This window comes from Microbacterium sp. cx-55 (assembly GCF_021117345.1).
GTDB lineage: Bacteria > Actinomycetota > Actinomycetes > Actinomycetales > Microbacteriaceae > Microbacterium.
Window position 1 is genome coordinate 2,169,507 of the sequence record NZ_CP088261.1, and the last position, 115,343, is coordinate 2,284,849.

General features: G+C 70.1%; 99 protein-coding genes and 2 tRNA genes (2 of these 101 cut by a window edge). 44 read left to right on the forward strand and 57 right to left on the reverse strand.

All coding sequences use genetic code 11. The annotated features are described in order from the left end of the window. Nucleotides 1–108: the end of a helix-turn-helix transcriptional regulator gene (locus LQ938_RS10255; protein ID WP_223720686.1), read on the forward strand. Its footprint begins 891 nt before the window's first position; the window shows 108 of its 999 coding nt (coding positions 892–999); its start codon lies beyond the left edge, outside the window; the stop codon is at nt 106–108. Nucleotides 109–448: 340 nt separating this feature from the next. Here the strand turns inward: LQ938_RS10255 and LQ938_RS10260 are convergent, their stop codons facing one another. After that, nucleotides 449–874, reverse strand: coding sequence for a hypothetical protein (locus LQ938_RS10260; RefSeq protein ID WP_223720685.1), 426 nt, complete (start codon nt 872–874; stop codon nt 449–451). A 65-nt stretch (nt 875–939) separates the two neighbouring features. After that, nucleotides 940–2,013: a redox-regulated ATPase YchF gene (ychF, locus tag LQ938_RS10265; protein ID WP_223720684.1), complete on the reverse strand. Its 1,074-nt coding sequence runs from the start codon at nt 2,011–2,013 to the stop codon at nt 940–942. Nucleotides 2,014–2,328: 315 nt separating this feature from the next. Between ychF and LQ938_RS10270 the strand changes: the two genes are divergently transcribed. Further along, complete coding sequence (locus tag LQ938_RS10270) at nt 2,329–2,925, forward strand: exonuclease domain-containing protein (protein ID WP_223720683.1); 597 nt, start codon at nt 2,329–2,331, stop codon at nt 2,923–2,925. A gap of 32 nt (nt 2,926–2,957) precedes the next feature. Further along, complete coding sequence (locus LQ938_RS10275; protein WP_223720682.1) at nt 2,958–4,289, forward strand: DNA recombination protein RmuC; 1,332 nt, start codon at nt 2,958–2,960, stop codon at nt 4,287–4,289. A 24-nt stretch (nt 4,290–4,313) separates the two neighbouring features. Here the strand turns inward: LQ938_RS10275 and LQ938_RS10280 are convergent, their stop codons facing one another. Together LQ938_RS10280 and LQ938_RS10285 are read right to left on the reverse strand one after the other, a co-directional pair. Next, nucleotides 4,314–4,466 (reverse strand): hypothetical protein, encoded by a 153-nt coding sequence (locus LQ938_RS10280; protein WP_223720681.1) that lies wholly within the window; start codon nt 4,464–4,466, stop codon nt 4,314–4,316. Further along, nucleotides 4,463–4,675, reverse strand: a complete 213-nt coding sequence (locus tag LQ938_RS10285) for a hypothetical protein (RefSeq protein ID WP_223720680.1) — start codon at nt 4,673–4,675, stop codon at nt 4,463–4,465. The genes LQ938_RS10280 and LQ938_RS10285 overlap by 4 nt, the downstream gene beginning before the upstream one ends. 155 nt (nt 4,676–4,830) lie before the next feature. Here LQ938_RS10285 and LQ938_RS10290 point away from each other — a divergent pair, with 155 nt between their 5' ends. After that, a complete protein-coding gene (locus LQ938_RS10290) occupies nt 4,831–5,808 on the forward strand; it encodes an NAD-dependent epimerase/dehydratase family protein (protein WP_223720679.1) in 978 nt (325 codons plus the stop codon). Between the two features lie 77 nt (nt 5,809–5,885). Here LQ938_RS10290 and LQ938_RS10295 read toward each other — a convergent pair whose 3' ends face one another. Beyond that, nucleotides 5,886–6,104, reverse strand: coding sequence for a UDP-N-acetylmuramyl pentapeptide phosphotransferase (locus LQ938_RS10295; protein ID WP_223720678.1), 219 nt, complete (start codon nt 6,102–6,104; stop codon nt 5,886–5,888). Between the two features lie 112 nt (nt 6,105–6,216). Further along, a complete protein-coding gene (glpX, locus tag LQ938_RS10300; RefSeq protein WP_223720677.1) occupies nt 6,217–7,206 on the reverse strand; it encodes a class II fructose-bisphosphatase in 990 nt (329 codons plus the stop codon). A 214-nt stretch (nt 7,207–7,420) separates the two neighbouring features. Between glpX and fbaA the strand changes: the two genes are divergently transcribed. Continuing rightward, on the forward strand, nt 7,421–8,449 hold the full coding sequence (gene fbaA, locus LQ938_RS10305; RefSeq protein ID WP_223720676.1) for a class II fructose-bisphosphate aldolase: 1,029 nt from the start codon (nt 7,421–7,423) through the stop codon (nt 8,447–8,449). A 97-nt stretch (nt 8,450–8,546) separates the two neighbouring features. Here the strand turns inward: fbaA and LQ938_RS10310 are convergent, their stop codons facing one another. Both LQ938_RS10310 and LQ938_RS10315 read right to left on the reverse strand, forming a co-directional pair. Next, nucleotides 8,547–9,143 carry a DUF6264 family protein gene (locus LQ938_RS10310; RefSeq protein ID WP_223720675.1) on the reverse strand — a complete coding sequence of 199 codons (597 nt, stop codon included), beginning with the start codon at nt 9,141–9,143 and terminating at the stop codon, nt 8,547–8,549. Next, nucleotides 9,140–10,201: a 4-hydroxy-3-methylbut-2-enyl diphosphate reductase gene (locus tag LQ938_RS10315; protein ID WP_223720674.1), complete on the reverse strand. Its 1,062-nt coding sequence runs from the start codon at nt 10,199–10,201 to the stop codon at nt 9,140–9,142. The genes LQ938_RS10310 and LQ938_RS10315 overlap by 4 nt, the downstream gene beginning before the upstream one ends. A gap of 57 nt (nt 10,202–10,258) precedes the next feature. On the opposite strand from LQ938_RS10315, the gene xseA reads away from it, so the two are divergent. From xseA to LQ938_RS10350, 7 genes are all read left to right on the forward strand, one after another. Then, nucleotides 10,259–11,560 (forward strand): exodeoxyribonuclease VII large subunit, encoded by a 1,302-nt coding sequence (gene xseA, locus LQ938_RS10320; RefSeq protein WP_223720673.1) that lies wholly within the window; start codon nt 10,259–10,261, stop codon nt 11,558–11,560. A gap of 10 nt (nt 11,561–11,570) precedes the next feature. Continuing rightward, entirely contained in the window at nt 11,571–11,804 is a 234-nt protein-coding gene (locus tag LQ938_RS10325; protein ID WP_223720672.1) for an exodeoxyribonuclease VII small subunit, read from the forward strand. Continuing rightward, a complete protein-coding gene (locus LQ938_RS10330) occupies nt 11,804–12,442 on the forward strand; it encodes a DUF4245 family protein (protein WP_223720671.1) in 639 nt (212 codons plus the stop codon). The genes LQ938_RS10325 and LQ938_RS10330 overlap by 1 nt, the downstream gene beginning before the upstream one ends. Before the next feature lie 38 nt (nt 12,443–12,480). Further along, on the forward strand, nt 12,481–13,089 hold the full coding sequence (locus LQ938_RS10335; protein WP_223720873.1) for a carbonic anhydrase: 609 nt from the start codon (nt 12,481–12,483) through the stop codon (nt 13,087–13,089). A 38-nt stretch (nt 13,090–13,127) separates the two neighbouring features. Further along, nucleotides 13,128–14,522 (forward strand): class II fumarate hydratase, encoded by a 1,395-nt coding sequence (locus tag LQ938_RS10340; RefSeq protein WP_223720670.1) that lies wholly within the window; start codon nt 13,128–13,130, stop codon nt 14,520–14,522. A gap of 74 nt (nt 14,523–14,596) precedes the next feature. Beyond that, complete coding sequence (locus LQ938_RS10345; protein ID WP_223720669.1) at nt 14,597–16,018, forward strand: sensor histidine kinase; 1,422 nt, start codon at nt 14,597–14,599, stop codon at nt 16,016–16,018. Next, the gene (locus LQ938_RS10350; protein ID WP_223720668.1) at nt 16,015–16,671 is read left to right on the forward strand and encodes a response regulator transcription factor; all 657 of its coding nucleotides are present in this window, start codon (nt 16,015–16,017) and stop codon (nt 16,669–16,671) included. The genes LQ938_RS10345 and LQ938_RS10350 overlap by 4 nt, the downstream gene beginning before the upstream one ends. A 318-nt stretch (nt 16,672–16,989) precedes the next feature. Here the strand turns inward: LQ938_RS10350 and LQ938_RS10355 are convergent, their stop codons facing one another. Further along, entirely contained in the window at nt 16,990–18,342 is a 1,353-nt protein-coding gene (locus LQ938_RS10355) for a PhoH family protein (RefSeq protein ID WP_223720667.1), read from the reverse strand. A 198-nt stretch (nt 18,343–18,540) separates the two neighbouring features. Then, complete coding sequence (locus LQ938_RS10360; RefSeq protein ID WP_223720666.1) at nt 18,541–19,326, reverse strand: isoprenyl transferase; 786 nt, start codon at nt 19,324–19,326, stop codon at nt 18,541–18,543. A 98-nt stretch (nt 19,327–19,424) separates the two neighbouring features. Between LQ938_RS10360 and trhA the strand changes: the two genes are divergently transcribed. After that, nucleotides 19,425–20,138, forward strand: coding sequence for a PAQR family membrane homeostasis protein TrhA (gene trhA / locus LQ938_RS10365; protein ID WP_223720665.1), 714 nt, complete (start codon nt 19,425–19,427; stop codon nt 20,136–20,138). Between the two features lies 1 nt (nt 20,139). Here trhA and LQ938_RS10370 read toward each other — a convergent pair whose 3' ends face one another. Next, nucleotides 20,140–20,439, reverse strand: coding sequence for a hypothetical protein (locus LQ938_RS10370; protein ID WP_223720664.1), 300 nt, complete (start codon nt 20,437–20,439; stop codon nt 20,140–20,142). Between the two features lie 69 nt (nt 20,440–20,508). Between LQ938_RS10370 and LQ938_RS10375 the strand changes: the two genes are divergently transcribed. Beyond that, complete coding sequence (locus LQ938_RS10375; RefSeq protein WP_223720663.1) at nt 20,509–20,901, forward strand: DUF4307 domain-containing protein; 393 nt, start codon at nt 20,509–20,511, stop codon at nt 20,899–20,901. 96 nt (nt 20,902–20,997) lie between these two features. Beyond that, nucleotides 20,998–21,489, forward strand: a complete 492-nt coding sequence (gene greA / locus LQ938_RS10380; protein WP_223720662.1) for a transcription elongation factor GreA — start codon at nt 20,998–21,000, stop codon at nt 21,487–21,489. A 16-nt stretch (nt 21,490–21,505) separates the two neighbouring features. On the opposite strand, the gene ilvA is transcribed toward greA, so the two are convergent. Both ilvA and LQ938_RS10390 read right to left on the reverse strand, forming a co-directional pair. After that, a complete protein-coding gene (gene ilvA / locus LQ938_RS10385) occupies nt 21,506–22,732 on the reverse strand; it encodes a threonine ammonia-lyase (RefSeq protein ID WP_223720661.1) in 1,227 nt (408 codons plus the stop codon). Then, nucleotides 22,729–23,916: an AI-2E family transporter gene (locus LQ938_RS10390; protein ID WP_223720660.1), complete on the reverse strand. Its 1,188-nt coding sequence runs from the start codon at nt 23,914–23,916 to the stop codon at nt 22,729–22,731. The genes ilvA and LQ938_RS10390 overlap by 4 nt, the downstream gene beginning before the upstream one ends. A gap of 70 nt (nt 23,917–23,986) precedes the next feature. On the opposite strand from LQ938_RS10390, the gene LQ938_RS10395 reads away from it, so the two are divergent. Then, nucleotides 23,987–25,261: a winged helix-turn-helix domain-containing protein gene (locus tag LQ938_RS10395; protein ID WP_223720659.1), complete on the forward strand. Its 1,275-nt coding sequence runs from the start codon at nt 23,987–23,989 to the stop codon at nt 25,259–25,261. Nucleotides 25,262–25,304: 43 nt separating this feature from the next. Here the strand turns inward: LQ938_RS10395 and LQ938_RS10400 are convergent, their stop codons facing one another. The 14 genes from LQ938_RS10400 to LQ938_RS10465 form a co-directional block, all read right to left on the reverse strand. After that, a complete protein-coding gene (locus LQ938_RS10400; RefSeq protein ID WP_223720872.1) occupies nt 25,305–25,874 on the reverse strand; it encodes a LemA family protein in 570 nt (189 codons plus the stop codon). Nucleotides 25,875–25,981: 107 nt separating this feature from the next. Beyond that, complete coding sequence (locus LQ938_RS10405) at nt 25,982–27,154, reverse strand: low temperature requirement protein A (RefSeq protein ID WP_223720658.1); 1,173 nt, start codon at nt 27,152–27,154, stop codon at nt 25,982–25,984. Nucleotides 27,155–27,299: 145 nt separating this feature from the next. Beyond that, on the reverse strand, nt 27,300–27,845 hold the full coding sequence (locus LQ938_RS10410) for a hypothetical protein (protein WP_223720657.1): 546 nt from the start codon (nt 27,843–27,845) through the stop codon (nt 27,300–27,302). Nucleotides 27,846–27,911: 66 nt separating this feature from the next. Continuing rightward, a tRNA-Leu gene (locus LQ938_RS10415) sits at nt 27,912–27,984 on the reverse strand. A 74-nt stretch (nt 27,985–28,058) separates the two neighbouring features. Next, complete coding sequence (locus LQ938_RS10420) at nt 28,059–29,471, reverse strand: NAD(P)/FAD-dependent oxidoreductase (protein WP_374197448.1); 1,413 nt, start codon at nt 29,469–29,471, stop codon at nt 28,059–28,061. Between the two features lie 23 nt (nt 29,472–29,494). Beyond that, a complete protein-coding gene (locus LQ938_RS10425; RefSeq protein ID WP_223720656.1) occupies nt 29,495–30,823 on the reverse strand; it encodes a S8 family serine peptidase in 1,329 nt (442 codons plus the stop codon). Continuing rightward, nucleotides 30,820–31,353 carry a DUF501 domain-containing protein gene (locus LQ938_RS10430; RefSeq protein WP_223720655.1) on the reverse strand — a complete coding sequence of 178 codons (534 nt, stop codon included), beginning with the start codon at nt 31,351–31,353 and terminating at the stop codon, nt 30,820–30,822. Before LQ938_RS10430 ends, LQ938_RS10425 begins: the two co-directional genes overlap by 4 nt. Nucleotides 31,354–31,395: 42 nt before the next feature. Next, complete coding sequence (locus tag LQ938_RS10435; protein ID WP_223720654.1) at nt 31,396–31,884, reverse strand: FtsB family cell division protein; 489 nt, start codon at nt 31,882–31,884, stop codon at nt 31,396–31,398. 73 nt (nt 31,885–31,957) lie between these two features. Continuing rightward, nucleotides 31,958–33,238, reverse strand: coding sequence for a phosphopyruvate hydratase (eno, locus tag LQ938_RS10440; protein ID WP_223720653.1), 1,281 nt, complete (start codon nt 33,236–33,238; stop codon nt 31,958–31,960). A gap of 111 nt (nt 33,239–33,349) precedes the next feature. Next, a complete protein-coding gene (locus LQ938_RS10445; protein ID WP_223720652.1) occupies nt 33,350–34,063 on the reverse strand; it encodes an O-methyltransferase in 714 nt (237 codons plus the stop codon). A gap of 31 nt (nt 34,064–34,094) precedes the next feature. Further along, complete coding sequence (locus LQ938_RS10450; RefSeq protein ID WP_223720651.1) at nt 34,095–34,913, reverse strand: SGNH/GDSL hydrolase family protein; 819 nt, start codon at nt 34,911–34,913, stop codon at nt 34,095–34,097. A gap of 59 nt (nt 34,914–34,972) precedes the next feature. Beyond that, nucleotides 34,973–36,226: a histidine--tRNA ligase gene (hisS, locus tag LQ938_RS10455; RefSeq protein WP_223720870.1), complete on the reverse strand. Its 1,254-nt coding sequence runs from the start codon at nt 36,224–36,226 to the stop codon at nt 34,973–34,975. Nucleotides 36,227–36,301: 75 nt separating this feature from the next. Further along, a complete protein-coding gene (locus tag LQ938_RS10460; RefSeq protein ID WP_223720650.1) occupies nt 36,302–36,979 on the reverse strand; it encodes a MazG family protein in 678 nt (225 codons plus the stop codon). After that, entirely contained in the window at nt 36,976–38,118 is a 1,143-nt protein-coding gene (locus tag LQ938_RS10465) for a Na+/H+ antiporter NhaA (RefSeq protein ID WP_223720649.1), read from the reverse strand. The genes LQ938_RS10460 and LQ938_RS10465 overlap by 4 nt, the downstream gene beginning before the upstream one ends. A 150-nt stretch (nt 38,119–38,268) precedes the next feature. On the opposite strand from LQ938_RS10465, the gene LQ938_RS10470 reads away from it, so the two are divergent. Continuing rightward, entirely contained in the window at nt 38,269–40,938 is a 2,670-nt protein-coding gene (locus LQ938_RS10470; RefSeq protein WP_223720648.1) for a phosphoenolpyruvate carboxylase, read from the forward strand. Between the two features lie 252 nt (nt 40,939–41,190). On the opposite strand, the gene mfd is transcribed toward LQ938_RS10470, so the two are convergent. The 3 genes from mfd to LQ938_RS10485 all read right to left on the reverse strand — a co-directional run bounded on the left by mfd (nt 41,191) and on the right by LQ938_RS10485 (nt 46,137). After that, on the reverse strand, nt 41,191–44,796 hold the full coding sequence (gene mfd, locus LQ938_RS10475; RefSeq protein ID WP_223720647.1) for a transcription-repair coupling factor: 3,606 nt from the start codon (nt 44,794–44,796) through the stop codon (nt 41,191–41,193). A 34-nt stretch (nt 44,797–44,830) separates the two neighbouring features. Then, on the reverse strand, nt 44,831–45,415 hold the full coding sequence (pth, locus tag LQ938_RS10480; protein ID WP_223720646.1) for an aminoacyl-tRNA hydrolase: 585 nt from the start codon (nt 45,413–45,415) through the stop codon (nt 44,831–44,833). A gap of 104 nt (nt 45,416–45,519) precedes the next feature. Then, nucleotides 45,520–46,137 (reverse strand): 50S ribosomal protein L25/general stress protein Ctc, encoded by a 618-nt coding sequence (locus tag LQ938_RS10485; protein ID WP_223720645.1) that lies wholly within the window; start codon nt 46,135–46,137, stop codon nt 45,520–45,522. Nucleotides 46,138–46,314: 177 nt separating this feature from the next. Here LQ938_RS10485 and LQ938_RS10490 point away from each other — a divergent pair, with 177 nt between their 5' ends. Then, nucleotides 46,315–46,473: a hypothetical protein gene (locus LQ938_RS10490; RefSeq protein WP_223720644.1), complete on the forward strand. Its 159-nt coding sequence runs from the start codon at nt 46,315–46,317 to the stop codon at nt 46,471–46,473. Between the two features lie 26 nt (nt 46,474–46,499). On the opposite strand, the gene LQ938_RS10495 is transcribed toward LQ938_RS10490, so the two are convergent. Beyond that, complete coding sequence (locus tag LQ938_RS10495) at nt 46,500–47,222, reverse strand: FadR/GntR family transcriptional regulator (RefSeq protein ID WP_223720643.1); 723 nt, start codon at nt 47,220–47,222, stop codon at nt 46,500–46,502. 125 nt (nt 47,223–47,347) lie between these two features. On the opposite strand from LQ938_RS10495, the gene LQ938_RS10500 reads away from it, so the two are divergent. The 3 genes from LQ938_RS10500 to gndA all read left to right on the forward strand — a co-directional run bounded on the left by LQ938_RS10500 (nt 47,348) and on the right by gndA (nt 50,857). Then, entirely contained in the window at nt 47,348–48,769 is a 1,422-nt protein-coding gene (locus LQ938_RS10500) for a GntP family permease (RefSeq protein WP_223720642.1), read from the forward strand. Between the two features lie 18 nt (nt 48,770–48,787). Next, nucleotides 48,788–49,306, forward strand: a complete 519-nt coding sequence (locus LQ938_RS10505) for a gluconokinase (RefSeq protein WP_223720641.1) — start codon at nt 48,788–48,790, stop codon at nt 49,304–49,306. A 99-nt stretch (nt 49,307–49,405) separates the two neighbouring features. Continuing rightward, nucleotides 49,406–50,857 (forward strand): NADP-dependent phosphogluconate dehydrogenase, encoded by a 1,452-nt coding sequence (gene gndA / locus LQ938_RS10510; RefSeq protein WP_223720640.1) that lies wholly within the window; start codon nt 49,406–49,408, stop codon nt 50,855–50,857. Nucleotides 50,858–51,121: 264 nt separating this feature from the next. Here the strand turns inward: gndA and LQ938_RS10515 are convergent, their stop codons facing one another. Both LQ938_RS10515 and LQ938_RS10520 read right to left on the reverse strand, forming a co-directional pair. Continuing rightward, entirely contained in the window at nt 51,122–51,844 is a 723-nt protein-coding gene (locus tag LQ938_RS10515) for an ABC transporter ATP-binding protein (protein WP_223720639.1), read from the reverse strand. A 47-nt stretch (nt 51,845–51,891) separates the two neighbouring features. Beyond that, nucleotides 51,892–53,364, reverse strand: a complete 1,473-nt coding sequence (locus LQ938_RS10520) for an ABC transporter permease (protein WP_223720638.1) — start codon at nt 53,362–53,364, stop codon at nt 51,892–51,894. Between the two features lie 193 nt (nt 53,365–53,557). On the opposite strand from LQ938_RS10520, the gene LQ938_RS10525 reads away from it, so the two are divergent. The 3 genes from LQ938_RS10525 (at nt 53,558) to pgi (ending at nt 57,571) form a co-directional block, all read left to right on the forward strand. After that, nucleotides 53,558–54,292 carry a response regulator transcription factor gene (locus tag LQ938_RS10525; protein ID WP_223720637.1) on the forward strand — a complete coding sequence of 245 codons (735 nt, stop codon included), beginning with the start codon at nt 53,558–53,560 and terminating at the stop codon, nt 54,290–54,292. Then, nucleotides 54,289–55,794: a sensor histidine kinase gene (locus tag LQ938_RS10530; protein WP_308116153.1), complete on the forward strand. Its 1,506-nt coding sequence runs from the start codon at nt 54,289–54,291 to the stop codon at nt 55,792–55,794. The genes LQ938_RS10525 and LQ938_RS10530 overlap by 4 nt, the downstream gene beginning before the upstream one ends. Nucleotides 55,795–55,891: 97 nt before the next feature. Beyond that, nucleotides 55,892–57,571 (forward strand): glucose-6-phosphate isomerase, encoded by a 1,680-nt coding sequence (gene pgi, locus LQ938_RS10535; RefSeq protein ID WP_223720636.1) that lies wholly within the window; start codon nt 55,892–55,894, stop codon nt 57,569–57,571. 161 nt (nt 57,572–57,732) lie between these two features. Here pgi and LQ938_RS10540 read toward each other — a convergent pair whose 3' ends face one another. The 6 genes from LQ938_RS10540 to LQ938_RS10565 form a co-directional block, all read right to left on the reverse strand. Beyond that, entirely contained in the window at nt 57,733–59,301 is a 1,569-nt protein-coding gene (locus LQ938_RS10540) for an FAD-dependent oxidoreductase (protein ID WP_223720635.1), read from the reverse strand. Then, on the reverse strand, nt 59,298–60,173 hold the full coding sequence (locus LQ938_RS10545) for an FAD:protein FMN transferase (RefSeq protein ID WP_223720634.1): 876 nt from the start codon (nt 60,171–60,173) through the stop codon (nt 59,298–59,300). The genes LQ938_RS10540 and LQ938_RS10545 overlap by 4 nt, the downstream gene beginning before the upstream one ends. Continuing rightward, nucleotides 60,173–60,670, reverse strand: coding sequence for an FMN-binding protein (locus LQ938_RS10550; RefSeq protein ID WP_223720633.1), 498 nt, complete (start codon nt 60,668–60,670; stop codon nt 60,173–60,175). Before LQ938_RS10550 ends, LQ938_RS10545 begins: the two co-directional genes overlap by 1 nt. Nucleotides 60,671–60,816: 146 nt before the next feature. Further along, nucleotides 60,817–61,851, reverse strand: a complete 1,035-nt coding sequence (locus tag LQ938_RS10555) for a ribose-phosphate diphosphokinase (protein ID WP_223720632.1) — start codon at nt 61,849–61,851, stop codon at nt 60,817–60,819. Next, nucleotides 61,826–63,295 (reverse strand): bifunctional UDP-N-acetylglucosamine diphosphorylase/glucosamine-1-phosphate N-acetyltransferase GlmU, encoded by a 1,470-nt coding sequence (glmU, locus tag LQ938_RS10560; RefSeq protein ID WP_223720631.1) that lies wholly within the window; start codon nt 63,293–63,295, stop codon nt 61,826–61,828. Before glmU ends, LQ938_RS10555 begins: the two co-directional genes overlap by 26 nt. A 1-nt stretch (nt 63,296) precedes the next feature. Continuing rightward, nucleotides 63,297–63,368: transfer RNA gene (locus tag LQ938_RS10565), tRNA-Gln, on the reverse strand. 111 nt (nt 63,369–63,479) lie between these two features. On the opposite strand from LQ938_RS10565, the gene LQ938_RS10570 reads away from it, so the two are divergent. Together LQ938_RS10570 and LQ938_RS10575 are read left to right on the forward strand one after the other, a co-directional pair. Beyond that, on the forward strand, nt 63,480–63,977 hold the full coding sequence (locus LQ938_RS10570) for a MarR family winged helix-turn-helix transcriptional regulator (RefSeq protein ID WP_223720630.1): 498 nt from the start codon (nt 63,480–63,482) through the stop codon (nt 63,975–63,977). Continuing rightward, nucleotides 63,974–64,528 carry a hypothetical protein gene (locus LQ938_RS10575; RefSeq protein ID WP_223720629.1) on the forward strand — a complete coding sequence of 185 codons (555 nt, stop codon included), beginning with the start codon at nt 63,974–63,976 and terminating at the stop codon, nt 64,526–64,528. The genes LQ938_RS10570 and LQ938_RS10575 overlap by 4 nt, the downstream gene beginning before the upstream one ends. A 337-nt stretch (nt 64,529–64,865) precedes the next feature. On the opposite strand, the gene LQ938_RS10580 is transcribed toward LQ938_RS10575, so the two are convergent. The 8 genes from LQ938_RS10580 to LQ938_RS10615 all read right to left on the reverse strand — a co-directional run bounded on the left by LQ938_RS10580 (nt 64,866) and on the right by LQ938_RS10615 (nt 72,701). After that, the gene (locus LQ938_RS10580; protein ID WP_223720628.1) at nt 64,866–66,653 is read right to left on the reverse strand and encodes an ABC-F family ATP-binding cassette domain-containing protein; all 1,788 of its coding nucleotides are present in this window, start codon (nt 66,651–66,653) and stop codon (nt 64,866–64,868) included. Between the two features lie 99 nt (nt 66,654–66,752). Further along, nucleotides 66,753–67,670: an ABC transporter substrate-binding protein gene (locus tag LQ938_RS10585; RefSeq protein ID WP_223720627.1), complete on the reverse strand. Its 918-nt coding sequence runs from the start codon at nt 67,668–67,670 to the stop codon at nt 66,753–66,755. A 46-nt stretch (nt 67,671–67,716) separates the two neighbouring features. Further along, complete coding sequence (locus tag LQ938_RS10590; protein WP_223720626.1) at nt 67,717–68,469, reverse strand: ABC transporter permease; 753 nt, start codon at nt 68,467–68,469, stop codon at nt 67,717–67,719. Beyond that, nucleotides 68,466–69,155 carry an ABC transporter permease gene (locus LQ938_RS10595; protein WP_223720625.1) on the reverse strand — a complete coding sequence of 230 codons (690 nt, stop codon included), beginning with the start codon at nt 69,153–69,155 and terminating at the stop codon, nt 68,466–68,468. Before LQ938_RS10595 ends, LQ938_RS10590 begins: the two co-directional genes overlap by 4 nt. Further along, entirely contained in the window at nt 69,152–69,976 is an 825-nt protein-coding gene (locus LQ938_RS10600) for an ABC transporter ATP-binding protein (protein WP_223720624.1), read from the reverse strand. The genes LQ938_RS10595 and LQ938_RS10600 overlap by 4 nt, the downstream gene beginning before the upstream one ends. Nucleotides 69,977–69,995: 19 nt before the next feature. Continuing rightward, entirely contained in the window at nt 69,996–70,298 is a 303-nt protein-coding gene (locus LQ938_RS10605; RefSeq protein ID WP_223720623.1) for a DUF427 domain-containing protein, read from the reverse strand. Nucleotides 70,299–70,412: 114 nt separating this feature from the next. After that, complete coding sequence (locus tag LQ938_RS10610; protein ID WP_223720622.1) at nt 70,413–71,729, reverse strand: GNAT family N-acetyltransferase; 1,317 nt, start codon at nt 71,727–71,729, stop codon at nt 70,413–70,415. A gap of 39 nt (nt 71,730–71,768) precedes the next feature. Beyond that, nucleotides 71,769–72,701 carry a 4-(cytidine 5'-diphospho)-2-C-methyl-D-erythritol kinase gene (locus LQ938_RS10615; RefSeq protein WP_223720621.1) on the reverse strand — a complete coding sequence of 311 codons (933 nt, stop codon included), beginning with the start codon at nt 72,699–72,701 and terminating at the stop codon, nt 71,769–71,771. Between the two features lie 95 nt (nt 72,702–72,796). Between LQ938_RS10615 and LQ938_RS10620 the strand changes: the two genes are divergently transcribed. Continuing rightward, nucleotides 72,797–74,380 (forward strand): stealth family protein, encoded by a 1,584-nt coding sequence (locus LQ938_RS10620; RefSeq protein ID WP_223720620.1) that lies wholly within the window; start codon nt 72,797–72,799, stop codon nt 74,378–74,380. Here LQ938_RS10620 and LQ938_RS10625 read toward each other — a convergent pair. Together LQ938_RS10625 and rsmA are read right to left on the reverse strand one after the other, a co-directional pair. After that, nucleotides 74,331–75,248 (reverse strand): phosphodiesterase, encoded by a 918-nt coding sequence (locus LQ938_RS10625; protein ID WP_223720619.1) that lies wholly within the window; start codon nt 75,246–75,248, stop codon nt 74,331–74,333. The genes LQ938_RS10620 and LQ938_RS10625 overlap by 50 nt on opposite strands. A gap of 125 nt (nt 75,249–75,373) precedes the next feature. Continuing rightward, nucleotides 75,374–76,216, reverse strand: a complete 843-nt coding sequence (rsmA, locus tag LQ938_RS10630) for a 16S rRNA (adenine(1518)-N(6)/adenine(1519)-N(6))-dimethyltransferase RsmA (RefSeq protein ID WP_223720618.1) — start codon at nt 76,214–76,216, stop codon at nt 75,374–75,376. A 108-nt stretch (nt 76,217–76,324) separates the two neighbouring features. On the opposite strand from rsmA, the gene LQ938_RS10635 reads away from it, so the two are divergent. After that, complete coding sequence (locus LQ938_RS10635) at nt 76,325–77,743, forward strand: sugar porter family MFS transporter (RefSeq protein WP_231341320.1); 1,419 nt, start codon at nt 76,325–76,327, stop codon at nt 77,741–77,743. 56 nt (nt 77,744–77,799) lie between these two features. Here LQ938_RS10635 and LQ938_RS10640 read toward each other — a convergent pair whose 3' ends face one another. Genes LQ938_RS10640 through LQ938_RS10650 form a run of 3 tightly spaced genes read right to left on the reverse strand, consistent with a single transcriptional unit; the run spans nt 77,800 to nt 81,325 of the window. After that, entirely contained in the window at nt 77,800–78,684 is an 885-nt protein-coding gene (locus tag LQ938_RS10640; protein ID WP_223720616.1) for a TatD family hydrolase, read from the reverse strand. 4 nt (nt 78,685–78,688) lie between these two features. Beyond that, the gene (metG, locus tag LQ938_RS10645; protein WP_223720615.1) at nt 78,689–80,263 is read right to left on the reverse strand and encodes a methionine--tRNA ligase; all 1,575 of its coding nucleotides are present in this window, start codon (nt 80,261–80,263) and stop codon (nt 78,689–78,691) included. A 45-nt stretch (nt 80,264–80,308) separates the two neighbouring features. After that, nucleotides 80,309–81,325: a LacI family DNA-binding transcriptional regulator gene (locus LQ938_RS10650; RefSeq protein WP_223720614.1), complete on the reverse strand. Its 1,017-nt coding sequence runs from the start codon at nt 81,323–81,325 to the stop codon at nt 80,309–80,311. 181 nt (nt 81,326–81,506) lie between these two features. Between LQ938_RS10650 and LQ938_RS10655 the strand changes: the two genes are divergently transcribed. The 5 genes from LQ938_RS10655 to LQ938_RS10675 all read left to right on the forward strand — a co-directional run bounded on the left by LQ938_RS10655 (nt 81,507) and on the right by LQ938_RS10675 (nt 89,827). Then, nucleotides 81,507–83,528, forward strand: a complete 2,022-nt coding sequence (locus tag LQ938_RS10655; protein ID WP_223720613.1) for a beta-galactosidase — start codon at nt 81,507–81,509, stop codon at nt 83,526–83,528. A gap of 123 nt (nt 83,529–83,651) precedes the next feature. Continuing rightward, nucleotides 83,652–84,872 carry a sugar ABC transporter substrate-binding protein gene (locus tag LQ938_RS10660; RefSeq protein WP_223720612.1) on the forward strand — a complete coding sequence of 407 codons (1,221 nt, stop codon included), beginning with the start codon at nt 83,652–83,654 and terminating at the stop codon, nt 84,870–84,872. 67 nt (nt 84,873–84,939) lie between these two features. Then, a complete protein-coding gene (locus LQ938_RS10665) occupies nt 84,940–86,553 on the forward strand; it encodes an ABC transporter permease subunit (protein WP_223720611.1) in 1,614 nt (537 codons plus the stop codon). Beyond that, nucleotides 86,553–87,422, forward strand: a complete 870-nt coding sequence (locus LQ938_RS10670) for a sugar ABC transporter permease (protein ID WP_223720610.1) — start codon at nt 86,553–86,555, stop codon at nt 87,420–87,422. Before LQ938_RS10665 ends, LQ938_RS10670 begins: the two co-directional genes overlap by 1 nt. A gap of 29 nt (nt 87,423–87,451) precedes the next feature. Beyond that, nucleotides 87,452–89,827, forward strand: coding sequence for a glycosyl hydrolase 53 family protein (locus LQ938_RS10675; protein ID WP_223720609.1), 2,376 nt, complete (start codon nt 87,452–87,454; stop codon nt 89,825–89,827). A 54-nt stretch (nt 89,828–89,881) separates the two neighbouring features. Here LQ938_RS10675 and rsmI read toward each other — a convergent pair whose 3' ends face one another. Beyond that, nucleotides 89,882–90,700, reverse strand: coding sequence for a 16S rRNA (cytidine(1402)-2'-O)-methyltransferase (gene rsmI / locus LQ938_RS10680; RefSeq protein ID WP_223720608.1), 819 nt, complete (start codon nt 90,698–90,700; stop codon nt 89,882–89,884). A 23-nt stretch (nt 90,701–90,723) separates the two neighbouring features. Here rsmI and LQ938_RS10685 point away from each other — a divergent pair, with 23 nt between their 5' ends. Then, on the forward strand, nt 90,724–92,301 hold the full coding sequence (locus tag LQ938_RS10685; protein WP_223720607.1) for a dolichyl-phosphate-mannose--protein mannosyltransferase: 1,578 nt from the start codon (nt 90,724–90,726) through the stop codon (nt 92,299–92,301). Nucleotides 92,302–92,492: 191 nt separating this feature from the next. Here the strand turns inward: LQ938_RS10685 and LQ938_RS10690 are convergent, their stop codons facing one another. The 3 genes from LQ938_RS10690 to LQ938_RS10700 all read right to left on the reverse strand — a co-directional run bounded on the left by LQ938_RS10690 (nt 92,493) and on the right by LQ938_RS10700 (nt 95,344). Further along, on the reverse strand, nt 92,493–92,747 hold the full coding sequence (locus LQ938_RS10690; protein ID WP_223720606.1) for a three-helix bundle dimerization domain-containing protein: 255 nt from the start codon (nt 92,745–92,747) through the stop codon (nt 92,493–92,495). Between the two features lie 128 nt (nt 92,748–92,875). Continuing rightward, complete coding sequence (locus tag LQ938_RS10695) at nt 92,876–93,430, reverse strand: MarR family winged helix-turn-helix transcriptional regulator (protein WP_223720605.1); 555 nt, start codon at nt 93,428–93,430, stop codon at nt 92,876–92,878. Between the two features lie 51 nt (nt 93,431–93,481). Continuing rightward, a complete protein-coding gene (locus LQ938_RS10700) occupies nt 93,482–95,344 on the reverse strand; it encodes a thioredoxin domain-containing protein (protein WP_223720604.1) in 1,863 nt (620 codons plus the stop codon). 126 nt (nt 95,345–95,470) lie between these two features. On the opposite strand from LQ938_RS10700, the gene LQ938_RS10705 reads away from it, so the two are divergent. The 10 genes from LQ938_RS10705 to LQ938_RS10750 are packed head-to-tail and all read left to right on the forward strand — an operon-like array spanning nt 95,471 to nt 115,166. Continuing rightward, nucleotides 95,471–96,610 (forward strand): serine/threonine-protein kinase, encoded by a 1,140-nt coding sequence (locus LQ938_RS10705; RefSeq protein WP_223720603.1) that lies wholly within the window; start codon nt 95,471–95,473, stop codon nt 96,608–96,610. Nucleotide 96,611: 1 nt separating this feature from the next. After that, a complete protein-coding gene (locus LQ938_RS10710) occupies nt 96,612–102,653 on the forward strand; it encodes an Ig-like domain-containing protein (RefSeq protein WP_223720602.1) in 6,042 nt (2,013 codons plus the stop codon). A gap of 4 nt (nt 102,654–102,657) precedes the next feature. Further along, complete coding sequence (locus tag LQ938_RS10715) at nt 102,658–103,623, forward strand: AAA family ATPase (RefSeq protein ID WP_223720601.1); 966 nt, start codon at nt 102,658–102,660, stop codon at nt 103,621–103,623. Then, a complete protein-coding gene (locus tag LQ938_RS10720) occupies nt 103,620–104,984 on the forward strand; it encodes a DUF58 domain-containing protein (RefSeq protein ID WP_223720600.1) in 1,365 nt (454 codons plus the stop codon). Before LQ938_RS10715 ends, LQ938_RS10720 begins: the two co-directional genes overlap by 4 nt. Continuing rightward, the gene (locus LQ938_RS10725) at nt 104,981–107,491 is read left to right on the forward strand and encodes a transglutaminase-like domain-containing protein (protein ID WP_223720599.1); all 2,511 of its coding nucleotides are present in this window, start codon (nt 104,981–104,983) and stop codon (nt 107,489–107,491) included. Before LQ938_RS10720 ends, LQ938_RS10725 begins: the two co-directional genes overlap by 4 nt. Next, nucleotides 107,488–108,330 carry a PP2C family protein-serine/threonine phosphatase gene (locus LQ938_RS10730; RefSeq protein ID WP_223720598.1) on the forward strand — a complete coding sequence of 281 codons (843 nt, stop codon included), beginning with the start codon at nt 107,488–107,490 and terminating at the stop codon, nt 108,328–108,330. Before LQ938_RS10725 ends, LQ938_RS10730 begins: the two co-directional genes overlap by 4 nt. Further along, nucleotides 108,323–109,270 carry an FHA domain-containing protein gene (locus LQ938_RS10735; protein WP_223720597.1) on the forward strand — a complete coding sequence of 316 codons (948 nt, stop codon included), beginning with the start codon at nt 108,323–108,325 and terminating at the stop codon, nt 109,268–109,270. Before LQ938_RS10730 ends, LQ938_RS10735 begins: the two co-directional genes overlap by 8 nt. After that, nucleotides 109,267–110,253: a hypothetical protein gene (locus LQ938_RS10740; RefSeq protein ID WP_223720596.1), complete on the forward strand. Its 987-nt coding sequence runs from the start codon at nt 109,267–109,269 to the stop codon at nt 110,251–110,253. Before LQ938_RS10735 ends, LQ938_RS10740 begins: the two co-directional genes overlap by 4 nt. A 28-nt stretch (nt 110,254–110,281) precedes the next feature. Further along, the gene (gene hrpA, locus LQ938_RS10745; protein WP_223720595.1) at nt 110,282–114,196 is read left to right on the forward strand and encodes an ATP-dependent RNA helicase HrpA; all 3,915 of its coding nucleotides are present in this window, start codon (nt 110,282–110,284) and stop codon (nt 114,194–114,196) included. A 28-nt stretch (nt 114,197–114,224) separates the two neighbouring features. Then, on the forward strand, nt 114,225–115,166 hold the full coding sequence (locus LQ938_RS10750) for a quinone oxidoreductase family protein (RefSeq protein ID WP_223720594.1): 942 nt from the start codon (nt 114,225–114,227) through the stop codon (nt 115,164–115,166). Between the two features lie 138 nt (nt 115,167–115,304). Here LQ938_RS10750 and mmsB read toward each other — a convergent pair whose 3' ends face one another. Then, nucleotides 115,305–115,343: the final stretch of a multiple monosaccharide ABC transporter permease gene (gene mmsB / locus LQ938_RS10755; protein ID WP_223720593.1), read on the reverse strand. The gene runs 1,206 nt beyond the window's last position; the window shows 39 of its 1,245 coding nt (coding positions 1,207–1,245); its start codon lies off the right edge, out of view; it ends in the stop codon at nt 115,305–115,307.

Sequence of the window (115,343 nt, forward strand, 5' to 3'; positions counted from 1 at the left end):
CGCTTCGACACCGACATCGACGTGATCGAGCCACACGAGCTGCGCGACGCGTTCGCTCAGCTCGCTATCCGCAATGCCGCGACCGCGGGGTCAGGTGGGGCGATATGAGCGGCGCGACGGATCCGTGGGCCCCGCGCCGAGGACGCCAGCTCGATCAGCTCGATCAGCTCGATCAGCTCGATCAGCTCGGGCGATGGTCACACCATCAGCGTGCACGACCTTTCCCCGAGAAGATCGTGCCGTGACCATCGGATGACCTGCCGATCCCCACCGACTGCCCGCCGTAGCCGGAGAACTCATCCCGCTCTCGTCGCATCCTCGGACCGGCGGGGCGTCTATTCGCGTCCCTCGGCGTTCACACATCAGCGAAACACATCCGCGCCTTGTCGCGCCCCAACGCGATCAGTTGTTGAAGCGGAACTCCACGACGTTCCGTCACCGGCAGGCATCAGAAGTCGGTATCTACGAGTCCCAATTCCTGCCACTTCGATGCGGCCTCGGCTCGCGGCAGCCATTCGAATTCGAACCTACGCGGCGGGCCAGCAACGGAACCCGCAAATCGCTTCCCGAAGAATCGCTGCCCGCTCGTGACACTTCGCCCGTAATGCTGGAGGTAGCCAGCATTTAACTCACGAACCGTCCACCAGTGGGGCCCATAGTCTTCGAACGGATCTCCCTTAGTCCCATCGATCCACACAACGACAAACCACGGCCACACCTGGGCTGATGGGAAACGCATCTTGCCGACGATGCTTGCGAGATAGCCCTCAATTTCGCCCTCGACGCGCAACGTCCCGAGCCCGCGATCGTAAGTCCGAAGTTGGGGGTCGGGAAGCACATACGCGGCCGTCGCCTGCTCCCCCTGGCCATCCATCGCACCATTATGCACGGCGAAGACGCGGCCGATCAGGCTCGTGTGGGGGGCGAACCGCAACCCGATCAGTTGTTGAAGCGGAACTCCACGACGTCGCCGTCCTGCATGACGTAGTCCTTGCCCTCGAGGCGCGCCTTGCCCTTCGCTCGGGCCTCGGCGACCGATCCGGTCGCGACCAGGTCGCCGAACGAGATGACTTCGGCCTTGATGAAGCCCTTCTCGAAGTCGGTGTGGATCACGCCCGCCGCCTGCGGCGCCTTCCAGCCCTTGCCGATCGTCCACGCGCGCGCTTCCTTCGGACCGGCCGTGAGGTAGGTCTGCAGGCCCAGCGTGTCGAAGCCGATGCGGGCGAGCTGGTCGAGACCCGACTCGTCCTGCCCGGTCGACGCGAGCAGCTCTGCGGCGTCCTCCGGGTCGAGATCGATGAGCTCCGACTCGATCTTCGCGTCGAGGAACACGGCCTTGGCCGGTGCGACGAGCGCGGCGAGTTCCGCTTTGCGCGACGCATCCGTCAACACGGCCTCATCGACGTTGAACACAAAGATGAACGGCTTCGCGGTCAGCAGCCCGAGCTCGCGGATGGGTTCGAGGTCGATTCCGGATGCGGACAGCAGCACGCCGCGCTCGAGCGCATCCTTCGCGGCGACAGCGGCCTCGAGCACCGACGGGTCGAGCTTCTTGCCGCGCACCTCTTTCTCGTAGCGCGTGATGGCGCGCTCGAGGGTCTCGAGGTCGGCGAGCTGCAGCTCGGCGTTAATGGTCTCCATGTCGTTCTTCGGGTCGACCGCACCGTCGACATGCACGACGTCGGAATCGGCGAAACCGCGCACGACCTGGGCGATCGCATCCGCCTCGCGGATGTTGGCGAGGAACTTATTGCCGAGCCCCTCCCCCTCGCTCGCGCCACGCACGATGCCCGCGATGTCGACGAACGACACGGCGGCGGGCAGGATGCGCTCGCTCGAGAAGATCTCCGCGAGAGTGTCGAGCCGCGGGTCCGGCAGGTTCACGACCCCGACGTTCGGCTCGATCGTCGCGAACGGATAGTTCGCCGCGAGCACTGAGTTCTTGGTCAGCGCATTGAAGAGCGTCGACTTGCCGACGTTGGGGAGACCGACGATTCCGATGGTAAGAGCCACGGGAGCCCAGTCTAGGCGGCGAGGGCGCCGCATCCGACTGCGCCCGCATCGGGCGGCCGCCCCGGGCCCGGACGCACGCTCATGCCATCACGAGATTCGGAGATGTCACCGGATGCGGAGCGATCCGGCACCGATCCTCCGAATCTCGTCGCATCTCCGAATCTCGTGACACCTCGCACCCCCGACCGCGACACACCGAGCCCGCCACACCGCACCACACCGCACCGCGCCCGACCGCGACCCGTCGGCGACGGATGCGGACACCGCCCGGCGCGCCTCGCCCGCGTGCGGGGATGCCGCGGCGAGGGTGGACCCGTGGCCCTGGATTTCACCGCGATCGACTTCGAGACGGCGAATGCGTCCAGCGCCTCCGCCTGCAGCGTGGGCCTCGCCCGAGTGCGCGACGGCCGCATCGTCGCCACGGCCGGGTGGCTCATCCGGCCGCCGGCAGGGCACGACCGCTTCTTCGAGTTGAACATCGGCATCCACGGCATCCGTCCCGAGCACGTCCGGGGCGCGAAGAGCTGGAGCGACCAGCTCGACGACCTCGCCGCGTTCACGGGTTCGGACGTCCTCGTCGCCCACAATGCGGGTTTCGACATGGCCGTACTCCGACGCGCCTGCGAGGCGACCGGTGACGAATGCCCGCCCTACCGCTACGCGTGCAGCGTGCAGGTGGCCCGCCGCACCTACGACCTGCCCTCGTACCGACTGCCGTTCGCGGCGGCCGAGGCCGGTTTCACCGACCTCGTGCACCACGATGCGACGTCGGATGCGGTCGCCTCCGCCCACATCATGATCGACGCCGCCCGACGTTGGGGTGCATCCGACATCACCGAGTTGGCAACTCTCGCGGGCGTACGAATCGCCGCGATCCCGGCGCCTGCTGCGGCCGCGGCCGTCGCCGCCTGACCGATGTCGGACCCCTGCACCACGCTAGGGACATGGACCTCGCACTCGTCGCCGTCGCGCTGATCTGCCTCGTCGCGGGCATCGCCCTCGGCTGGTTCGCCGCTCGATCCCGCGGTGAGTCCTCTCGGGCCGCACTCGGTGCGCGCGCGGCCGCTGCCGAGTCCGCGGCAGGAGCCGCACGGGCCGAGCTGGAGCGGCAGGGGCTTCTGTACCGCGAGTTCGTCGAACGCGATCGCGTGCAGCAGCAAGCGCGAGACGAACGCGATCGCCGGGAGCAGACCGTTCTCCAGGCGCTTTCTCCGGTTCGCGAGTCGCTCACGCACATGCGGCAGAAAGTCGACGAGCTCGAACGAGAACGGCACGCGCAATTCGGCTCGCTCGCAGAGCAGCTCCGCCGCGCGCAGCAGTCAGACGACGCGCTGCGCGCCACGACCGAATCGCTCTCCAGTGCACTGCGTTCGACCAGCGCGCGCGGTGTGTGGGGCGAGGCGCAACTGCGTCGTGTGGTGGAGGCCGCGGGACTCACCCGCCACGTCGACTACGACCTGCAGTCTTCGATCTCCTCGGATGCGGGCGCCGGACGCCCAGACATGATCGTGCGGCTTCCGGGCGGCAAAGCGATCGCCGTCGACGCGAAGGTGCCCCTCGACGCGTATCTCGAAGCCAGCGCCATCCCCGATTCGGCGTCCGCCGACGATGCGGCACGGCGTCGGATGCTGCGCGACCGGCACGTGAAGGCGCTCCGCGCGCACATCGACGCACTCGCGAAGAAGCGCTACTGGGCCGGCCTCGACTCCAGCCCCGAGTTCGTGATCTGCTTCGTGCCGATCGAGTCGCTGCTCGCTTCTGCCCTCGAAGACGATCCGACGCTACTCGATCACGCGTTCCGGCAGCGCGTCGCTCTCGCCTCTCCGGTGAACCTCTGGGCGGTGCTGCGCACCGTCGCTTACACATGGACCGAACAGGCGGTCTCCGATGACGCCCGCGAACTCTTCGCACTCGGCGCGCAGCTGTACGAGCGGCTCGGCGGGCTCACCGGGCACGTCGAAGAGTTGCGTCGCGGAATCCAGCGCACGGTCGACGGGTACAACAAGTTCGTCGGATCGCTGGAATCGCGAGTACTGGTCAGCGCCCGCCGCTTCCCCGGAATCGATGAGACGAAGCTCGATGCCCTCGCCGCACCGCCTGTCGTCGAGAACGTACCGCGGCGTCTGAGCGCTCCGGAGTTCGCCGAAGCACTCGACGCCGTGCGCGCCGCATCCGATTCGGCGCCGTCACCCGCGGAGGAAACGGCGCCGGCCCCCGCGGAGGGGAAGGCGCCGTCTGCCCCAGGGGCGCCGACCGCGGCCCACACCGAGCGATAACCCGCCGCGCCGCAGCCGGACGACTCAGTCGTCTTTGTCGACGATCGCGTCCTCGGCGGCCTTCTCGGCCTCGGCGCCTTCTTCGGGTGATTCGGCTCCGGTGGAGTCCGCGCCGCTGGCCTCGTCGGCGTCGTGATCCGTGCCGGCGTCGCCGGGGGCGTTGTTCGCGCCGCTCACTTCTTCGCCGCCCGCTTCTCGGATTCCTTCTCGATGCGCTTCACGACCTGTTTCTGCACCCGTCGACGCACTTTCTGCACCCGCGGGTCCTGCCACACCGTGCGCGCCACGACGAGGGTCGTGCCGATACGACCGACCGGGGTCTTCTTCAGCACCAGCAGCGCGAGACCTGCTCCGCCCGCCAGCGCGATCTTCTTCGGAGTCGACATACACCTGGTCCTTCCGTCCGTAAGTGGATGTCCCCATCCCACGCCAACATCCGGCCGGATACCCGCCCCTTGCGTCATTCCACGGCGTGTGCCGTTCTGTTCGCCCGCCGCGGACGAACGCGCGATCAGCAGTGCCCGCGCCCAGGATGAGTTCCATGAAGCTCCTCGTTCTCGGCGGCACCGCATGGCTCGGACGCACCACGGCGCAGCACGCGATACGTGCCGGCCACGACGTGACCTGCGCGGCGCGCGGAACCGACATCCCGGCCGGCGCTCGACGGGTGCACGTCGACCGCGACCTCACCGATGCACTCGCGCCGCTCCTCGACGAGTCCTGGGACGCCGTCATCGACGTCGCCCGCGAACCCGGACACGTCCGCCGGGCCACGCGGCACCTCGCCGACCGCGCCGCGCACTATGTCTTCGTCTCCACGTGCAACGTCTACGCCGATCAGTCGGCGATCGGGGCCGACGAGGATGCGGAACTCCTCGCCCCGCTGCCCGCCGACGAGATGGCCTCGCCCGAGGACTACGGCGCCGCCAAAGTCGCCGGCGAAGACGCCGTACAGGCCGCGTTCGCGGGCCGCCACTCGATCGTTCGCGCGGGCCTCATCGGCGGCCCGGGCGATCCCACGGGCCGTTCCACGTACTGGCCGCGACGTTTCGCGCGCCCCGCAACCGACGACGACGCCGTGCTGGTGCCGGATGCTGCGGATCTCCCGACCGCGATCATCGATGTCCGCGACCTCGCGGGGTGGCTCGTGCACCTCGCCGAGCGGCGCATCGTCGGAGCCTTCGACGCCGGCGGCGAGCCGCATCCGTTCCCGCATCACATCGACGTCGCGCGCGGTGTCAGCGGTCATACCGGGCCGCTGATCTCGCGGGATGGCGAGTGGCTCGTCGCGCGAGGCGTTGCCGAGTGGGCCGGCCCGCGTTCGCTGCCACTGTGGTTACGCGACCACGACTGGTACGGGATGAACGCGCGCTCGTCGGCGCGCGCCATGTCTGCGGGTCTCGTTCGACGCCCGCTCGCAGAAACCCTCGCCGACGTGCGGGACGGCGAGATCACGGCGGGCGCCGGGTTGACCGACGACGAACAGCGCGAGCTGCTGGCGCTGCGCCCCGCGCACTGATGCTCAGGCCCTGCGCCCGGCGAACTGCAGGTCCTGCGCCCGACGAACTGCAGGCGCTGCGCCCCGCGCACTGATGCTCAGGCGCCGCCGGGAACGAAGCTGAGAAGGGCGAGAACGATTCCCGAGAAGCCGACGAAGGCGCCGATCGACCACCAGGCGCTCGCCTGGTGTCCTTCTTCGCGGCGCACGCGGAACAACACGTCGGGGCGTCGCGCGGGGTCGTTCGATACGACCGCATCCGCCACGACGGCGAGGGCGCCGGTGGGCGGGTTCGCACCGCTGACAGGTGCAGTCATGGTTCGTCCCTTCGTCTTCGCCCCCGCGCCGACCATGTGAAATCGGCGCCGAGGCGCAGAACCATTCTGCCAGAGGGTGCCGCTCGCGCTCAGCGGCACGCCCTCGGCAGGGTCAGAGCCACTTCGACGTCAGGTGCTCAGAAGCGATCCGACGCAGCGTGCCCGACTTGCCGCGCAGCACAACGCTCTCGGTGTAGATGAAGTCGCCCTCGCGGCGCACACCGGCGACCAGCTGGCCATCGGTGACTCCGGTGGCGACGAAGATCGTGTTGTCGCCCTTGACCAGATCGTCGGCCTCGTAGACGTTGTCGTCGAATTTGAGACCGGCGTCGAGTCCGCGCTGGCGTTCGTCGTCATTCCGGGGCGCGAGGCGCCCCTGGATGTGGCCGCCGAGCGCCTTGATGGCGCACGCGGTGACGATTCCCTCGGGGCTTCCGCCGATGCCGACGCACATGTCGGTGCGCGCGTTGTGCCGCGCGGCATTGATCCCGCCGGCGACGTCGCCGTCGCTCATCAGCCGGGTACCGGCACCGGTCTCGCGGATCTCTTCGATCAGCCGCTCGTGCCGGGGGCGGTGCAGCACCGACACGACGAGCTCGTCGACGGGCTTTCCGAGGGCTTTCGCGAGCAGGCGGATGTTCTCGCCGATGGGCAGGCGGATGTCGACGACGCCGACACCGGCGGGGCCGGTGACCAGCTTGTCCATGTAGAAGACGCTCGAGGCATCGAGCATGGCGCCGTGATCGGCGACCGCGATGACCGAGAGGGCGTTGTTCCGCCCGGTCGCCGCCAGTGACGTTCCGTCGATCGGGTCGACGGCGATGTCGCACTGCGGGCCGCGGCCCGTGCCGACGTGCTCGCCGTTGAAGAGCATGGGTGCGTTGTCTTTCTCACCCTCGCCGATCACGATGACGCCGTCGAAGGCGACGGTCGACAGGAACGCGCGCATCGCGTCGACCGCGGCGCCGTCCGCCGCCTCTTTCGCGCCACGCCCGAGGAAGGGAACCGACCGGATGGCCGCCGCCTCGGTGGCGCGCACGAGCTCCAGCGCGAGGTTGCGGTCGGGATGCAGCGGACTCATGTCGGCCGTAATACTCACCATGCGCTCAGCCTAGCCAGCGTGCCCCACGACACTCGGGATGGGCAGGCGCTCACAGCGGAAGGAAAGCGCATTCTTATCCGCTCGGCATTTCCGACGGCGATTGCTCGGCCACGGCAGCGCCGGATGCGGAGTTGTTCCGGCCGCCGCGCCGGACTGTTCGGGGCCGCTTCGCTAGAGTTGCGGGTGAACCGACGCATAAACGCAAGGAGCTGTCATGCCCGTCGCCACCCCAGATCAGTATGCCGAGATGCTGGACCGCGCCAAGTCCGGCGGATTCGCATACCCGGCCATCAACGCCGCCAGCTCGCAGTCGATCAACGCCATCCTGCAGGGCCTGACCGAGGCCGGCTCCGACGGCATCATCCAGGTCACCACGGGCGGCGCGGATTACTTCGCCGGCCAGTCGGTCAAGGCCCGCTCGACCGGCGCCCTGGCTTTCGCGAAGTTCGCCACCGAGGTGGCCAAGAGCTACCCGATCACGGTCGCGCTGCACACCGACCACTGCCCCAAGCCCGCGCTCGACGACTTCCTCCTGCCGCTCGTCGCGGCATCCGAGGAGCAGGTCAAGGCCGGCGGCGAGCCGATCTTCCAGTCGCACATGTGGGACGGCTCGGCTGTGCCGCTCGATGAGAACATCGAGATCGCGGCGGAGCTGCTGCCCCGCCTCCACGCGATCAACGCGATCCTCGAGGTCGAAATCGGCGTCGTCGGCGGCGAAGAGGACGGCGTGCAGCACGAGGGCTCGAACGAAGCCCTCTACACGACCGTCGCTGACGTCACGAAGGCCGTCGAAGCCCTCGGACTCGGTGACAAGGGCCGCTACATCTCGGCGCTCACCTTCGGCAACGTGCACGGCGTGTACAAGCCCGGCGGTGTGAAGCTCCGCCCCGAGCTGCTCGGCGAGATCCAGGAGGGCATCGCCGCCAAGTTCGGCACCGGCCCCAACCCGCTCGACCTCGTCTTCCACGGCGGCAGCGGCTCGACCCCCGAAGAGATCGCCCTGGCGGTGCGCAACGGTGTCGTGAAGATGAACATCGACACCGACACGCAGTACGCGTTCACCCGCTCGGTCGCGGGCTTCATGTTCGAGAACTACGCCGGCGTCCTCAAGGTCGACGGCGAAGTGGGCAACAAGAAGGCCTACGACCCGCGCGCCTGGGGCAAGGTCGCCGAGAAGGCCATGGCCGCTCGCGTCGTCGAGGCCACGCAGCAGCTCGGCTCGTACGGCAAGAGCCAGTCCTGATCTGACGCACGAAGCCCCGACCCGCGAGGGTCGGGGCTTCGTCGTTTGCGCAGAGGTCGCGCAGCGGATGCCGCGTCCGCCGGCCGTGACGGGTGGTTCAGCCCATGAGCCCGTTCTGGAGGGCCGTCCAGACGACGGGGTCGGCCGCGAGTGGAGCGATCAGCAGAACCGCCGAGATCATGTTGACGACGAATCCGCCGACCAACGGGATCCAGAACGAGATCCGTGCCGCCCGCAGATTGATCCAGGTCAGCGCGAAGGTGCCGAGCCAGCCGATGCCGAGCACGAGGGCGGCAGCGAGTCCCCAGCCGCGTGCGCCCGCCGGATCCGACAGCGCCTCGTCGACTCCGAAGACCCCGAGGAACGTCGAGGCGAACTGCGAGTAGTCGGCTGCGGCGGGAATTGCGCCGAGCACGGAGAACAGGCCGTAGCCGAGCAGCGCGAACGTGAAGATGCGGTCGAAGAAGCGAGGGCGACGAGCCGCCGGCGCACCCGGTGCCGCGGGGCCGGACGTCGTCGGTGCCGCGGGAGTCACCGGCGGCCGTGGAGCCGCCGGGGCGACCGCCGGGCTCTGCCCGTTCTCGAGCGCGGTCGTCACTTCGGGGCGACGGATGCGGGCGGCCTGCTCCTCGGGCGTCGCGTACTCGCCGTACGCGGGCCGAGGACGCTCGGCGGGCGTCGCCGGATCGGTCACGAGCGGGCTCCCTCGGCGGGCGCGCGTCCGCCGCGACGCTCGCCGGTGTGCTCGCGCAGCTCTTTGGGCAGCGAGAAGATGAGGTCTTCCTCGGCCGTGCGTACTTCTTCGACGTCCCGATAGCCGGCGCCGGCGAGGTCTTCGAGCACCTGCTGCACGAGGACGTCGGGGACGGATGCTCCGCTCGTCACGCCGACCGTCTCCACACCCTCGAGCCACTCCTGGCGCACCTCGTCTGCGTAGTCGACCCGGTACGCCGCCTTGGCGCCGTACTCGAGAGCGACCTCGACGAGCCGCACACTGTTGGACGAGTTCGCCGAACCGACGACGATGACGAGATCCGTGCCGACGGCGACCTTCTTGATCGCCACCTGGCGGTTCTGCGTCGCGTAGCAGATGTCATCCGACGGCGGATCCTGCAGCTGCGGGAACCGGGCGCGCAGTCGCCGCACGGTCTCCATCGTCTCGTCGACCGACAGCGTCGTCTGCGAGAGCCACACGACCTTCGACGGGTCGCGCACCTCGATGACGTCGGCATCCGCCGGCGAGTTCACGACGGTCACGTGATCGGGGGCCTCCCCCGCCGTGCCTTCGACCTCTTCGTGTCCGTGGTGGCCGATCAGCAGGATCTCGAAATCGTCGCGCGCGAAGCGCACGGCCTCGCGGTGCACCTTCGTCACGAGCGGGCAGGTCGCATCGATGGCCTGGAGTCCGCGGTCGGATGCCGCGGAGACGACGGCCGGCGAGACGCCGTGCGCACTGAACACGACGTGCGCTCCCGGTGGGACCTCGTCGACCTCTTCGACGAACACCGCGCCGCGGGACTCGAGCTCGGCCACGACGTGCACGTTGTGCACGATCTGCTTGCGCACGTAGACGGGGGCGCCGTACCGTTCGAGCGCCTTCTCGACCGCGACGACCGCGCGGTCGACGCCGGCGCAGTACCCGCGGGGGGCGGCGAGCAGAACCCGCTTGTGTCCGGGCACCGGGATATCCTGAAGGCGGCCACGGCGCCCCGGAATGCGGGGCACGGGCAGGTGCACGGCGGGTGAACTCACTCCTCGAGTCTATGGGCGCCGCCTGGGCACCGGCCGAAGCACGCACGAGGAGCACGTATGACGCGGTTCGCACCGGATCCGATTCCCGGGCAGGCTCCCTCCCCCGACTCCGTGCATCCGCGCGAAGCGACCAAAGACGCCCCGACGTCCGTCGCCCGCTTCAACGAGACCATCCGCGCGTTCATCTCCGGATGGGGCTCGGTGTGGGTCGAGGGCGAGATCACGTCGTGGAACGTGCGCGGCGGAAACGTGTACGGCCGCCTGAAAGACCTCGAGGCCGATTCGAGCGTCAGCTTCCGGTTGTGGTCGTCGACGCTGCAGCGCCTTCCCGACGATCTGAAGGTGGGCGACCGGGTCATCGCGAGCGTCAAAGCCGACTACTTCGTCAAGACCGGCGACTTCAGCGTTCTCGTCGCGACGATGCGACACACGGGCCTCGGCGACCAGCTGGAGAAGCTCGAGAAGCTGCGCGCGACGCTCCGAGCCGAGGGGCTCTTCTCCGCCGCCCGGAAGAAGCCGCTGCCGTTCCTTCCGCAGGTCGTGGGTCTCATCACGGGCGAGCGATCGGATGCGGAGAAAGACGTGCACCGCAACGCCGAGCTCCGCTGGCCCCAGGTGGCGTTCCGCACAGTGCACGCCGCCGTGCAGGGCGACCGCTGCGTGCCCGAGACGATCGCCGCCCTCCAGCAGCTGGACGCCGACCCCGAAGTCGATGTCATCATCATCGCCCGCGGCGGCGGCGACCCGCAGCACCTGCTCGGCTTCAGCGACGAACGTCTGCTGCGCGCCGTCGCTGCCGCCACGACGCCGGTGGTCTCGGCGATCGGCCACGAGAACGACCATCCACTGCTCGATGACGTCGCCGACCTCCGCGCGTCGACGCCGACGGATGCGGCCAAGCGCGTCGTGCCCGATGTGAACGAGCAGCGGGCCCTGGTGCGCCAGCTGCGGTCGCGACTCGGGTCCCGCCTGGCGCTTCGCATCTCGCACGACATCGCCCAGCTCGAACAGCTGCGCTCCCGCCCGGTGCTCCGCGCTCCGGAGGGGGCGATCGAGCGCCGTGCGCACGAGGTCGAGCTGCTCGCCGGGCGGGGCCGCAGCATCCTGGACCGGCGCACTACCCGCGGCGCGCGCGAGGTGACGGAGCTCCGTGCATCGCTGCGCGCACTGTCGCCGGGGGCGACACTCGCACGCGGCTACGCGATCGCCCATGTGCCGGGCGGCGTCATCGTGCGCGACGCCGCGCAGGCACCCGATGGCACCGAGGTGGTCGTCACCGTGGGGCGCGGCTCGTTCGCGGCTCGATCGGCCGGCGAGATCGCCGAAACGGCGTCCGGCGAACGTCCGACGCCCGCCTAGAATGGGAGCCATGTCCGTCCCGGAGGAGAGCGCCGTCGCCGACGTCTCGACCCTCTCGTTCGAGCAGGCCCGCGACGAACTGGTCACGGTCGTCGCCGAACTCGAGCAGGGCGCGCCGACTCTCGAACACTCGCTCGCCCTGTGGGAACGGGGCGAGGCCCTCGCCGCACGCTGCGAGGAATGGCTGCTCGGCGCGAAGCGGCGCCTCGACGCGGCACGAAATGTCGCCGAGGGCGACGCCTGATGGCACGTTCCGACCGGGTGGTCGCAGAGCTCGGTCGTCCCGAGACACCCGATGAGACCGCGGCGCGCAAGGCCGAGTCATCTCGCATCTACCGGTCCAGCCAGACCTTCCGGAACCTCATCGCCGCCCTGATCGCGACGCTCGTCGTGGTCGCCATGGTCTTCTTCGGCGTGCCGCGCGGCACGCCGGTCGCGCCGGACCCGATCGATGTGGCCGAGGTCGCGCAGCGCATCTCCGCCGCCTACGAGCGTCCCGTCATCGTCCCCGACGTTCCCGACGACTGGAGTGTCAACGCCGCGCAGCTCGAGGGCGACGACGTGTCGGCCTTCACGATCGTCTACGCGTTCGGCGACACGAACGGTCTGCGCGTCGCGCAGGCCTTCGACCCCGACCCCGCGTGGGCCTCGCGCACGCTCTCCGGTGAGACGCCGGACGGCACCGACACGATCGACGGCATCACCTGGGACCGCTACGAGATCAGCAACCCGTCGCGCGCGGGCAACATCTCCCTCGCCCTCGCGACGAGCGCCGGTTCCGATCAGATCCTGATCTACGGCAACACGGATGCCGACACCGCCGCATCCGTCGCGTCGTCCCTCACCGACCAGATCACCGCACTGCGCGAGGAGTCACCGTGACCGAGAACAACCCGAGCCCGCGCCAGGTCTGGACCGAGATGCTCGAGGGCAACGCGCGCTTCGTCGCCGGAACCCCGCGGCACCCGCGCCAGGACGTCGACCGTCGTCATGAGCTCGCCGGCGGGCAGCGCCCCCGCGCGGCGCTGTTCGGCTGCTCGGACTCGCGGCTCGCCGCCGAGATCATCTTCGACGAAGGACTCGGCGACCTGTTCGTCGTGCGAAACGCCGGGCAGGTCATGTCGGACTCGGTCGTCGGCAGCCTCGAGTACGCCGTCGAGGTGCTCGGCACCCCGTTGATCGTCGTGCTCGGTCACGACGAGTGCGGCGCCGTCCGTGCCGCGATCGACAGCACGTCCCCGGACGCCCCCGCCCTTCCCGCGCGCATCTGGCGCCAGATCGCGCCGATCGTGCCGGCCGTCCGCCGCGTGCAGGTCACCGGCGGCACCAACGCCCTGACGGTGAACGCCGAGCAGGTCGGCCGCGAACACCTCCGCGATACCGTGAACGAACTGCTGCATTCGTCCGAGCTCATCAGCGCGGCCGTCGCCGAGGGTCGCCTCGCGATCGTCGCGGTCAACTACCGGCTCGCCGAAGGCGAAGCCGTGCCGGACTTCATCGTCGGCGCCGCAGACGACGCGGCCGCCTGACCCACCATCCACCGCAGAAACGTCAGAGGAGACACCACGTGGCTGAGATCGAGTACCGCATCGAGCACGACACGATGGGAGAGGTGCGGGTTCCCGCATCCGCCCTCTACGGAGCGCAGACGCAGCGTGCGGTGGAGAACTTCCCGATCTCGGGCGACGTGCTCGCCCCGGCCCAGATCGTCGCGCTCGCGCGTATCAAGAAGGCCGCAGCTCACGCCAACAAGGCGCTCGGCACCCTCGACGCACGCATCGCCGACGCGATCGCACGCGCCGCCGATCGCATCATCGCCGGTGAGTACGCCGATCAGTTCCCGATCGACGTCTACCAGACCGGCAGCGGCACCTCGACGAATATGAACATGAACGAGGTGCTCGCGACTCTCGCGACCGCCGACCTCGGCGACACGGTGCACCCGAACGACCACGTCAACGCATCGCAGTCCTCGAACGACGTTTTCCCGACCTCGGTGCACATCGCCGCGACGCAGGAGCTCATCGACGATCTGATCCCGGCACTCGACCACCTCGCGGTCGCCCTCGAAGCGAAGGCCGAGCTCTGGAAGGATGCGGTCAAGTCCGGTCGCACGCACCTGATGGACGCGACCCCGGTCACCCTCGGGCAGGAGTTCGGCGGCTACGCACGGCAGATCCGACTCGGCATCGAGCGCGTGCAGTCCGTCCTCCCGCGCGTGGCCGAGGTGCCGCTCGGTGGCACCGCGGTCGGCACCGGCATCAACACGCCGAACGGCTTCCCGCAGCGCGTGCTCGAGCTGATCGTCGCCGAGACCGAGCTGCCTATCACCGAGGCGAAAGACCACTTCGAGGCGCAGGCCAACCGTGATGGTCTGGTCGAGGCCTCCGGTGCTCTCCGCACGATCGCCGTCTCGCTCACGAAGATCAACAACGATCTGCGCTGGATGGGCTCGGGCCCGAACACGGGTCTCGGCGAACTGCACATCCCCGACCTGCAGCCCGGGTCATCGATCATGCCCGGCAAGGTCAACCCCGTAGTGCCCGAGGCCACGCTCATGGTCTGCGCGCGCGTGATCGGCAACGACGCGACGATCGCGTGGGCCGGCGCATCCGGGTCGTTCGAACTGAACGTCGCGATCCCGGTCATGGGTACCGCGCTCCTCGAGTCGATCCGGCTGCTCGCCAACACGGTTCGCGTGCTCGCCGACAAGACCATCACGGGCCTCGAGGCCAACCTCGAGCGGGCTGCGTCGTACGCGGGCATGTCGCCCTCGATCGTGACGCCGCTCAACAAGCTGATCGGCTACGAGGCCGCCGCGAAGATCGCCAAGCACGCGGTCGCCGAGGGCATCACCGTCCGCGAGGCGGTCGTCGATCTCGGGTACCTCGAACGCGGTGAACTCACCGCGGAGCAGCTCGACGAGAAGCTCGATCTGCTCTCCATGACGCACCCGGGCTAACCCGGTCGTCAGGCCCGCCCCGACCGCGCCATAATCGGATCGTGAGTCAATCGCCGAGAATGTTCTCGGCGCGCGTGAAGACACTGGGGGCAATCCTCGTCGTGGCGTGCGTCGGGCTGATCGTCGCGGGCGCCGTCACGTTCTCGATCCAGTATTCGCGCACGATGGACGACATCGATGAGCGGCTCGTCCAGAAGATCTCGGCGCTGCGTTCGGCACAGGGGTACGGCTCCACGAGCGCTTACGTCGAGAGCATCGTCTCGGGCTTCCTCACCGCCGAGAACGAGGGCGTGATCGGTCTACTGAGCGACGGTTCCGAGGTGAGTCCCTACGGCGGCAATGGGTTCGTCTCGATGGAGTCGACCGCGTTGCAGGATGCGGGGCGCGCGTCGATCGGCGGCGACGGTGCCGTGCTCGGCACCGTCCGCACCGAGCACGGCGACGTGCGGTACATCGCGCTTCCGGTGGAGGTGGCGGGCGACCCCACGCAGGCCGTTTATCTGCGGGCTGTGGCGCTCGATGTGGAACTGTCGCCGGTCGCCTCAGCCATCATGACCTACGTCATCGCCGCGGTCTTGGTCATGGCCGCCACCGGAGTCGCGAGCTGGTTCCTCACCGGGCGTTTGCTCTCCCCGATCCGCCAGATGCGGGAGGCGGCGGATGCGGTCTCCTTCGACGATCTCGGCACTCGCGTGCCCGAGAGCGGCGACCATGAATTCGCCGATCTGTCGCGCACGATGAACTCGATGCTCGACCGGCTGGAGTCCTCGGTCAGCAGCCAGCGCCAACTCCTCGACGACATCCGCCATGAGCTCAAGACCCCGATCACGATCGTGCGCGGGCACCTCGAGATGATGGACGTCGACGACCGCAGCGACGTCGTCAGCATCCGGGAACTCGGCATCTCGGAACTCGACCGGATGACACGACTCGTCGACGACATCGACCTGCTGTCGTCGGCGCAGGGCGATCAGTTCGAAATGCGTCCCATCGACGTCGGGATGCTGACCGACCGCATCGGCGAGTTGGCCTCCGCGATCCCCGGGCATCCGTTCACCATCACGGCCCGCGGGCGCGGGGTCGTCGTCGGGGATGCGGACCGCCTGACCCAGGCGTGGCTGCAGCTGGCCGACAACGCGGCGAAGTACACACCCACCAACTCCCCCATCGAGATCGGCAGTGATCTCGACGGGAACGAGGCGCGACTGTGGGTGCGCGACCACGGTGCGGGCATCCCGCCCGCTGCGCGGCGACGGATCTTCCAGCGATTCGCCCGGGTCGACACGAATCGCAGCATCGAGGGATCCGGGCTCGGCCTCGCGATCGTCGAGACGATCGCGCAGGCGCACCTCGGGTCGTGCGCCGTCACCGACACCCCCGGGGGCGGGGCGACCTTCACGATCCACGTTCCCACGGGGCAGCACAGCTCCGCATCCGTCATTCCCACACCCGTGCGCGCCGGCGACGTCGTGCTGCAGCGAGAGGCCACCACATGACACTCATCCTCATCGCGGAAGACGAACCGAGGATCTCCTCGTTCGTCCGCCGCGGTCTCGAGTCGGCCGGATTCGCGGCCGAGGTGGTCGAGTCCGGTGACGACGCCCTGGACCGTGCCCTGTCGGGCGACGCCGACCTGCTGCTGCTCGACGTCGGCCTGCCCGGCCTCGACGGCTTTGAGGTGCTGCGGCATCTGCGCGGGCAGGGGTCGAACCTTCCGGTGATCATGCTGACCGCCCGCAGCAGCACCCGCGACACGGTGGATGGCCTCAACGCGGGCGCGAACGACTACGTGCCGAAGCCGTTCAAGTTCGACGAGTTGCTCGCCCGGGTGCGGTCTCGGCTGCGTGAGAACGTCGCCACCGGCAGCATCGCGATCGTGCACGGCGACGTCACGCTCGACGTCCTGTCGCGACGGGCGACCGTCACCGGCCGCGAGGTCGACCTGTCCGCCCGCGAGTTCGCCCTCGCCGAGCAGTTCCTCCGCCACCCCGGACAGGTACTCAGCCGGGAGCAGCTGCTCAGCCGCGTGTGGGGTCTGGATTTCGACCCGGGGTCAAACGTCGTCGACGTATACGTGCGCTACCTGCGCGCCAAGTTCGGCCACGATCGCATCGCGACCGTGCGCGGCGCCGGGTATCGCTGGGAGTAAGCACCGCGGCCGGGAGACACCACCGCGAATTGCTGCCGCTGCACGCCCGCGGCGTCTTCCGCGCGCACGAAGAAGCCCCCGGCGCTGGGGGACGCCGGGGGCTGTAGAGATACACGAGACCCGAACTCGCGATCGTCGCCACCTCACCGGGGGGAATCGGCGTCGACGTATCTCTCTTATCCGCCCGCGGAACTCGAGAATCCGACGGGCGATGGATGACCTTGTCCTGTCATCCAAGGACTCCATGGTGACCCGGCCAGGTGAGAGCGAGAGGAGCCGACGGTGAGAAAGCTCTCATTCGCCCTCACCTGACCGACGTCACGACAGTTCGTTCGACTCGAGCAGTCCGGTGACGAGCGCCGCGATCGCCGAGCGCTCCGACCGCGTCAGCGTGACGTGCCCGAAGAGTCCGTGCCCCTTGAGCGTTTCAATGACCGACGCGACGCCGTCGTGGCGTCCCACGCGCAGGTTGTCGCGCTGGGCGACGTCGTGGGTGAGGATGACGCGCGAGTTCTGACCGATGCGGCTGAGAACCGTCAGCAGCACGTTCCGCTCGAGCGACTGCGCCTCATCCACGATCACGAACGCGTCGTGCAGGGACCGGCCACGGATGTGCGTGAGCGGCAGCACTTCGAGCAGTCCGCGTTCGACGATCTCCTCCAGCACGTTGCCGGAGACGACCGAGCCGAGCGTGTCGAACACCGCCTGACCCCAGGGGCCCATCTTCTCCGCAGCGTCGCCGGGGAGGTATCCGAGCTCCTGCCCTCCGACCGCGAACAGCGGCCGGAAGACGATGATCTTGCGCTGCTGCTGACGCTCCAGCACGGCTTCCAGACCGGCGCAGAGGGCCAGCGCGGACTTTCCCGTGCCGGCGCGTCCGCCAAGCGAGACGATGCCCACCTCGGGGTCGAGCAGCAGGTCGATCGCGATCCGCTGCTCCGCCGAGCGGCCGTGGAGACCGAAGACGTCACGGTCGCCCCGCACGAGCGTGAACTCGCCGTCGCCACTCACCCGGCCGAGCGCCGAGCCGCGTTCCGAGTGGATGATGAGGCCGGTGTTGATCGGGAGTCCGCGTACTTCTTCGCTGAGGGCGACCTCGGTCTCGTACAGGTCGCTCATCTCGTCGCCCGACAGGTCGACGTTCGCGATGCCCGTCCAGCCCGAATCGGCGGCCTGCTCGGCGAGGTACTCCTCCGCCTCGATACCGAGGGATGCGGCCTTCACCCGCATCGGCAGGTCCTTGGAGACGACCGTGACGTGCTGGCCGTCCTGCATGAGATGCATCGCGACGGCGAGGATGCGGGTGTCGTTGTCGCCGAGGCGCATGCCGGCCGGGAGCACCGTGGGGTCGGTGTTCGACAGTTCGACGCGGAGCGACCCGCCCTCGCCCACCGGCACCGGGAAATCGAGTCGGCCGTTCTCCACACGGAGTTCGTCGAGGTGACGGAGGGCCTGTCGGGCGAAGTACCCGAGTTCCGGGTCATGGCGTTTGGCCTCGAGCTCGGTGATGACGACGACCGGGATCACGACGGAGTGCTCCGCGAAGCGGAAGTACGCCCGGGGATCGCTGAGGAGAACGGACGTGTCCAAAACATAAGAGCGCAAATCAGTTTCCTGATCTGCGCTCTCGAGGTCGATGGCCTGCTGCTCGGTTAGTGCTCGTGTGGTCACAACCCGCTCCCACCCTGGGATCTCTCCCGGTGTCACTCGCGTCGACCGTGGGTTGCGGATCGCATCCTGCGGCCGACCCGGTCGGGCGCCTTGCCCGATGTGAGAAACGTACGTCGCGGCCCGTCGGAGCTGCCACCCGACGCCGGGCGTGTCGCGTTACGGATTCGTGAACAAATCCGGAGGGCGATCCGCGCGGGATCAGCTGCCGAAGCGGCGGTCGCGCGACGAGAAATCACGGACCGCGCGGAGGAAGTCGACCTCGCGGAGGTCGGGTCCGAGCGCCTCCACGAAGTAGAACTCGCTGTGCGCCGACTGCCACAGCAGGAAGTCGCTCAGTCGCTGCTCCCCCGAGGTGCGGATCACGAGGTCGGGGTCGGGCAGGCCTCCAGTGTAGAGGTGTTCACCGATCTGCTCGGGAGTGAGGCTCGCCGCGAGCTCTTCGAGCGAGCCGCCGCTCTCGTCGTGCTTCGTGATGATGCTGCGCACCGCATCCACGATCTCGCCCCGTCCGCCGTACCCGACCGCGAGATTGACGTGGAGACCCGTGTGCGCGGCCGTGCGCGCCTCGGTGTCGGCCAGCACACGGGCGAGGTCGGCGGGGAGGAGGTCGGATCGCCCCACGTGCTGCACGCGCCAGTCGCGCTCGTGCGAGAGCTCATCGGCGAGCTCCGCGATGATCTGGATGAGATCGGACAGCTCTTTCGAGTCGCGCTTGGTGAGGTTGTCGGTCGACAGCAGATACAGCGACACCACGCGCACGCCGAGGTCGTCGCACCAGCGCAAGAACTCGCGCATCTTGGCGGCGCCGGCGCGATGCCCGTGGGCGGCGGAGTCGTAGCCGAGCTGACGCGCCCACCGACGGTTGCCGTCGATCATCATCGCCACGTGCCCCGGGACGGTCTGCGCCGCGATCTGTCGCCGAAGCCGGTTGCTGTACAGCCGGTACAGCGGCCCCCGACCCTCGCTCGCGCGTCCCGTGCTCACACCCTTACGGTACTCCGCTCGGGCGCGGCGTCCGCATCCGTCGAACCGGGCCCGGCAATGTACGGACACCGGCATGGCGGGGCGTTTACGCTATCCCCATGGCTCGAGCGCGCGTTCCGGATGTCCCCGAACTCCCCCTCGTCGAAGAAGCCGCTGATGCCGGCCCCGACGAGGTCAAGCCCACGTGGCGTGGCTGGATCCATGCCGGTACGTTCCCCGTCGCCGTCGTCGCCGGGATCGTCCTCGTCGTGGTCGCCGATGGCGCGCCGGCGAAGTGGGCGGCCGCCGTCTTCGCGCTGAGTTCCGTGCTGCTCTTCGGCAACTCCGCGCTCTACCACCGGTTCGACTGGCCGCCGCGCACGAAGCTGCTCCTGAAGCGCATCGACCACGCGAACATCCTGCTGCTGATCGCGGGCACCTACACGCCGCTGGCGGTGCTCGCGCTGCCGCCGTCCAAGTCGGTGCTGCTGCTGTCGCTCGTCTGGGGCGGCGCGGCGCTCGGCATCCTGTTCCGGGTGTTCTGGGTGAACGCGCCGCGACTGCTCTACGTCGCGCTGTACCTGCTGCTCGGCTGGGCCGCGGTCATGTACATGCCCGACCTCTTCGCCGCGAACGTGGTGATGATGGTGCTCGTCATCGTCGGCGGGCTACTGTACACGTTCGGCGCGGTCGTCTACGCGATCAAGCGCCCGAACCCGTGGCCGGGTGTGTTCGGGTTCCACGAGATCTTCCACGTCTGCACGGTGCTGGCATTCCTCTGCCACTGGACCGGCAGCCTGCTGATCTGCCTTCAGCCGGCGTACAACGGCTGACTCAGCGCGTGTTGTCGGCGTCGGGGTCGATGTCCTGGTCGTCGACGTCGGAGGCTCGGGATGCGGCCGCACCTTGGGCCGCCGCCTTCTCTTCGGCATCGAGCTCTTCCCGCACCTCTTCGCGGTAGCGACCGCGACGGATGCGGCGCTGCATGTCCCACACGAGCGCGATCACGGCGAGGCCGACGATCGCCATGATGGCGAAGCCCCAGGGGCCCGGGGTCACCAGGTCGGGGTCGACGGTCGCGCCGGTCGGGGTCGGCGTGACGAACGCCGGCAGTAGAAACACCTCGAGACGCATGCGTGTCCCCCGTTCCGCGCCGGAGCGCATAGCCTGGAGACTCCAGCCTAATTCCCGATGCGAGATGACATGACGACCGCGCAGATGCTCGACGACCGGTACGGACGACGGGGGCCGCGTCGCACGACGCGCTTCTGGACGATCTTCACCGCGATCGGCGTCGCGATCGCGGTCGCGATCGCCGCCTGGTTCGCGTTCTCTTCCGGAACGACCACCGAGGCGTCCACCACCGGGTTCGAACTCGTCGACGAGCACACCGTCACCGTCACCTTCCAGGTGTCCGCCCCCGCCGGCCGTGCGGTCGCCTGCGTGCTCGAGGCCCAGGACGAAGAGCACGGCGTGGTCGGCTGGAAGGTCGTGGAGTACGCCGCATCCGCCGATCATTCCCAGGCCTTCCAGGAGACCATCCCCGTGACAGCGCCCGCGACGACAGGTTTTGTCAACAACTGCTGGGTGTCGTAGTCTGTCGGCACTACGACGACGCCCTGGCGAATTGCCGGGGCGTCTTGATTTGGGCCTGCGAGAACACGCGCGCCCCACACACGAAGGAGACGCCCCGTGACCACTGACGCAACGGTGAGCTTCCTCACCCAGGATGCCTACGACCGGCTTGTCGCCGAGCTCGAGCACCTCTCGACGACCGGCCGCGAAGAGATCGCGAAGCGCATCGAGTCCGCCCGCGAAGAGGGCGACTTGAAGGAGAACGGCGGCTACCACGCCGCGAAAGACGAGCAGGGCAAGCAGGAGGCGCGCATCCGCACCCTCCAGGCCATGCTGAAGACGGCCAAGGTCGGCGAAGCGCCCACTTCGAAGGGCGTCGTGGAGTCCGGCACCGTCGTGACGGCGGTCGTCGCCGGCGGCGAAGAGGTGTTCCTGCTCGGAAACCGCGAGATCGCGGTCGGCAGCGAGCTCGACGTCTACAGCGAGGCATCGCCGCTCGGTTCGGCGATCCTCGGCCTGAAGGAAGGCGCGAAGACCTCGTACGTCGCCCCCAACGGACGCGAGATCCCGGTCGAGGTCGTGAAGGTCGAGACCTACACGGGCCAGTGACCGCCCGCGCCCACGCTCAGTCGGTGACGACGGTGGGCGCGAAACCGGCCTCGCGCAGGGTCGCGATCACGAGGGCCCGGTGGTCTTCCCCACGGGTCTCGACGCTCAGCTGAAGGATCACTTCGCTGATCTGCAGGCCCTGTCCGTGACGGGTGTGCAGCACCTCGTTCACGTTGGCGCCCACCTGCGCCAGCAGCTCCGACACCCGCGCCAGCTGACCCGGGCGATCGGGCAACGGAATGCGCAGCGTCATGTAGCGCCCGGATGCGGCCAGCCCGTGGGCGACGACGCGCTGCAGCAACAGCGGGTCGATGTTGCCGCCGGAGAGCACGGCGACCGTCGGCCCGGCGGCCTGGATGCGGCCGGTGAGGATCGCGGCGACGCCTACTGCGCCGGCGGGCTCGACAACGAGCTTCGCCCGCTCCAGCAGCATCAGGATCGCGCGCGCGATGTCATCGTCGGTGACGGTGACGACGTCGTCGAGCAGTTCGTGCAGGATCGCGAACGGAGCATCGCCCGGGCGTGCGACGGCGATGCCGTCGGCGATCGTCGGGGTCGTGGCGACCTCGATCGGGTGACCCGCGGCGAGCGACGCGGGGTACGCCGCCGAGTTGGCGGCCTGCACGCCGATGACGCGCACCGTCCGCCCGACGGCCGCGGCGCGGGCCTTCACGGATGCGGCCACACCGGCCGCGAACCCTCCCCCGCCGATGCCGATCACGACGGTCTCGAGGTCGGCGATGTCGTCGAAGAGCTCCAGCCCCAGAGTGCCCTGTCCGACGATGATGTCGCGGTGATCGAAGGGGTGGATCATGACCGCGCCGGTGCGCTCCGCGAACTCCGCCGCGAGCCGGAGCGGCGTTTCGACGGTCGCGCCCTCGAGGATCACCTCGGCGCCGTACCCGCGGGTCGCGAGGAGCTTGGGCACGGGCACGCCGAGCGGCATGAAGATCGTCGCGGGGATGCCGAGGCGCTGCGCGGCCAGAGCGACGCCCTGCGCGTGGTTACCGGCGGACGCGGCCACGACGCCGCGCGCGCGCTCCTCGGCCGTCAGACGCGACAGCCGGTAGGCGGCGCCGCGGATCTTGAACGATCCGGTGCGCTGCAGGTTCTCCATCTTCAGCATCACGGGCACGCCGAGCTGTTCGCTCAACACGTGTGATTCGTCGACGGGCGTGCGGGTGATCAGGCCATCGAGGGTGCGTGCCGCATCCTCGAAGTCGGCCAGAGTGGGCAGGTTCACGCCCGGTTCCTCCTCGGTCGGGGGACGGTACTCCAGATGAGCGACTCGGGGTCGGGCCCCTCACCTGTTTTCCATGCTCGTCGCGACAGATAGACCGCGACGACGTTGACAAATGCGGCGAGCGGCACAGCGAACAGTGCGCCCGGGATGCCGCCGACCATCGCGCCACCGGCGACGACGAGCACGACGGCCAGCGGGTGCACCTTCACGGCCGAACCCATGAGCAGCGGCTGGAGCACGTGGCCCTCGAGCTGCTGCACGCCGAGCACGATGACCAGCATCCAGAGCGCGATCCAGGGCCCGTTGTAGACGAGCGCGAGGAACACGGCGAGCGACCCGGTGAGCACCGCGCCGACGAACGGCACGAATGCTCCGAGGAACACCAGCACGCCGATCGGGATGGCGAGGGGCACGCCCAGCAGAAAGGCTCCGAGGCCGATGCCGATCGCATCGATCGTCGCGACGAGCAGCTGCGTGCGGGCGTAGTTGACGATGGTCACCCAGCCGGCCCGCGCTGCTCCGTCGACCGCGGGCTGCGCCGCCTTCGGGAAGAGTCGCGTCGTCCAGCGCCAGATCCCGCCGCCGTCGGCGAGGATGCAGAGGAGGATGAAAAGGGTCAGCAGTGCGCCGGTGGCGACGTGTCCGACCGTGGAGCCGATCGCGAGTGCTCCGGAGAGGAGCAGCTCGGCCTGCTGCTGCAGGAGCGAGACGCCCTGCCCCAGGAAGTCGTCGATCTGCTGACCGGTGAGGTGCAGCGGGCCGTCGATCAGGTACATGCGGAACTCGCTGACGGCGTCGACGCTGCGATCGCGCACCGAGCCCCATTGCAGCGACACCTGCCAGGCGACGAGCCAGATCAAGCCCGAGATGACGGCGATGGTTCCGAGCAGCGCGAGCACGATCGCCAGCCACTTGGGCACGCGGTGACGCAGCATCCAGGTGAAGCCGGGCCAGAGCAGCGCGGCGATGAGCACGGCGATGAGGAGCGGAATCACCAGCAGCTTGAGCTGGATCACCAGCCAGACCGCCACTCCGATCGCGGCCGCGATCACGAGGAACCGCCAGGCGTAGGCCGTGGCGAGCCGAAGGCCGCTCGGCACCGCAGAGCTCGTCTCGGTCGTGATCGTGCGATTGCGTAGGGCGTCGAGCAGCGATCCGCGAGGCTTCTCGTCGGGATCGGTCATCCCGCCAGTCTAAGCCTGCCGGCGACACGGTCCGGTGGGGCTGTCGGTGGTGCTGGCTAGGGTGAGGCGGGTGCGAGAGACACTGAGCCGGGCCGAGGCACGACGGGTCGCGCTGCGCGCCCAGGGCTTCGGCGAGACCCCTGTGCCGCAGCCTTCGGGTTCGGCGACGACGCGGCGTCTGTCGCGCGAGATCCGGCGGATGGCGACGTTGCAGATCGATTCGGTCAACGTGTTCGCGCGGTCGCATTACATGCCGTTGTTCTCCCGCGTCGGTGCGTACGACACCGCGAGCCTCGACCGGCTCCTGTTCGCCCGGCGGGCGCCATACACCGAGTACTGGGCGCACCAGGCGGCCTTCGTCGCGGCCGAAGACCGGCCCGTGTTCGGGTTCCGGATGCAGGCGAACCGCGAGCGTCAAGAGCGCTCGAACTACTTCGGCGTCGACGACCGCACCGTCGAGTGGGTGCGGAGCGAACTCGCCGCGCGCGGACCGCTCCGGCCCGCAGAGATCGAAGACGACGCCGTGCGGGCACCGCGGGGCCCGTGGTGGGACTGGAGCGGCGTGAAAAGCGCCCTCGAATACCTCTGGTTCGCCGGCGAGGTCGCGATCGCGGGCCGTCGCGGGTTCGAGCGGGTTTACGGCCTCGCCGAACACGTGCTGCCGGCGGAGGTCGTCGGGCGGAGCGTTCCGCGGGGCGACGCCATCCGCGAGCTCGTCGCGCGGGCGGCGCGGGCGTACGGTGTTGCCACGCTCGCCGACCTCGACGACTACTGGCGCATCCGCGATCAGCGCGCTGTCCGCGTCGCCGTGCACGATCTGGAGGATGCCGGAGTCCTTCAGCCGGTGCGCGTCGAAGGCTGGACCCGCGGCGAGCGGCCGCTGGCGGCGTGGCTGCACCGCGATGCGGCCGTGCCCCGCCGGATCGACGCGGCCACGGTGCTCACGCCGTTCGATCCGATGGTCTGGTTCCGCGATCGCGCCGAGCGGCTGTTTGATTTCTCGTACCGCATCGAGATCTACACGCCGGCGGCGAAGCGTCGGTTCGGGTACTACTCGCTGCCGATCCTGCTCGGCGACGGCATCGCGGGGCGGATCGACCTCAAGGCCGACCGCGCCGCGGCCACGCTCCGGGTGCAGTCCGCGTGGTGGGAGCCGTCGCGTCCGGCGGATGCGGCCGCATCCGTCGCCGAGGTGCTGGGCGCGGCAGCAGCGTGGCAGGGGCTCGAGTCGATCACCGTCGCGCGATGGGGAGACGCGGCCGACGAGATCGCCGGCGCGCTGGGCGCCGAGCGCCACGAATCGCGGCCGGAGCCGGTGGAGTTGGCTCCGGAAGAACCGGGCTGATCTCAGCCGTTGCGTGGCCGGTCAGACACCGGCATGCGATGCGTCAGAACTGGACGCGCGGGGGCTCGGCGATTGCGGCGCCGTCGACGACCTCGAAGAACTCGCGCTCGTGGAAGCCGAGGTTGCGGGCGAAGAGGTTGTTGGGGAACACCTTGATCTTGGTGTTGAGCTCTCGCACGCCGCCGTTGTAGAACCGGCGCGAGGCCTGGATCTTGTCTTCGGTGTCGACGATCGACTGCTGCAGCTGGAGGAAGTTCTGGCTCGCCTGCAGCTGCGGGTAGGCCTCGGCGACGGCGAACAGCGACTTCAGGGCCTGCTGCATGTGGCCTTCGGCGATTCCTGCATCCGCGGGTCCGCCGGCGGAGATCGTCTCGGCGCGTGCCTGCGTGACGTTCTCGAACACGGCCTTCTCGTGTGCCGCGTAGCCCTTGACCGTCTCGATCAGGTTCGGCAGCAGGTCAGCGCGGCGCTTGAGCTGGACGGTGATGTCGCTCCAGGCCTCGTCGACGCGCACGTTCAGCTGCACGAGAGAGTTGTAGGTAGCCCACAGGTAGATTCCCGCGACCGCCACGATGACGACGAGGATGATGACGGGGATCAGCCATTCCCACATAGAAGCGAGCTCCATTCAGTAGTGCCCTCATCGTACTGCCGGACCCGGCGAGCCTACCCGCGAGATGGCTGGGCACCCAGCGAACGCTCAATTCTTGTGCATAAACGTCACAATTGCGACGGTCTCCGCGCCGCATCGACTTCGACCGCGGCGACGACCCCGGCCATCAGCAGGGCAGCGACCGCGTACTCCCCCACCGGCAGCAGCCCGCTCGCGGCGATGAGGGCCGTCGCGATCAGCACGATGACCGTCACGCCTCGCGACACGGCGCGTCGCAGCAGCACGTGCCACACCGCGAGAAGGAAGATTGCGAGCGGCAGCGTGAGCGCGAGCCCCGCGCTCTCGCCCGAGATCGCGGCATGGCCCGAGACCGCGTCGATCTCGACCTCGACTCCGGATGACACGGCGCCGACGGCGGCGAACACGACGTAGTGGCGGTAGCCGAAGGTGAACCCGTCGAGGGGGCGGCGCAGTCGGTCGACCGGCTCGCGGGCGAAGTAGATCCACCAGATCGCCGCGGTGATCACAACGCCGGATGCGGAGAGCCACAGCAGTTCGGCGACGTGCTCGCCCTCCGAGAGCGCGTCGATCATCGCGTTGGTGGAGGCGAGCAGGCTCTCACCCAGCAGGATCAGGGTGAACAGGCCGAAGCGTTCGGCGATGTGGTGCGGATGCCACGGCGTGCGATGCCGGAATTCCGCCCACACGGGGACGCAGAGCTCGGCGGCCATGAGCACGAAGAACGTCCAGAACTGCACCGAGTCATCGGCCAGGAGCCGCACGAGCCACAGCAGTTGCACGAGGCCGTAGCCGGCGGCAAAGCGCAGGCCGGTCGCACGCGAGGCGGGGTCGGAGATCGCGAGCCGCAGCCACTGGCCCACCATCGCGAGCCGCATGATCACGTAGCCGAGGGTGACGATCGTGTAGTCGAACGAAACCATCGCCTCGTGCACGCCGGCCGCGAGCACGAGTACGCCACCCATCTGCGCGATCGTCATGACGCGGTAGAGCCAGTCGTCGGTGTCGTACGCCGAGGCGAACCAGGTGAAGTTCATCCACGCCCACCACACGGCGAAGAACACCATCAGGTAGGACAGGACCCCCTGCCCGACGTGCCCCTCGACGATCAGCTCATGCAGCGTGCTCGACGCCTGCGACACGGCGACGACGAAGACGAGGTCGAACAGCAGCTCGAGCGGACTCGCGACCCGGTGCGGCGCCCGTGGGTTCAGCGCCGCCATCCGGCGCAGGCCCGCGTGGCGCGAAGAGGGAGTGGGCATGGGTTGAGTATGGCGTCGAGGCGCGACGTTTCGCGCGCCTCGAAATCGAACGCACCGGCCGAGTCCACGTGCGCTTCCCTGCTGATCGGTCAGATCATGGACCGCTCATGAGGGGCGAGCCCGTGATCGACTGCAGTTTCATGCCCTAGCCAAGTTGGTTTGCTGAATTACGGACTTCTTCCGGATGGCCAAGCGGGCTGGACCAATGGATGCGGTACACGGGATCTCGTATGAGCTCGATGTGCTGATGGGCTGGCCCGGGCCTGCCGTACTGAATCGCCAGGGTTCGTGTCTGGTCCGGCGCCACATCACCCACATCTATCGCCTGTTGACTACGGGGCAGGATGATCACGAGAGTCACTTGCCTCGCAGGGGTCAGCCCTGTGTTAGTCAGCTGTAACGCTGGCATTCCGCTCTCGTGCTCCCACGGCGACCAACTAACGCGCCAGGAGACATCCCGAAATTCCCGCTCGCGATCGTCTACTAGACGTTGGAGATCGTGAGCCTCGTCCGCGCGCAGGTTCGCAGCGACAGCGATCCTGTTTGCAGCCTCAGCGATCCCATTCGCTTTCGCCGCAAGAGCGTTGGCCGTGGATGCCCTGCGGTTGGCCGCGACCGCGACGACAACGGCGACGACCGCGACCAGCGCCGACACCCCACCCGCGATAACCGCGACCCACTCCACGTCCATGTCAGAGATTCTTGCGCACGGTGCGCTGCTCCTCGATCACCTCGAGAGCTGCTGCCGGACTCTCGGTGCCCCCACTGGGACTCGAACCCAGACTGAAGCGATTTTAAGTCGCCTGCCTCTGCCATTGGGCTATGGGGGCCCGCATCCAGAATATGCGTCCCGAAACGACGAGACCGCGCCATCCGGGCGGATGACGCGGTCTCGTGCGATGCGTTACTTGGCGGCAGCGACCGTGTTGCGGTCGCCTGCGGCGGCCTGCTTCTGCTCGGCGGGAGCTGCCTCGGCGGGCTGCGGCGGGCGCGGACGCGATGCGAACTGCTCGAAGACCTCGCGGGGCTGCTGCACCGTGATGAGCGTCACGTTGTCGCGACCGTGGAAGAAGTTCTGCACCCAGTCGCCGACGACGCGGAGCTTGCGCTCCCACGTCGGCATGGCGAGGCCGTGGTAGCCACGGTGCGCGACCCAAGCGAAGAAGCCCTTGATCGCGATGTTGCCCGACTGGAACACACCGCTGTAGAGACCGAGGCCCGCCACGGCACCGAGGTTCTTGTGCACGTAGTTCTTGGGCAGTTCGCCGCGGAGGACGGCCGTGAGGTTCTTGGCCAGCAGCTTCGCCTGGCGAACCGCGTGCTGCGCGTTCGGCACACAGTATCCGCCGACGCCACCACCCGAGAGGTCGGGCACGGCGGCAACGTCACCGGCAGCCCAGGCACCCTCGACGACCTCGTCATCGGTTCCGACGCGCAGGTCGGCGCGGGCGCGGATGCGGCCACGCTCTTCGACCGGCAGGTCTCCGCCGCGAACGACGGTCGGGTTCGCCATGACACCGGCGGTCCAGACGATCACGTCGGTCGGGATGACGTCACCGGTGGAGAGCTCGACGTTGCCGTCGACGGCGCCCTTCACCTGCGTGTCGAGGTGCACGTTCGCGCCGCGCTTGGCGAGGCTCTTCAGCACCCACTCACTCGTCTTCAGCGACACCTCGGGCATGATGCGGCCCATCGCCTCGATGAGGTGGAAGTGCGTGTCTTCGAACGCGATCGAGGGGTAGTCCTTGACGAGCGACGACGCCATGGCGCGCAGCTCGGCGAACACCTCGATACCCGCGAAGCCACCGCCGACGACGACGACGGTCAGCAGACGGTCGCGCTCGGGGCCGGCCGGCAGGTTCGCCGCCTTCTCGAAGTTGTCGATGATGCGGTCGCGGATGGCGACGGCCTCTTCGATCGTCTTCAGACCGATCGCGTTGTCGGCGATTCCCGGAATCGGGAACGTGCGCGACACGGCACCGGCGGTGACGACGATCTGGTCGTACTCCTGCTGCCACGGCTCGCCGACGGCGGGCGTGATCGTCGCGACCTTGTGCGCGTGGTCGATGCCGGTCACCTTCGCCGGAACGATCTTCGTGCGCTTGAGGTGACGACGGTGCGAGACCACGACGTGGCGCGGCTCGATCTCACCTGCCGCGACCTCGGGAAGGAACGGCTGGTAGGTCATGTAGGGCAGCGGGTCGACCATCGTGACCTCTGCCTCGCCCTTACGAAGCTGCTTCTCGAGCTTCCAAGCGGTGTAGAAGCCGGCGTAGCCTCCGCCGACGATGAGAATCCTGGGCACGGTGCTGGTCACGGTGGAACGAACTCCTAGACGGTTCAACGGCTGGGCGCGCGATCTGAGCGCGTCAATCGAATGCGACGGACAGCAGCACTGACGCCGAGCGACACCAGTATACCGGCCAGCGTAGCCGCCAAGAGCGGCAGCGACCCGTACACAAGGGTGTCGACCGTCGGAAGCAGCGGTGAGGCCGGGGTGGCAGCCGCATCCGCCGGAGGTAATGCGGGGATCGGCGCGGCCGTCGACGTCGGCTCGGGCACCGGCGCACCCTGCGCCCGGCGGTGCACCCGGATCCACTCGGCGAGATCGCCCATCGGGTTCGCCGACACCCGGGGAACGGGTGCGGTGACCGCCGCCGCCGCATCCACGAGCCCGTAGCCGTACAGCGCGTCCGGCACCGACCCCACGCCGGCGGGGGGCTTGGCCGTGCCGATGATCCGCTGGATGACGTTCGCCGCATCGAGTTCCGGATGCGCCGACCGCACGAGGGCCGCGATGCCCGCGACGATCGGCGCCGCGCCGCTCGTGCCGTTCCACTCGGTCACCTGCCCATCGGCCGAAATGCCGAGCAGATTCTCGCTCGGAGCGGCCACGCCGATCGTGATGCCCTGCGTCGATGCCTCGACGCTCGCCTTCCCCGAGGGATCGACGCCGGCGACCGAGAGCACGCCCGGCATCGTCGCGGGTGCCCCGACACGCGTCGTGCCGTTGCCGCGGTTGCCGGCAGCGACCACCACGACGACGTCGTGGTCGAAGGCGTAGAGGAACGCGTCGTCCCAGCTCTCGTCCCAGTCCAGCGTGTTCGTCGTGAACGACAGGTTGATGATGTCGGCCCCGTTATCGACCGACCAGCGGATGGCCTCCGCGACCTGCGTGGCGAACGGCACCTGCGACGAGCTGCCGAAGCCGACCGACACCGACAGCACGTCGGCCGCCGGAGCCACTCCGATCATGCCGGTGTCGCCCGGAAGCCCCCGAGACGCCGCGAGCGAAGCGACCCAGCTGCCGTGGTTCGCATCGACCACACCGACGGGCGTGCGGCCGTCGGCCGTGCCCGCACCCGAGACATCCGTTCCGCCGACGACAGCCGAATCCACCTCGGGCGCTCGCCCGACTCCCGTGTCGATGACCGCGATCCGCACGCCCTCACCGCGGGTCGTCTGCCACGCCTGACGCACCCCGTACGCGTCGAGCCAGTACTCCTTCGCCCGCACCGGATCCGCCCCCGGAGAAGGCGTGTCGGACGGGGTCGCCGCGCTCAGCGGAACGGGCTCGGGCGTGGGTGTCGCCGCCGCCGCGGGCGCCGCCGACGCGAGCATCAGCAGCGCGAGGAGCCACGCCCCCGTCCGCACCGCGGCCCGGCTCACCCGGCCGCACTCCGCGCGGACGCCCCCGGCTCGGCGCACTCGCACCGCTTCGGCGACCACGCGCTGCGAGCGAGCGCCGCATCCCCCACCGGGTTGACCCCGGGACCCGCCGCGAGCGCGTGCCCGGCGAGCGCGTGCAGGCACTTGACCCGCGTCGGCATGCCCCCGGCAGAAATTCCGTCGATCTCGGGCACCTCACCGAACACCGCGCGATCGGTGAGGTACGCCTCGTGCGCGCGCCGGTAGGCGTCGGCGACCGACTCGTCGTCATCGAGCGCGGCGGCGAGTTCGGGCATCACGTGCTCGGCCTCGAGCGTTGACATCGCCACCGTCGCCGCGGGATGCGTGAGGTAGTAGAACGTCGGAAAGGGCGTGCCGTCATCGAGCCGCGGCGCGGTGGCCACCACCGTGGGATTGCCGCACACGCAGCGCGCGGCGATACCGACCACGCCGCGTGCGGGGCGTCCGAGCTGGCCGCGAAGCACGGCGAGTTCGGCGTCGGTCACGGGCGGGTACGGCGAAGAGCTCACCCCCACAGGGTACCGTCCGGCCCCCGGTCGGCTCCCCCGCTGCTACGGCGCCGGTGTCTCGGCGTCGCCCGGAGCCACCGCCGTCTGTGCGGCACCGGCGGAGGTGACCGACCGCACCAGTTGCGCCATCCAGTCGGTGCGGGTCTGTTCGACCTCGTCGCTGACCGGCGCCCGCTCGCGCGGCTGCTCGGCCTCCGACAGGTCGTTGTCGATCAGGTACACGACCTCGCCCGGACGCACGTAGTAGAGCCGCTCGCGCGCCTGCGTCGTGATGTAGGCCGGGTCGTCCCAGCGTTCGCTCTGCGCCTGCAGGTCGTCGATCTCGTTCTGCGTCAGCTGCACGGCGTGCTCGAGCGCGCGGATGCGGCTCTGCTGATCGAGGTACGTGCCCACGGTCGGCACCAGCACGAGCACGCCCAGCACCACGAGCCCCAGCATGATCACCATGAAACCGGAGAGGCGGATGCCGCCGAGCCACTCGCGCACGTCGACCCGCCGGCCGTCCCCGCCGGGGCCGCGAGGCGACCGCATCCGGGAACGGGAAGAGGGAGCCGTTCGTGTAGCCACGGCTCCCCCTCCTCTCGTTCAGCGCAGGTGCGCGGTATCAGCCCTGGAAGCGCGGGAAGGCGGAACGCCCGGCGAAGACCGCCGCGTCACCCAGCTCTTCTTCGATGCGCAGAAGCTGATTGTATTTCGCGACGCGCTCGCTGCGAGCAGGCGCTCCGGTCTTGATCTGTCCTGCGTTGGTCGCCACAGCGAGGTCGGCGATCGTGGTGTCTTCGGTCTCACCCGAACGGTGCGAGAGCATCGCCGTGTAGCCCGAACGCTGCGCGAGGCTGACCGCGTCGAACGTCTCGGTGAGGGTACCGATCTGGTTCACCTTGACGAGCAGCGAGTTGGCGACGCCCAGCGAGATGCCCTTCGCGAGACGCTCGGGGTTGGTGACGAACAGGTCGTCGCCGACCAGCTGCACCTTCGAACCGAGGGCGTCGGTGAGGAGCTTCCAGTTGTCCCAGTCGTCCTCGGCGAGCGCGTCCTCGATCGTGACGATCGGGTAGTCGTTGACGAGGCCGACGTAGTACTCGATGAGCTCCGGCGCCGACCAGTCCTTCTTGTCGAGGCGGTAGACCCCGTCGTTGAAGAACTCGGTCGCGGCGACGTCGAGACCCAGCGCGATGTCTTTACCCGGGGTGAAGCCGGCCTTCTCGATCGCCTTGATCAGGAAGTCGAGGCCCTCACGGTTGCTGGGCAGGTCGGGGGCGAAGCCACCCTCGTCGCCGAGGCCCGTCGCGTAACCGGCGGCCTTCAGCTCGCCGCGGAGCACGTGGTAGGTCTCGACGCCCCAGCGGAGCGACTCGGCGTACGTCTCGGCGCCGATCGGGGCGAGGAAGAACTCCTGCATGTCGATGCCGTTGTCGGCGTGCTCGCCACCGTTGATGACGTTGAACAGCGGAACGGGCATGAGGTGCGCGTTCGGGCCACCGAGGTAGCGGAACAGCGGCAGGTCTGCGCTGTCGGCCGCGGCCTTGGCGACCGCGAGGCTCACACCGAGGATGGCGTTCGCGCCCGAGCGCTCCTTGTTGGGGGTGCCATCGGTCTCGATGAGGATCTGGTCGATGATGCGCTGCTCGCTCGCCTCGACACCCTCGAGCGCCGGGCCGAGCTCGTCGATGACGGCGTCGACGGCCTTGCGCACGCCCTTGCCGCCGTAACGGCTCTTGTCGCCATCGCGCAGTTCGTACGCCTCGAACGCTCCGGTGGATGCGCCGGAAGGAACGGCGGCACGCTGGACGACACCGTCGTCGAGGAGCACCTCCACTTCGACGGTCGGGTTACCGCGCGAATCGAGAATCTCGCGCGCGCCTACAGCCTCGATCAGTGCCACAGAGGACTCCTTGATTTGGGGTGGTCCCCTCCCGCGGGAACCGCCGGGCACCAGAGGGCCGGCAGAGCGGGAAGGGCTTGTTCTCGGAGCGTCATCGATCCGTCGTCAAGTCTAGTGAGCGGGCGGCGTCGGCACAGCGGGCACCGCCGGTTCAATGCGCAGAGCGACGGCGATTCCGTCCCACCCCTTCGCATCGAGCGTCTGCACCGCCGTCGCGTCGAACCGCGGGTCGTCGCGCAGCATCTCGAGCCCCCTCCGCACTCCCTTGAGCTGGGCACTCGACACCTCCGGATCAGCGACGAGCCCGGAGCGCACGACGTTGTCGACGATCACGGCCGCCCCGATCCGCCCGAGCCGTGCGGCGTGGTCGAGGTAGATCGTGTTGGACTCCTTGTCGGCGTCGATGAACACGAGGTCGTAGGGCCCCGTGAGGCCCGGCAGCACGTCGGCCGCGCGCCCGACGAGCACGTCGACCCGGTCGCCGACGCCGGCGCGATCGAGGTTCCGGCGGGCGATCACGGCGTTCGCGGGGTCGGCCTCGATCGTCGTCACGCGCCCGCCCTCGGGCAGCGCCCGGGCGAGCCAGATCGTCGAATACCCACCCAGGGTTCCGATCTCGAGGATGCTGCGCGCGCCGATCAAGCGAGCCAGCAGGTGCAGGAGCTTCGCGTGGACCGGGGCGACCTCGATCGAGGGCAGGCCCGCCGCATCCTGATCCGACAGCGCCGCCCGCAGAGCGTCATCCTGCACGACCAGGGTGCGGGTGAGGTACGCGTCGACCGCGCGCCAGGAGTCGATCGTCGGCCCCGGCGTCGGCGTGCTCACCCGCCCAGCCAATCCCCCGCGCGGCACCGGGTCAACCCCCGGATGCACCGGGCTGATCGATTCCGGCCGCACCCACGGCGATCACGACCGCCGGAAGGAGGGCGTCGGCCGTGCGCCGATAGCCCGTCGCGCTGGGGTGGAACCGGTCGAGGCTGAACATCTCGTCGGGGTGGGAGATGAAAAACGGCCCGACGACCCGGCCGAGCGAGACGACGTGCGCCCCCGCGGCCCGGGCGGAGATCGCCTGCGAGTTCGCCAGCTGCCGGGACTGCCGCGAGCCGAGCGTGCGCAGCGGTTGCGGCACGGGACGCAGCGCCCCGAGATCGGGACACGTGCCGACGACGACCGCCGTTCCGTCGGCGCGGAGCGTCGCAACCGCGTCGGCCAGGGACGCCGCGGCGCTCGAGACCGGAATGCGGTGCGTGACGTCGTTGCCGCCCACGATCACGACCGCGACATCGGCGCGGTAGTCCGCGGGCAGCGCCGCGATCTGACCGGCGAGCGCCGAGGACTCGGATCCGACGACGGCCGCCGTTCGGAGCCGCACGGGACGCTGCATCCGCCGCGCCAGGCCCTTCGCGATCCGCGCACCGAGCGTGTCTTTGCGCCGCTCCGCCCCGAGCCCCGCGGCGATCGAATCGCCGAGCAGCAGCAGCTCGATCGGCTCGCCGGCGAAAGCGGGACGCCAGACGCGGTCGGCATCGAGGGCGTCCTCACCGAGCGGTTTGCCGATGCGCCTGCGCGCCTGCGCCGCCTGGCGACGGAGCATCTCGCGCGCGCCGAGCACGGCGAGCACGGATCCGCCGAGCGATGCGGCGCCGATCAGCGCGGTCGTGGACGTGCGAGACATACCCGCATCCGATCGCGTCCGGATGAACGCCCCGTGGCCCGGGGGTGACGCGCCGGGGCTCAGCCGAGCGGGCGGATCTCCAGCGCATCGACATCGGCGCCGGCCGACACCGACGCGAACGACGTATAGCCGTCGGCAGCGGCGCGCTCCAGGAGGGCCTTCATGTTCTTCTTCCGCTGCTCGAGGCGCACCCGCGACCCCCGCGCGACGAGCCCCGCCTTCAGCGCGACGAGTTCGTCGACCGGCACGTCGCGGTCGTGCACGAGCACGACGGATGCGGCGCCCGCATCCGTCACCGCGGCGACGAGGTCGACGATCCGTTCGAAGCCGATCGAGAACCCGACGGCGGGCACGTCCTGGCCGAGGAATCGTCCGATCATGCCGTCGTAGCGTCCGCCGCCGCCGAGCGAGTACGACACCGACGGGTGCGCGAGCTCGAAGATCGTGCCGGTGTAGTACCCCATGCCGCGCACGAGGAACGGGTCGAACACGAGCGGCACCTGCTCTGCGCCGCGCGCCGCACGCACCGCCGCGCCGAGACCGGTGAGGTGCGCGACGACCTCGTCCGGGACGCCCGCGGGGAGTCCCGCGCGGATCTGCGCGTCGCCGTACTCGGCCACCGCGACCGGCTCTCGCCCGAGGAACGTCTCGAGGGCATCGACGGCGGATGCGGTAGCCGCCCGCTCGCGAAGCTCGGCCACGACACCGGTAGGCCCGATCTTGTCGAGCTTGTCGACCGTGATCAGCACGCCCGGGCGCTCGTCGGCCGCGAACCCGAACATGTCGAGCATCGCATCGAGCGCGCGACGGTCGTTGATGCGCACGACGCCGCCTTCGAGCCCGAGGGCGTCGAGCGTGTCGAGGGTGGCGACGATCAGCTCGGCCTCGGCCCGCGCGGATGCGTCGCCGATGATGTCGATGTCGCACTGCACGAACTGCCGGTACCGACCCTTCTGCGGGCGCTCCGCCCGCCAGACCGGGGCGATCTGGATCGAACGGAAGACCTCAGGCAGCTCGGCCCGGTGCGAGGCGTAGAACCGGGCGAGCGGCACCGTCAGGTCGAAACGCAATCCGAGGTCGCTGAGGGCCGCCGGGTCGTCGGCCGCACCGCGGATCGCGTCGGCGTCGAGCCCGCGCTTCATCACGTTGAAGGCGAGCTTCTCGTTGTCGCCGCCCATGCCGGCGTGCAGCCGGTCGTACTCCTCGACCACGGGGGTCTCGATCTCATCGAACCCGTGGGCGCGATACCGGTCGCGGATGACCGCGAGCACGCGCTCACGACGGGCCTTATCGGCGGGGAGGAAATCGCGCATACCGCGCGGCGGGTTCACTGCTGCTGCCACCGCACCATCATCCCAGGTCCGCCGCAGGGCGATGTGCTGTCGGGATCAGCCCGCTCCGGGAGATTCCGCATCCCGGATGTCGGCTTCCAGCTCGCGAAGGCGGCCGCGCAGGGCACGCTCCGCATCCCAGCCCTGTTCCCGCGCGTGCACGACGAGCGCCAGCAGCGCGTCACCGAGGTCGGCCTCGGACGTCATCTCCAGCGGCCGATCCTGCGTCGCGGGTGCTCCGACCGACGCCGCGCGGCCGAGCAACTTTTGTGCCAGCGCGAGCGAGGGCATCGACCGCGGCACACCGTCGAGCACGCTTCGCCGCTCGCGCTTCTCGGCGGCCTTCGCCGCATTCCAGTGCACGAGAACCTCTTCGGGTGTGGTGGCGACCGCATCCGCGAACACGTGCGGATGGCGGCGCACCATCTTGTCGGCGAGGTCTCCGGCGACGTCGTCGATGTCGAACGGCTCATCGCTCGCGCGCGACGCGATCTCGGCGTGGAACAGCACCTGCCAGAGCAGGTCGCCCAGTTCCTCGCGCAGTTCGGCGCGCGTGCCCGACTCGACCGCTTCGATGACCTCGTGGCTCTCTTCGATGAGATATGGAACGAGCGCCCGATGGTCGATGCCCTGCGTCCACACGCACCGATCCCGCACGTCGTGCATGACCTGGGCCGCTCGACGGAGCGCGTCGGCAGTCTGGTCCACCTCCGGGGTCGGAGTCGGATCGTTCATATGCGGATCTCCTCGGCGACGCGACGGTAATGGCGTGCTCGCCACGATACGAGAATCGCGGCCAGCACGAGCGAGATCATCGAGCCAGTCAGCACCCCGAGCGTCGCTTCGTCACGGAGCAGACTGTCGCCGGCGAAGGCCAGTTCCGCCAGCAGCAGCGACACGGTGAAACCGATGCCGCCCAACGCACCGGCGGCGAACAGATCGGCCCACGGCAGCCGCGCGGACGGATGACCGAAAACGCGCTGGGCGACGGCGCCGAACACGGCGATACCGACGATCTTTCCCACCGGCAGGGCGATGACCACACCCCAAAACACCGGCTGCAGTTCATCGAATCCGACCGCGGGGATCACGACAAGAGCGGCCGACAGCGCGAACAGCGGCAGCACCAGACCGTTCACCCAGGGCTCGAGCACGTGCCGGACGCGGTGCGCGGGACGCGACGCCATCACGAGGCCGAGCGCGACACCGGCGATCGTCGCGTGCACCCCGGAGAGGTACACGAGCACCCACGCGGCGAGCGCGGCGATAAGCATCCCGGCCCCGACGCCCCACCCCGGCGCCCGACGGCCGAGCACCCCGAAGACGCCGACGAGGATCGCCGCGGCCGCGAGGAGTGCCAGGTTCACATCGTCGGTGAACAGCACGGCGATGAACACGATGCCGACGACATCGTCGAGGATCGCGAGAGCCAGGAGGAATGTGCGCACCGCAGTCGGAAGACCGCGCCCGAACACCGCCAGCACCCCGAGGGCGAAGGCGATGTCGGTCGCCGTCGGGATTGGCCATCCGGTCGATGACGGCGACCCGGCCGTCACCGCGGCGAAAATCGCGATCGGCACCAGCACACCGCCGGCCGCAGCGATCGCCGGCTGCAGCGCACGCGTCGGCGGATGCAGCTGACCACTCGTCAGCTCTTCGCGCAGCTCGATCGCGACGACGAAGAAGAAGACCGCGAGCAGTCCGTCTTGCACCCAGTGCCCGAGCGACAGGGTGAAGACGCCGGGAATGCCGAGAGAGGTCGAGCTCACCGCATCCGCCGCCGGACCCCACGGGGAGTTCGCCAGCACCAGGCCGAGCGCAGCAGCGACCAGAAGGACGACGGCAGGAAACCGTTCGGAGCGCAGCAGGGACACAGAACCTCCAGGGATCGCCGGAATCGATCCGCCGCGTACCGCGACGAGCCGACCAGACTTCCCGGCACTCCTCCTCCCAGCGTACGGGTCGAGCGCGCGACGAACGTCATGGTGACAACGACGTGTTCCCGGTGCCATTACCGTTGACCCATGCGCGAACCCACCCCCACGGAAGCCCTCGATCTCGTCGGACGTCACGAGGCGGGCCAGGAGATTCCCGAGCGTATGCGTGCCGACGTGCGCCTGCTCGGCTCGCTCCTCGGGCGCGTGCTGCGCGAGAGCGGCTCCGAGGGCCTCTACGAAGACGTCGAGCGCCTGCGTGTGGCCACGATCGAGGCGTACACCGACGAGAGCGCCGAGGCCTTCGCCCGCGCAGCCGCGATCGCGGACTCGTTCACCGTGCAGCGCGCCGACGAAGTGGCGCGCGCGTTCACGGTCTACTTCCACCTCGTGAACCTCTCCGAGGAACACCAGCGGGTGCGCCTCCTCCGCGACCGCGACGGACGCCCCGAACGCGAAGGGGCGGCCGATTCGATCGGCTCGGCCTTCGCCGCGCTGTCCGCCGAGGTCGGCCAGGACGCCGCACTGGAGCGCCTCCAGAACCTGCGGTTCCACCCCGTCTTCACCGCGCACCCGACCGAAGCCCGCCGCCGCGCCATCAGCACCGGCATCCGCCGCCTGTCCGGCCTGCTCGACGAACGCGACGCCGCACTCAACGACTCCGATCAGCGCCGGGCAGAACGCCGGATGCTGGAAGAGATCGACACGCTCTGGCGCACCGCGCCGCTCCGACCGGAGAAGCCCTCGCCCACCGACGAGGTGCGCGCGGTCATGGCCGTCTTCGACGACACCCTGTTCACGACCGTGCCGCGCGTCTACCGCCGCGTCGACGACACGCTGCAGGGATCGAGCACCGGAAGCCGCCCGCCGATCGTGCGGCCGTTCGTGCGCGTCGGCACCTGGGTGGGCGGTGACCGCGATGGAAACCCCTTCGTCACCGCGAAGATCACACGCCAGGCCGCGGCGATCGCGAGCGAGCACGTTCTGCTCGGCCTCGAACGCGCCACCAACCGCATCGGACGCTCGCTGACGCTCGACGCCGAGAGCACTCCCCCGAGCGACGCCCTGCTCGCGCTTTGGGGCCGCCTCCGGAGCGCCGACGAAGATGCCGCCGACGACATCGCCAAGCGCTCGCCCAACGAGCCGCACCGCCGCATCCTGCTGCTGATCGCACGCCGGATCGCCGCGACCCGCACCCGCAACGCCGACCTCGCGTACCGCGATCCCGAGCACCTGCTGCAGGATCTGCGCACCGTGCAGGAGTCCCTCGCCGCGGCGGGAGCCGCGCGCCAGGCGTACGGCGGACTGCAGCAGCTCATCTGGCAGGTCGAGACCTACGGGTTCCACCTCGCCGAGCTCGAAGTACGTCAGCACTCGGCCGTGCACGCGAAGGTGCTCGCCGAGCTCGACGCCGGTGGCGCGCGCAGCGAGCAGACCGAAGAGGTGCTTGAGGTCTTCCGGGCGATCAGCCACATCCAGGAGCGGTTCGGACCGCGGGCCGCCGGCCGGTACATCGTCTCGTTCACGCAGTCGGCGCAAGACCTGGCCAACGTGCACCGGCTCGCCCGGTACGCCGTGGGACCGGATGCGGCGCCCCCCGTGCTCGACGTCATCCCACTTTTCGAGACTTTCGCCGACCTGCAGGCCGCCCCCGCGATCCTCGCGGAGATCGCCGACAACCCCGAGTTCTCGGCACGCCTCGAGCAGACCGGCCGCCGCCTCGAGGTGATGCTCGGCTACTCGGACTCCTCGAAGGACGTCGGCCCCGTCGCCGCCAACCTCGCGCTCTACGAAGCCCAGGCCGCGATCGCCGCGTGGGCCGAAGAGACCCGCATCGAACTCACCCTGTTCCACGGCCGCGGCGGCGCGCTCGGCCGTGGCGGCGGACCGGCGAACAGCGCGATCCTCGCGCAGCCGCCGCACTCCGTCGACGGACGGTTCAAGCTCACCGAGCAGGGCGAGGTCATCTTCGCCCGCTACGGCGACCCGGTGATCGCGATGCGACACATCGACCAGGTGGCCGCCGCCATCCTGATGGCGTCCGCGCCGTCGAACGAGGAACGCAACCGCAGCGCCGCCGAACGCTACGCGAGCATCGCGCAGACCATGGCCGACGCATCCCGGGCCCGTTTCTTCTCCCTCGTGAAGGCGCCCGGGTTCGCGCCGTGGTTCGCCACGGTCACCCCGATGGAAGAGGTCGGCCTCCTCGCCCTCGGCTCGCGCCCCGCACGCCGCGGACTCTCGGTCGAGTCGCTCGAAGACCTGCGCGCCATCCCGTGGGTGTTCGCGTGGACGCAGGCGCGCATCAACCTCGCCGGCTGGTTCGGGCTCGGCTCCGCGCTCGACGCGGTCGGCGACGAGGACCTGCTCGTCGAGGCGTACGCCCAGTGGCCGCTGTTCCGCGCGATGATCGACAACGTCGCGATGAGCCTCGCGAAGGCCGACGACCGCATCGCGCGCCAGTACCTCGCGCTCGGCGACCGCGACGACCTCGCCGAACTCGTGATGGACGAGATGGCCCGCACCCGCGAGTGGGTGATCCGGATCGCCGGCGGCGACGGACTGCTCGCGAACAAGCCCGTGCTGCAGCGCGCGGTGAAGCTGCGGAGCCCCTACGTCGACGCGCTGTCGCTCCTGCAGCTGCGCGCCCTTCGCTCCCTCCGCGACACTCCCGACGACCAGACCCCGGATGCGGGCCAGCAGCGCCTGCTGCTGCTCTCGGTCTCGGGCGTCGCCGCCGGCCTGCAGAACACGGGCTGATCCCGCGATCGGCGTGACGAGATTCGGAGATGTCACCGGATTCGGATGCATCCGGGCTGAGACATCCGAATCTCGCGACATCTCCGAATCTCGCGACGGCCCGAACGACGAAGGCGGGCTCTACCGACCAACGCCGCGCGGGCTCCACCGTGGTCAGCCGCCAGCCGGGTGGGCTCCACCCTGGGCAGCCGCCAGCAGGGCACGCCGAACCTAACCCCGCCCCAGCCGGACCTCGCCCGAGCGGGCCCCGCGTCAGGCGGGCGTCGCCTCAGCGGCGGGCTTCGCCTCAGCCACGGGCACCGGGAAGATCTGGTCGAGGAGCTGGGTCGTCCACGCGATCAGGTCGGCGTCGGAGAGGGGCGCACCATCCGCCGTCGGAAGCGGCACCACGACCGCCTCACCCGACGCGACGAGTTTCGACTTCGGATACAGCCGCTGCAGCCGCACCCGCATCGAGTCCGGCAGGCTCGCCGGCGCGACGCGCAGGTTCGGCCCCATCGCGACCACGTCGGCCAGGCCCGAGCGCGCGGCACGGCGACGCAGGCGCGCCACGGCGACGAGCCCCTCGACCTCGGCGGGCAGTGCTCCGTACCGGTCGCTCAGTTCGTCGACGACCAGGTCGAGGGCGTCGTCCTTCGCGGTGGCGGATGCGGCTGCCGACAGCTTCTGGTACGCCTCCAGGCGCAGCCGCTCGCTGTCGATGTACGACTCCGGAATCCGCGCCTGCACCGGCAGCTCGAGCCGCAGCTCGGTCGGTCCGTCGACATCCTCACCGCGGAACGTCGCCACCGCCTCACCCACCATGCGCAGGTACAGGTCGAACCCGACACCCGCGATGTGGCCCGCCTGCTCACCGCCGAGCAGGTTGCCCGCTCCGCGCAGCTCGAGGTCTTTCAGGGCCACCTGCATGCCCGATCCGAGGTCGTTGTTGACCGCGATCGTCTCGAGCCGGTCGGCGGCCGTCTCGCTCAGCGGCTTCTGCTCGTCGTACAGGAAGTACGCGTAGGCCCGCTCGCGCCCACGGCCGACGCGCCCGCGCAACTGGTGCAGCTGGCTGAGACCGTACTTGTCGGCCCGGTCGATGATGATCGTGTTCGCGTTCGCGATGTCGAGACCGGTCTCGATGATGGTCGTGCACACGAGCACATCGGCCCGGCGCTCCCAGAAGTCGTCGACCACGCTCTCGAGCTGATGCTCGCCCATCTGCCCGTGCGCGACCGCGATCCGCGCCTCGGGAACGAGCTCGGCGAGCTCGGCGGCGACACGCTGGATGGACTGCACCCGGTTGTGCACGTAGAACACCTGGCCCTCGCGCAGCAGTTCGCGGCGGATGGCGGCGGTGATCTGCTTGTCGTTGCGCGCGCCGACGTAGCTGAGGATCGGATGCCGATCCTCCGGCGGCGTCTGCAGCGTCGACATCTCGCGGATGCCGGTGACCGCCATCTCGAGTGTGCGGGGAATCGGTGTCGCGCTCATCGCCAGGATGTCGACGTTGGTCTTCAGCTTCTTCAGCGCATCCTTGTGCTCGACGCCGAACCGCTGCTCCTCGTCGATGATCATCAGCCCGAGGTCTTTGAAGATGACCTTCTCGGTCAGGATGCGGTGCGTTCCGATCACCATGTCGATCGTGCCGTCGGCGAGCCCGGCGATGATCTCGCGCGCGTGCTTGTCGGTCTGGAAACGCGAGAGCGCCCGCACCTTCACCGGGAACCCGGCGAACCGCTCGGTGAACGTCTCGGTGTGCTGCTTCACGAGGAGCGTCGTCGGCACGAGCATCGCGACCTGCTTGCCGTCCTGGATCGCTTTGAACGCGGCGCGCACGGCGACCTCGGTCTTCCCGAACCCCACGTCGCCCGAGAGCAGCCGGTCCATCGGGATCGGCTTCTCCATGTCGGCCTTGATCTCGTCGATCGTCTGCAACTGATCGGGGGTCTCGGCGAACGGGAAGGCCTCTTCGAGCTCACGCTGCCACGGGGTGTCGGGGCCGAACGCGTGCCCGCGGGCCGCCATCCGGGCCGAGTACAGCTTCACGAGCTCGACCGCGATGTCGCGGACCGCCCGCCGCGCCTTGCCCTTCGCGGCCGCCCAGTCACTGCCGCCCATCTTGGACAGCACCGGTGCCTCGCCGCCGACGTACTTCGACAGCAGATCGAGCTGGTCGGTCGGCACGTACAACTTGTCGCCGGGGTGGCCGCGCTTGGACGGGGCGTACTCGAGCACGAGGTACTCGCGCGCGCTCTTGACCGGGTTGCGCCCGCCGGAGGACACAACGCGCTGCTGCAGTTCGACGAATCGACCGATGCCGTGCGTGGAGTGCACGACATAGTCGCCGGCTTTCAGCTGCAGCGGGTCGACGACGTTCTTCCGGCGCGACGCGAGCTTCTTGACCCCGCGGTTATCGCGCGAGATCGCCCGCCCGTAGAACTCGGACTCGGTGAGCACCGCGAGTTTCGCGCCCGGTGCCTCGAAGCCGCGCTCGAGCGCGCAGGCGACGATCGTGGCGATCCCGGGTGCCGGCTCATCGAGCAGCGTGTCGACGCGGCGCGCGGCGAACCCACGATCGGCGAGCACGTCGCGCGCGCGGTCTGCGAGTCCTGCGCCCGAGGCGGTGACCACGACCGCCCAGCCGTCCGTCAGCAGCTGGCCGACGTGCGCGATCGCGCCGTCGACGTTTCCGGCGAAAGAGGGAACGGATGCCGCATCCACCCGGATGACACCGCCGCGCTCCACGAGCCCCTCGGCCTCGGCGTCGGCCGCGCCGGAGTCGAATCCCGACAGCGTCCACCACACACCACCCCGCTCCTGGGTCACCTCGCGGAGACGCGGGAGCCCGACGAAGTCCCCCGCGCCGAGATCGACCGGGGTGTCGGCGCCGGCGACCGCGGCGCTCCAGGCGGCCTCGAGGAACTCGCGGTTCGTGTCGGAGAGGGTCGTCGCACGGGCCTTCGCCCGCTCGTGATCCACCAGTGCCACGGCGGTGGCGCGCGGCAGGTAGTCCACGAGGGTCACCAGTTCGTCCACGAGTACGGGGGTCAGCGACTCCATACCCTCGGCGGGGATGCCTTCTGCCATCTTCTCGAGCATGCCGCGCAGCGACGGCAGCGAGTCGGCGAGTTCGCGAGCGCGGTCGCGCACCTCCTGCGTGAGCAGCAGTTCCCGACTCGCGACGAGCTCGACCTCGCCGACCTCGCCCGGAAGTGAGCGCTGGTCGGCGACGGAGAAGGCACGGATCTGATCGATCTCGTCGCCGAAGAACTCGACGCGAAGCGGATGATCGGCGGCGGGCGGGAAGACATCGAGGATGCCGCCGCGCACCGCGAACTCGCCTCGGCGCGACACCATGTCGACCCGCAGGTAGGCGCGCTCGATGAGCTTCGCGACGATGTCGCCCAAGTCGAGCCCGCGCGCACCGACGGCGAGGCGCACGGGGGCCGCATCCGTCAATCCGGCGGCGAGCGGCTGGATCGCGCTTCGCACCGAGGCAGTCACGATGAGGGGGGCGACGCCATCCCACTCCGCGACCCGGCGCAGCACGTCGAGCCGGCGACCGACGGTCTCGGCGCTCGGGCTGAGGCGCTCGTGCGGGAGGGTCTCCCACGCGGGGAAATGCCGCACGTCGGCCCCCGGCAGCACGGCCTGCAGCGCGGGTCCGAGCGATTCGGCCCGGCGGCCGGTGGGTGCGATCACCAGGATCGCGGCCGGCTTGCCGTCGACGCGGCGCTTTTCCACGAGGGCGGCGAGGAGCGGGGCGTCGAGCCCCTCCACGACCGAGAAATCGTTGTCGACGGATGCGGCCACGGCCGCATCCCGGAAGGTTTCTGCGCGCGTCAGGGCGCGAACGATCCCGGGAACTGTCACCGTATGATCCTATCCGCGCCCACCGACACGGGGATCAGTCGCGGGGCGCGTGCCAGCGCTGCTGCGCGGCGAGGAGGCCGTCGCTTACGAGCAGTTCGACCGCATCCGCCGCATCCGAGACCAGGATCGGAAGCGTCTGGCGCTCGGTCGCACCGAACGGATCGAGCACCCAGTCCGCCGGATCCTGGCGACCCGGCGGGCGCCCGATGCCGACCCGCACGCGCGGGAAATCGGCCGTGCCGAGCGCCTTCGCGACGTCGCGGACACCGTTGTGACCGCCGTGCCCGCCGCCCGTCTTCAGCTTCAGGGTGTCGAACGGGATGTCGAGCTCGTCGTGCACCACGATGACGTGCGCCGGGTCGATGTCGAAGAACTTCGCGAGGTTCGCCGCCGGGCCGCCCGACACGTTCATGAACGTGTTCGGCTTGGCGAGCACGAGCTTCGCCGCTCCCGGACGCAGCCACGTCTCGGCGACGCGAGCCTGCGCCTTGTGCACTCGGAACACCTCGCTGCGCCGGGCCGCCAGCTCGTCGACGACCATCTGGCCGACGTTGTGCCGGGTGGCCTCGTAGCGCGGACCGGGGTTACCGAGTCCGACGACCAGCCAGGTGTCTGTCATGTCATCCTTCCGAGAGCGACATAAAACAGGAGAAATCCCGTACGCAGGACGATTCTGGCGAATCGGTCCTGTCGTCGGGATTTCTCCTGTGCGGGTGCGCGGGATTACTCGGCGTCGGCCTCGGACTGCTCGGCCGCCACCTCGGCGTCAGCCGAAGCGATCTCTTCTTCGGCCTCGAGCGTGGAGACGGGGATCGAGACGGCGACGATGAGCGTGTCCGGGTCGACCGTCAGCGAAGCGCCGGCCGGCAGCTTCAGGTCGGCAGCGGTGATGTGCGTGCCGTCCTCGAGGCCCTCGACGTCGACCTCGATGTTCTGCGGGATGTTGGTCGCCTCGACCTCGAGCGACACGGTGTTCGCATCGAGGTTCACGATGGTGCCCGGGGCCGGCTCGCCGATGACGACGACGGGGACGTCGACGGAGAGCTTCTCGCCCTTCTTCACGACGAGGAGGTCGATGTGCTCGATGATCTGGCGCACCGGGTCCTTCTGCACGTCCTTGACGAGCGCGAGGTGGTCGGCGCCGTCGATCGACAGCTCGAGAACCTGGTTGGCGCGACGCAGGATGAGGAGCATCTGGTGCCCCGGCAGCGCGACGTGCACCGGCTCGGTGCCGTGACCGTAAAGAACGGCGGGGATCTGGCCCGCAGCGCGGAGGCGACGCGCGAAACCCTTGCCGAACTGCGTGCGCAGTTCGCCGATGACCTTGGTGTCTTCCGACATGGTGATTCTCCTTGCGGGCCCACGGGCCCCGATATGGGTGTGCGGATTCGACTCGAACGCGAGCGCGTGAGGAATACCGTGAGGCCTCTACACTCCCCGTCGATCACGGATGCTGCACGCGGACGCGCGGCATCCCTCGCCGAAGTTCAGACAGAGTCTATCAGCGGGGCGGCTACCATGGAAAACTCGCGAACCGCGCTCGAAAGGACCCTCGTGGACGCTCAGCTGGCCTCCGACATCATCCTCGGCGTGATCGGAGTACTGACCGCGTTGTCGGCGATCGGCATCGTCGGCGCGTTCTTCTCGATGGGTCGCTCGAACTACCGCAAGGGCTGATCCACCTCCCGCGAGGGCTGCTCGAGCTACGGCGAGGCCTGCTCCGCGCTCTCCGCACGGAGCGCCGCATCCGCCTCCGCCACGATGCGCCGCAGCGCCGCCGCCGCGTCATCGCTGCGACCGGCCACGATCGCGAAGGCCGCATCCTGGTGCCAGCGCACCGCATCCGGGTTCGCGTCGTGCGGCATGAGCGCGTGACGTGTGCGACCGACCAGCACGGATTCGACGACGTCGCCGAGCGCGGCGAGCATCGGGTTGCCGGATGCGCGCAGCATCGTGCGGTGGAAGCGCACGTCGGCCGCGAGGTAGTGGGCGCCGTCGGCGTCGTGCTCGGTGCGGGCCATCTCCATCACCGCGGCGACGAGCGTCTGCCGCTCCTCTTCGCTCGCGCGCCCGGCGGCAAGGCTCGCCGCCAGCGGCTCGACCGCACCGCGCAGCGCACCGAGATGGCCGAGCTGCGTCTCACGCCCGGCACCGCTCAGCCGCCAGGCGATCACTTCGGGCGCGTACTCGTTCCACTCGGATTCGGGCCGCACCTCGATGCCCGACTTCCGGCGCACCTGCACGAGTCCGAGTGACTCGAGCACCCGCACGGCTTCGCGGGCGGCCGTGCGGGACGCCCCCTCGGCGTCGGCGACCTCGCTCGTGACGAGCCGCGACCCGACCGGATGCGTGCCGTGCACGATGGCCGTCCCCAACGTCTCCACCAGGGAGTCGTGGAGAGAACCCTTGCGCTGCACGTGCGTCACCCGTTGATTATGGCGCTGAACATGACAAATATCTCATACGTCTTGCATCACGCGGATCCGAATGCTTTTATGTACGACAAATAGCTCGCGCGGCTCCGCTGCCGCCTGCCGGATCAAGGATGCTCATGGCCCTCACCTTCCCCTCGCTCGTTCCCGCGATCGTCCCCGCGGTCATTCCCGCCGCGACGGATGCCGGCGCGGTTGCCGACCCGGCACGCCTCATCACCGCCGCACTCATCGGCATCGCGCTGATCATCGTGCTGATCACGTGGGGCAAACTGCATCCGTTCCTCGCGCTGACGGTGGGCGCCCTGACCACCGGGCTCGTCGCCGGCATGGACACCATTCAGGCCGTCGCGAGCTTCACGGGCGGCGTCGGCTCGACGATGGGCGGCGTCGGCGTACTCATCGCCCTCGGCGCGATCTACGGCAAACTGCTCGCCGACTCCGGCGGCGCCGACCGGATCGTCGACACCCTCGTCGCGCGGGCGACCCCGCGTTCCCTGCCGTGGATCATGGGCCTGATCGGCGCCATCATCGGCCTTCCGATGTTCTTCGAGGTCGGCCTCGTGCTGCTCGTGCCCGTCATCATCCTGGTCGCGCGCCGCTCGGGCGTCGCGCTCATGAAGATCGCGATCCCGACCCTCGCCGGCCTGTCGGCCATGCACGGTCTCGTCCCGCCGCACCCGGGCCCGCTCGCCGCCATCGACGCGCTCGGCGCGAACCTCGGTCTGACGCTCGCCTTCGGCGTGATCGTGGCCATCCCGGCCGTCATCATCGCCGGCCCGCTGTTCGCGACCTTCGCCGCCCGCTGGGTGGATGTTCCCGTGCCGGCCCTCTTCGAGTCCGCCGAAGACGAGGGCGACCAGGTTCGCCGCCGTCCCTCGTTCGGGGCCACGCTCGCCAGCATCCTGCTTCCCGTCGCGCTCATGCTGCTGAAGGCGCTCGCCGACATCATCGCGCCCGGATCGGAGGCGGGCTGGAAGGTCGTCCTCGACTTCCTCGGCACGCCCGTCATCGCGCTGCTGCTCGCCGTGATCGTCGGATTCATCGTGCTGGGCCGGCCCGCCGGCTTCGGCCGCGCCCGGCTGAACTCCGTCGTCGGCGGATCGCTCGGACCCGTCGCCGGCATCCTCCTCATCGTCGGCGCGGGCGGAGGCTTCAAGCAGGTCCTCGTCGACACCGGCATCGGAGAGGTCATCGCCTCGTTCGTCTCCGGTTCGTCCGTTTCGGTGCTCGTGCTCGCCTGGCTGGTCGCGGTCGTCATCCGCGTCGCCACCGGTTCCGCGACGGTCGCCACGATCACCGCGGCGGGCATCCTGCAACCCCTGACCGAGAACCTCGACGCACCGATGGTGTCGCTCCTCGTGCTGGCGATCGGCGCCGGCTCCGTCTTCCTCTCGCACGTGAACGACGCCGGATTCTGGCTCATCAAGGAGTACTTCGGCCTGACCATCGTGCAGACGCTGAAGTCCTGGACCGTGCTGGAATGTCTCATCTCGGTCGTCGGGCTCATCGGAGTCCTCGCGATCAGTGTCTTCGTCTGATCGGAAGGGCCGCCACCGATGTCACCTCTCGCTCCCCCCGTGCTCGTCATCATGGGCGTCGCCGGCACCGGGAAATCGACCGTCGCCGGACTCCTCGCCGGGCGCCTCGGCTGGGCGTTCCTGGAGGGCGACGACCAGCATCCGCCCGAGAACGTCGCGAAGATGGCCGCCGGTCACCCCCTCGTCGACGACGACCGCTGGCCCTGGCTGGAACGCATCGCGGCTTGGATCGACAAGCGCCAGGCCGCCGGCGAACCCGGCATCGTCACCTGCTCGGCGCTCCGCCGGAGCTACCGCGATGTGATGCGCCGAGAGGGGGTCGTCTTCGTCCACCTCACGGGTGACCGCGAGATCGTCTTCGACCGCCTTACCCGTCGGCAGGGCCACTTCATGCCGCCCGCGCTGTTCGATTCGCAGTGGCAGACGCTCGAACCGCTCGAGCCCGACGAGGACGGCCTCGTCATCGACGTCGCCCAGACGCCGGAGCAGCAGGCAGCGGAGGTCACCGGGCGCCTGCGCCTGTCTGCAGACGCATGAGCGGCGCCCCGCGAAGCCGTCGATCGTGCGCGAGCGCGACGGGAGACCTCGCAGCGGACTACGCTGAAAACCATCCACCGTCCGTTGAAGGAGTGTGCTGTGCCCGCTGAAGGAACCGCGAATATCGGAGTCGTCGGACTCGCCGTCATGGGGTCCAACCTGGCCCGCAACCTCGCCTCGCGCGAGGGGAACACGGTCGCGGTCTACAACCGCAGCCACGACAAGACCGAGCACCTCGTCACCGAGCACCCCGAGGCCGGCTTCGTGCCCACCGCGACGTACGACGAGTTCGCCGCGGCCCTGCAGCGCCCGCGCACCGCGATCATCATGGTCAAGGCCGGCGGCCCGACCGACGCCGTGATCGACGAGCTCGTGCGCGTGTTCGAGCCGGGCGACATCATCGTCGACGGCGGGAACGCGCTGTTCACCGACACCATCCGTCGCGAGAAGGCCGTGCGCGCCACGGGCATCAACTTCGTGGGCATGGGCGTCTCCGGCGGCGAAGAGGGCGCCCTCCTCGGCCCCTCCCTGATGCCCGGCGGCTCCGACGAGTCCTGGACCACCCTCGGCCCGATCCTGCGCTCGATCGCCGCGGTCGCCGAGGGTGAGCCGTGCGTCACGCACGTCGGCCACGACGGCGCCGGACACTTCGTGAAGATGGTGCACAACGGCATCGAGTACGCCGACATGCAGCTCATCGCCGAGGCCTACGACCTCATCCGTCGCGGCACCGGCAAGACCCCGAGCGAGATCGCCGATGTCTTCGCCGAGTGGAACCGCGGCGACCTCGAGTCCTACCTGATCGAGATCACGGCAGAGGTGCTCCGCCAGGTGGATGCGGCGACCGGACGCCCTCTCGTCGACGTCATCGTCGACCAGGCGGGTGCGAAGGGCACCGGCGGCTGGACCGTGCAGACCGCGATCGACCTAGGCGTTCCCGTCTCGGGCATCGCCGAGGCCGTCTTCGCCCGTTCGCTCTCGAGCCACCCCGAGCAGCGCGCGACGACCGGAGCGCTCCCCGGCCCGACCGAAGGCTTCACGGTCGATGACCCCGACGCCTTCATTGAGAAGGTGCGCCTCGCGCTCTACGCCTCCAAGATCGTGGCGTACTCGCAGGGCTTCGACGAGATCCGCGCGGGTGCGGCGAAGTACAACTGGAACATCGACCTCGGCGCGATCGCATCGATCTGGCGCGGCGGATGCATCATCCGCGCCCGCTTCCTGAACCGCATCACCGATGCCTACGCCGAGACGCCCGACCTGCCGGTGCTGCTGACCGCGCCGTTCTTCGTCGACGTGTTCGCTCCGGCCCAGGACGCCTGGCGCGATGTCGTCGCCACGGCCGCGGCCGCCGGCATCCCGAGCCCGGCGTTCTCGTCGTCGCTCGCGTACTACGACGGGCTGCGCGCCGAGCGTCTGCCGGCTGCCCTGATCCAGGGCCAGCGCGACTTCTTCGGAGCACACACCTACAAGCGCGTCGACAAGGACGGCACCTTCCACACGCTGTGGTCGGGCGACCGCACCGAGATCGAAGCCGAAGACACGCACTGATCTGACGCACGAACGGCGGCGGCGCTCCCGAGGGAGCGTCGCCGCCGTCGTATTGCGGGCGGGTGGTGGCCCTCGCGGCGATCACTCGGCCGATTCCTCGGCCCGAAGCGAGGTGATCTGCCGAAGCGAGGACCGAATTCCGGATGCAGGTCCTCGCTCCGGCAGATCTCCTCGCTCCGGCAGGTCCTCGCTCAGGCAGATCTCCTCGCTCCGGCAGATCTCCTCGCTCCGGCAGGTCCTCGCCCGACCCCCGGATGCGGCGCCCTACCGGGTGATATCCACCACCGCGCCCTTGTCGAGGCGAAGGCGGCGGGTCGCGCGGCGCGCCACCGCGGTGTCGTGCGTGACGACGATCAGCGTGAGCCCCTCGGCGTTGAGGCCCTGGAGCAGCTCCAGGATCTCGTCGCGCATGCTCTCGTCGAGGTTGCCCGTCGGTTCGTCGGCGAGCAGCACCTTCGGCCGCTTCGCGATGGCCCGGGCGATCGCGACCCGCTGCTGCTGTCCGCCCGACAGCTCCCCCGGCCGGTGGTCGCCTCGCTCGGCGAGCCCGACGTGCGCGAGCGCCTGACGGACCCGCTCGGCTCGGTCCGCCTTCGCGAGAGCGAGCGGCTCGAGACCCATGTCGACGTTCTCGGCCGCCGTGAGCGTCGGGATCAGGTTGAATCCCTGGAACACGAATCCGATCTCGTGCGCCCGCAACCGGCCGAGCTCGGCGTTCGAGGCGGTCGCGATATCGGTGCCCGCGAGCACGACCGAGCCGGCGGTCGGTCGGTCCAGAGCGCCCAGCAGCTGCAGGAACGTGGACTTGCCGCCGCCGGTCGGGCCCTGAATCGTCACGAACTCGCCCTGCGCGATCTCGATGTCGACGCCCGTCAGCGCCTTCACGATGCGGCCCTTCTGCTGGTAGGTCTTGGTGACCCCGGCGATGCGGTACGCCGGGACGGTTAGGGTGTCGGCGCCCTCCGGGGGCGTCTGGATGATGGTCATGGTCGGTTCTCCTCGATGTCGTAAACGGTGGACGGAGCGGATGCGGCTCAGCCGACTGAGCGAAGCGCCTCGGCGGGGCTCAGCCGGGCTGCCCGCCATCCGCCGAACGCGCCGGCGACGAGGCCGCCCGCGATGGCCAGGCCGACGGCCGCCAGCACGATGCCGATCGACACGGGCGCGCTGAGCACGATGTCGGTGGTCGTCTCGGCCGCGGTCGAGAGCGCACCGGGCATACCGCCGCGCATACCGCCCGCGCCGGCCGTCGTGTCGGCGGCGGATGCGGTCGAGATGGTCGGCGAGATGAGGTTGATCGCGGCCACACCGGCAAGCCCGATGACGAGACCGCCGATTCCGCCGATCAGTCCCTGCACCATCGATTCTCCGGCCACCTGGCCGACGACGCGGCCGTTCGACCAGCCGATCGCCTTCAGGGTGCCGAACTCACGGGTACGGCGAGAGACGCCCGAGATGGTGAAGAGCACCGCCAGGGCCACGGCGACAGCGAGGACCAGGATCGACAGCCAGGTGCCGAGGCTCGAGATCAGCGAGGACGCGCTCGACAGCGAACCCGAGACGGTGGCGGCGAGGTCGGACTGCGAGCTGACCGTCGCATCCGGAAGCTCTTCCTGCACGGCGCTCTGGACGCTCAAGATGGCGTCGGCGGATTCCGCCTGCACGTAGACCGTCGACACGACGTCGCCGACGCCCGCGATGCTCTGCGCGACGCTCAGCGGGATGTAGACGTTCGCCGCCGTGTCGGCCTCGCTCGAGGTGGACGCGACGATTCCGACGATCTGCATCTGCGTTCCGCCGACATCGATCGTGCCGTCGATCGCGAGATCGTTGCTGGCGGCGTAGGTCGCGTCGATCACGGCGACATTCGCGCTCTCGTCATCGGCGTCCAGCAGACGCCCCTCGGTCAGTTCGACCGACGACAGCGGGCCGACCTCGGTGTCGCCCGGTTCGATTCCGAGCACCGTGAACGAATCGACGTCGAAGGAGCCACCGCCGAAGCCGCCCCCGCCCCCGCCGCTCGGCGGCGCCTGGCCGTCTGTGCCGCCCTCGGCGGTGCTGTCGTCGGTGCCGGTCGGCGCCTCCGGCAGCTCGCCGTTGAAGGTCGTGTTCGTGAGGCTGAGCGCACCGGAAGCCCCCGCGACGCCGTCGGTGCTGGCGACCGTGTCGACGCTGGAGGCGTCGAGCGTCGAGCGCATCGGGTCGGTCATCAGCCGCGACTGACTGAGCGAGGTCGTGCCGTCGTCGCTCGTCTCACCGCCGTCCTGGCCGAACTCGAATCGGCCGCCCGCGGAGCCGCTGCCGGGCTCGGCCTGCGCTCCCGTCACGGTCAGGTCGGTGCCGACGCCGTACACGGACTGCAACGCCTGCGTCTGCGCATCGCGCACTCCGGCGGCCAGCGAATTCACGATGATGACCAGGGCGATGGCGATCGCCAACCCCGCGGCCACGATGATGGTCTGCTTCTTGCGGCCGGCGAGTTCCCGGCGTAGATAGGTGGCGTACATTCAGGTCTCCTCTCGGGGCGGGACTGCCCACACCGAGACCGTAGGAATTGCGCTCATGCGTACCGACTGCGCCGCATATGCGGAATCTATGCACCCGCATCCGCATTCCTCTCGGCGCCCTCTTCCCGAGCTCACAGCCAGCCCATAAGCTGCACCATAGGAACCCCATAGAAACCCGCGCACAATCAAAGGCATGACCACGATCGCTCCCGCCACCGCTCTGCACCGCGCCGATGGAACTCCCCCTCGGCTGCTCGTCGTCGACGACGAGCAGATGCTCACCGATCTGCTCTCGATGGCGCTGCGGATGGAAGGCTGGGACGTCAAGACGGCCGCATCCGGTCTCCAGGCGCTCCAGGTGGCACGCGAGTTCGACCCGGATGCCATGGTGCTCGACATCATGATGCCCGACCTCGACGGCATGGCCGTGCTGCAGCGCCTGCGCCAGTCGGGCAACGACGTGCCGGTCCTCTTCCTCACCGCGAAGGATGCGGTCTCCGATCGCGTCGCCGGACTCACCGCCGGAGGCGACGACTACGTCACCAAGCCCTTCAGCCTCGAAGAGGTCGTGGCGCGTCTGCGGGGTCTGATGCGCCGCGCGGGCACGGCCCAGGCGAGCGATTCCGAGCCCATCCTCCGCGTCGGCGACCTGAGCCTCAACGAAGACAGCCACGAGGTCGAACGCGCCGGCGTCGAGATCGAGCTGACCGCGACCGAGTTCGAGCTGCTGCGCTACCTCATGCGCAACCAGCGCCGGGTCGTGTCCAAGGCGCAGATCCTCGATCGGGTCTGGAACTACGACTTCGGCGGCCGGTCCAGCGTCGTCGAGCTCTACATCTCGTACCTCCGCAAGAAGATCGACCAGGGCCGCGATCCCCTCATCCACACCGTCCGTGGCGTCGGATACATGATCAAAGCGGCCTTGTGAGCGCGGATTCCGCGCCCGACGGGAACCACCCGAACGACCTCGATGACCGCGCCGACGGGGGCGCGACGCGACGCTTCCGACGGATGACGCTGCAGGCGCGACTGATGATCGCCGTGATCGGGATGGTCGCGATCATCCTGGGCGCCGTGGCCCTCGGCACCGGAACGATCCTGACGTCGATCCTGCAGGCGAACCTCGACACTCAGGTGCAGGATGCGGCGGATCTTCGCGGCTATCCGACCGATACGGCCGCCGACATCCTGAACAAGGGTCGGCAGGTGCCCGGCACGCTTCTCATCTACGGTTCGTCGCTCAGCGGAATCTCCGGAGCGTACGTCGACACCGACTCGGTCGAGGTGCTCACGTCCGACCAGATCAGCGGACTGCTGAGCGCCGTCGACCCGACGACCGACCGGCAGACGGTCACTGTGGACGGCCTCGGCGAGTATCGCGTCCACAAGCAGATGGGCACGGGCGGTTCGTTCGTCCTGCTCGGGTTGCCGACATCCGAGGTCACCGCGACCCTCGGGCAGATCCTGCTCACGGTCGGGCTCGTGACGACGGGCGGCCTCGTGCTCCTCGGGGTCGTGCTCGCCATCATCATCCGCCGCAGCCTCCGCCCGCTCCGGGCCGTCGCGACGACCGCCGAACGCGTCGCCGCCCAGCCGCTCGCCGAGGGCGAGGTGACGATCGCCGAGCGCGTGCCCGCATCCGAATCCGACGAACGCACCGAGATCGGACGCGTCGGCGCGGCACTGAACACCCTGCTCGACCACGTGGGAGCATCGCTCGACGCGCGTCAGCGCAACGAGGAGCGGATGCGGCGCTTCGTCGCCGACGCCAGCCACGAGCTGCGCACACCGCTCGCATCGATCCGCGGGTACTCGGAGCTGTCGCTGCGCGACCCCTCGCTGAGCGAGAACTCCGCATCCGCCCTCGAACGCATCCAGGCGCAGTCGCTGCGGATGACCGCGCTCGTCGAGGATCTGCTGCTCCTCGCGCGGCTCGAGGAGGGACAGGAGCTCGTGCACGGGGCGGTCGATCTCTCCCGCGTCGTCATCGAGGCGGTCGGAGACGCGCAGGCCGCCGGACGCGACCACGTATGGGAGATCGACCTCGGAGAGGAGCCCGTGATCCTGGCGGGCGACGAGTCCCGACTCACCCAGGTGATCGCGAACCTGCTCGCCAACGCGCGCACCCACACGCCGGCGGGCACACGGGTGACCGTCGGGCTCGCGCAGGAGGGCTCCGAGGCAGTGCTGCGCGTGCACGACGACGGCCCCGGCGTCGACCCGGCCGTGGCCGACGAGCTGTTCGAGCGCTTCTCGCGCGCCGACCGGTCGCGCGCACGGAAGACCGGCGGCACCGGCCTCGGGCTCTCGATCGTCCGCGCCATCGTCGAAGCGCACCGCGGCGAGATCACGGTCGATTCGGTGCCCGGCGACACGACGTTCACCGTGCGGCTGCCCGCGAAACCAGCCGATCCCGCTCCCGCCGCCTGACCCCGGCACCCCGCCGGTCGCAGGCCGGGGCGGCACCGGAGATTTGCCCGGGACACACCGCATCCGCCTGCCCCGGCGAAGGGCTAGCGTGGAACTCGTGACCAGTCCCATCGATGCCACCGCCACCCCCGCCTGGGCCGAGCTCGACAGCTTCCGCACCGGCTTCACCCCGAACCTCCGCGAGTGGTTCGCCAGCGACCCCGGTCGTGTCGACCGGTTCAGCCTCCCGCTCGGCGACCTGCACGTCGACCTGTCGAAGAACCTCGTCACCGACGAGATCGTCGCCACCCTGGTGCGCCTCGCCGAGCAGACGGGCGTCGCCGAGCGCTACGCCGAGATGCTGCAGGGCGCGCACCTGAACACGAGTGAAGACCGAGCCGTGCTGCACACCGCGCTCCGCCGTCCGCCCGGCGCCGAGCCCGCACTCGAGGTCGACGGTCAGGCGATCGATACCGACGTGCAGAACGTGCTGACCGCGCTCTCCGCCTTCGCGGACCGCGTGCGCTCGGGCGAGTGGACCGGCATCACCGGCCGCAAGGTCACCCATGTCGTCAACATCGGAATCGGCGGCTCCGACCTCGGACCGGTCATGGTCTACGAGGCGTTGAAGCCGTACGCGGATGCGGGCATCCAGGCCCGGTTCGTCTCGAACATCGACCCGACCGACATCGCGCAGAAGACCGCCGACCTCGACCCCGAGACGACGCTGTTCATCGTCGCGTCCAAGACCTTCACGACGCTCGAGACGCTCACCAACGCGCGCCTCGCCCGCGACTGGCTGTGGCGCGGACTCTCCGCATCCGGGGCCATCACCGACGACGACACCGCGCGGACGGATGCGGTCGCGCACCACTTCGTGGCCGTGTCGACGGCGCTCGACAAGGTCGCGGCATTCGGCATCGACCCGACGAACGCGTTCGGCTTCTGGGACTGGGTCGGCGGACGCTACTCGGTGGACTCGGCGATCGGCCTGTCGCTCGCCGTGGCACTCGGCCCCGACGTGTTCCGCGAGCTTCTCGCCGGGTTCCACACGGTCGACGAGCACGTACGGACGACGCCGTTGGCGCAGAACGTGCCGGTGCTGATGGGCCTTCTGAACGTCTGGTACGGCAACTTCCTCGGCGCGCAGTCGCACGCCGTGCTGCCCTACGCGCAGCAGCTCAGCCGCTTCCCCGCGTACCTGCAGCAGCTGACGATGGAGTCCAACGGCAAGTCCGTGCGCTGGGACGGCACCCCCGTCACCACCGACACGGGCGAGGTCTTCTGGGGCGAACCGGGCACGAACGGACAGCACGCGTTCTACCAGCTGATCCACCAGGGCACGCGCCTCATCCCGGCCGACTTCATCGCGTTCGCGAACCCCGCCTATCCCCTCGCCGACGGCGAGCGGGATGTGCACGGGCTGTTCCTGGCGAACTTCCTCGCGCAGACGAAAGCACTCGCCTTCGGCAAGACCGCCGCAGAGGTCGAGGCGGAGGGCACCTCGGGCCCGCTCGTCGCGGCCCGCACGTTCGCCGGCAATCGTCCGACGACGTCGATCTTCGCGCCGGCGCTGACGCCCGCCGTGCTCGGGCAGCTGATCGCGCTGTACGAGCACATCACGTTCACCCAGGGCGCGATCTGGGGCATCAACTCCTTCGACCAGTGGGGCGTGGAGCTCGGCAAGCAGCTCGCGCTGCAGATCGCTCCGGCGATCGAGGGCGACGACGACGCCCTCGCCGCGCAGGATGCCTCAACCCGCGCACTGCTCGAGTACTACCGCGCGCACCGCGCCTGACCGCATCCGCTCGCCCAGGCGGCCCGCCCGCCTGCGCGGAGCGCGCCCGCCTGCGCTGGGCGCACCAACCGCGAGACGGGATCTTCGCGCCGAGACAGTGGGGTTAACCCACGGCTTCGGCGCGAAGATCCCGTCTCGCGGGCTTTCGGGGCGCGCGCGGGTCAGTAGCCGCTGAAGGCGTCGGTCGTGATGCCGCGGGCCTTCTGCAGCGCCGGCGTCAGATCGGCGATCAGCGCGGGCGGGCCCGAGATGTAGGCGTGCCGGTTCTCGAGATCGGGAACGACACGGGCCAAGGCGGCCGCGTCGAGACGTTCCGGCCCACCCCACACCCAGCCGGCCGGCAGAGCCGTGGGCTCGTCGCGGGTGAACACCACGACGGGAACGCCGGATGCGGCGATGTCGTCACGGAACACGATCTGCGAGGAATCCGTGGCCACGTACACCAGCACGATGTCTCGGCGGTCGCCGGTCGCCGCCAGGTGCCGCAGGTGAGACACGAACGGGGTGACCCCGATTCCGGCCGCGACCAGCAGCAGCGGACGAGCACTGTCGCGCGGCAGAGCGAAATCTCCCCACACTCCCGTCACCGCCAACGTGCTGCCCGGCCCGACCTCGGCCAGCGCACGCTTGTACGTGCTCTGGGCGCCGACGCCGTCCCGGTAGGCGACGCGAACGGTCGGCAGGTCCTCGGGCGCCGACACGATGCTGAACGGTCGGCGGGTTCCCTTGGCATCGGCGCGGCGGTGGGGCACATCGAGCTCGAGGTACTGCCCGGCCTGGAACGCGAGCGGGCGAGCCGTGCGGAACGTGAGCTCCCGCACGGTCGGCGACGGCGACGTCCGCTCCACCAGCGTCAGCCGAACGGCCGCGCGAAGGCAGAACAGGAAGGCGACAAGGTTGCCGATCAGCAGCGCCCGCTCCTGGCCGAGCGTCATGTACCCGATCGCGATCGGCCAGCCGGCGAGCACACCGACCACCGTCGCCACGACGAGCTGCTGGCTGCGGCGTGGCGGCAGCGTGAGCGGCTCGGACAGCATGAACGCGCCGAGGAAGAGGAACGGGGATGCGGTGAGGATCTGACCGATCACGGTGGGGGCATCGAACTCGAGCCCGCTCTGACCGAACTGCACCACGACCCGGATGATGTTCACGACGATCGCCACGAGCAGGAAGAGTCCCACCACGCGAAGCTTCTCGGTGCGCCACAGCACCGCGATACCGAGGAGCAGCACCGGGCCGAAGAGGACGGGCGAACCGACCCACCACGCCGAGCCGCCGATTCCCGAATCGAGCGGCAGGAGCGCGGAGATGACGGTCACCACGGTCGCCCCGACCGCGGCGGGGTTGAAGATGTGCCGACCACGCCAGACCAGAAGGTACTTGGAGACGGATGCGGCCACCGCCGCGATCGCAATGCCGACGAGGCCGATCGGCTCGAGCGTCGGGCGCAGCACGAACAGCAGGATCGCCGCGGTGATGAGCGAGGACTCCGCGCGGAGCGGGAGGCGCAGCAGGCGCTGCATCCCGGTGTCGGCGAGCACCGACACGACGGCCAGCACGGCAGCGGTCACGAGAAGCTCGGCCGGGGTCGGAACGACGAGCCCGAACAGCGACAGCGCGAGCGCGATCACCGCGAGCAGCACGAGGGCGAGCTGCACGAAGCGGTACATCGAGAGCCGCCCCAGCAGGGCGGTCACGCGCTGCCGGGCAGCGGTGAGCGAGGCGATCATACGAACAGCTCCATTTCTGTGTCGGGCGCCCACTCCACGCGCCCGTCGGTCGTCATCCGTACCCAATCCACGCCCCACCGGGCGGCCAGTTCCGGGCCGCCGTCGAAGAAGAGCGCGGTCGCGGCGGCATCCGCGTACATCGCGTCATCCGCCAGTACCCACGTGGCAGCGACCCGCCGCACCGGCATTCCGGTGCGGGCATCGAGCACGTGGTGCAGTCCTTCTCCCCACGCGCGCCGGTTCACGGCAGACGCGCAGAGCGCCGCATCCGTCACCGTCGCGACACCGATCGCCCGGCTCGCGTCGTAGGGGTGTTCGAGGCCGACGCGCGTCGGCCCGCCGCGCACCGCGAGGTCGCCGCTGGCATCCACCAGCACCGTCCCCGCGACGCGCGGCGCGAGAATGCCGAGCACGAGATCGACGAGTCGGCCCTTTCCGAGGGCGCCCACATCGATCGTGGCGCCCGCACGAAGGCGAAGTTCGTCATCCCAGGTGAGCAGCGCAGGCCAATCGCCCGGCGCCGCCTGCGCGCCGCGGTCGACGAAGGAGTACCCCGCGTCGTAGCCGCGGCGCGCGAGGCTGTCGCCGACGAGCGGGTTCACCGCTCCCCCGGTGGCGTCCGAGAGCTCCCGGTACACCTCGAGCATCGCGGCCGCATCCGGGGGCGACGGCACCGCCGCGACCGAGCCGGTGGCGGAGGCGGCGGATGCGGTCAGCCCCAACACGAGCGAGTCCGCGCGGAACCGCGACCACGTCTCGTCGAAGACCTCGATCTTCCCCGCCACCTCGCGGCGGAGCAGATCGTCGATCGGCTCGTCGGTCACGATGTCCCAGCGGGTGCCGATCGCGTCGAACCGCCAGGAGTCGGCCATCAGGCCGCTGCTTCGCTCTTGATCTCTTCGACGGCCTGGTTGAATCCGCCGCTGGTGAGCGACGAGCCGGCGACGCGGCTGACCGAGATCTCGTCGATGCTCTTGCCGACCACCTCGTCCGAGATGCCGCCGATGAACTGCGACTGGTACTGCTGCGACTCGCGCGCCTGCGGGTCACCCGTCACCTCGACGGCGGTGATGACGTCGTCGGCGAGGGTCAGCGTGACGCTGATGTTCTCCACCGACTCGGGGGTCTGGTACGAGCCCTCGGCCGTGTAGGTGCCGTCGGCGTACGTGGAACCGGTGGACGCCTCAGCCGACGTGTCAGTGCCGGCATCCGCCGAGCTGGAGGACGAGCTGGTCGTCGGAGTGGTCGCGGTGTCTTCGGCGGTCGAAGACGGCGTGGTTGCGCACCCGGCGAGGGCGAGCATGCCCGCCACACCCGCGAGTGCGGCGGCGGAACGGATGGGGCGGGGTACGGCGTTCGTGCGGATCATGACGGTCCTCCTGGATGCGTGCCTCGCGACGACGCCCGGTCCCCCGGGTGCGTCTTTCGCGCTGTCAGTGCCGACGCGGTGCGCCGACACCTTCGATCCTTGAGGGCGACTCTATGAGAACCCTAGGAGTGGCCGCCGAAACCGCCTTACGCGGCGCCGTCGAACATGCTCGTGACCGAACCGTCCTCGAACACCTCTCGAATGGCGCGGGCGAGCAGCGGGGCGATCGGCAGCACCGTGAGCGCGGGGAAGCGCTTCTCCTCGGGCAGCGGGATCGTGTCGGTGACGACGACCTCGTCGATCGAGGGGTCCTGGAGACGAGTGACCGCCGGGTCGCTGAACACCGCGTGCGTCGCGGCGACGATGACGCGCTCGGCGCCGCTCGCCTTCAGCGCCTGCGCGGCCTTCACGATCGTGCCGCCCGTGTCGATCATGTCGTCGACCAGAAGGCAGACGCGGCCCTCGACCCGACCGACGATCTCGTTGACCGTCACCTGGTTGGCGACGTTCGGATCGCGGCGCTTGTGGATGATCGCCAGCGGAGCACCGAGGCTGTCCGACCAGGTGTCGGCCACGCGCACGCGACCCGTGTCCGGGGAGACGACGGTCAGCTTCGCGCGGTCGTCGGCGCTCAGGGTGCGCTCGAAGTACTCCAGCAGCACGGGCTTGGCGAACAGGTGGTCGACCGGGCCGTCGAAGAAGCCCTGGATCTGCGCCGCGTGCAGATCGACGCTCATGACGCGATCGGCGCCCGCTGTGCGCAGCAGATCGGCCACGAGCCGGGCGCTGATCGGCTCGCGCCCGCGCCCCTTCTTGTCCTGGCGCGAATAGGGGTAGTACGGAGCGACGACGGTGATGCGCTTCGCGGACGCGCGCTTGGCCGCATCCAGCATGATGAGCGTTTCCATCAGCCACTCGTTCACCGGCGGCCCGAAGGACTGCAGGAGGAACATGTCGCATCCGCGGATCGAGACCTCGAAACGGGTCAGGATCTCGCCGGACGCGAACGTGCGGTACTCGGTGGGCACACCTTCGGTGCCGAGCGCGCTCGCGACGTCGGTCGCCAGCTCCGGGTGCGAACGGCCGGAGGCGATGACCAGCCGCTTCTTGGTCTTTGCGACGAGTCCCGGGGCGATGCCGCGTTCGCGATCGAGATCAACCGTCTTGTCTTTGCGTGCCATCGCTCGTTTCCTGTGCCGATCGTGCGCGCGCCGCCGCATCCGCTGCGGCCGTGCCCGGTCTGTTGTTCTCGACCCATCCCTCGACATTGCGCTGAGGGGCGACGCTGAGAGCCAAAGCTCCTGCCGGCACATCCTTGCGGATGACGGCACCGGCACCCGTTTTCGCGCCGGCTCCGATTCTAACGGGCGCGACGAAGACGTTGTGCGAGCCGCTGTGCACTTCGTCGCCGATCTCGGTGCGATGCTTCGCGATGTCGTCGTAATTCGCCGTGATCGCGCCGGCTCCGAGGTTGACGCCGCGCCCGATGGTGGTGTCGCCGATGTACGACAGGTGCGGCACCTTGCTGCCCTCGCCGATCGTGGAGTTCTTCACCTCGACGAACGTTCCGGCCTTTGCGTCGTCGGCGAGGATCGCGCCGGCACGCAGGTACGCGAACGGGCCGACGTTCGCCCGGGCGCCGATGACCGCGAGTGTCGCGTCGCTGCGGCGGACGACCGCATCCGCGCCCACCTCGCAGTCCGTGAGACTCGTGTCGGGTCCGATCGTGGCGCCCGCGGCGATGGTCGTGGCCCCGAGGATCTGCGTGTTCGGAAGCACCGTCACGTCGGGCTCGAAGGTCGCGTCGACGTCGATCCACGTCGTCGCGGGGTCCAGGATGCTGACGCCCGCGCGCTGCCACCGCCGCACAGTGCGCGCGTTCAACAGCCGCGCGGCCTCGGAGAGCTGCACCCGGTCGTTGACACCGAGAGCCGCGGCCGGGTCGGGCGCGATCCCGACGGCGATCCGCTCCCCCGCGCGGCGCGCGATCCCGACCACGTCGGTGAGGTACTTCTCACCCTGCGCGTTCGCCTGCCCGACCTCGGGAAGGTGGCGGCGCAGCGCATCGGTCGTGAAGACGTAGACGCCCGCGTTGATCTCGTCGACCGCGGCCTCGTGATCGGTGGCGTCCTTCTGCTCGACGATGCGCTCCACATCGCCCGCCGCGTCGCGGAGCACCCGCCCGTAGCCGGCCGGTTCAGCCAGCACGGCGCTCAGCAGGGTCACGGATGCGGACCGGTCGCGGTGGGTCGCGATGAGCGCCTCGAGGGTCACCGGCTCGAGCAGCGGCACATCACCGCTCAGCACGAGCACATCGCCGGCGAAATCGCCGAGGCCGTCGAGACCGAGCTCCACCGCGCGTCCGGTGCCGGGCACGTCGTCCTGATCGACGACGACGGCATCGGGCAGAAGGTCGGCCACCGCACCGGCGACCTGCTCGCGCTCGTGCCGGACGACGACGACGATCCGCACCGGTGAGAGGGCAGCGGCCGTGTCGAGCACGTGCCCGACCAGGGGCCGGCCGGCGAGCGGATGCAGCACCTTCGGCAATCGCGACCGCATCCGGGTTCCCTGGCCTGCGGCGAGCACGATGACGGCGAGCGGTGCGGTATGCGTCTCTGACATGCTCCGCCGCCAGGATTCGAACCTAGACCTAACAGCTCCAAAGGCTGTCGTGCTGCCATTACACCACGGCGGATCACCGCGCTTTCGGGCACGGCCGTCCTCCAGTCTGCCATCTCGCCCGCGCTCTCACCCCGCACGCCGATCGGGACTCGCCCCCGGCCCCGGCACGCTCGATAATGGGCAGATGGCACACGAGTCCGATGAGGTCGACCGAATCGTCGGATCGTGGGTGACGCAGCGCCCCGACCTGGACTTCTCGCCGCTGGAGGTGCTCTCCCGCGTCGACCGGCTGTCACGCCACCTCGACCGCGCGCGCCGCGACGCGTTCCGCCGCAGCGACCTCGAGCCGTGGGAGTGGGACGTGCTCTCGGCGCTCCGCCGGTCCGGCGAGCCGTTCCAGCTCAGCCCCAAGCAACTCCTGCAGCAGACGCTCGTCTCCAGCGGCACGATGACGAACCGCATCGACCGTCTCGTCGGCCGGCGCCTGGTCCGCCGCGAGGCCGACCCCGGCGATGGGCGCAGCATCCTCGTCATCCTCACCGACGACGGCCGCACGCGCGTCGACGCCGCCATCACGCGCCTGGTCGACGCCGAGGCGATCCTGCTGCAACGCATCTCGCGCGGAGACCGCGACCGTCTCGCGGGGCTCCTTCGCAAGCTCTCGCTGGGATTCGACGCATGAGCGAGGGGACGCCCGAGAGCGTGGCCGGCAGCGACGGGACCGAGCCGGGACGCAGCGCACTCGAGCGATTCTTCGACGTGCGCTTCCGATCCGCCACCGCGATCTACGGTCTGATCGTCTTCACCTCGTTCATCACGATCTCCTCCGACGACATTGAAGAAGACGGCACGCCGATCTCGGCGGGCGGGATGCTGCTCGACGCGATACCGGCGCTCGCGATCTTCTACGCGGCGCACGTCTTCGCGCACACGCTCACCGATCACGGCGAGCGTGGCTTCGGAGTCGCGTTCCGCCGTGCCCTGCATCACTCGTCCGGAATGCTCTACGCCGCGTTGCCGACCATCGTCGTGCTCGTGATCGGTTCGTTCACGGGCTTGACGGGACTCGACGCGTACAACTGGTCGGCGTGGGTTGCTGTCGTGGTGCTCGGCGTGCTCGGCTACGCGGCGTACAGCCGGCGCCGAAGCTCGGTCATCGTCCGGATCCTCGGCGCCGTCGGCACCGCGTTCCTCGGCTTCACCCTGATCATCCTCGAGTACGCGCTGCACTGACTCCGGCCCGGCGGCGCGACCTCCCCGCACGCTCCGGCGGCCTCCGTCGCGCGCGCTGGCAACCTCCGTCGCGCGCGGCAACTCCTCCAGAATGCGGCATCCGGGGCTCCCCGGCCGGCCGACGCACGACTCTGGAGGAGTTAGCGCGCGGCGAGCGTGCGCACCGAGGTCGCGCTGCACTGACGCCGGCCGGGCGGCGCGAGCCCCGCGCCCTCCCGCGAGCTCCAGCGACCTCCGTCGCGCGCTACAACTCCTCCAGAACGCGGCTTCCGGGGCGTCCCGGCCTGCCGACGCACGACTTTGGAGGAGTTAGCGCGCGGGCGGGGCGCGCACCGCCTCAGTCGGCGGTCTCGCTGAGCTCGAGCCAGCGCTCTTCGAGCTCGGAGTTCTCGCGCTCGAGCGCGCTGATCTCCGCCATCTCCGCCGCGAGACCCGCGTAATCGGACTGGTCGTGGTCGGCGAGCGCCGCCCGCCGCGTCGCGATCTGCTGGTCGAGCTTGCCGAGCCGGCGTTCGATGGCCGAGACCTCTTTCTGCACCGCGCGGAGATCGGCGCCGGAGAGCGCCTTCGCTCCGGATGCGGGAGCAGCCACCCGCTCCGACCCTCGCGGCACGTCGCGGCGCAGCCGCAGGTACTCCTCCACCCCGCCGGGGAGGTGCCGCAGACGCCCGCCGAGGATGGCGTACTGCTGATCCGTCACCCGCTCCAGGAAGTACCGGTCGTGTGAGACGACGATCAACGTGCCCGCCCAGGAGTCGAGCAGGTCTTCGATCGCGGCGAGCATGTCGGTATCGAGGTCGTTGGTGGGCTCGTCGAGGATGAGCACGTTGGGCTGATCGAGCAGGATCAGCAGCAGCTGCAAGCGGCGCTTCTGCCCGCCCGACAGGTCTTTCACGGGCGTCGACAGCTGGGCCGAAGCGAACCCCATCCGTTCCAGCAGCTGCCCCGGGGTGAGCTCCTGGGCCTTGGAGCCGGCACCGATCGTGTAGCTCGTGCGCAGGTTCGAGATGACGACACGCACCGGGCTCTTCATATGCTCGTCAAGCTCGTCCATGCGCTGCGACAGGGTCGCGACCTTCACGGTCTTGCCGCGCTTGACGCGGCCGACGGTCGGCTGCACCGCACCTGAGACGAGCCCGAGCAGCGTCGACTTGCCGGCGCCGTTCACCCCGAGGATGCCCGTGCGCTCGCCCGGAGCGATCCGCCACTCGACGTCGCGGAGAATCTCGCGCCCGTCGTAGGACACTCCCGCGTCCAGGAGGTCGACGACGTCCTTGCCGAGGCGCGTAACCGCGAGCGACTGCAGCGAGACCCGGTCACGGATCTCGGGCACATCGGCGATGAGCTCGTTGGCCGCGTCGATGCGGAACTTCGGCTTCGTCGAACGCGCGGGGGCGCCGCGGCGCAGCCACGCGAGCTCCTTGCGGGCGAGGTTCTGCCGGCGCGCCTCGATCGCGGCCGACTGCCGGTCCCGCTCCACGCGCTGCAGGATGTACGCCGCGTACCCGCCGTCGAAGGGCTCGACGATGCGGTCGTGCACCTCCCAGGTGACCGTGCACACCTCATCGAGGAACCACCGGTCGTGGGTGACGACGAGCAGACCACCGGAGCTGGCCGACCAGCGGCGCTTCAGATGCTCGGCGAGCCATGCGATGCCCTCGACGTCGAGGTGGTTCGTCGGCTCGTCGAGAGCGACCACGTCCCAGTCGCCCGCGAGCAGCTGCGCGAGCGCGACGCGCCGACGCTGCCCGCCGGAGAGCGTGCCGAGTGTCGCGTTCCAGTCGAGGTCGCCGACGAGGCCGGACAGGATGTCCCGGATGCGGGCCTCCCCCGCCCACTCGTGTTCGGGGGCGTCGCCGACGATCGCGTGACCGACGGTTTCGTCGTCGTCGAGCGTGTCGGCCTGGTCGAGCACGCCGACGGTCACGCCGCCGCGTCGAGTCACCCGGCCGCTGTCGGGTTCACGCCGGCCGGCCAGCATGGCCAGCAGACTGGATTTGCCGTCGCCATTTCGTCCGACGATGCCGATCCGGTCGCCCTCGTTCACGCCGAGTGAGACGGAGTCGAAGACGACGCGGGTGGGGTATTCGAGCTGAAGGGCCTCTGCCCCGAGAAGATGCGCCATGTTGCTTCCAGGGTAGGCGCTGCGCACGCGCCCGCGCCCCACCCGCATCACAACGGCCCCCGGCACCGGAGTGCCGAGGGCCGCGCAGGGACGCGAACGTCAGCTCAGGTTGTTCTCCGCGAGCCAGTCCGCGGCGATGTCGGCGGCCGACTTCTCGTCGACGGTCGACTGCACGTTGAGGGCGACGAGGCCCTCGGGGGTCAGCGCGGCGCTGACCTTGTTGATCACGTCGGCGACCTGATCCGCGACCGCGGAGCTGACGACCGGCACGACGTTGGACGCGAGGAACAGGCCCTCCGGGTCTTCGAGCACGACGAGGTCGTCGGTCTGGATACGGGGATCGGCCGTGTACACGTTGGCGACGTTGACCGTGCCCGCGACCAGATCCTCGACCGTGGTGTCACCGGTCGGCGAGAACGCGACGTCAACGCCGTAGGTCGACGACAGGCCGGTCGGGCCGTACGGGCGCTCGGCCAGCTCGGCCGGACCGCCGAGGGTCAACGGCACGTCGACGTTCGCGAGGTCGGCGATCGTCTTCAGGTTGTACTGCTCGGCGAAGGCCGCCGTGACCGTGTACGAGTCCTGGTCGCTGGCCGTCGACTGGTCGAGCACCTCGAGCCCCTCGGGGAGGGCGGCGGGCAGGGCCGCGTAGACCTCGTCGGAGGTGCGGGCCTCGGTCTCGGCGTCGAAGAACTGCAGCAGGTTGCCGGAGTACTCCGGGAACAGGCTGACCTCGCCGCTTTCGAGCAGGGGGATGTAGGCATCCCGCTGACCGATGTTGAACTGGCGCTCGACCGTGACGCCGGCACCCTCGAGGGCCTGCGCGTAGATCTCGGCGATGATCTCGTTGGAGTAGTAGGCCTGCGAGCCGACGACGATGGTGGAGTCGGACCCCGTCGTGGCATCCGACCCTCCCTCGTCCAGCGGGTTGCTCGACGAGCAGCCCGCGAGCGCGAGTGCGGCGATCGCGACGCCGGCGAAACCGACGAGGCCCTTCCTGGTGCGTGCTGTGAACATGATTCCTCTTTCTCGGTGGGAGTGCGTGGCCGGTCGACCGGGTGGGTCAGGCCGGAACGTTCGGGGAGGCGGCGACGGCTCTGCGGCGCCGCGCGGAACGGGAGGAGCCCGACGCGGAGACGGATGCGGTGGCCCGTACGCCCTTCGGGACGGCGGCGTGCTGCAGAAGGGCGAACGCCCCGTCGAGGATCAGCGCGAGCGCGGCGACGAGGATGGCCCCGCCGATGATGACCTCGAGCTGGCGCAGGGCGAGTCCGGTGATGATGTACTGCCCGAGGCCCCCGAGGCCGATGTAGGCCGCGATCGTCACGGTCGCGACGACCTGCAGGGTCGCGGCGCGAATGCCGCCGATCAGCAGCGGCAACCCGAGCGGCACTTCTATGCGCCAGAGGATCTGCCACTCCGTCATGCCCATGGCGCGGCCGGCGTCGATCACGCGTCGGTCGATCGCCTCGAAACCGGTGTACGCCCCCGCGAGCAGCGAAGGAACGGCCAGAACAACGAACGTGAGCACCGCCGCCTCCGGCTTGTGCAGCACCCCGAGCAGCAGCGTCAGCAGGATGAGCAGACCGAACGACGGGATCGCTCGCGCCGCGCCCGAGACCGCGATCGCGAACTCCCGTCCGCGGCCGGTGTGCCCGATGTACCAGCCGAGCGGGACGGCGATCACCGCCGCTACCGCCACCGACACCGCGGTGTAGCCGAGCTGCTGGGCGGTGGCGACCGGGATCGACGTCATGGACGCGCTTCCGGCACCCCCGGAGAAGATCCACGCGATCGCGTCGCCGATGAGGTTCATGCGCTCGCCCCCGCGGCCACGATCGGGGCGCGCCGTGCGCGCGGCACCGCGGCGCGGCGGGTCCACGGCATCAGCACGCGTCCGAGGACGACGAGCAGGCGATCGACGAGGAGCGCGAGAAGCACCACGACGACGACGCCCGCGAGCACCTCCGGGATGATGCGGCGCTGCAGGCCGTTGGTGAACAGGTACCCGAGATTCGAGATGCCGACCAGGATGCCGACCGTCGCCAGCGAGATCGTGCTCGCGGCGGTGACGCGGAGCCCGGCGAGGATGACGGGCCCGGCGAGCGGGAAGTCGACGGCCCAGAAACGACGGAACGATCCGTACCCCATCGCCGTCGAGGCCTGCCGCACACCGGGATCGACCGAGTCGAGGCCGTCGGCGACCGATCGCACGAGGATCGCCACCGCGTAGATCGTCAGCGCGACGATGAGATTCGTCTCCGCGATGATCGAATACCACCCGGTGAGGCTCGGCAGCAGGATCAGCAACGCGAGCGAGGGGATCGTGTACAGGAGCCCCGTGATCGTGACGACTCCGCTGCGCACCAGACGGTAGCGCCAGGCGACCCAGCCGAGCGGGATCGCGACGACGAATCCGATGATCAGCGCCACGATGCTCTGACGCAGGTGCACGAGTGCCAACTCCCCGATCAGGGAGAGATTGTTCACCACCCAGTTCACGGCGTGGACTCACCCACGATCAGGCCCTGCGTGCGCCCCTCGGCATCCACGACGACCGTGCGGTCGCCCGTGCGACGCAGATGGAGGGCGCGCTTGCCCTTGTCGGCGCCGATGAACGCCGAGACGAAATCGTCTGCCGGGTTCTCGGTGATCTCGCTCGGGCTGCCGACCTGGAGCTTCTGCGCTCCCGCGGCGAGGATCACGACCTGGTCGCCGAGGAGGAACGCCTCGTCGATGTCGTGCGTGACGAAGACGACCGTCTTATCGAGCTCGCGCTGCAGCCGGATGAGTTCCTCTTGCAGCTCCGCCCGCACGATCGGGTCGACCGCCCCGAAGGGCTCGTCCATCAGCAGAATGTTCGGGTCGGCGGCGAGTCCCCGCGCGACGCCCACGCGCTGCTGCTGACCGCCCGAGAGCTGGCTCGGGTAGCGGTCGGCCATCGCCTGGTCGAGGCCGACGACCTCCATCAGCTCGAGCGCCCGCCTCCGCGCGTCGCGCCGGCTCGTTCCGGTGAGGACGGGGACGGTCGCGATGTTCTCGGCGACCGTGAAGTGCGGCAGCAGGCCCGCGTTCTGCATGACGTACCCGATGCGGCGCCGCAGCTCGACGGCCGAGCCGTCGAGCACGTTCTCGCCGTCGATCTCGATGACGCCCGCGGTCGGCTCGACCATCCGGTTGATCATGCGGAGCAGGGTCGTCTTTCCGCACCCGGAGGACCCGACGAAGACCGTCGTCTTGCGCGAAGGGATGACGAGGTCGAACCCCTGCACGGCGCGTGTGCCATCGGGGAACTCTTTGCTGACGCCGCGGAACTCGATCATGCGTGACTCCGCCCGACGGTCAGGCCGACACCTCGACGCGCGGGTCGAACGCGACATAACCGGAGAAGTCCGACCCCACGCGCTCGATCGCGGTGGGGAGCGGATGCGGGTACGACCACGCCAGATCAGCGTGCTGTTCGCCATCCGTCACGACGTGGAAGTACTGCGCGTCGCCCTTCCACGGACAGCGGTACGGCGTCGGGCTCTCGCTGAGCGCTCCCGCGGCGATGGACGCCGGCGGGAAGTACCAGTTGCCCTCGATGCGAAGGAGGTCCTCGTCTGCCGCCTCTGCCAATACCGCGTCGCCCAAACGTGCCTTCATGGTTGCCTCCCGGCCCCATCCGTGCCGCGGATCCGCAGCGTGTCACACGCTACCGGCGCCCACCGACACGAGGGCCGAGGATTGCGCTCCGTGACGGCGTATGGCAGGCCGAGGTCAGTACCAGTAGCTGAGGCGGGCGGGAATGTCCCAGCGGAACGTGCGATCGAGCGCGACCACGTCGGCGGTGCGGATGCGGCCGGCCGCAGCCAGCGTCACCGCCGACACCTGTCCGAGCACCAGCGCGGAGAGCTCGGCGACGCCGAGCTGCACCCGCACCGATCCTTCGGCGCCGGCGTCGCCCGCCTGCACCGTTCCGGCACCATCCGCATCGACGTCGAGGGTGTATTCGCCGGTGGTGAAGCCGAACGGGTCGTCGACATCGAGCACGAAGCGTCCCGGCGCGGCGTACCGGCGAGCGCCGAGCACCGCCGGCACATCGAGCACACGCAGGTAGTGGTGGTCGAACGTGGTGACGGTCGCCGCGCGCCGGTCGGAGATCATCCAGAGGAGCGGCTCGTCGATCGACAGCTCGCTGGCCCGCACCGTCGCGATCAGGTCAAGCTCGACGAAGTACCGCCAGAGGGCCGCGTACGCGTCATCGCCGTCGGCGAGCAGCGAGTGCAGGGTGACCGACGACTTCGTGTAGTCCTGGTCGTTCTCGGTGACCGTGTACAGCGCAAGGCCGCGGACGACCCCCGCGACGTCGGCGTACTGGATCGCCCGCAGCTGGCCGGGCTTCTCCGCATCCGGGCGCGTGCCCGCGAAACGGTCCCAGTGCCCCCCGGGCATCTCGAACTCACCGGGACGCACCGCGCGGATGCGGTCGAACACCTCCGGGGCCTGCGCGCGCCACCGGTCGCGCGAGATGAAGTCGATGCGCCCGTCGGGCACGGGACCTGCCCAGGACGTGCGCTTCACGTCGAGCTCGAGCGATGCCACCGACGCGGCCGGGGCGAACCCGTACCGGCCGTAGATCGTCGATTCGGTCACGGTCAGCGACGCGATCGGCAGGCCGCTCTCGACGGCGACGCGAAGCTCGCCCTCCATCATGGCGCGGGCGAGTCCCCGCCGACGGTGGGTCGGCGAGACCGTCACGCCGCTGATCCCGCACGAGGGCAGCTGCCCGCCGGGCACCGAGAGGACGCCGACCCACGACGCGAACGTCGCGACGGGCTCGTCGGGCTCGGGCGCGCTGTCATCGAGCACCGCGATCAGCCGGCGGTATCGGAGCAGGTCGAAGCCCGTGTCGCGCTGCACCTCGGTGCGCTCGCCCTCGAGGAAGCCCCGGGTCACGGAGCGCTGCCAGGCGGCGAACTCGGCGAGGTCGTCGTTGCGGAGACGGGTGAGGCGGAGTCCCCGCCGGGCGACACGGGCGGCGGATGCGGGATCCGCCGGCATGTCGTGGTGGGCGTTGACGAACGTGTCGTCCATGGGTCATCCCTTCGTGGAAGCGGGTGGTGTGCGGCGGGATCAGTCCACGATGCGCGCGCCGGGCACGGGACCGTGCACGTGACGGGCGACGTGACCGCTGGCGCTCAGCACGACCTGCAGGTCGATGGCGGACTCCGCGTCGGCGGCGAGGAACGCGATGGTGGGGCCGGACCCCGAGACGAGACCGGCGAGCGCGCCCGCGCCCTCCCCCTCTTCGAGGACCGGCACGAGATCGGGCCGAAGGTGCAGAGCGGGGGCCTGGAGGTCGTTGCGCGCGCAGGCCGCGAGCATCGCCGCGTCGCCCGCACGGATCGCGTGCAGCACATCGCGGTCGACGACCGGAGTGTGCGCGGCGGGTCCGATGTCGACGGCGTGACGCTCGCGATGCTCGTCGAGCGCCCGGTACACGGCCGGAGTCGAGAGACCGTGCGGGTTCGTCACGATGACCCAGTCGAAGCGTCCGCGCGCGAGCGCCGGGCTCAGCTCATCGCCGCGCCCGGTTCCGACGGCGGTGCCGCCCATGAGCGCGAACGGCACATCGGCGCCGAGGCGCGCGGCCAGGGCGTGGAGCTCTGCGGGCGGAAGACCCGCGCCCCAGAGCGCATCGCAGGCGAGCAGCGCGGCCGCCGCATCCGCCGACCCGCCGCCCATTCCGCCGGCGACCGGCACGCCCTTGCGGATCTCCAGGTGCACTCCGCCGCGGTGGCCGATCTCTGCGGCTAGCAGCCGAGCCGCTCGCACCGCGAGGTTGCGGTCATCGAGCGGCACGCCCGCGACGTCGACGGCGCCCGTGACCGAGACGGTGATCTCGTCGCTCTCGCTCGCCCAGACATCTTCGAAGGCAGAAACGGCCTGATAGGCCGACGCGACCTCGTGGTAACCGTCGGGCTGCAGCTCGCCGACCTCGAGGAAGACGTTGATCTTCCCGGGGGCGCGAACGTGCACGCGCCGGGCCGACCGAGAAGTGCTCACCCCAGCAGCCTAACCAGCCCCGGCCCGCACGCCGGGTCCCGGATGCATCGGGCCCCGGTAACCCCGCCGTAACGCACGTGACCTACGCTGACGAGATGGTCTCGTTGTCCGCGCTCCCCACCGACCCGCACCCGTGGTCGTCGCTTCTGTCCCGTGAAGACGTCGTTCTCGATCACGGCGTTCTGCATGTGCGGCACGAAGACCTCTCGCCGGAAGAGGCCCGCATCGCCGACCTGCTGCGCATCGCGGAGGCTCTCGACGAGGTGGGCGTCGCCCACATCCTGATCCGGCACGGACGACGTCAGCCCGCGCTGGCCGTCGACACGGCCGACCGCGAGCGCGCGTGGGCGGCGATCGTCGCGCTCTGCGACACCGAGCCGTTCTACGCCAAGCCCAAGGGTCTGACCGCGATTCCGGTTCCGGATCTCGCCGCCGAGCGCCGCGGACCGTCGTCGATGCGCGTGTTCCGGCCGCGGATCACCTCGGGCGGGCTGCGCTACGGCGCCGGCAGCGGCGTGCGGCTCGAGTTCTGGCGGATGGGTGCGGAGACGATCGAAGCCCCGCACGCCAACGCGCTGACCCGACGGGTCATGCCGACCGCCGACATCGAGTTCGCCGAGATCTCGCGCTACGGGCGCGGATGGCGAACGATCTCGGGCATGTTCGACGCGCACCCGGCGGAATTCACGCAGGACATCGACATGGTCTTCTCGTGGGTGGACGGCTCGTCCAGCGAGTTCCAGCGCCAGCGCGCCGCGCAGATGGAAGGGTACGTCGTCGGCGAGGGCGACGAGGGCGCCGCCCGATACCGTCACGTCGACGAGCTGCGCTACGCGCTGCGGAGCGTGCACATGTACGCACCGTGGGTGCGGCGGATCTTCATCGCCACCGACTCCCCGCAGCCCGCCTGGCTCGCGGACGACCCGCGGGTCACCGTCGTTCCCAGCGAAGAGTTCTTCGCGGACACCTCGGTGCTCCCGATCCACAACTCGCACGCGGTCGAAGCGCAGCTGCACCGCATCGACGGGCTCGCCGAGCACTTCCTGTACTCGAACGACGACATGTTCTTCGGTCGCCCGGTCGAGCCGGAGCTCTTCTTCTCCCCCGCCGGGATCAGCCGCTTCGTGGAGTGCGACATCCGCATCGGCACGGGCGCGCCCGCCCCGCACCGGAGCGGCCACGACAACGCCCTGCGCGTCAACCGCGCTCTCCTGCACGAACGCTTCGACCGCACGATCACGCACGACCTCGAGCACTGCGCGACGCCGCTGCGGCGAAGCGTCATGAGCGAGCTCGAGCAGACCTTCCCCGACGACTTCGCGCGCACGGCCGCATCCCGGTTCCGTTCCGCGACCGACGTCTCGGTGACGAACAGCCTGTACCACTACTACGCGATGTTCACGGGGCGTGCGGTCGCGACGACCGCGCCCCGGACGCGCTACTTCCAGACGACTCTCGCCGACTCGCTGCGCCGGATGGAGCGGCTCTCCGAGCGCTCCGACGTCGACATGTTCTGCCTGAACGACGGCGGATCGGGCGTTGAAGTACCGGAAGAGGTGCGTGTGCGCGTGGTCACCGAACTCCTGGAGCGGATGTTCCCCGTCCGCGCACCCTGGGAGGTGCCGGCGGTCAGCGCAGAATCGGCACAGGGGCCGTCGGAGGCATCCGGCGGGCGCTGACGTCCTGCTCGATCCCGGCCTCGTGCAGGCGCCGGAGGGCTTCGCTCGGGTCGATGTACTCGAGCGGGCGCGGCGCCTCGACCGAGACGACCGAGTGCACGACGGTGTCGGCGAAGACGTGCACGAGGTTGTAGGACTGCGAGCCGTCCTGCGGGCGCGTGCCGCCGACCGGAACCGTCAGGTCCTGGGCGTAGCAGGTGGATGACGCGACCGACACCGGGATACCGGCGAAGGTCGCGAACGTCGAGTAGTGCAGGTGCCCGGCGATGATCGCGCGCACATCGGTGCCGCGGAGCACCGTCGCGAGCGAGCGCTGGTCGCGCAGCTCCACGCTGGCGGCGAGCGGCAGAACGCTCGGCACGGGCGGGTGATGGAGGGCCAGGATCGTGCCGAGCGGCGCGGGCGAGGCCAGCACGCCGGAGAGCCATTCGAGCTGCTCGGGGCGCAGCTCGCCGTGGTGGTGCCCGGGCACGGAGGTGTCGAGGGTGATCAGGCGGAGCCCGTCGAGCTCGTCGACCCGATCGATCGGCGTGCCCTCGGCCGGGGCGTCGAGCAGGCGTTCGCGGAACGCACCGCGGTCGTCGTGGTTGCCCATGACCCAGAACACGGGGGCACCCAGGCGTGCGGCGAAGGGTTCGACGAGCTCACGGAGCGCCGTGTACGCGTCGGCCTCGCCGAGGTCGACGAGGTCTCCGGTGAAGACGATTCCGTCGGGGGTGACCCCGCTCGCTTCGATGCCGTCGAGAGCGCGCTGCAGGCGGCGCTCTCCGTCCACCCGATCGAACAACAGGGGTCCCGGTGCACGCAGGTGCGTGTCACTCAGATGCAACAGGACTCGTTCGGCCGCGGGATGCTCCCCGGTTCGCATGAGCGTGCTCCTCGCCCACGGACCGCAGATCGGGCCGTGTCGTGAGGAAAATGCTACCGAACGGAGCCTCGCAGGCCTGGGAATAGACGATGAACGTCCGAAGAATCTCCGGGAGCGCGCTCGCGTCAGAGCGCGAGGGCGATGCGATGGAAATCGTCGACCGTGAGCTGCTCGCCGCGTTCGGTCGGGTCGATGCCGGCAGCCTCCAGGACGACGGATGCGGCCGCCGCCGAACCGCCGAGCTCGCTCGAGAGCGCCTGCCGGAGCATCTTCCGGCGCTGCTGGAACGCCGCGTCGATCAGGCGGAACGTGCGCACCCGCTCCTCGTCGTCCGCGCGGAGCTGGTCGTCGCGCACGAATCCGACGAGCACGCTGTCGACGTTCGGAACCGGCCAGAACACCTGTCGCGACACGGTGCCCGCCAGCCGCCAGGTGCCGTACCAGGCGGCCTTGACGCTCGGGGCACCGTAGATCTTCGACCCGGGAGGCGCCGCCATCCGCTCTCCGACCTCCGCCTGCACCATGACGACGCCGCGCTGCAGATACGGGAACGACTCGAGGAAGTGCAGCAGCACCGGCACCGACACGTTGTACGGCAGGTTCGCCACCAGCACGGTCGGTTCGCCCGGAAGGTCCCGGATGCGGAGGGCATCGGCGTCGACGACGCGCAGCATCCCGTCCCGCACGCCGTGCGCGCGCGCCGTCGCCGGCAGCCGCTCCGCGAGGCGGTGGTCGATCTCGACCGCGAGCACGCTCGCACCGGTCTCGAGGATCGCCAGCGTGAGCGAGCCGAGGCCCGGGCCTACCTCGACGACGTGCTCGCCCGCCGTGACGCGGGCGACCTGCACGATCTTGCGCACCGTGTTGGCGTCGACGACGAAGTTCTGACCCAGCTTCTTCGTCGGGGTGACGTCGAGCTCAGCGGCGAGCGCGCGGATCTCAGCCGCGCCGAGCAGGTGCACGGTCATTCCTCAACTCTAACCAGCCGTGGTGTCAATCACCCCGCCGTCGCTCCGGGGAGGTCTATCGTTTCCTGAGTGAACAGCAGCGAGACCCTTCCTCCCGGCACGTTTTCGATGAAAAGCCCCTACGGGAGACGCGCCACGGCGCTGTCGATCGCCGCAGCCGTCGGCGGATTCCTGTTCGGCTTCGACTCGTCCGTCATCAACGGTGCGGTCGCATCGATCGAGTCCGAGTACACCAAGGACGCCCTCCTGACCGGCTTCGTCGTCGCGGTTGCGCTCCTCGGTTGCGCACTCGGCGCGATCATCGCCGGCGCCCTGTCGGACCGGTGGGGGCGGCTGCGGGTCATGCTGCTCGGATCGGCCATGTTCCTGATCAGCTCGATCGGATCCGCCCTGACCTTCAGCGTCCCCGACCTGATCGTCTGGCGCGTGCTCGGCGGCATCGGTATCGGCATTGCCTCGGTCGTGGCCCCCGCGTACATCGCCGAGATCGCCCCGCGCCAGGTTCGCGGCGGCCTCGCGTCGCTCCAGCAGCTCGCGATCACCCTCGGTATTTTCACGGCGCTTCTCAGCAACGCCGTCCTCGCGGGTGTCGCCGGCAGCGCCGACAACGTGCTGTGGTGGGGCCTCGACGCGTGGCGCTGGATGTTCCTCATCGGCGTCATCCCGGCCGCGGTCTACGGCATCCTCTCGTTCACCATGCCGGAGTCACCGCGGTACCTGCTCGCGAAGGGCCGGAACGACGAGGCGCGCGCGATCTTCCAGCGCCTCGTGCCCGCCGCCGACCTCGACAAGACCATGAACGAGCTGATCAGCGGAATCGAAGACGATCGCAAGAACCGAAGCGCGTCGCTGCGCGGCAAAGCCCTCGGCCTTCAGCCCATCGTCTGGATCGGCATCATCCTGTCGGTGTTCCAGCAGTTCGTCGGCATCAACGTGATCTTCTACTACTCCACGACGCTCTGGCGGGCGGTCGGTTTCGATGAGAGCAACTCGCTGCTGATCAGCGTGTTTACCTCGGTGACCAACGTGCTGGTCACCCTGATCGCGATCTTCCTCGTCGACCGCATCGGCCGCAAGCCGATCCTGTTGGTTGGTTCGCTGCTGATGACCGTCTCGCTCGGCACCATGGCGCTGGCGTTCGCCTTCGCGCAAACGGTGGACGGCGAAGTCACCCTGCCCGGTGCCTGGGGACCGATCGCGCTGGTCGCCGCGAACCTCTTCGTCGTCGGTTTCGGCGCCTCGTGGGGCCCGCTCGTGTGGGTTCTCCTCGGCGAGATCTTCCCGAGCCGCATCCGCGGCAAGGCGCTCGGCGTCGCCGCCGGTGCCCAGTGGATCGCCAACTTCCTGGTCTCGTGGACGTTCCCGCAGCTGTCGGAGTGGTCACTCCCCCTCACGTACGGCATGTACGCGTTGTTCGCCGCGCTCTCGTTCGTGTTCGTGCTCTGGAAGATTCCGGAGACAAAGGGCATGGCGCTCGAGCAGACCGAGACGCTCTTCGTCCGGAAGCAGAAGCAGACCGCCACGTAAGACGATCCGGCCCGGGGTGCGGTGACCGCCCGCCCCGGGCTTCGTCGTTCCCGGGGTCAGTCGAACGAGCCGTAGACGGCGAGCGTGTTCGCGGCGATCTGGGCGCAGAGTTCGTCGAGACCGATGCCGAGCTCTGCGGCCATGAACCGCACCGTCACCGGCACGAGGTAGGGCGCGTTCGGGCGTCCGCGGTAGGGCGTCGGCGTGAGGAACGGTGCATCCGTCTCGACCAGGATCCGATCCAGCGGCGTCACCGCGAGCGCGTCGCGGAGGTTCTGCGCGTTCTTGAAGGTCACGTTTCCGGCGTACGAGAGCCAGTACCCGCGGTCCGTCGCGATCCGGGCCATCTCGGCGTCGCCGGAGAAGCAGTGGAAGACCGTGCGCTCCGGAGCGCCGACCCGCATCAGCGTCTCGAGCACCTCGTCGTGGGCGTCACGATCGTGGATCTGCATGGCGATGTCGTGCTTTTTCGCGAGGGCGATGTGCGCCTCGAAGCTCTCGTACTGGGCGGGCACTCCGTCGGCATCCGTCCGGAAGAAGTCGAGGCCCGTCTCGCCGATCGCCCGCACCCGGGGCTGGGCCGCGAGGTCGTCCATCGCCGCGATCGCCTCGTCGAGCCGACCCGCGGCCGCGTACAGCGGCGCCTCGTTCGGGTGGATGGCGACGGCGGCGAGCACGCGGGGGTGGGATGCCGCGGCCCACGCCGACCAGCGGCTGGAGTCGATGTCCCCGCCGGCCTGAACGACACCCCGGACGCCGACGGCGAGCGCACGCTCGAGCTGCTCGTCGAGGCTCAGCGCATCGTCGCCATCCTGGATCTCGAGGTGGCAGTGGTTGTCGTAGACGGGCACCGCGAGCGGCTCGGGAGGGTCGGGATAGCTGAGATCCCGCGTGCCCTTCTCGCGCTGCCGAACGTACTGGCTCGGATCGGTTCCGCTCACCGGATCAGGGGTTCTCGATGCGCGGGAACAGCGGCTCGAGCCCGTTCACCGAGGTGCCCGGGCGAAGGGTCCCCCACTCGCCGGCTCGGCGGAGCGGCTGGTCCTGCAGCCGGCCCAGGCTCTCGGCCGCGCCGAGCGCCACCCAGAGCTTCTCGGTGGCGACGGGCATGACCGGGGAGAGCAGCACGGCCAGCGCGCGGAGGCCCTCCGCCGCGGTGTACAGCACGGTTCCGAGCCGCGACCGCTCTGCGGGATCCTTCGCGAGCGCCCACGGCTCGTTCTCGGTGATGTACCCGTTCAGAGCGTCGACGATCGTCCAGATCGCGGCGATGGCCTCGTCGATGCGGAATCGTTCGATCGCCGCATCCGCCGCCGATGCCGCATCCGCGACGATGCGCTGCACCGCGAGGTCGGCCTCGGTGTACTCGCCGGCGGGCGGCACGATCGACTCGAAGTAGCGGCCGACCATGGCGATCGTCCGCGACGCGAGGTTTCCGAACCCGTTCGCGAGTTCGGCCTGATACCGCGCCGCCAGGTCTTCCCAGGAGAACGACCCGTCCTGGCCGAAGGCGATCGCCGACAGGAAGTAGAACCGGTACGCGTCGGAGCCGAACACGTCGGTGATCTCGGACGGTGCGATACCGGTGAGCTTCGACTTGGACATCTTCTCGCCGCCGACGAGCAGCCAGCCGTGGGCGAAGACGCCCCGGGGCACCTCGAGGCCCGCCGCCATCAGCATCGCCGGCCAGATCACGGCGTGGAAGCGGAGGATGTCTTTGCCGACGACGTGGTACGCCGGCCACCGGCGCTCGAACTGCTCCTCGTCGTCGCCGTAGCCGATCGCCGTGGCGTAGTTCAGCAGCGCATCGACCCACACGTAGATCACATGCGACGGGTCCCACGGCACCTGGATGCCCCAGTCGAACGCGGACCGCGAGATCGACAGGTCCTTCAGACCCGATCGCACGAACGAGACGACCTCGTTGCGCGCGGACTCGGGGCGGATGAAGTCGGGCTGGTCCTTGTAGAGCGCGAGCAACGGCTCGGTGAACTCGCTGAGCTTGAAGAAGTAGTTCTTTTCCTGCAGCAGTTCGAGCGGCTTCGAGTGGATGGCACACACCTTGAGGCCCTCGAACGCGCCCGTGCCGTCGAGGATCTCAGACTCGGGCTTGAACTCCTCGCAGCCGACGCAGTACAGCGCCTCGTACTCGCCCGCGTAGATGTACCCGCGGTCGAAGATGGCCTGCACGAAGCGCTTCACGCGCTCCTCGTGGCGTTCCTGGGTCGTCCGGATGAAGTCGTCGTTGGCGACGTCGAGGGTGCGAAGGAGCGGGAACCAGGCCTCGCTCACGAGCTTGTCGACCCATTCCTGGGGCGTCACGCCGTTCGCCGCGGCCGCCCGCAGCATCTTCTGCCCGTGCTCGTCGGTGCCGGTCAGCATCCAGGTGTCGTCGCCGCCCTGGCGGTGCCAGCGCGCGAGCGTGTCGACGGCGACCGTCGTGTACCCGTGACCGATGTGCGGAACATCGCTCGGGTAGTAGATCGGCGTCGTGATGTAGAAGGAATCCCCGGTGCTCACTCGACGATTCTAGGCGGGGCGGATGCGGCAGGCCGCCCGTGTGACTCAGGCGCTCTCGCGGACGATGAGCTCCGTCGGGAAGGTGACGGTGCGCGGGGCGCCGCCGGCGATCACCTCGAGCAGGAGCGTCACCATCTCGGCGCTCAGGCGCTCCCACGGCTGGCGCATCGTGGTGAGCGGCGGATCGTGCGACGCCGCGAGACCCGAGTCGTCGAACCCGGCCACCGCGATGTCTTCGGGCACCCGCAGCCCGGCTTTGCGGAGAGTGGCCACCGCGCCCGCGGCCATCATGTCGGATGCGGCGAACACGGCGTCGATGTCGGTCGTCCGCTCGAGCAGCTCGGCCATGGCCCGCGCCCCCGACTCGCGGCTGTAGTCGCCGCGCGCCACCAGCAGCGGGTCGAAATCGGCGCCCATCTCCTCGCGATAGCCGACCAGGCGGAAGCGTCCGCCGGGGGTGTCGTCGGGGCCGGTGATGGTCGCGACCCGCCGGTGGCCCTGCGCGCGGAGGTACCGCGTGATCTCGCGCGCCGAGCCCTCCTCGTCCACCGACACGGCGGCGAAGTCGCCCTGGTGCCCGAGGGGCAGACCGCACGACACGGTCGGCACCCCGGCCTCGAGGAGTGCGTCGAGGAGTGGTTCGGACTCGTGCGAGGAGATCAGCAGAACCCCGTCGACGTGGCCGGCGCTCACGAAGTGGGTGACGTTCGCCCGCTCCGCCGCCGTACCGGCAACCAGGAGCACGAGCGTCATCGAGCGCTGCGCGAGCGCCTCGGCGGCGCCGCGCAGGAGCAGCGAGAAGGTGGGGTCAGCGAACAGGAGGTGCTGGGGCTCGGTGAGCAGGAAGGCGAGCGACCCGGCGCGGCCGGTCGCGAGGCTTCGGGCGTGGTGGTTGGCGGTATACCCGGTGCGGCGGATCGCATCCTCCACCGCGGTTCGGGCGTCCGGAGACACCCAGTGCCCGCCGTTGATCACGCGCGACACGGTTCCGCGGGAGACGCCGGCGGCCGCCGCGACATCTCGGATCGTCGGCCGCCGCCGGACAGCCGTCGTCTCTTCCACGCGAGGACTCTATCGCCCGGCGGCATCCGTGCCGGGTATTTCGGGAAACCGGCCTGTGACCGGTCACAGTTCGGTAACGAACCGGTCACGGGGTTGCCGTCGCCGCGCATCCCGACCGAGACTGTGACCGGTCCCAGTCTTACCCGGACGGCGACCTCACACCCCGACCCAATGGAGCGTCATGACGGCGACACCCCGATGGCCCGAGCTCGATGCGATCGCGTACGGCGGCGATTACAACCCCGAGCAGTGGCCGCGTGAGACGTGGCGCGAAGACGTCACCCTGATGCGCGAAGCCGGGGTCAACCTGGTCAGCATCGGCATCTTCTCCTGGGCTCTGATCGAGACGTCCGAGGGGGTCTTCGACTTCTCTTGGCTCGACGAGATCATCGATCTGCTGCACGAGAACGGCATCCGCGTCGACCTCGGCACCCCGACGGCGTCGCCGCCCGCATGGTTCTTCGCCCGCTACCCGGACGCCCGCGTGATCAGCCGCGACGGCACCGTGATGGGCTTCGGCTCGCGCGGCATGGCGTCTCCCTCCTCGCCCGCCTACCAGCACGCGTCGGTGCGCATCGCCACCGAGCTCGCCCAGCGCTACGGCGGGCATCCCGCGATCGTGCTGTGGCACGTCCACAACGAATACGGCGTACCGGTCGGCGAGGACTACTCCCCGAACGCCGTGGCCGCCTGGCAGGAATGGCTGCGCGCGCGCTACGGCACGCTGGACGCCCTGAACTCCGCCTGGGGCACGGCCTTCTGGGGCCAGCACTACGGGGAATGGGAGCACGTCGGCGCCCCCGCCGCCGCACCGTCGGTCGTGAACCCCGCGCAGCGACTCGACTTCGCGCGCTTCACCGACCACCAGCTGCGGGCGTGCTTCATCGCCGAGCGCGACGCGATCCGCGCTCACGCGACCCAGCCGATCACCACGAACTTCATGGCGAACCAGAGCCTCACGACCGATCTGTGGGCGTGGGCGCGCGAGGTGGACGTGGTCTCCGATGACCACTACCTGTGGGCGCCCGACCCCGAGGGCGAGATCGGACTCGCGATCGCGGCCGACCTGACGCGTTCGGTCGGCGGCGGCAAGCCGTGGATCCTCATGGAGCACTCCACCTCCGCCGTCAACTGGCAGCCGCAGAACGTCGCGAAGCGTCCCGGCGAAATGGCCCGCAACTCCCTCGCCCACCTCGGCCGCGGCGCCGACGCCATCCTGTTCTTCCAGTGGCGCGCCTCCCGCTCGGGTGCCGAGAAGTTCCACTCGACGATGCTTCCGCACGCCGGCACGGACTCCCGCGTCTTCCGCGAGGTCGTGTCGCTCGGCGCCGACCTCGGAAAGCTCGCCGAGGTGCGCGGTTCGCAGGTGCGGGCGGATGTCGCCGTGCTCTGGGACTTCGAGTCGTTCTGGGCGCAGGATCTCGAGTGGCGCCCCTCCGATCTGCTCACCCACGCCGAGCGCGTGCGCGCCTACTACGAACGCCTGTGGCGCGACGGCATCACCGTCGACTTCGCCCTGCCCGGTCATGACCTGTCGGGCTACCGGCTGGTCGTCGTGCCCGCTCAGTACCTGCTGACCCGCGCCGACGCCGACAACCTCACGCGCTACGTCGAGGGCGGCGGAACGCTCGTCGTCTCCTTCTTCTCGGGCATCGTCGACGAGCACGACGCCGTGCATGAGGGCGGCTACCTCGCCCCCCTGCAGCAGGCGCTGGGCGTGCGCGTGGAGGAGTTCCTTCCGCTCCGCGAGGGCGCGACCGCCGGGATCGACTGGAGCGGCGAGCGCCTGGCGATCGACGTCTGGGCCGAGGACGTCGCAGTCGTCGGCGCCGAGGTCCGCGCGACCTACCTCGACGGCCCGGCCGCGGGCGGCCCGGCCGTCACCCGCCACCGTCACGGCGCGGGCACCGGCTGGTACATCAGCACGCGACCGGATGCGGCCGGCCTCGCTGCGATCTTCCGCGACGTGTACGCCGATGCGGGTCTCGCCCCCGCCGACCTGCCCGCGGGCCTCGAGGTCATCCGCCGCCACGGTGCGGATGCGGACTTCGTCGTCGCCGTGAACCACGCCGAGACTCCCGCGACCTTCCCGATCGACGGGACCGACCTTCTCAGCGGCCACGCGGCCGAGGGCGAGTTCACTGTCCGCGCGGGCGGCGTCGCCGTCATCCGCACCTCTCCCACCTCACGGAGCGGCCGCTGACCGCATCCGCTCACCCCTCCCTCGGCGCCCGACTAACCGGTCGACGCCCACCCACCGGTCGTAACGGCGCGACGTCACAGACACGGCGCACCCCGGCCACAGCGTTCTGAAAGGAACATGTCCATGCGCAAGATCATCGGTATCGGCGTCGCGGCCGCGGCGTCCGCCCTCCTCCTCGCCGGGTGCTCCGGCGGGGCCTCCCCGGACGAGGAGACGGCGGCCTCGTCCGCCGAGCTCGTCATCTGGACCGACGCGGAGCGCGAGGAAGCCATCTCCGCGGCCGCCACCGCCTTCGAAGAGGAGACGGGTGCGACGGTCACCCTCGTGCAGAAGAACTTCGAGGACCTCCGCAACGACTTCATCTCGCAGGTGCCGACCGGCGAGGGCCCCGACATCACGGTCGGCTCGCACGACTGGCTCGGCGCTCTCGTCGCGGCCGGCGTCGTCGACACGATCGACCTCGGCGACAAGTCCAGCGAGTTCGAGCCCGTCGCCCTCGAGGCGATGACCTACGACGGTCAGCTGTACGCGCTCCCCTATTCGCTCGAGACCGTCGCACTCGTGCAGAACGTCGACCTGGTCGGCGCCGAAGCCCCCGCGACGTGGGACGAGATGATCCAGAAGGGCATCGCTGCCGGCACCGAGCGCCCCTTCGTCATCAACACCGCCGGCGAGACCGGCGACGGCTACACGATGTACGGCTTCCAGACGTCGTTCGGCGCTCCGGTGTTCGTCCAGGACGCCTCCGGTTCGTACACGAGCGAGGTCGGGATGAAGGGTGCGCAGGGCGAAGCGTTCGCCCAGTGGCTGCACGCGAACGGCTCGGCGGGTACCGGCTACCTCTCGACCACGATCGACTACGACATCAACAACGAGCTGTTCGCGTCGGGTAAGGCCCCGTACACGATCCAGGGTCCGTGGGCCATCAGCTCCTTCCCCGACGTCAACGTCGCCGTGAACCCGATCCCGTCGGCGGGTGGCGAACCGGCCGCTCCGTTCGTGGGCGTGCAGGGCTTCTACCTCAGCTCGCAGAGCAAGAACGCACTGCTCGCGCAGGAGTTCCTGGTCAACTACCTCGGAACCGAAGATGCCCAGCGTGCGCTCTACGAGGCCGATCCCCGCATCCCGGCGTGGACCACGCTCGGCGAGGAAGTCGCATCCGACCCGATCATCGCCGGATTCCGTGCGTCGTCGCAGAACGGCGTCCCGATGCCGTCGATCCCCGAGATGGGATCGGTCTGGGACTTCTGGAACTCCGCGGAGGCCCAGATCATCAACGGCGCCGACCCGGCGACGACGTGGAACCAGATGACCACGGACCTCGAGGGAACCCTCGCCGGTTGAGCGCACGGCGGGGCGGGCACCACGCCCGCCCCGCCCGCTCGACCCCCATCCCCCGACGGGAGAAGACATGACGGTGCAACAGGTCATCGAGCAGGACACCCCACCGACCGATCCGCGGCGCGAGTCGCACGCACGCGCCTGGCGCGCGCACGGTGTCGGATTCGTCGTCAAGGTGATCCTGATGGGCGTGGTGAACGCGCTCGGGATCATGGCGATCATCTCCGCCCTCAGCGTGCAGTCGTGGCTGCTCGTTGGGGTGACGACGATCCTTCTGATCGCCGCCGACATCGTCTACTTCACCCGTCGCGCGCTGCCCCTGAAATACCTCATGCCGGGGCTCGTGTTCCTGCTGGTGTTCCAGGTGTTCGTCTTCGGCTACACGGCGTATATCGCCTTCACGAACTACGGCACCGGTCACGCCGGTTCCGTCGAGCAGGCCGTCGATGCCGCGCTCGTCCAGGGCGAGCGTCGCGTCGAAGGCTCGGCCACCTACCCCCTGACGGTCGTCGAACGGTTCGGCGAGTACGGCTTCGCGATCAACGACGGCGGCGACGTGCGAGTGGGCACCGAGACGCAGCCGTTGCAGGATGCCGGGTCCGCCTCCGGCGCCGAGGCTCCCGCATCCGTCGACGGCTGGACCGTCGTGCCGCGCGCGCAACTGCTCACCGACCAGGAAGTGCAGGCCGCGATCGAGGCGTTGCGCGTTCCCGTCTCGGATGACCCGAACGACGGCTCCATCCGCACGCGGGACGGCTCCTCGGGTCTCGTCTACACCCCCACGATGCTGTGGGATGCAGACGCCCGCACCATCACCGACACCGTGAGCGGCACGGTCTACACCGCAGACGACACGACCGGCAGCTTCGTCGCAGCAGACGGCACGCGCCTGCCGGCGGGCTGGTACGTGAACGTCGGGTTCGACAACTTCCTGCGCGTGTTCACGGATGCCTCTCTCGCCGGCCCCCTGCTGTCGGTCACCGTCTGGACCTTCGCGTTCGCGATCGGCTCGGTCGTGATCAGCTTCGGAATCGGGCTCGTCTTCGCCATCGTCTTCAACGATCCGCGCGTGCGGGCCCGGAAGTACCTGCGGACGCTCATCATCCTCCCGTACGCGTTCCCCGCGTTCATGTCGGCGCTGCTGTTCCGCGGCATGTTCAACGCGGAGTTCGGCGTCATCAACGACCTGTTCTTCTTCGGCAGCCAGATCAACTGGCTCGGTGATCCGTGGCTCGCGAAAGCGGCCGTCCTCTGGATCAACGTGTGGCTCAGCTTCCCGTACTGGTTCCTGGTGTGCACGGGAGCCCTGCAGGCCCTCCCGAAGGACACCCTCGAGGCGGCCGAGATCGACGGCGCCGGTAAGTGGCGGCAGTTCCGGGCGATCATCCTGCCGCTCCTGCTGGTCTCCACCGCCCCGCTCGCGATCTCGTCGTTCGCGTTCAGCTTCAACAACTTCACCGTCATCTACATGTTCAACGCGGGTGGTCCCCCGATCCCGGGGGCGCCGTACAGCCTCGGCTCGACCGACATCCTGATCTCCGCGATCTACCGCGTCTCGGGGGTCGCGGGCGGCGCCGCCGACTACGGCCTCGCCAGCGCGCTGTCGATCATCGTGTTCATCGTCGTCGGCATCATCTCCGCCATCGCCTTCCGCCAGACCCGCAAGCTCGAGGAGTATCAGTGATGTCTACGACACGCACTCCCGCCCGCCGCCGCCGTTGGTGGCTCGAAGTCGGCTGGAAGTACTTCTTCGCCGCCATCGTCATCTTCTACGCGGTGTTCCCGCTGGTGTACGTTCTGTCGGCCGCACTCAACCCCCGCGGCACGCTGTCGGGTTCCACCGCGCTGTTCAGTTCGTTCGACCTCGCGAACTTCGCCGCGCTCGGTCAGACCAGCTACTGGACCTGGGTCGGCAACACCCTCCTGATCGGCGGCATCTCCGCCGTCGGCGCCGTGATCATGGGCGCGGCGGCCGCCTACGCCTTCTCGCGCTTCCGGTTCCGCGGACGCCGGGTGAGCCTCACCACGCTCCTGATCGTGCAGATGTTCCCGCAGGCGCTCGCGTTCGTCGCGATCTTCCTGATGCTGCTCGCGATCGGCGAGGTCGTTCCCGCGCTCGGCATCAACTCGAAGCTCACCCTGATCTGCGTCTACCTCGGTGGCGCACTGGGGGCGAACACCTTCCTGATGTACGGGTTCTTCAACACGATCCCGATCGAGATCGACGAGTCCGCGAAGATCGACGGCGCCTCGCACGCGCAGATCTTCTGGCGCCTGATCATGCCGCTCGTGATGCCGATCCTCGCGGTCGTCGCCCTCCTCGCCTTCATCTCGGCGTTCGGCGACTACATCCTCGCGAAGATCGTGCTGACCTCCGAAGACAACTGGACGCTCGCCGTCGGCATGTACCAGTGGGTGTCGAATCAGCTGGCCTCGCGGTGGGGGCTCTTCGCCGCCGGAGCGGTCATCGCCGCCATCCCGGTGCTCGCGCTCTTCCTCTCCCTCCAGCGCTTCATCGTCGGCGGGCTCACCCAGGGCTCCGTCAAGGGCTGACACCACCCCACCCGTCCGGAAAGGACACCATGCAACGCCGCATATCCCGTTCCCCGCGCCGAGCCGTCGCCGCGCTGACCGCCCTCGCGGTCGGCGCGCTGACGCTCGCGGCCGCGCCGCCCGCATCCGCCGCCCCCGACGACCCGGTGCCCGCGGGCATCACCGTGCCGCGCGTGGAGGGCCTGTCCTCCGACTTCATCACGGGCGTGGACGTGTCGTCGGTGCTCTCGCTCGAGGCATCCGGTGTCGTGTTCCGCGATGAGACCGGGGCTCCGGGCGACCTCTTCGAGCTGCTGGCCGACTCCGGCGTGAGCGACGTGCGAGTGCGGGTCTGGAACGACCCGTTCGACGCGGACGGCAACGGCTACGGCGGCGGCGACAACGACGTGGCACGGGCGGTCGAGATCGGCGAACGCGCGAGCGCCGCCGGGCTCGGTGTGCTCGTCGACTTCCACTACTCCGATTTCTGGGCCGACCCCGCCAAGCAGCACGCGCCGAAGGCGTGGACGACTCTCACCACGACCGAGCGGGCGGATGCAGTCCGCGCGTTCACCGCATCCGCCCTGCAGGACTTCGCCACCGCGGGCGTCGACGTCAGGATGGTGCAGATCGGCAACGAGACGAACAACGGCGTCGCCGGGGTCACCGGCTGGGACGGCATGGCCGAGATCTTCTCCGCCGGTGCCGCCGCCGTGCGAAGCGTCTCCCCCGACACGCTCGTCGCGCTCCACTTCACGAACCCGGAGCGCGCCGGGAGCTACGCGAACATCGCGGCGCAGCTGGCCGCACGGAACGTCGACTACGACGTCTTCGCGTCGTCGTACTACCCGTTCTGGCACGGCACGACGGCGAACCTCACCTCGGTGCTCCGCCAGATCGCCGACACGTACGGCAAGAAGGTCATGGTCGCCGAGACCTCGTGGGCGTACACCCTCGAGGACGGCGACGGCCACGGGAACGTCATCGACCTGCCCGCCGAGGCCACCCAGTACCCGGTGAGCGTGCAGGGTCAGGCCACCGCCGTGCGCGACGTCATCCAGGCCGTGTCGGATGTCGGCAGCGCCGGGATCGGCGTCTACTACTGGGAGCCGGCGTGGCTGCCCGTCGGCCCGCCGGAGTCGCTGGCCGCGAACAAAGTGCTGTGGGAGCGCGACGGGTCCGGGTGGGCATCGAGCTTCGCCGGTGAGTACGACCCGGATGACGCCGGGCAGTGGTTCGGCGGCTCGGCCTGGGACAACCAGGCGATGTTCGGGCACGACGGCACGGCGCTCGAGTCCCTGCGCGTCTTCTCCTACGTCCGCACCGGCGCGGTCGCCCCGCGGGAGGTCACGAGCGTCGGAACGGTCGCCGTGTCGGTCGCGGACGGCGCCCCCGTTGCGCTGCCCGGGACGGTCCCGGTCTCGTACAACGACGGCACGGTCGAGCAGCAGTCGGTGATCTGGCAGCCGGGCACGGAGTGGATCTCCGGGGTCGGCACCTACACCTTCACCGGAACCACGTCGGCGGGTCTGGCGACGACCGCGACGGTCACGGTCACGGCCGTGAACCATCTACGCAACCCCGGCTTCGAAGACGCCGACATTTCGCCGTGGGCGACCACAGGCACCGGCCTGACGGTGCGTTCGACGAACGATCCGCGTTCCGGGTCGCGTTCCGCGCACTTCTATTCGGCCGGCGCGTACGGCTTCGACCTGTCGCAGACCGTGACGGGGCTTCCCGCGGGCACCTACCGGGTGACCGGTGCTGCCCAGGGCGACGGGGAGGACGCCGCGAGCACCCTGGCGCTCTCGGTCACCAACGGGCGGGACACCGCATCCGCCCCCTTCGCGCTGACGGGGTGGACCGTGTGGTCGACGCCCGCACCCGACACGATCGAGGTCGCCGACGGCGACACCGTCACCGTGCGGGTGAGCGCCGCGCTGAGCGCCGGTTCGTGGGGCACGATCGACGACCTGGCGCTGACCCGTGTTGCGGGAGCCGCCTCCGACGTCGCGGCGCTCGAGGCACTGCTCGCCCGGGCCGATGCCCTGGACCGCGCCGACTACACCGACGCGAGTCTCCTGCCGGTCGACGACGCGGCGCGCATCGCCCGGCTCGTGCTCGGTGCCGACGCACCGGCGGTCGACCGCGTGGAGGCTGCGGCGGACCTGCTCACGTCGGCGCTCGCCGGACTCGCGCTCCGGAACCCCGTGGATCCGCCGGTCACCGGCCCCGGAGGGCCCCCCGTGCTCGATCAGCCCGTTACGGCGGAACTGCCCGCATCCGGTCCGGACGCGTCCCGGCTCGCCGCCACGGGGCAGACGGATCCGACGCCGCTCGCGGCCCTCGGCGTCCTGCTGCTCGCCGCCGGCGCCGTCGCAGCGCTGTGGGCGCGCCGCCGCTCCGTTCGGGCGGCCCAGCGCTAGCCGACGATCACCCCTGAGCGTCCTGCCCGCGTGCTGTCCGCGCGGGCGGGGCGCTCAGCTCTTTGCGGCGAGCGCCGCCTGGTACAGCTCGCGAGACGAGTGACCGGTATGCGCCGAGACCTCGCCCGCCGCATCCTTCAGGCGCATGCCGCCCGAGACGAGTTCCTGCACCCGGGCCACGGCGTCGGGGAAAGGCAGAGCGGATGCGGCGGCGCCCTCGACGACCAGCACGATCTCTCCGCGGGTGCCCGGCTCCGCCCACGCCACGAGGTCGTCGAGCGGGCCGCGGACGACCTCCTCGTGCAGTTTCGTGAGCTCACGGCAGACGGCCGCGCGACGGTCGCCGCCGAACGCGGCGGCCATGTCGGCGAGGGTGTCGGCCACCCGCGACGGCCCCTCGAAGAAGACCATCGTGCGCGGCTCGGCGGCGAGCGACGACAGTATCCGGCGGCGATCCCCGGACTTCCGCGGCGGGAACCCCTCGAACGTGAAACGGTCGGTCGGCAGACCCGCGACCGCGAGCGCGGTGAGCACGGCGGACGGCCCCGGGAGCGCGGTGACCGTCACCCCCTGCGCCGCGGCCTCCGCCACGACCCCGTAGCCCGGATCGCTGACGGTCGGCATCCCGGCGTCGCTCAGCAGCAGCACGTCTTCGGATGCGGCGCGCCGCACGAGTTCCGCGGCCCGCTGCTTCTCGTTGTGGTCGTGCAGCGCGATCAGCTGCGGCCGATTGTCGATGCCGAGCGCGGCGAGCAGACGCTGCGTCGTACGGGTGTCTTCGGCCGCGATGACGGTGGCCGTCTCGAGCGCGGTGACGAGACGACGGGTGACGTCGCCGAGGTTACCGATGGGCGTCGCCGCGAGGATGATCACCGGCCCAGCATAGGCTGGGGGCCGTGACCACGAGCGCCCCGCCGTTGCTGCCGACGCGGCGCCCGACGGTATTCGACCGCTGGCGCGACACGGTGCGCGCGAGCCCCGTCCTCTCGCGTCGGGTGGACCTGTGGACCCCGGTCGCGCTCGTGCTGCTGGCCGCGATCACGCGATTCGTGAATCTCGGTCATCCGCAGTCGATCGTCTTCGACGAGACCTACTACGTGAAGGACGCCTGGTCGCAGTGGCTGCTCGGCTACACCGCCGACTGGCCGGACGGCGCCGATGCCGCGTTCGCCGCGGCCGCCCCGCTCGAGCCGCTCGCCCGCGGCAGCTATTCGGTGCATCCGCCTCTCGGCAAGTGGCTGATCGGGGCGGGGATGTGGCTGTTCGGCCCCGGCGACGCGTTCGGCTGGCGCTTCGCCGCGGCCCTGTTCGGCACGGCGACCGTCCTGCTGGTGTTCCTCGTCGCCCGCACCCTCACCGGATCGACCGCGGTCGCCGGGCTCGCCGGCTTCCTGCTCGCGATCGACGGGCTCTCGATCGTGCTCAGCCGGATCGCGCTGCTCGACGGCTTCCTCGCGTTCTTCCTCCTGCTCGCCTTCTGGTTCGTCCTCCTCGATCGCCGCACGCACCTCGCACGACTCGCCGCCCGGATAGGTGCACGCGACGAGCCACCGCAGTGGGGACCGGTGCGGTGGAACCGCCCCTGGCTGCTGGCCGCCGGCCTCGCGGCCGGTGCCGCCACCGGCGTCAAGTGGTCGGGGCTGTACGTCCTCGCCGCCCTCGGCATCTACGTCGTCGTGACCGACGCGCTCGCCCGTCGGCGGCTCCGTGTGTGGCAGTGGCCGATGGATGCCGTCCGCCAGGGCGCCGCATCCTTCCTGCTCCTGGTTCCCGTCGCCGCGGTCGTGTACCTCTCCACCTGGACGGGGTGGCTGCTCACCTCCGGAGGCTACGACCGGCAGAGCGTCGTCGACGGGGCCGGCGACGCGTGGGCGTGGGTGCCCGCGCCCCTTCAGAGCCTGTGGGCTTACCACGAGGCGATGTACGCGTTCCACGTGGGGCTCGTGACCCCGCACAGCTACGCGAGCCCCGCGTGGCAGTGGCCGCTGCTCGTGCGGCCGACCTCGATGTACTGGCAGCAAACCGGTGATTCGGTCGAGGCGGTCTCCAGCATCCCGAACCCGCTGATCTGGTGGGCGGGGATCGCCGCGGCGATCTTCATGATCGTGCTGTTCGTGCGGCGCCGCGATGCATCCGCCGCTCTCGTTCTGACCGGAATCGCCGCAACGTACCTGCCCTGGCTGATCTATCCGGACCGCACGATCTTCCAGTTCTACACGGTGGCGATGATGCCGTTCCTCGTGATCGCGATCGCGCTCGCGGCGCGTGAGATCGTCGGCGGTCCGAGGGCCGCGGCAGCGGTCGGAGCTCCTCCGGATGCCGTGGCCGCACGCCGCGTGATCGGCCAGCGACTCGTCTGGGTGTTCGTGATCGCGGTGACCCTGGTGTCGCTGTTCTGGTACCCCGTCTGGACGGCGATGCCGGTGCCCTACGACTTCTGGCGCCTGCACAACTGGCTGCCCACCTGGGTCTGACCGCGCAGGCTCTGCCCCGTCACCCGGTTGCATGTCCCACTTTTTGCCGCTCTGAGCAACCGATAGCGGCAAAAAGTGGGACACGCGCCGCGAAAAGTGGGACATGCACGGCGGCGGGAGAGGCACGGCGGCGGGAGAACCCGCTCGGGTCAGCGGCCGGGGGTTGACGCCCGCGAGAGAAGCCGGTCGGGTCAGCGGCCGGGGTCGGCTCCCGCGGCGAGGATCTCTTCGGCGCCCGACTCGACATCGATCGGGATGGCGACCGGACGACCGCCGGTGAACGCCTCGTGCTCGCGCACGAGCACCGCCTCGATGTCGACCGTGCGGATGTGCGGGAACCGCGTGGCGAGGCGCTGCACGACCCCCGCATACGAGGTGAGGAGCCACCCGTCCACGATGGGGCTGTCGGAGGTTCCTCCCGCGAGCGGGAACGGGATCGAGGTCACGACCTCATCGTCGCACCGGATGGGGCGAAACGGGCCCGTTCGCCGGGGTAGGTAGGTACGTGAGCAAGAATGCCCGCGAGCCTTCCGAATCCGGAGCGATCCCCGCGTCTGCGCGGCGGGGCGCGGGATCAGCGGGTCGCCGGCTCCTGCGCGTCGACCTGATCGACCGCGGACTGCAGGCGCGCGAGGCAGTCCATGACGATGAGGGTGTCGGCCGGCGACATGTCGATGACGGCGCCCAGCATCCGCTGGTGCATGTCGCCGAGGGTGGCGCGCACTTCATCGTCGGTGTCGACCGTGGGCACGACGTAGATGCTCCGGCGGTCGGTCGCGTGCCGTTCGCGGCGCACGTGACCCGACTTCTCGAGTCGGTCGATGATCGCGGTCATCGACGCGGTCGACACCGCGAGGTAACGAGCGAGTTCACCGGGAGAGACCATCTCGCTGCGCTGCTTGGCTTTCAGGAGGTAGCGGAGCACGAGCAGGTCGTTCTCGCCCATCGACATCGACTCGCGGGTGCGGCGGCGCATGGCGACCTCCGCGGCACGGTAGAGACGGAAGGCCTGCAGCAGATCGATGGCGCGACGGCGCTGCGCTTCATCGCTGGCTTCGTACCAATATCCGCTGTTCGGATCGCTCGGGTCCGGCATGAGTCCGATGATAGACGTGGCTTCCATCGTCATGGCGCCCTCCTCCGCGGTGTCGATCCTGAGATAGCTCACAGTTTAACTAAGTTAGCGAGCTTTCGGCTCCGTCTCCACTGCCAGATCCGCCGGGACGTGAACCGGAAGCAGACACACGAAGCCGCGGCAGTCGTAGGCGGTGCTCCGCCCGCCCACCGCGGTCCGGTCCGCCAGCAGCGAGAACCCCGCCTCCGCCCACGCCGCCGCCCCCGCGACATCGACCCGCACCACGGTGTCGGCGTCGGCGGCGAACGCCGCCCGCGCCAGCGGATCACCCGCAGCCTCGGCGACGACCACGACGATCTGTCGCGGAGCCGTGGTCAGTCGCGCTGCCACGCCCAGCAGCGAACCGTGCGCGAACGGCTCGGCGACGGCCCGGGCGATCCCGTCTCGCACGATGCGCTCCGCGATCCCGCGGTACTCCTCACCGACTCCGAGCTCCCAGAGGGTCAGCGCCGCATCCGCCACCGCCGACGCACCGCCGGGGCGATCGATGTCAGCGTCATCGACGGGCGGCGCCGCGAGCCCGGCGAGCACCGGATCTCGGCCGCCGGGGGTCCGGAGCGCGCCCTCGACGATGCAGAGGTCAACCAACCGGCGGGCCTCGCGCGCATACGCCAGCTCGCCCGTCACCATCGCCAGCCGGAGCAGACCCCCGGCGTATGCGCCGTAGTCCTCGAGCGTCGCGGATGCGGGCGAGCGGATCTCATCCAGCGATGCCCGGCGCAGGAAGCCGTCGGCGTCGACGTTGGCCTCCTGCACGGCGTCGACCGCCTGCCGCGCGGCGGCGATCAACGCCGGAGCATCCCGGCGAGCGCCCGTCCTCGCGAGGGCGGCGATCGCGGAGCCGTTCCAGGCCGTGACGACCTTGCCGTCCACGGCGGGCGCAGCCAGGGACACGCGCTCCGCGGCGCCGGCCAGGTAGAACCCGCCCTCCGTCCGGCGCTCGTCGATGACGGACTCCGAGTCCTGAGCGGCGCCGAACCCGCCCGACGCGACCTGCAGCGTGTCGAGGAGGAACCCCGCGACACCCTCCGCGATGTCACCCCGGCCCGCGTCGAGGGCGACCTCAATGAGTCCCGCGTTGTCGGTCAGCATCCGCTCGTAATGGGGCACGGTCCAGTCCCGACGGGTGGCGTAGCGGAAGAACCCGCCGTCGACCGAGTCGCGCAGCGGTGAGTCGGCCATCGCGTCGAACGTCCGGGCGGCGAGCGCCGCCGCATCCGGTCGCTCAGATCGCAGACCCCGCTGCTGCAGAAAACGCAGCACCGGAATGGTCGGGAACTTCGGGGTCTCGATCGGGGCGTCGGATGCGGCGAAACCGCCGAAGATGCGATCCTCGCGCGCCGCGATCTCGTCGACGAGGGCGGCGAGATCCGCCCCGGAGGGGAGCGCCGACGAGGACTGCACCTCGGCGGCCGCGGCGACGAGCGCACGCTGCAGAGCCTCCGCGGTCTCCCCGACCGCATCGCGCCGTTCCGTCCACGCCTCCGACACCGCGGCGACGACGTCGCGGAACGCCGGGTGCCCGGCCCGCGCCTCCTTCGGCCAGTAGGTGCCGGCGAAGAACGGGCGCCCCGCCGGCGTCGTGAACACCGACAGCGGCCAGCCCAGGTTCGGAGTGAACGCGGATGCTGCCGCCATCATCACCGCATCCACCTCCGGATGTTCCTCCCGATCGACCTTGATCGCGACCAGATCGCGGTTCATCAGGGCCGCGGTATCGGCATCCGAGAACGACTCCGCGGCCATCACGTGGCACCAGTGACAGGTCGAGTAGCCGATCGAGACGAGCACCGGCACATCGCGTCGCCGCGCCTCTGCGAAGGCTTCTTCGCCCCACGGATACCAGGCGACGGGCTGTCCGGCGTGACTGCGCAGGTACGGGCTGGCGGATGCGGAGAGCCGAGACATGCAGCAAGGGTAATCAGGGCGTCGCGCAACCCGTCGGGGTTGCTCGCAACGCTGTGGTAGGAAAGGTGGACGACCTCCGCGCTCGGGGCTCGTCTGGGTTTGGCTGTACGCCCGAAGGGGGATGGGGTGGCGCAAAGACTGCCCGCTGCGCCTCCGGTTCTGCCCGGGTTCACGTACGTGCGCCCGCTCGGGACCGGCGGCTTCGCCGACGTCTTCCTGTTCGAGCAGGACATGCCCCGGCGACCCGTCGCGGTCAAGGTGCTTCTCGAGGACCTCGTCGACGACGGTCTGCTCCGGATGTTCAACGCCGAAGCCGATGTGATGGCCCGGTTGAGCGCGCACCCCTCGATCTTGACGATCTACCAGGCCAGCATCTCCTCCGACGGTCGCCCGTACCTCGTGATGGAGTACTGCCCGAGCTCGCTGGGCTCGCGGTACCGGCGCGAGGTCATTCCGGTCGCGGAGGTGCTCCAGGCGGGCATCAAGATCGCGTCGGCACTCGAGACCGCGCACCGTTCGGGGCTGTTGCACCGCGACATCAAGCCGTCGAACCTGCTGATCACCGCGTTCGGAGCGCCGGTGCTCGCCGACTTCGGCATCGCGACGGCCGTCGGTGGCCGCGGCGAAGAAGAAGTGTTCGCGATGTCGGTGCCGTGGAGCGCGCCCGAGATCATCGACGAGCGCGTCGCCGGTTCGGTGCCGGCCGAGGTGTGGAGCGTGGGGGCGACCGTGTACTCGCTGCTCGCGGGTCGGAGCCCCTTCGAACGCGCCGGCTCCGGGCAGAACTCCCGCGACCAGCTGAAGACCCGCATCCGGCGTGCCGCGTACACGCCGATCGGGCGCTCCGACGTGCCGGCCAGCCTGGAGGCCGTGCTGAGCCGGTCGATGCAGCGCGACCCCGCCGCACGCCAGCCGTCCGCCGCGCAGTTCGCGTACGAACTGCAGCTCGTCCAGCACGAGCTCGGACTCCCGCACACGCCGATGGAGGTCGCGGTCGACGAGTGGGCATCGGCCGGCGCCGCGGTCGACTTCGCCGACGACCGCGCCCGCGGTCCCGTGCGACCGAGCGTGCAGTACGAGTCCCGTCGCCCCGAGCGCGTCCGCGGCGCCGGCGCGCACCGCCCCGACGAGGGCACCGTGCTCGCGGGCGCCGAACCCCGCGGACGGCGTCTCTCCGGCGGACTCATTGCCGCGATTGCGGTCGGCGCGGTCCTGATCGTGGCCGCCGCGGTCGTCGTCACCGCCATCGTCGTGGGAGGTCGCTGACGTGTCGAGCTCTTCCGACAGCCCCCGCATCCCGCGCCGCACGTGGATCATCGGCAGTGCGATCACGGCCGTCCTCGCGCTCGTCGTGACCCTCGCGGCGGTCTGGCCCGGGTTCGACGCCCAGCAGACGCCCCCCGACGACGGCACGATCTGGGCCATGCAGTCGGGCGAGGGCCGCCGTTACGCCCGCGTGAACACGACGGTGAACGAGATCGACACCGTCAAGCAGGTCGAGAACCCCAGCGGAATCGTGCAGAACGCGAACCGCCTCTTCGTCTACGCCGAGGGCGACACCCGATTCGCCGACGTCGACATGGCCACCCCGGTCGACCTCGACGCCGACGCCGAGGACGCCTTCCAGAACACCCCCGCCGGCACGGTCGACGTCGTCTCGCAGGGAGACGTCATCGTCTACCGGACCGACGGCGGCGCCGTGTACGCCTCCTCGCTTTCTTCCGGCGCGACGGCGATCTCGATCGACCCCTACGCCGAAGACGAGCCCGCCGAGGGCGAGGACCGCCGCACGTTCGTCGCATCGGCCGTCTCGGTCGGCACGGATGGCACCGTCTACGCGTACTCCGGCGCGGAGCAGCGCGTCATCCGGGCGGATGCGGTGTCCGGACGCGTGCTCGGAACCGACGACGTCACCGACGGCCCGGCCGAGGGCGCTCAGCTGAGCGCGATCGGCGATTCGTGGGCCCTTCTCGACACCGAATCCGGCGCCCTCTGGGTGCGCGGACGCAACGAACCGCTCGAGTCCGGAACGACGGGCGGCGTGCTACAGCGCCCCACGACCGACCGGGACGACCTCTACATCGCCGATACGACCGGACTCGTCGCCGTGCCGCGCGACGGTTCCGCGCCCGAACGCGCCGACGACACGGCGCAGGGCACCCCGGCCGCGCCCGCCGAGCTGAACGGCGTCGTGTACGGCGCGTGGCTGCCCGACAGCGGCGGGGCCGGCACGCTCTGGTCGAGCGAGAACGGCGCGTCCGACCTCGACTACCGCGGCGGCACGCTCGGCGACGAGATCGAACCCGAGTTCGTCACCAACGGCTCACGCATGATCCTCAACGAGACGCGCTCGGGATGGGTGTGGACCCTCCCCGACGGTGAGCTCGTCCCCTCGTCGCAGGAGTGGAACTCCGAGGACGACCAGCCGACCGTGCAGCAGGACGAGGTCGAGGCCGAGCGCGTCATCGACCCGAAGCCGCCGGTCGCCGTGAACGATGCGTTCGGTGTGCGCGCGGGCCGAAGCGTGGTGCTCCCGGTCATGCTCAACGATCACGATCCGAACGAGGACGTGCTCAGCGTCGTGGCCGCCTCGGTCGAGGGCCTCGATCCCGCGTTCGGCACGGTGGGCACGGCCAACGAGCAGCAGGAGCTCGTCGTCCGGGTGTCTCCCGAGGCCACCGGCACGGCCACGTTCCGCTACCGCGTCACCGATGGCACGACGACCGACGGACTGACCTCCGAGGCCGCAACCGTGACGCTCACAGTCGCCCCCGACACGCAGAACTCCCCGCCGGTCTGGTGCGGCGTCGAGGGTTGCCTCTCCACCTGGCCGAACCCCCAGGTCGTGCCCGGCGGCACGGTGGCGGTCAACGTGCTCGAAGGCTGGGTCGACCCCGACGGCGACCCGATCTACGTGTCGTCGGCGGTGAACCAGTCCGGCATCGGGTCGCTCGCGCTCGACCCGCAGGGCACCGTGACGTTCCAGCATCCGAACCCCAACGCCACCGAGGCGCAGAGCATATCAATCGCGGTAACCGTGTCGGATTCGCGCGGGCAGTCCGCCGACAAGCCTCTCGAGATCTCCGTCACCCCGAGTCCGCAGCTCACGGCGCAGTCCTTCGCCGCCGTCGGATCGGCGGGTCAGCCCACCACGATCGACGTGCGGCCGCATGTCACGGGCGTCAAGGGCGGTCTGTCGATGCGTTCGGCGAACACCCTCGACCAGGGCGGCGCCGACATCGCGGTCAACAGCGTCGCCGGCACCTTCCAGTTCTCCGCGCCGAACCCGGGTTCGTACCTCGTGCAATACGTCGTGGCCGATGAGATCGCGGAGTCGACCGGCACCGTCCGCATCACGCTCGTGGACCCGGCGCAGACGCAGATCTCCACCCCGCCGCTGACGGCCTTCGTCCGCCCGGGCGAGGACGCCACGGTCGATGTCATCTCCGCCGTGGCGAACCCGGCCGGACTCGTGCTGCTCGCCAGCGACGTGCAGACGAACCCGGATGCGTCGGCCACCCTGACCGTCGACCTCGTCGGCCAGAGCATGCTGCGCGTGGCCGGCGCGACCGACAACGGTCAGCCCGGCGTGCTGGGCGTCATCTCGTACACCGTCTCGGACGGTACCGGCAACGGGTACACCACCACCTCCGGCGAGGTCACGGTCGTGCTGCTGCCGGCCGCCGAGGCCGAACCCCCCATCGCGGTCGACGACGCGGTGACCGTGCGTGCGGGCACGCAGATCGACATCCCGGTGCTCGACAACGACACCGCGCCGGCCGGCGCCCTGTTCGCGATCGACGCGTCCGCCATAACGAACGAGTCCGGCGAGGGCCTCGCGTTCGCGACCGGTCGCCTCCTCCGCTACCTCGCTCCGTCGGCGCCCGGGTCGTACGCGGTCGGCTACACGATCTACCGCATGGGGTTCCCCGACATGACCGACACGGCGACCGTGACGGTCACCGTGCTGCCGGATGAGGCCAATACCGCTCCCGTGCCACGGACGCTCGTCGGCCGCGTCCTGAGCGGATCGACCGTGTCGATCCCGTTCGATCGCTTCGCCGTCGACCCGGATGGCGACGCCGTGACGCTCGACCGCATCGTGGCGCAGCCCGAGCGCGGATCGGCGACGGTTTCCGCCGAGGGCGACGCGATCGTGTACACGAGCAACGCCGGCGACAGCGGGCAGGTGTCATTCACGTACCAGGTGCGCGACGCGCAGGGCGCGACCGGCACGGGCGAGGTGCGGGTGGGCGTGCTCGACGCCGAAGCCGATCCGAGCCCGGTCACGTACAGCGACTACCTGCAGGTGCAGGCCAACGACGACGGTGAAGCCGTGGTCCGGCCCGCCGACAACGACATCGACCCCTCGGGCAGCAGCCTCGAGGTCATCGACGTGCGCCCGAACGCCGAGGTCGGCACCGCCGAGTACCGCACCATGGAGGAGATGCTCGACGGCATCGATGCCAACGAGGTCCGGCTGCTCTCCGGCACCCAGCTCGGCACATACTCCTTCGCGTATACGGTGCGAAACGGCAACGGCGACACCGCGATCGGCCTGATCGTGCTGAAAGTCGTTCGCGACCCCGTGCCCGACTACCCCGTCATCCGCGACACGACGCTGACCGTCGAAACGCGCGAGGACTTCCCCGACGGCGTCGACGTGCTGAGCGGGAAGGTCTCGTGGAGCGGCGGCGACGCAGCATCGCTGTCACTGTCGCTCTGGAACGCCCCCGACGGCATCGAGGTCGACGGTCGACGCATCTCGGGGCGAATCCCCGAGCGCACCCTCCTCATCCCGTTCCAGGTGACCGGTACGTCCTTCGACGGCCGCGAGGTCACCTCCTACGGCTTCCTCCGCGTCCCTGGTACCAACGACCTACAGTTGACGCTGCGAAACTCCGCCGCGACCGTCGAGGTGGACGAGCGGGCCAGCGTCGACATCGACATGCAGCGCTCCGTCGCCCTCCCCGCGGGAACCGACATCGAGATCGACGGCTCCCGGATCGCGACGGGCGGCGCCCGCGCCGAAGCGGGGTGCGCGCTCACGTCCGGCACGACCGTGCGGTACACCGCAGGCGCCGGGGCCCCGTGGCGCGACACGTGCACGATCCCCGTGCGCCTGGTCGGCCAGGACGACTACACCTTCCTCACCGTGCAGGTGCAGATCATCGCGGAAGACCCCCAGCCCGAGCTCCGCCCGGCCTCCCTCACCGTCAGCCCCGGGTCATCGGCCACGTACGACCTGACCGACATGACGACGTGGGCGGGCACCGAGGACTGGGCGGCGCTCAGCTACGGGTTGCGGTACAGCGGCGACCAGTTCACGGTCGAGCAGGCCGGCAGCCAGGTGACGGTCACGGCCAAGGACGCCTCCCGCCCGGGCCGCCAGGAACCCGTCACGATCACGCTGCCGAGCCACCCCGACACTCCCCCCGCGACGCTGGCCCTGACCGTGGGACCTGCCCCCTCCACCCTGCCGAAGGGTGCGAGCCTGACGCAGACGTGCTCGCAGTCCGCCGGCAACAGCTGCACGATCAACGTCATCGGCGCCGGCGGCGAGGTCAACCCGCTGCCGGGCACCCCGCTGCGCCTCATCTCGGTCGGCGGCGGCGCCGGCGGCAGCTGCACGGGTGTCACGTTCTCGGTCGCGAGCGCCACCGCACTTCAGGCGAGTTGGGCGGCGGATGCGGAAGGCACCCGCTGCACCGTCGGCTTCACCGTCGAGGACGCCCAGGGACGCCAGTCGAGCGGAGACCGCAACGGCCAAGTGACCCTCGACCTGCAGGGCTACCCGAAGGCGCCGAACGCGGTTACGCAGACGGCGTTCGGCGACAAGTCGATCACGCTGCGCGTGGATGCGGGCGCCGCCGGCAACGCCTACCCGGCGCTCCAGGGCTTCCGGATCTTCGACGGCGGCCAGCAGGTCACGACGTGCGCCTCGAACGGTGTCTGCCAGCCCTTCACGGTCGGCGCAAACGGCGACCAGCGCACCTACGAGGCGCGGGCCTACAACAGCGTCGGCGACTCCCGGGCCGGCGTCACGGCGCGCGCCTGGGCCTACCGCTCCCCCACCGTCGGCCAGGTTACGGCGGAGCCCATCTACCAGGAGGGACGCACGAGCAACGACTCGGGCGTCGTCCGCATCCGCATCCAGAACAGCGATCCCGAGGTGCGCACGTACGAGGTGACCGGCGCCGGCGCCCCCGTGCGGAAGTCGGGCAGCGAGTACACCGAGCTCGCCGTTCAGCTCCCCGTCGGGGGAACGACCATCACGGTGACGCCCACGAGCAACAACGAGGCGCCCGACGGCAGCGGCTCCGTCGGCTCTTCGGGTCAGGCCAGCGTGAATGTCGCGGGCCTTCCCCGCACCGGCGACGTCTCGGTCGCCGCGGAGGCGAAGAACGCGATCCGAGTGAGCGATGCCCCTCTCGATCGGAACGGCAGCAGCCGCGCGAACGAGATCATCTACGTCGCCGTTCCCCGCGGTGCGGACTTCTCCTGCTCGGTGGGCTCCGACGGCACCGGGCTGCGCGTGTCGGGCGGCCAGGAATCGTCGTCGTCCACGATCTCCGGACTCCAGGAGAACCGCGAGTACACCGTGGGCGCCTGCGTCAGCAACGGTTTCGGAGCCGCGAAGACCGGAACAGCAACCGGCTGGGCCTGGAACCAGGCCGGAGCGCCGGTCCCCCAGAACCCGACGTACGAGATCCCGGATGGGCGCGGCAACGGCAACGGCACGTATCTCGTGCGGTCGGCACCCAACGTGAACGCGCCGCTGGGCTACGAGACCGTGTTCTTCGGACACCAGGGAGAGTCCACCCAGTGGCAGCAGCCCGCGATCGGTGCCGAGGGTTCCATGCAGGTGAAGTTCTGCGTGCAGGGCTCGAACCTCTCGCGCTGCGGCGCACCCGTCCGGATCACGGCTGCCGATGCGTCGCGCGCGAAGCAGGTGCAGCTCGCCGATCCCGCCCTGACCACCTGCATCGTCGGATCGCGGCTCCAGGCCGCAGTCGGCCAGAACCCCGGCGGCCTGGGGACCCTGGCCATCAAGTCGACCGATCCCGCTCCGCGCTTCTACAGCGAGGGGATTCTCGGCGGCGTCTTCGCGTCCGAGCTCGATCCCGACCCGAATGATCCGCTGAAGGTGCCCAACGGCACGTCCCGTGCCACGGCACGACTCGCATTCACCTGGACGGACCCCGCCGCCCAGTACGGCACGCTTGGATTCGACGTGACGTATCGCGGATGCACCGGCAGCGTCGCTCCCGAGCCCACTCCCACGAACACCCCGCCCACCGGAGGCTAATTCCATGACCGTCACCCCCGAGCAGACGACCTGGTTCCAGGAGACGTTCGGCGCGCTCGTCGAGAACGTCGAACAGGTGGTGCTCGGTAAGCGCCACGTCATCGAGCTGGCGTTCACCGCGCTCGTCTCCCAGGGCCACCTGCTGCTCGAGGACTTCCCCGGCACCGGTAAGACCGCGCTCGCCCGTGCGATCGGTCAGACGATGCAGGGTCAGAACTCCCGCATCCAGTTCACTCCCGACCTGCTCCCGGGAGACGTCACCGGCATCACGGTCTACGACCAGAAGCGCGGCGAGTTCGAGTTCCACTCCGGACCGATCTTCGCGAACATCGTGCTCGCCGACGAGATCAACCGGGCGAGCCCGAAGACGCAGTCAGCGCTCCTGGAGGTCATGGAGGAGGGCCAGGTCACGGTCGACGGCGTCTCGCGCAAGGTTCCGGTGCCGTTCCTCGTCGTCGCGACGCAGAACCCCGTCGAGCAGGCCGGCACGTACCGCCTCCCCGAGGCGCAGCTCGACCGCTTCCTCATGAAGACCTCCCTCGGCTACCCCGACCACGCCGCCACCGTCCGCATCCTGGAGGGGTCCGGGAACGGGCGCCGCGAGGTCAACGCCGTCATCACCCCCGAAGCGGTGCAGACGATGTCGGCGATCGCGCAGGACGTCTACCTCAACCCGCTCGTCCTCGACTACATCTCGCGGGTCGTCGAAGCCACGCGCCAGGCGGCGCAGGTGCGTCTGGGCGTCAGCGTCCGCGGCGCGCTCGCGCTCACCCGCGCCGTCAAGACCTGGGCGGTCGCCCACGGCCGCGCCTACGTGACCCCCGACGATGTGAAGGCCCTCGCCGAGCCCGTGCTCGCACACCGCCTCATTCTGGACGCCGAGGCGGAGTTCGACGGGGTGACGCAGGGGGCCGTGATCGGGCAGGTCATGCTCGAGGTGAATCCCCCGACCCAGCGCGAGTCCGCGTGACGAACGACACCTCGTCCCGCATCACCCGCATCTCGTCGACATCGACGTCGACGGCGGGGTCGAGCACGCGCACGCGCTACGACACGTCGAGCCAGACGACCGTCATCGTCGTCGGCGGCATCCGCTTCTGGCGCCGCATCCGGCGCGCCGCGAAACAGAGCGCGACCGCCGTCGGGAACACGGTCACCCCGGGCGGATGGCTGCTCGTCGGCGCGGCGGTGCTCGGACTCGGACTCGGTCTTCCGCTCGGGTGGATCGAGTTCGCCGTCGCCGGCTTCGTCGCGCTCATCCTCCTCGTCTGCGCCGCCCCCTTCCTCTTCAGCTCGCGCGCCTACGACGTGTCGCTCGGCCTCGCGCACGACCGTGTCGTCGCGGGAAGCGAAGTGGCCGCATCCCTCCGCGTCACGAACGTCGGGTCGGGCGTCGCGCTCCCCGGCCGCGTCGACGTGCCGATCGGCGCGGGCCTCCTCGACGTGCCGATCCCGCTCCTGCGCAAGGGCGCCGTCCACGACGAGCAGCTCTCGGTGCCCGCGCTCCGTCGCGGCGTGCTCGATGTCGGGCCCGCCCGCGCCGTGCGCGGCGATCCCCTCGGCATCCTCCGCCGCGAGGTCGTCTGGGAAGACGTGCACACGCTCTACGTGCACCCGGTCACGACCTCCATCCCGAGCACGGCGACCGGCTTCGTGAAAGACCTGGAGGGAAACCCCTCCTCGCTCGTCGTCGACGCCGACATCTCCTTCCACGCGATCCGCGAGTACGCGCCCGGCGACTCCCAGCGCCAGATCCACTGGAAGTCGACCGCCAAGACCGGCACCCTGATGGTGCGCCAGTACGAAGAGACCCGTCGGTCGCGGATGGTGATCGTGCTCGCCTGCGGCGACGAGGAGTTCGCGAACGACGACGAGTTCGAGCTCGCCGTGAGCGCCGCCGCGTCGCTGGGCGTCCGCGGCATCCGCGACGGCCGCGACGTCTCCATCGTCGTCGGCGGCGAGGTGCCCGAGTTCGCACGACGTGCGGTACGCACCTCCCGCGACCTCACAACCATCACCGCGCGCACCCTCCTCGACGATCTCGCGGGACTCGAAAAAGGCGAGCGCATCACCCCGCTCGGCGACGTCGCTAGCCTCGCGGTCGAAGGGCACTCCGACGTGTCCATCGGCTTCCTCGTCTGCGGTTCGACCCCCACGCCCCGGATGCTGCAGCACGCGGCCCTCGCCTTCCCCGCCGACGTCGGCGTCGCGGCTCTCATCTGCGACCCCACGACCGAGCCCGGGTACCGGACGCTCGGGTCCACCTCGATCGTGACGATCGGTCTGCTCGACGACCTCCGGCACATCCTCGCCCGGAGCGCGAAGTCGTGAGCGTCGACGCCGCCGGCCGTCGTGCCCGCGCCCGCCGCGACGCCGGGCGACGCGAGCGCGACCTCACGTTCACGATCGGCAACGTCGCCTTCATCGACGGACTGCTGGTCGTCGGCGCCGCCGCCTCCTGGACGATCTCGCAGAGCCTGTGGTTCGTGCTGCTCGCGGGGGTCGGCATCGCCGCTGCCACCGCGATCGCGCTGGTCGGGGCCATTCGCGGCTGGGCGTGGTGGCTGGTGGCCGCCGTCACCGCCGGCGTCTACGTCGTGGCGGGGGTTCCGCTCGCCGCGCCCACCATGATCACCGACCCGGCGACGATCCTCGGCGCGGTCGTCGGTGTGCTCACCGCGCCCGTCACCGGGTGGAAGAACCTGCTGACCCTCGAGCTGCCGATCGGCATCTACCAGGCGACGCTCGCGCCGATCCTGCTCCTCATCCTGGCGCTCGGCGTGCTCGCCCATTCGCTCGCCCTGCGCGCGCCGCGCGCGTGGGTGCTGGCCGCCCCGACCGCGCTCCTTCTCACCGTCTTCGGCGTGGCCTTCGGATCGAGCGCCGTCTCGGGCGCATTCACGGTCGGCCCGTGGCGCCTGACCGGCGCATGGGAGGCGACGGTCGGTCTCGCGGCGCTCCTGGTCGCCTTCGGCTGGTATCTGTGGCGCAGCATCCACAGCCGTCGGTCCGCGCTCCGCGCCGCACGCAACGCCAACGGCGCCCGGCTCACCGGACGCGCGAACCGCACGCTCGGCACGCGCATCGCCCTGTCGGCCGGGATGCTGGTGGTCGCGCTTCTGGCCGGCGTGCTCGTCGCCCCCTGGGCCATCGCCGGCAGCACCCGTGACGTCATCCGCACCGCCGTCGACCCCGAGCTGCGCGTCCGCGAGGCCCTCACCCCTCTCGCCGACTACCGCACCGCGTTCACCGACGACCGCTACGACCAGGTCATGTTCACCGTGTCCGCCGACGAGTCCGTGGACCGCATCCGGCTCGCGACGCTGCCGTTCTACGACGGCCGGGTGATGCGCGCGACCGACCCCCTCACCGGCACCGCCGGCGACACCGCGTTCACGCGCGTTCCGGCGACGCTCACCGGCGACAGCGGTCAAGAGGTCACCGCCGACATCCGCATCGGCGCCTACTCGGGCATCTGGGTGCCGACGGCCGGCGACCTCGTCTCGATCGACTTCGACGGCTCCTCACGCGCCGCTCTTGCCGACGGGTTCTACTACAACAGCGACGCAGCGATGGGCGTCGAGCTGGCCGACCCGGGGCTGCAGGACGGCGTCGCGTACGAGCAGATCGGCCGGGTATCGGGCACGGTCCGCGACCCCGGCACTCTGACGCCCGCGCTGTCGAAGCCGGCCGTCGACCCCGCGTACGTTCCGGAGAGCCTGATCTCCTGGATCGAGACGCAGGATGCGCCGACGGGCGGTGCGGGTCTCGCGGAGCTGATCCAGCGGCTGCGCGCGCGCGGACTTCTGAGCCACGCTCTGTCGATCGATCCCGCGACTCCCCCGACGTGGATGGGCGATCTCGGCCAGTACACGTTCGAGCCGAGCCGCGCCGGCCACTCGACCGACCGCATCGGCGCGCTCTTCACCGCTCTTCTCGACAAGCAGAACGAGGTCGGCGGCACAGACGACGCGCAGCTCGTCGCCGCGTCGGGCGATGATGAGCAGTTCGCCGTCGCCGCCGCGCTGATCGCCGACCAGCTCGGCTTCCCCGCCCGCGTCGTGCTCGGCACGCGCCTGTCCACGACCGACGACTCCTTGTCGACGTGCGAGGACGGGGAATGCACGAGCGGGGACCTCGCGGCCTGGATCGAGGTGGCGGATGCCGACGGCACCTGGACGGCGATCGACACGAGCCCCCAGTACGCGGTCTCGCTCTCGCCCGACATCCAGCAGCGTCGCGACCCGCAGAACACGACCGAGGTCGAGCCGGAGCAGGCCGACACGGTGCTCCCTCCCGAGGCCGACCCGGCCGACTCCACGAATCAGGAGGAGGAGGAGCCGAACGCGCCCGTCGACCTCGCCTGGCTCTGGGCCACGCTCCGCATCTCGGGCATCGTCGTGTTCGCGCTGCTGATCCTCCTGCTGCCCGTGTTCACCGTGCTGATGGCGAAGCTGATGCGCCGCCGCGCTCGCCGCGAATCCCCGGATCCGCTCGACCGGGTGGTCGGCGGCTGGGAGGAGTACGTCGACACGGCGGTCGATCACGGAAAGCAGCCTCCGCAGGCGGCCACGCGCACCGAGACCGCCGAGGCGCTCTCCACAGGCATCGGATCGGACGGGAGTCGCCTCGCCGTGCTCGCCGACCGGTCGGTCTTCGCGCCGGTACCGCCGACAGACGACGACGGCGCGCGGTTCTGGGAGCTCGTTGACGCCGAACGCGCACGTCTGCGCGACGAACTCGGCTGGTGGGGCAGATGGAAGGCGCGGCTCTCGCTGCGCTCCTTCGCGCGCGGCGTGCGTCAGCTCGCCGCCCGGACACGGGCAGGTGGGCGATGACCGAGGGAATCGTACTGGTGACGGGCGCACGCACCGATGTCGGACGCGTGCGGGAGATCAACGAGGATGCGGTGCTGGCGCAGCATCCGGTGTTCCTCGTCGCCGACGGCATGGGTGGGCACGAGGCCGGCGAACTCGCGAGCGCCGAAGTCGTGGCGGCGTTCCAGCCGTTGGTCGGGCGTCAAGACGTCGAACCCGCCGATGTGGTGGATGCGGTCGCCGCCGCCCATGCCGCGGTCGCCCGCCTGTCGCGCACGCACGCGCGCGGCGCCGGCTCCACCGTGTCGGGGATCGTCGCGGTCGTGCAGAACGGCGTGCACAGCTGGTTGGTCGTCAACATCGGCGACTCACGGGTGTACCGCCTCGTCGGCAGCACCCTCGAGCAGCTGACGGTCGACCACTCGGTCGTGCAGGAGCTCGTCGACGAAGGTCGCATCACGCGCGCGGAGATGTCGACCTACCCGGGACGCAACGTGATCACCCGCGCGGTGGGCGATCAGTCCAGCGCGGCCGACTACTGGCTCGCGCCGATCGTCACGGGTGAGCGCCTGCTGGTCTGCTCCGACGGACTCTCGAACGACCTGAGCGATGAGGCGCTCCGCGCGGGCCTGTCGCTCGGCGGGTCGGCACAGCAGACGGCGCACGGGCTGGTCGACCAGGCACTCGCGCGCGGTGGTCGCGACAACATCAGCGCGGTCGTCGTCGACGTGCGATCGGGCGGGCTCGCCCAGCGCGCCGACGAAGTCACCGGCGGGTTCGCCACGAGTGCTGAGGCCACCGTGCATACGATCGACATCGACACCCATACCTCCGAACGACAGCGAGCCCGCCGTGACTAAGCGCACCTGGTTCGACGGCGACCTTCCCGCCGTCGCCACGGATCGGCTCGCCGTGCTGGTCGGGGGCGCGGATGGTGTGCCCGCCGCCCGCCGCGTGCTGGCGATCACCGGCGCCTCCCCCGACCCGACCGAGGTCCTGGATGCCCTCGTCGCCGAGGGGATCGCGGCGGTTCCCGCGTTCGCGATCGTCGCCCTCGACGAGGGTCATCTCACGGCGTTCCTCCGTGGGCCGTTCGCCCTCCGTTTCGAAGACGGCGGGCGCCGCGTGTGGCGCGTGGACGGCGTCGGGGCGCACACCTGGCGCGAGGTCGCCGCCGAGGGCGTCACGCGCGCCTGGGCCGGCGCCCCGGGTGCCGAGCCGCGTCTCCTCGATCTCGGCACGACCCCCGAGCGGCCCGTCCGCTCCGGCCCCACCACCGCCACCGGTGTGGTGCTGCGCACCGACCCCGCCGTCCGCCGGAGCGATCCGGTTGCGGTGCCTCCCGCGCCGGCGAAGGCGCCGGTCCGCATCCCGCTCCCGCCGGGGGTCTCCGCGCCTCCGCCCTTGCCGCACGGGATCGCCGCCCCGCCTCCCGTGCCGACGCCGCGCGCACCGCGTATCCCGCGCGCGATCCTCCTCCCCGACGGCGAGCGGGTGCCCATCGAAGGCACCCTGCTCGTGGGCCGCGGCCCCCGCACCGAACGCGTCGACGGCGAGCACCTGCCGACGCTGGTTCCGATCCCGCAGGCCCCGCGCGATGTCTCCCGCAGCCACGTGCGGATCTGGTCGGACGGAACGCGCGTGCAGATCGAGGACCTCGCGACATCCGGCGGCACGGCGCTCGTCGACGCCGGCGGCGTCGCGGTGCGCCTCATCGCGGATCGTCCGGCCGAAGTACAACCGGGCTCCGTCGCCGAGTTGCCCGGGGGCGCCCGCATCCGATTCGTGGAGGACGAGTGAGCACGCCGACGGGCGACAACGCCCCCGATCCCCTCGACGACAGCACCCGCATCGTGTCGCGTCCCGCGCCCGCTCCCGCCGCGGCACCCGAAGAGCCCGACGACGGCACGCTGCTCGTGCGGCGGCCCGCCGCGCCCGATGCGACCCCGCCACCGGTCGAGGAGCCCGACGACGGCACGCTGCTCGTGAGGCGGCCCGCCGCACCGGCCGCGCCCGAGTCCTCCCCCGACGACGCGCACCTCGCCGAGGACAGCACCCGTATCGTGGCGCGCCCCGCGACCCCGGCACCCGCCGACGAACCGGAGGACGGCACGCTGCTCGTGCGGCGTCCGGCCGCGAGCGCAACCGCGCCGGTCACCGCCGCCGAAACCGAAGACGCGACGCGTCTCACGCGCCCTCGCGCCGAGGCACCCGCTCCCGCGGCCACTCCGGCGGAACCGGCCTCCGACGACGCCACCCGCCTCACCCGGCGCCCTCCCACAGGCGACGCCACGCGCATCACCCGGCGCCCGGCATCCGACACCCCGCGCACCGCCGCGCCCCTCCCGGACGCCGACGACCGCACGGCGCTCGGCACCCGTCAGCCCGCGGAGGCAGCGGATGCGGAGCACACCCGCCTCGGCGGACGCCGCGCCGGCGCCGCGGCGCCGACGGATGCCACCGGTCTCTCGCCGCGGAGCCGCCGCTCGGCGCGCACGCGTGCCGCGAAGGCCGCGGCGGCGAAACCCGACGCGGTCCTCGCACCGCCGCCGGTCGATGACCGCCCGATCCCGGAGCGCTACGCGATCCGCACGCGTCAGGTCGGCGCCGCCCCGCAGAATGCGCCGACCGCACAGCCCGCACTCGCCGCGGGCGACGGCGGCCTGGCCGCGCGCACGGCCCGTCGACGCGCGCTCCGCACCCGCCTGACCGTGCTGGTCTCGTCGGCCGCGGTGCTGACGCTCGGCTCGATCGTCGGCCTCGTGCTGCTCATCACCGCGTGAGCCCCGGCTCGGGTTAGCATCGAAGGCTGTGTCCACGCCAGAACCCGTCATCTCCTACCCGCCCGAGCTGCCCGTCAGCGCCGCGCGGCACGAGATCGCGCGCGCTATCGCCGAGAACCAGGTCGTGATCGTCGCCGGCGCGACCGGTTCGGGAAAGACGACGCAGCTCCCGAAGATCTGTCTCGAACTTGGCCGCACCCGCATCGCGCACACCCAGCCGCGGCGGATCGCGGCCCGCACGATCGCCGAACGGATCGCGAGCGAGTTGCAGGTGCCGCTCGGCGGCGCGGTGGGCTACAAGGTGCGTTTCACCGACAAGGTCTCGGCCGACACGGTCGTCGCCCTGGTCACCGACGGCATCCTGCTCAACGAGATCCACCGCGACCGGCTGCTCCGCCGGTACGACACGATCATCATCGACGAGGCGCACGAGCGCTCGCTCAACATCGACTTCCTGCTCGGGTATCTGCGCCGCATCCTGCCCGAACGTCCCGACCTGAAGGTCATCGTCACGTCCGCGACGATCGACCCGGAGAGCTTCGCCCGCCACTTCGCAGACGCGAACGGCGTGCCCGCCCCGGTCGTGGAGGTGTCCGGGCGCACGTATCCGGTCGACATCCGGTACCGCCCGCTCGTTCCGGATGCGGTCGACCCCGATGAGCCCGACGACGACGAACCCGGCGCTCCCGCATCCGGTGACGAGGACGAGGTCTCCGCGATCGTGGCGGCCCTCCGCGAACTCGATCGCGAAGCCCCGGGCGATGTGCTCGTGTTCCTGCCGGGCGAGGCCGAGATCCGGGACGCCGCGGATGCCGTCCGTGGCGCCTACGCGAAGGACGCGGCCCCCACCGAGGTGCTGCCGCTCTACGGGCGCCTGTCGGCTGCCGAACAGCACCGGGTGTTCGAACGGTCGACCGTCGCCGGTGTGCGCCGCCGCGTGATCCTCGCCACGAACGTCGCCGAGACGAGCCTGACGGTTCCCGGCATCCGGTACGTCGTCGACGTCGGCACCGCGCGCATCTCGCGATATAGCAACCGCACCAAGATCCAGCAGCTGCCGATCGAGGCGATCTCGCAGGCCTCGGCGCAGCAGCGCGCCGGCCGGGCCGGCCGCACGGCACCCGGCATCGCGATCCGGTTGTTCTCCGAGCAGGATTTCGAGCGGCGGCCCGAGTTCACCGAACCCGAAATCCTCCGCACGTCGCTCGCGTCGGTCATCCTGCAGATGCTGTCGCTCGGGTTCGGCGACATCTCCGCGTTCCCCTTCCTGACCCCGCCCGACTCGCGCGGCGTCCAGGCCGCGTTCGATCTGTTGGTCGAGCTCGGTGCGGTGCAGCGCACGCGGCAGAGCACCACGCTGACGCCGCTCGGTCGTGAGATCTCGCGGCTGCCGATCGACCCCCGTTTCGCCCGGATGCTGATCGCCGCGCGCGAGGACGGCGTCCTCCGCGACGTGCTCGCGATCGTCGCGGGTCTGTCGATCCAGGACGTCCGCGAGCGACCCGAAGAGCGGCGGGAGGAAGCCGATCGCCAGCACGCCCGCTTCACCGATCCGACGAGCGACTTCCTCACCCTCCTGAACCTCTGGAACCACCTGCGCGAGCAGCAGTCCGAGCTCGGCTCGAGCGCCTTCCGGCGCCAGTGCCGAGCCGAGTTCCTCAACTACGTGCGCGTGCGCGAGTGGGTCGACGTGCACCGGCAGCTCAGCCAGCTGATGAGCCTGCCGCGGAACGCCGGCGATTCCGGCGGCGGGAGCGCGGATCCGGATGCGGTGCACCGCGCCATCCTCTCCGGACTCCTCTCGCACATCGGCGTGCTCGATGAGCGCGAGAAGCCGCGCGACGGCCGCGCGGCCAAGCCGGAGTATCGGGGTGCGCGCGGCGCGCGTTTCGCCCTGTTCCCCGGGTCGGGACTGCGCAAGAAGCGCCCGCAGGCCGTCATGGCGGCGGAGCTCGTGGAGACCAGCCGGTTGTTCGCTCGCACCGCCGCGGCCATCGATCCCGAGTGGGCCGAGCCGCTCGCGGGCGATCTGGCGAAACGGCAGCTGAGCGATCCGCACTGGTCGAAGGATGCGGGCGCCGCGGTGGCCGTCGAAAAGGTCACGCTCTTCGGCGTCGAGATCATCCCCCGTCGCCGCGTGCAGCTGGCGCGCTTCGATCGCCCGCTCGCGCGGGAGATGTTCCTCCGGCACGCGCTCGTCGAGCAGGAGTGGGATCCCTCTGCTTTCCCGAAGACGCTCACGGCCTTCGCCCGACGCAATCATGAGCTGCGCCGCCGACTCGAGAAGGTCGAGGAACGCGAACGACGACGCGACATCCTCGCTGGCGACGAAGCGGTCTACGCGTTCTACGACAGCCGGCTGCCCGCCGACGTCTTCGACGTGCGATCTTTCGAATCGTGGTGGCGCGACGCCGCGACCCGCACACCGAAGCTGCTGGATCTCACCGAGGACGATCTGCTCGAGAAGAACTCGCGCGCCGACGAACGCGATTTTCCGACGCGCTGGACGCAGGGCGACCAGGTGCTGACCCTGGCGTATCGGTTCGAGCCGGGTGCGGCCGATGACGGCGTGACCGCGGTCGTCCCGATCGCTCTGCTGGCGCAGATCCGCCCCGACGGCTTCGACTGGCAGGTACCCGGGATGCGCGACGAGCTCATCACGGCGCTGCTCCGCGCGCTGCCCAAAGCGATCCGACGTCACGTGGTGCCGGCGGCCGACTGGGCCGCTCGATTCGCCGAGGACCTGGCCGAGGCCGGACCGGAGAATCACGGCGGACTCCCCCGCGAGACCCTCGCCGCCGCGCTCGCCGCCCGCATCCAGCGGGTGGCGAACCAACCGGTGACCGCGGCCGACTTCGAGTTCGACCGTGTTCCCGCGCATTTGTCGATCTCGTTCCGCGCCGTCGACGAGCGCGGGCGCCCGGTCGGCTCCGACCGGGATCTCGTCGCCCTGCAGGCGCGGTTCGCGGATCGCGCGCGCACCTCGGTCGCCCGTTCCCTCGCGCGTCCCCGCGCGGGCGCACCGGCCGCGATCGCCGCGGTATCGGGCGTCGCCCCCGCCGCATCCGGTGCGGTGACCGAACGCACGGGCCTGACCGACTGGTCGTTCGGCGACCTGCCGGCGCTCGTCGACTCACCCGTGGCCGGCGGCATCGTCCGCGGGTACCCGGCCCTCGTCGACGCGGGCGCGTCCGTGACGCTCCGAGTGGAGGCGACCCCCGAGGCGGCCGCGCGCGAGACGAGGGCCGGCGTGCGGCGCCTCGTGCTGCTGGCCGTGCCCTCACCCGTGTCGTACGTGCTCGATCACCTCACCGCGAGCGAGAAGCTCGCCCTGGTCACGTCGCCGTACCAGAACGCGAAGGCTCTCGTCGAAGACGCCCGCGTGGCCGTTGCCGATGCCGTCATCGCGGGCATCGCCGCCGACGGCATCGTGCGTGATCGCGCCGCGTTCGAACGGCTGCGCGACGCATTCTCGGCGGCCGTCACCGACGAGCTGTTCCGCACCGTGTCGCTGAGCGCCCGCATCCTGCTCGCCCTCCGCGAGGTCGAGCGCGCCATGAAGCAGCAGAACTCGCTGACGCTCCTCGGGGCGCTCGGAGACGTCCGCGGGCAGCTCGCCGGACTCGTCTACCCCGGCTTCCTGTCGCGGACGGGGCTCGCGCGCCTCGCGCACCTGCCGCGGTATCTGCAGGGCGCGAAGGAACGCGTCGAGGCCCTCGCGGATCAGCCCGGACGCGACCGCGCCCGCATGACCGAGTTCGAGCGGATCGCGGATGGGTACGCCGAGGCGGGCGGCACAATCCCCCTGCCCGCGGATGCGCCCGCCACTCTCGTTCGCGCCCGGTGGCTGCTCGAGGAGCTGCGGGTGAGCCTGTTCGCGCAGCGCCTCGGGACCGCCGAGCCCGTGTCGGCGCAGCGCATCGCGAAGACGCTCCGGGAATAGCCCCGCGGATGCGCCGGTTTTCCCGAAGATGACACACGCGATCGTCTACTCCGAACACGGCGGGCCCGATGTGCTCCGCCTCATCGAGCTCGACACCCCCGCCCCCGGGCCCGGGCAGGTCGCCGTCCGCGTCGAAGCGGCCGGCGTGAATCCGATCGACGGCAAGCTGCGTTCGGGCTTGCGCGGACCGGGGCCGATGACGGCTCCGCGCCGGATCGGTAATGACGGCGCCGGTGTCATCACCGCCGTCGGCGAGGGCGTCGACGGGTTCCGGCCGGGCGACGAGGTCGTTCTGTTCGGGGCGAGCGGCGTCTACGCGACCGACGTCGTCGTGACGGTGTCGGCCGTGCAGCCGCGGCCTCCGCAGGTGAGCGCGGCGCAGGGCGCGGCCCTCGGCATCCCGGTCGGCACCGCCTACCAGTCGCTCCGCTCCCTCGCGGTGGGCCCGGGCGACACCGTGCTCGTGCACGCCGGATCGGGCGCCGTCGGACAGGCTGCTATCCAGCTCGCCGCGCTCTGGGGCGCGACCGTCATCGCCACCGCCTCGCCCGCGCGTTTCGACCGGCTCCGCGAGCTCGGCGCCGTCCCGGTGGCCTACGGCGACGGCCTCGAAGAACGCGTTCGGGCCGCCGCGCCGCAGGGCGTGACCGTCGCCCTCGATGCCGCGGGCACCGACGAGGCGATCCAGACTTCGCTCGCTGTCGTCGCCGACCCCACGCGCATCGCCACGATCGTGCGCGGTCCGGATGCCGCGGGATTCGGCATCCGCGCATTCTCCGGCGGCAGCCCCGAACCGCTCACCGACCAGCAGCAGGCGTGGCGGGCCGAGGCCGTGCCCGTGGTGCTTGCTCTGATGGCCGCCGGTCGTTTCACGGTCGAGGTCGGCCCGGAGTTCGCCCTCGCGGACGCCGTCGAGGCGCACCGTGTGCTGGCATCCGGAGCGAACGGCAAGATCACCCTCGTTCCCTGAGCCACCGGCACCGACCGCGAGACCGCAACTGCGCGACGAGACGTTGGTTCTGAACCAACGTCTCGTGCCCCATCTGCCGTCTCGCGGCACAATCACGAAGAGCCCCGTCCGATCGGACGGGGCTCTTCGTGTGCGGGCTCAGTTACCGGAGCGGCGCTTGTTGTAGACGTCGAACGC

Bases quoted from the DNA above. Each gene is read 5' to 3' on its own strand.
- fbaA (WP_223720676.1), top strand. From the start codon at position 7,421: ATGCCCGTCGCCACCCCAGATCAGTATGCCGAGATGCTGGACCGCGCC.
- LQ938_RS10490 (WP_223720644.1), top strand. From the start codon at position 46,315: ATGGAAAACTCGCGAACCGCGCTCGAAAGGACCCTCGTGGACGCTCAG.
- LQ938_RS10670 (WP_223720610.1), top strand. From the start codon at position 86,553: ATGTCTACGACACGCACTCCCGCCCGCCGCCGCCGTTGGTGGCTCGAA.
- LQ938_RS10350 (WP_223720668.1), top strand. From the start codon at position 16,015: ATGACACTCATCCTCATCGCGGAAGACGAACCGAGGATCTCCTCGTTC.
- LQ938_RS10540 (WP_223720635.1), bottom strand. From the start codon at position 59,301: ATGATCGCCTCGCTCACCGCTGCCCGGCAGCGCGTGACCGCCCTGCTG.
- LQ938_RS10665 (WP_223720611.1), top strand. From the start codon at position 84,940: ATGACGGTGCAACAGGTCATCGAGCAGGACACCCCACCGACCGATCCG.
- LQ938_RS10450 (WP_223720651.1), bottom strand. From the start codon at position 34,913: ATGTCTCGCACGTCCACGACCGCGCTGATCGGCGCCGCATCGCTCGGC.
- LQ938_RS10600 (WP_223720624.1), bottom strand. From the start codon at position 69,976: ATGATCGAGTTCCGCGGCGTCAGCAAAGAGTTCCCCGATGGCACACGC.
- LQ938_RS10730 (WP_223720598.1), top strand. From the start codon at position 107,488: ATGACCGAGGGAATCGTACTGGTGACGGGCGCACGCACCGATGTCGGA.
- LQ938_RS10620 (WP_223720620.1), top strand. From the start codon at position 72,797: ATGGTCTCGTTGTCCGCGCTCCCCACCGACCCGCACCCGTGGTCGTCG.
- LQ938_RS10700 (WP_223720604.1), bottom strand. From the start codon at position 95,344: ATGTCTCGGCTCTCCGCATCCGCCAGCCCGTACCTGCGCAGTCACGCC.
- LQ938_RS10275 (WP_223720682.1), top strand. From the start codon at position 2,958: ATGGACCTCGCACTCGTCGCCGTCGCGCTGATCTGCCTCGTCGCGGGC.
- LQ938_RS10500 (WP_223720642.1), top strand. From the start codon at position 47,348: ATGGCCCTCACCTTCCCCTCGCTCGTTCCCGCGATCGTCCCCGCGGTC.
- LQ938_RS10570 (WP_223720630.1), top strand. From the start codon at position 63,480: ATGGCACACGAGTCCGATGAGGTCGACCGAATCGTCGGATCGTGGGTG.
- LQ938_RS10295 (WP_223720678.1), bottom strand. From the start codon at position 6,104: ATGACTGCACCTGTCAGCGGTGCGAACCCGCCCACCGGCGCCCTCGCC.
- LQ938_RS10750 (WP_223720594.1), top strand. From the start codon at position 114,225: ATGACACACGCGATCGTCTACTCCGAACACGGCGGGCCCGATGTGCTC.
- LQ938_RS10585 (WP_223720627.1), bottom strand. From the start codon at position 67,670: ATGTTCACAGCACGCACCAGGAAGGGCCTCGTCGGTTTCGCCGGCGTC.
- LQ938_RS10655 (WP_223720613.1), top strand. From the start codon at position 81,507: ATGACGGCGACACCCCGATGGCCCGAGCTCGATGCGATCGCGTACGGC.
- LQ938_RS10335 (WP_223720873.1), top strand. From the start codon at position 12,481: ATGCTCGAGGGCAACGCGCGCTTCGTCGCCGGAACCCCGCGGCACCCG.
- LQ938_RS10390 (WP_223720660.1), bottom strand. From the start codon at position 23,916: ATGACCGATCCCGACGAGAAGCCTCGCGGATCGCTGCTCGACGCCCTA.
- LQ938_RS10610 (WP_223720622.1), bottom strand. From the start codon at position 71,729: ATGGACGACACGTTCGTCAACGCCCACCACGACATGCCGGCGGATCCC.
- LQ938_RS10285 (WP_223720680.1), bottom strand. From the start codon at position 4,675: ATGTCGACTCCGAAGAAGATCGCGCTGGCGGGCGGAGCAGGTCTCGCG.
- LQ938_RS10590 (WP_223720626.1), bottom strand. From the start codon at position 68,469: ATGAACCTCATCGGCGACGCGATCGCGTGGATCTTCTCCGGGGGTGCC.
- LQ938_RS10515 (WP_223720639.1), bottom strand. From the start codon at position 51,844: ATGACCATCATCCAGACGCCCCCGGAGGGCGCCGACACCCTAACCGTC.
- LQ938_RS10715 (WP_223720601.1), top strand. From the start codon at position 102,658: ATGACCGTCACCCCCGAGCAGACGACCTGGTTCCAGGAGACGTTCGGC.
- LQ938_RS10405 (WP_223720658.1), bottom strand. From the start codon at position 27,154: ATGCCCACTCCCTCTTCGCGCCACGCGGGCCTGCGCCGGATGGCGGCG.
- LQ938_RS10580 (WP_223720628.1), bottom strand. From the start codon at position 66,653: ATGGCGCATCTTCTCGGGGCAGAGGCCCTTCAGCTCGAATACCCCACC.
- LQ938_RS10660 (WP_223720612.1), top strand. From the start codon at position 83,652: ATGCGCAAGATCATCGGTATCGGCGTCGCGGCCGCGGCGTCCGCCCTC.
- LQ938_RS10260 (WP_223720685.1), bottom strand. From the start codon at position 874: ATGGATGGCCAGGGGGAGCAGGCGACGGCCGCGTATGTGCTTCCCGAC.
- LQ938_RS10290 (WP_223720679.1), top strand. From the start codon at position 4,831: ATGAAGCTCCTCGTTCTCGGCGGCACCGCATGGCTCGGACGCACCACG.
- LQ938_RS10485 (WP_223720645.1), bottom strand. From the start codon at position 46,137: ATGTCGGAAGACACCAAGGTCATCGGCGAACTGCGCACGCAGTTCGGC.
- LQ938_RS10575 (WP_223720629.1), top strand. From the start codon at position 63,974: ATGAGCGAGGGGACGCCCGAGAGCGTGGCCGGCAGCGACGGGACCGAG.
- rsmA (WP_223720618.1), bottom strand. From the start codon at position 76,216: ATGACCGTGCACCTGCTCGGCGCGGCTGAGATCCGCGCGCTCGCCGCT.
- trhA (WP_223720665.1), top strand. From the start codon at position 19,425: ATGGCTCGAGCGCGCGTTCCGGATGTCCCCGAACTCCCCCTCGTCGAA.
- LQ938_RS10375 (WP_223720663.1), top strand. From the start codon at position 20,509: ATGACGACCGCGCAGATGCTCGACGACCGGTACGGACGACGGGGGCCG.
- LQ938_RS10520 (WP_223720638.1), bottom strand. From the start codon at position 53,364: ATGTACGCCACCTATCTACGCCGGGAACTCGCCGGCCGCAAGAAGCAG.
- glpX (WP_223720677.1), bottom strand. From the start codon at position 7,206: ATGGTGAGTATTACGGCCGACATGAGTCCGCTGCATCCCGACCGCAAC.
- LQ938_RS10505 (WP_223720641.1), top strand. From the start codon at position 48,788: ATGTCACCTCTCGCTCCCCCCGTGCTCGTCATCATGGGCGTCGCCGGC.
- LQ938_RS10460 (WP_223720650.1), bottom strand. From the start codon at position 36,979: ATGAACGATCCGACTCCGACCCCGGAGGTGGACCAGACTGCCGACGCG.
- xseA (WP_223720673.1), top strand. From the start codon at position 10,259: ATGACGCGGTTCGCACCGGATCCGATTCCCGGGCAGGCTCCCTCCCCC.
- LQ938_RS10330 (WP_223720671.1), top strand. From the start codon at position 11,804: ATGGCACGTTCCGACCGGGTGGTCGCAGAGCTCGGTCGTCCCGAGACA.
- LQ938_RS10325 (WP_223720672.1), top strand. From the start codon at position 11,571: ATGTCCGTCCCGGAGGAGAGCGCCGTCGCCGACGTCTCGACCCTCTCG.
- LQ938_RS10435 (WP_223720654.1), bottom strand. From the start codon at position 31,884: ATGCGGTCGCCTCGCGGCCCCGGCGGGGACGGCCGGCGGGTCGACGTG.
- LQ938_RS10525 (WP_223720637.1), top strand. From the start codon at position 53,558: ATGACCACGATCGCTCCCGCCACCGCTCTGCACCGCGCCGATGGAACT.
- LQ938_RS10545 (WP_223720634.1), bottom strand. From the start codon at position 60,173: ATGGCCGACTCCTGGCGGTTCGACGCGATCGGCACCCGCTGGGACATC.
- LQ938_RS10635 (WP_231341320.1), top strand. From the start codon at position 76,325: ATGAAAAGCCCCTACGGGAGACGCGCCACGGCGCTGTCGATCGCCGCA.
- glmU (WP_223720631.1), bottom strand. From the start codon at position 63,295: ATGTCAGAGACGCATACCGCACCGCTCGCCGTCATCGTGCTCGCCGCA.
- LQ938_RS10410 (WP_223720657.1), bottom strand. From the start codon at position 27,845: ATGGACGTGGAGTGGGTCGCGGTTATCGCGGGTGGGGTGTCGGCGCTG.
- pth (WP_223720646.1), bottom strand. From the start codon at position 45,415: ATGACAGACACCTGGCTGGTCGTCGGACTCGGTAACCCCGGTCCGCGC.
- hisS (WP_223720870.1), bottom strand. From the start codon at position 36,226: ATGCGCGATTTCCTCCCCGCCGATAAGGCCCGTCGTGAGCGCGTGCTC.
- LQ938_RS10625 (WP_223720619.1), bottom strand. From the start codon at position 75,248: ATGCGAACCGGGGAGCATCCCGCGGCCGAACGAGTCCTGTTGCATCTG.
- LQ938_RS10370 (WP_223720664.1), bottom strand. From the start codon at position 20,439: ATGCGTCTCGAGGTGTTTCTACTGCCGGCGTTCGTCACGCCGACCCCG.
- LQ938_RS10550 (WP_223720633.1), bottom strand. From the start codon at position 60,670: ATGATCCGCACGAACGCCGTACCCCGCCCCATCCGTTCCGCCGCCGCA.
- LQ938_RS10695 (WP_223720605.1), bottom strand. From the start codon at position 93,430: ATGACGATGGAAGCCACGTCTATCATCGGACTCATGCCGGACCCGAGC.
- LQ938_RS10470 (WP_223720648.1), top strand. From the start codon at position 38,269: ATGCGCGAACCCACCCCCACGGAAGCCCTCGATCTCGTCGGACGTCAC.
- LQ938_RS10675 (WP_223720609.1), top strand. From the start codon at position 87,452: ATGCAACGCCGCATATCCCGTTCCCCGCGCCGAGCCGTCGCCGCGCTG.
- LQ938_RS10400 (WP_223720872.1), bottom strand. From the start codon at position 25,874: ATGTGGGAATGGCTGATCCCCGTCATCATCCTCGTCGTCATCGTGGCG.
- LQ938_RS10555 (WP_223720632.1), bottom strand. From the start codon at position 61,851: ATGGCACGCAAAGACAAGACGGTTGATCTCGATCGCGAACGCGGCATC.
- LQ938_RS10605 (WP_223720623.1), bottom strand. From the start codon at position 70,298: ATGAAGGCACGTTTGGGCGACGCGGTATTGGCAGAGGCGGCAGACGAG.